The sequence below is a fragment of the Streptomyces sp. NPDC037288 genome (genome assembly GCF_055603265.1).
In genome coordinates this window covers 1-115343 of sequence record NZ_JBVJVY010000026.1, presented here as the reverse complement: position 1 = coordinate 115343, position 115343 = coordinate 1, and the positions used below count along the sequence as shown (strand labels likewise).

The 115343-nt window shown below is 71.9% G+C and carries 93 protein-coding genes, 2 tRNA genes and 2 pseudogenes (1 of these 97 running past the window's edge); 60 read left to right on the top strand and 37 right to left on the bottom strand.

Annotated elements, in window-relative coordinates; genetic code table 11:
* Both ACZ7GZ_RS26875 and ACZ7GZ_RS26870 read right to left on the bottom strand, forming a co-directional pair.
* On the bottom strand, positions 1-237 hold the 5' end (the start) of the coding sequence (locus ACZ7GZ_RS26875) for a dienelactone hydrolase family protein (protein ID WP_471027957.1). The gene continues 495 nt to the left of window position 1, outside the view; only the first 237 of its 732 coding nucleotides appear in the window; it begins with the start codon at positions 235-237; its stop codon lies beyond the left edge, outside the window.
* Positions 238-313: 76 nt separating this feature from the next.
* Positions 314-1054: a sulfite exporter TauE/SafE family protein gene (locus ACZ7GZ_RS26870; protein WP_471027955.1), complete on the bottom strand. Its 741-nt coding sequence runs from the start codon at positions 1052-1054 to the stop codon at positions 314-316.
* 191 nt (positions 1055-1245) lie between these two features.
* On the opposite strand from ACZ7GZ_RS26870, the gene ACZ7GZ_RS26865 reads away from it, so the two are divergent.
* The 4 genes from ACZ7GZ_RS26865 (at position 1246) to ACZ7GZ_RS26850 (ending at position 5828) form a co-directional block, all read left to right on the top strand.
* Positions 1246-2517: an aspartate kinase gene (locus tag ACZ7GZ_RS26865; protein WP_471027953.1), complete on the top strand. Its 1272-nt coding sequence runs from the start codon at positions 1246-1248 to the stop codon at positions 2515-2517.
* 16 nt (positions 2518-2533) lie between these two features.
* Positions 2534-3595, top strand: a complete 1062-nt coding sequence (locus tag ACZ7GZ_RS26860) for an aspartate-semialdehyde dehydrogenase (RefSeq protein WP_471027952.1) — start codon at positions 2534-2536, stop codon at positions 3593-3595.
* A 314-nt stretch (positions 3596-3909) separates the two neighbouring features.
* Positions 3910-4584: a SigE family RNA polymerase sigma factor gene (locus ACZ7GZ_RS26855; RefSeq protein WP_471027951.1), complete on the top strand. Its 675-nt coding sequence runs from the start codon at positions 3910-3912 to the stop codon at positions 4582-4584.
* Positions 4585-4712: 128 nt separating this feature from the next.
* Positions 4713-5828 (top strand): hypothetical protein, encoded by a 1116-nt coding sequence (locus ACZ7GZ_RS26850; RefSeq protein ID WP_471027949.1) that lies wholly within the window; start codon positions 4713-4715, stop codon positions 5826-5828.
* A gap of 76 nt (positions 5829-5904) precedes the next feature.
* On the opposite strand, the gene ACZ7GZ_RS26845 is transcribed toward ACZ7GZ_RS26850, so the two are convergent.
* Complete coding sequence (locus ACZ7GZ_RS26845; protein ID WP_471027948.1) at positions 5905-6693, bottom strand: SURF1 family protein; 789 nt, start codon at positions 6691-6693, stop codon at positions 5905-5907.
* A 43-nt stretch (positions 6694-6736) separates the two neighbouring features.
* Complete coding sequence (locus ACZ7GZ_RS26840) at positions 6737-7516, bottom strand: class I SAM-dependent methyltransferase (protein ID WP_471027982.1); 780 nt, start codon at positions 7514-7516, stop codon at positions 6737-6739.
* A 158-nt stretch (positions 7517-7674) separates the two neighbouring features.
* On the opposite strand from ACZ7GZ_RS26840, the gene ACZ7GZ_RS26835 reads away from it, so the two are divergent.
* The gene (locus tag ACZ7GZ_RS26835; protein ID WP_471027946.1) at positions 7675-9492 is read left to right on the top strand and encodes a S9 family peptidase; all 1818 of its coding nucleotides are present in this window, start codon (positions 7675-7677) and stop codon (positions 9490-9492) included.
* A 35-nt stretch (positions 9493-9527) separates the two neighbouring features.
* On the opposite strand, the gene ACZ7GZ_RS26830 is transcribed toward ACZ7GZ_RS26835, so the two are convergent.
* Positions 9528-11348 (bottom strand): NAD-binding protein, encoded by a 1821-nt coding sequence (locus ACZ7GZ_RS26830; RefSeq protein ID WP_471027945.1) that lies wholly within the window; start codon positions 11346-11348, stop codon positions 9528-9530.
* A gap of 160 nt (positions 11349-11508) precedes the next feature.
* Here ACZ7GZ_RS26830 and ACZ7GZ_RS26825 point away from each other — a divergent pair, with 160 nt between their 5' ends.
* The 3 genes from ACZ7GZ_RS26825 to ACZ7GZ_RS26815 all read left to right on the top strand — a co-directional run bounded on the left by ACZ7GZ_RS26825 (position 11509) and on the right by ACZ7GZ_RS26815 (position 14655).
* The gene (locus tag ACZ7GZ_RS26825; protein ID WP_471027943.1) at positions 11509-12543 is read left to right on the top strand and encodes a permease; all 1035 of its coding nucleotides are present in this window, start codon (positions 11509-11511) and stop codon (positions 12541-12543) included.
* Positions 12540-13271, top strand: a complete 732-nt coding sequence (locus ACZ7GZ_RS26820) for a TIGR03943 family putative permease subunit (RefSeq protein ID WP_471027942.1) — start codon at positions 12540-12542, stop codon at positions 13269-13271. Before ACZ7GZ_RS26825 ends, ACZ7GZ_RS26820 begins: the two co-directional genes overlap by 4 nt.
* Before the next feature lie 289 nt (positions 13272-13560).
* Positions 13561-14655 carry a hypothetical protein gene (locus ACZ7GZ_RS26815; RefSeq protein ID WP_471027940.1) on the top strand — a complete coding sequence of 365 codons (1095 nt, stop codon included), beginning with the start codon at positions 13561-13563 and terminating at the stop codon, positions 14653-14655.
* A gap of 22 nt (positions 14656-14677) precedes the next feature.
* Here the strand turns inward: ACZ7GZ_RS26815 and ACZ7GZ_RS26810 are convergent, their stop codons facing one another.
* On the bottom strand, positions 14678-16729 hold the full coding sequence (locus ACZ7GZ_RS26810) for an NAD(+) synthase (protein ID WP_471027939.1): 2052 nt from the start codon (positions 16727-16729) through the stop codon (positions 14678-14680).
* 159 nt (positions 16730-16888) lie between these two features.
* Here ACZ7GZ_RS26810 and ACZ7GZ_RS26805 point away from each other — a divergent pair, with 159 nt between their 5' ends.
* On the top strand, positions 16889-17860 hold the full coding sequence (locus ACZ7GZ_RS26805) for an ATP-binding cassette domain-containing protein (protein ID WP_471027938.1): 972 nt from the start codon (positions 16889-16891) through the stop codon (positions 17858-17860).
* Positions 17857-18651, top strand: coding sequence for an ABC transporter permease (locus ACZ7GZ_RS26800; RefSeq protein ID WP_471027937.1), 795 nt, complete (start codon positions 17857-17859; stop codon positions 18649-18651). Before ACZ7GZ_RS26805 ends, ACZ7GZ_RS26800 begins: the two co-directional genes overlap by 4 nt.
* A 98-nt stretch (positions 18652-18749) precedes the next feature.
* Here the strand turns inward: ACZ7GZ_RS26800 and ACZ7GZ_RS26795 are convergent, their stop codons facing one another.
* Complete coding sequence (locus ACZ7GZ_RS26795) at positions 18750-21887, bottom strand: ATP-binding protein (protein WP_471027936.1); 3138 nt, start codon at positions 21885-21887, stop codon at positions 18750-18752.
* 236 nt (positions 21888-22123) lie between these two features.
* On the opposite strand from ACZ7GZ_RS26795, the gene ACZ7GZ_RS26790 reads away from it, so the two are divergent.
* The 4 genes from ACZ7GZ_RS26790 to ACZ7GZ_RS26775 all read left to right on the top strand — a co-directional run bounded on the left by ACZ7GZ_RS26790 (position 22124) and on the right by ACZ7GZ_RS26775 (position 25006).
* Positions 22124-22453, top strand: coding sequence for an SAV_915 family protein (locus ACZ7GZ_RS26790; protein ID WP_471027935.1), 330 nt, complete (start codon positions 22124-22126; stop codon positions 22451-22453).
* A gap of 13 nt (positions 22454-22466) precedes the next feature.
* Complete coding sequence (lysA, locus tag ACZ7GZ_RS26785) at positions 22467-23792, top strand: diaminopimelate decarboxylase (protein ID WP_471027934.1); 1326 nt, start codon at positions 22467-22469, stop codon at positions 23790-23792.
* A 130-nt stretch (positions 23793-23922) separates the two neighbouring features.
* Positions 23923-24339 (top strand): hypothetical protein, encoded by a 417-nt coding sequence (locus ACZ7GZ_RS26780; RefSeq protein WP_471027933.1) that lies wholly within the window; start codon positions 23923-23925, stop codon positions 24337-24339.
* Positions 24332-25006: a hypothetical protein gene (locus tag ACZ7GZ_RS26775; protein WP_471027931.1), complete on the top strand. Its 675-nt coding sequence runs from the start codon at positions 24332-24334 to the stop codon at positions 25004-25006. The genes ACZ7GZ_RS26780 and ACZ7GZ_RS26775 overlap by 8 nt, the downstream gene beginning before the upstream one ends.
* Positions 25007-25258: 252 nt before the next feature.
* Here ACZ7GZ_RS26775 and ACZ7GZ_RS26770 read toward each other — a convergent pair whose 3' ends face one another.
* The 9 genes from ACZ7GZ_RS26770 to ACZ7GZ_RS26730 form a co-directional block, all read right to left on the bottom strand.
* Positions 25259-26248 carry a class I SAM-dependent methyltransferase gene (locus ACZ7GZ_RS26770; RefSeq protein ID WP_471027929.1) on the bottom strand — a complete coding sequence of 330 codons (990 nt, stop codon included), beginning with the start codon at positions 26246-26248 and terminating at the stop codon, positions 25259-25261.
* Entirely contained in the window at positions 26245-26478 is a 234-nt protein-coding gene (locus tag ACZ7GZ_RS26765; protein ID WP_471027927.1) for an MbtH family protein, read from the bottom strand. The genes ACZ7GZ_RS26770 and ACZ7GZ_RS26765 overlap by 4 nt, the downstream gene beginning before the upstream one ends.
* Before the next feature lie 10 nt (positions 26479-26488).
* Positions 26489-27268 carry a thioesterase II family protein gene (locus ACZ7GZ_RS26760; protein ID WP_471027926.1) on the bottom strand — a complete coding sequence of 260 codons (780 nt, stop codon included), beginning with the start codon at positions 27266-27268 and terminating at the stop codon, positions 26489-26491.
* Positions 27265-30525: an amino acid adenylation domain-containing protein gene (locus tag ACZ7GZ_RS26755; RefSeq protein ID WP_471027924.1), complete on the bottom strand. Its 3261-nt coding sequence runs from the start codon at positions 30523-30525 to the stop codon at positions 27265-27267. Before ACZ7GZ_RS26755 ends, ACZ7GZ_RS26760 begins: the two co-directional genes overlap by 4 nt.
* Positions 30522-36167, bottom strand: coding sequence for a type I polyketide synthase (locus ACZ7GZ_RS26750; RefSeq protein ID WP_471027922.1), 5646 nt, complete (start codon positions 36165-36167; stop codon positions 30522-30524). The genes ACZ7GZ_RS26755 and ACZ7GZ_RS26750 overlap by 4 nt, the downstream gene beginning before the upstream one ends.
* Positions 36160-42510, bottom strand: coding sequence for a type I polyketide synthase (locus ACZ7GZ_RS26745; RefSeq protein ID WP_471027921.1), 6351 nt, complete (start codon positions 42508-42510; stop codon positions 36160-36162). The genes ACZ7GZ_RS26750 and ACZ7GZ_RS26745 overlap by 8 nt, the downstream gene beginning before the upstream one ends.
* A 239-nt stretch (positions 42511-42749) precedes the next feature.
* Complete coding sequence (locus ACZ7GZ_RS26740) at positions 42750-43067, bottom strand: hypothetical protein (RefSeq protein ID WP_450797890.1); 318 nt, start codon at positions 43065-43067, stop codon at positions 42750-42752.
* A gap of 113 nt (positions 43068-43180) precedes the next feature.
* A complete protein-coding gene (locus ACZ7GZ_RS26735) occupies positions 43181-43828 on the bottom strand; it encodes an ATP-dependent Clp protease proteolytic subunit (RefSeq protein WP_471027919.1) in 648 nt (215 codons plus the stop codon).
* A gap of 151 nt (positions 43829-43979) precedes the next feature.
* The gene (locus ACZ7GZ_RS26730) at positions 43980-44804 is read right to left on the bottom strand and encodes a thioesterase domain-containing protein (protein WP_471027918.1); all 825 of its coding nucleotides are present in this window, start codon (positions 44802-44804) and stop codon (positions 43980-43982) included.
* A 74-nt stretch (positions 44805-44878) separates the two neighbouring features.
* Here ACZ7GZ_RS26730 and ACZ7GZ_RS26725 point away from each other — a divergent pair, with 74 nt between their 5' ends.
* The 5 genes from ACZ7GZ_RS26725 (at position 44879) to ACZ7GZ_RS26705 (ending at position 46970) form a co-directional block, all read left to right on the top strand.
* Positions 44879-45181, top strand: coding sequence for a type II toxin-antitoxin system Phd/YefM family antitoxin (locus ACZ7GZ_RS26725; protein WP_471027917.1), 303 nt, complete (start codon positions 44879-44881; stop codon positions 45179-45181).
* 179 nt (positions 45182-45360) lie between these two features.
* Positions 45361-45687 carry a pore-forming ESAT-6 family protein gene (locus ACZ7GZ_RS26720; RefSeq protein ID WP_471027981.1) on the top strand — a complete coding sequence of 109 codons (327 nt, stop codon included), beginning with the start codon at positions 45361-45363 and terminating at the stop codon, positions 45685-45687.
* A 51-nt stretch (positions 45688-45738) separates the two neighbouring features.
* On the top strand, positions 45739-46215 hold the full coding sequence (locus tag ACZ7GZ_RS26715) for a hypothetical protein (RefSeq protein WP_471027916.1): 477 nt from the start codon (positions 45739-45741) through the stop codon (positions 46213-46215).
* A gap of 121 nt (positions 46216-46336) precedes the next feature.
* Positions 46337-46630, top strand: a complete 294-nt coding sequence (locus tag ACZ7GZ_RS26710; RefSeq protein WP_471027914.1) for a hypothetical protein — start codon at positions 46337-46339, stop codon at positions 46628-46630.
* Between the two features lie 13 nt (positions 46631-46643).
* Complete coding sequence (locus ACZ7GZ_RS26705; RefSeq protein WP_471027912.1) at positions 46644-46970, top strand: DUF6177 family protein; 327 nt, start codon at positions 46644-46646, stop codon at positions 46968-46970.
* A 266-nt stretch (positions 46971-47236) separates the two neighbouring features.
* On the opposite strand, the gene ACZ7GZ_RS26700 is transcribed toward ACZ7GZ_RS26705, so the two are convergent.
* The gene (locus ACZ7GZ_RS26700) at positions 47237-47362 is read right to left on the bottom strand and encodes a hypothetical protein (RefSeq protein ID WP_471027911.1); all 126 of its coding nucleotides are present in this window, start codon (positions 47360-47362) and stop codon (positions 47237-47239) included.
* A 641-nt stretch (positions 47363-48003) separates the two neighbouring features.
* On the opposite strand from ACZ7GZ_RS26700, the gene ACZ7GZ_RS26695 reads away from it, so the two are divergent.
* The 5 genes and pseudogenes from ACZ7GZ_RS26695 to ACZ7GZ_RS26675 all read left to right on the top strand — a co-directional run.
* Positions 48004-48273: an HAD family hydrolase gene (locus ACZ7GZ_RS26695; RefSeq protein ID WP_471027909.1), complete on the top strand. Its 270-nt coding sequence runs from the start codon at positions 48004-48006 to the stop codon at positions 48271-48273.
* A gap of 444 nt (positions 48274-48717) precedes the next feature.
* A complete protein-coding gene (locus tag ACZ7GZ_RS26690) occupies positions 48718-49065 on the top strand; it encodes a DUF1036 domain-containing protein (RefSeq protein ID WP_471027908.1) in 348 nt (115 codons plus the stop codon).
* A gap of 1547 nt (positions 49066-50612) precedes the next feature.
* The gene (locus tag ACZ7GZ_RS26685; RefSeq protein WP_471027906.1) at positions 50613-51182 is read left to right on the top strand and encodes a hypothetical protein; all 570 of its coding nucleotides are present in this window, start codon (positions 50613-50615) and stop codon (positions 51180-51182) included.
* Positions 51183-51190: 8 nt separating this feature from the next.
* The gene (locus ACZ7GZ_RS26680) at positions 51191-51367 is read left to right on the top strand and encodes a hypothetical protein (protein WP_471027905.1); all 177 of its coding nucleotides are present in this window, start codon (positions 51191-51193) and stop codon (positions 51365-51367) included.
* A gap of 285 nt (positions 51368-51652) precedes the next feature.
* Positions 51653-52465: pseudogene (locus tag ACZ7GZ_RS26675) on the top strand (site-specific integrase); the annotation flags it as partial.
* A gap of 138 nt (positions 52466-52603) precedes the next feature.
* Here ACZ7GZ_RS26675 and ACZ7GZ_RS26670 read toward each other — a convergent pair.
* The 3 genes from ACZ7GZ_RS26670 to ACZ7GZ_RS26660 form a co-directional block, all read right to left on the bottom strand.
* Positions 52604-52677 (bottom strand) — tRNA-Pro (locus ACZ7GZ_RS26670).
* A gap of 65 nt (positions 52678-52742) precedes the next feature.
* Positions 52743-53501, bottom strand: coding sequence for a Pr6Pr family membrane protein (locus tag ACZ7GZ_RS26665; protein ID WP_471027904.1), 759 nt, complete (start codon positions 53499-53501; stop codon positions 52743-52745).
* A gap of 274 nt (positions 53502-53775) precedes the next feature.
* Positions 53776-54699, bottom strand: a complete 924-nt coding sequence (locus tag ACZ7GZ_RS26660; RefSeq protein ID WP_471027903.1) for a metallophosphoesterase — start codon at positions 54697-54699, stop codon at positions 53776-53778.
* A gap of 143 nt (positions 54700-54842) precedes the next feature.
* Here ACZ7GZ_RS26660 and ACZ7GZ_RS26655 point away from each other — a divergent pair, with 143 nt between their 5' ends.
* On the top strand, positions 54843-55310 hold the full coding sequence (locus ACZ7GZ_RS26655; protein ID WP_471027902.1) for a GatB/YqeY domain-containing protein: 468 nt from the start codon (positions 54843-54845) through the stop codon (positions 55308-55310).
* Positions 55311-55423: 113 nt separating this feature from the next.
* Here the strand turns inward: ACZ7GZ_RS26655 and ACZ7GZ_RS26650 are convergent, their stop codons facing one another.
* A complete protein-coding gene (locus ACZ7GZ_RS26650) occupies positions 55424-57730 on the bottom strand; it encodes a transglycosylase domain-containing protein (RefSeq protein WP_471027900.1) in 2307 nt (768 codons plus the stop codon).
* Positions 57731-58226: 496 nt separating this feature from the next.
* Here ACZ7GZ_RS26650 and wblA point away from each other — a divergent pair, with 496 nt between their 5' ends.
* Entirely contained in the window at positions 58227-58565 is a 339-nt protein-coding gene (wblA, locus tag ACZ7GZ_RS26645; RefSeq protein WP_067116510.1) for a transcriptional regulator WblA, read from the top strand.
* 441 nt (positions 58566-59006) lie between these two features.
* Here wblA and bagB read toward each other — a convergent pair whose 3' ends face one another.
* A complete protein-coding gene (gene bagB, locus ACZ7GZ_RS26640) occupies positions 59007-60365 on the bottom strand; it encodes an ATPase BagB (RefSeq protein ID WP_471027899.1) in 1359 nt (452 codons plus the stop codon).
* On the bottom strand, positions 60362-61339 hold the full coding sequence (gene bagA, locus ACZ7GZ_RS26635; protein ID WP_471027898.1) for an ATPase BagA: 978 nt from the start codon (positions 61337-61339) through the stop codon (positions 60362-60364). Before bagA ends, bagB begins: the two co-directional genes overlap by 4 nt.
* A 152-nt stretch (positions 61340-61491) precedes the next feature.
* On the opposite strand from bagA, the gene ACZ7GZ_RS26630 reads away from it, so the two are divergent.
* The 4 genes from ACZ7GZ_RS26630 (at position 61492) to ACZ7GZ_RS26615 (ending at position 63902) form a co-directional block, all read left to right on the top strand.
* Positions 61492-61653 (top strand): DUF4177 domain-containing protein, encoded by a 162-nt coding sequence (locus tag ACZ7GZ_RS26630; protein ID WP_003975360.1) that lies wholly within the window; start codon positions 61492-61494, stop codon positions 61651-61653.
* Positions 61650-62114 carry a RidA family protein gene (locus ACZ7GZ_RS26625; RefSeq protein WP_351243904.1) on the top strand — a complete coding sequence of 155 codons (465 nt, stop codon included), beginning with the start codon at positions 61650-61652 and terminating at the stop codon, positions 62112-62114. Before ACZ7GZ_RS26630 ends, ACZ7GZ_RS26625 begins: the two co-directional genes overlap by 4 nt.
* A 67-nt stretch (positions 62115-62181) precedes the next feature.
* Complete coding sequence (locus ACZ7GZ_RS26620) at positions 62182-63075, top strand: NUDIX hydrolase (RefSeq protein ID WP_471027896.1); 894 nt, start codon at positions 62182-62184, stop codon at positions 63073-63075.
* Positions 63072-63902, top strand: a complete 831-nt coding sequence (locus ACZ7GZ_RS26615) for an MBL fold metallo-hydrolase (protein WP_471027895.1) — start codon at positions 63072-63074, stop codon at positions 63900-63902. Before ACZ7GZ_RS26620 ends, ACZ7GZ_RS26615 begins: the two co-directional genes overlap by 4 nt.
* On the opposite strand, the gene ACZ7GZ_RS26610 is transcribed toward ACZ7GZ_RS26615, so the two are convergent.
* Both ACZ7GZ_RS26610 and ACZ7GZ_RS26605 read right to left on the bottom strand, forming a co-directional pair.
* Positions 63899-64066 (bottom strand): hypothetical protein, encoded by a 168-nt coding sequence (locus tag ACZ7GZ_RS26610; protein WP_471027894.1) that lies wholly within the window; start codon positions 64064-64066, stop codon positions 63899-63901. The genes ACZ7GZ_RS26615 and ACZ7GZ_RS26610 overlap by 4 nt on opposite strands.
* Positions 64067-64356: 290 nt before the next feature.
* Positions 64357-65031, bottom strand: coding sequence for a Crp/Fnr family transcriptional regulator (locus tag ACZ7GZ_RS26605; protein WP_023547771.1), 675 nt, complete (start codon positions 65029-65031; stop codon positions 64357-64359).
* Positions 65032-65307: 276 nt separating this feature from the next.
* On the opposite strand from ACZ7GZ_RS26605, the gene nth reads away from it, so the two are divergent.
* The 3 genes from nth (at position 65308) to ACZ7GZ_RS26590 (ending at position 68338) form a co-directional block, all read left to right on the top strand.
* Positions 65308-66264, top strand: a complete 957-nt coding sequence (nth, locus tag ACZ7GZ_RS26600) for an endonuclease III (RefSeq protein ID WP_471027893.1) — start codon at positions 65308-65310, stop codon at positions 66262-66264.
* Between the two features lie 53 nt (positions 66265-66317).
* Positions 66318-67043, top strand: a complete 726-nt coding sequence (locus ACZ7GZ_RS26595) for an NUDIX hydrolase (RefSeq protein ID WP_471027892.1) — start codon at positions 66318-66320, stop codon at positions 67041-67043.
* A gap of 95 nt (positions 67044-67138) precedes the next feature.
* Positions 67139-68338: a MarP family serine protease gene (locus ACZ7GZ_RS26590; RefSeq protein WP_471027891.1), complete on the top strand. Its 1200-nt coding sequence runs from the start codon at positions 67139-67141 to the stop codon at positions 68336-68338.
* A gap of 28 nt (positions 68339-68366) precedes the next feature.
* On the opposite strand, the gene ACZ7GZ_RS26585 is transcribed toward ACZ7GZ_RS26590, so the two are convergent.
* The 6 genes from ACZ7GZ_RS26585 to ACZ7GZ_RS26560 all read right to left on the bottom strand — a co-directional run bounded on the left by ACZ7GZ_RS26585 (position 68367) and on the right by ACZ7GZ_RS26560 (position 76376).
* A complete protein-coding gene (locus tag ACZ7GZ_RS26585; protein WP_351243917.1) occupies positions 68367-68546 on the bottom strand; it encodes a hypothetical protein in 180 nt (59 codons plus the stop codon).
* Between the two features lie 191 nt (positions 68547-68737).
* Positions 68738-69670 (bottom strand): alpha/beta fold hydrolase, encoded by a 933-nt coding sequence (locus ACZ7GZ_RS26580; protein WP_471027890.1) that lies wholly within the window; start codon positions 69668-69670, stop codon positions 68738-68740.
* Positions 69667-70155, bottom strand: a complete 489-nt coding sequence (locus tag ACZ7GZ_RS26575; protein WP_471027889.1) for a phage holin family protein — start codon at positions 70153-70155, stop codon at positions 69667-69669. Before ACZ7GZ_RS26575 ends, ACZ7GZ_RS26580 begins: the two co-directional genes overlap by 4 nt.
* Before the next feature lie 126 nt (positions 70156-70281).
* Positions 70282-71724: a Na+/H+ antiporter NhaA gene (gene nhaA, locus ACZ7GZ_RS26570; RefSeq protein ID WP_471027888.1), complete on the bottom strand. Its 1443-nt coding sequence runs from the start codon at positions 71722-71724 to the stop codon at positions 70282-70284.
* Positions 71725-71903: 179 nt separating this feature from the next.
* Positions 71904-73859 (bottom strand): acetate--CoA ligase, encoded by a 1956-nt coding sequence (gene acs / locus ACZ7GZ_RS26565; RefSeq protein ID WP_471027887.1) that lies wholly within the window; start codon positions 73857-73859, stop codon positions 71904-71906.
* A 129-nt stretch (positions 73860-73988) separates the two neighbouring features.
* Positions 73989-76376: a SulP family inorganic anion transporter gene (locus tag ACZ7GZ_RS26560; protein ID WP_471027886.1), complete on the bottom strand. Its 2388-nt coding sequence runs from the start codon at positions 76374-76376 to the stop codon at positions 73989-73991.
* 281 nt (positions 76377-76657) lie between these two features.
* On the opposite strand from ACZ7GZ_RS26560, the gene ACZ7GZ_RS26555 reads away from it, so the two are divergent.
* Positions 76658-77926, top strand: coding sequence for a polysaccharide deacetylase family protein (locus ACZ7GZ_RS26555; protein ID WP_471027885.1), 1269 nt, complete (start codon positions 76658-76660; stop codon positions 77924-77926).
* 3 nt (positions 77927-77929) lie between these two features.
* Here ACZ7GZ_RS26555 and ACZ7GZ_RS26550 read toward each other — a convergent pair whose 3' ends face one another.
* A complete protein-coding gene (locus tag ACZ7GZ_RS26550) occupies positions 77930-78910 on the bottom strand; it encodes an ATP-binding protein (RefSeq protein ID WP_471027883.1) in 981 nt (326 codons plus the stop codon).
* Positions 78911-79011: 101 nt separating this feature from the next.
* Here ACZ7GZ_RS26550 and ACZ7GZ_RS26545 point away from each other — a divergent pair, with 101 nt between their 5' ends.
* Positions 79012-79836, top strand: coding sequence for a Fic family protein (locus tag ACZ7GZ_RS26545; RefSeq protein ID WP_471027882.1), 825 nt, complete (start codon positions 79012-79014; stop codon positions 79834-79836).
* Positions 79837-80265: 429 nt separating this feature from the next.
* Here ACZ7GZ_RS26545 and ACZ7GZ_RS26540 read toward each other — a convergent pair whose 3' ends face one another.
* A complete protein-coding gene (locus tag ACZ7GZ_RS26540) occupies positions 80266-81096 on the bottom strand; it encodes an HAD family hydrolase (RefSeq protein WP_471027979.1) in 831 nt (276 codons plus the stop codon).
* Between the two features lie 592 nt (positions 81097-81688).
* Here ACZ7GZ_RS26540 and ssd point away from each other — a divergent pair.
* The 7 genes and pseudogenes from ssd to ACZ7GZ_RS26505 form a co-directional block, all read left to right on the top strand.
* The gene (gene ssd / locus ACZ7GZ_RS26535; protein ID WP_471027881.1) at positions 81689-82795 is read left to right on the top strand and encodes a septum site-determining protein Ssd; all 1107 of its coding nucleotides are present in this window, start codon (positions 81689-81691) and stop codon (positions 82793-82795) included.
* Positions 82792-83991, top strand: a complete 1200-nt coding sequence (locus ACZ7GZ_RS26530; RefSeq protein WP_471027879.1) for a TadA family conjugal transfer-associated ATPase — start codon at positions 82792-82794, stop codon at positions 83989-83991. The genes ssd and ACZ7GZ_RS26530 overlap by 4 nt, the downstream gene beginning before the upstream one ends.
* Before the next feature lie 23 nt (positions 83992-84014).
* A complete protein-coding gene (locus ACZ7GZ_RS26525; RefSeq protein WP_471027978.1) occupies positions 84015-84860 on the top strand; it encodes a type II secretion system F family protein in 846 nt (281 codons plus the stop codon).
* A 181-nt stretch (positions 84861-85041) separates the two neighbouring features.
* A complete protein-coding gene (locus ACZ7GZ_RS26520) occupies positions 85042-85821 on the top strand; it encodes a type II secretion system F family protein (RefSeq protein ID WP_471027877.1) in 780 nt (259 codons plus the stop codon).
* A 70-nt stretch (positions 85822-85891) separates the two neighbouring features.
* Positions 85892-86092, top strand: coding sequence for a DUF4244 domain-containing protein (locus ACZ7GZ_RS26515; RefSeq protein ID WP_471027876.1), 201 nt, complete (start codon positions 85892-85894; stop codon positions 86090-86092).
* 22 nt (positions 86093-86114) lie between these two features.
* Positions 86115-86453 (top strand): TadE family type IV pilus minor pilin, encoded by a 339-nt coding sequence (locus tag ACZ7GZ_RS26510; protein WP_471027875.1) that lies wholly within the window; start codon positions 86115-86117, stop codon positions 86451-86453.
* Positions 86450-86767 (top strand): annotated as a pseudogene (locus ACZ7GZ_RS26505) (Rv3654c family TadE-like protein); the annotation flags it as partial. The gene ACZ7GZ_RS26510 and the pseudogene ACZ7GZ_RS26505, both read left to right, overlap by 4 nt.
* 82 nt (positions 86768-86849) lie before the next feature.
* Here ACZ7GZ_RS26505 and ACZ7GZ_RS26500 read toward each other — a convergent pair.
* On the bottom strand, positions 86850-89393 hold the full coding sequence (locus ACZ7GZ_RS26500) for a DEAD/DEAH box helicase (RefSeq protein WP_471027874.1): 2544 nt from the start codon (positions 89391-89393) through the stop codon (positions 86850-86852).
* An 81-nt stretch (positions 89394-89474) separates the two neighbouring features.
* On the opposite strand from ACZ7GZ_RS26500, the gene bldG reads away from it, so the two are divergent.
* The 11 genes from bldG to ACZ7GZ_RS26445 all read left to right on the top strand — a co-directional run bounded on the left by bldG (position 89475) and on the right by ACZ7GZ_RS26445 (position 106209).
* Positions 89475-89816 (top strand): anti-sigma factor antagonist BldG, encoded by a 342-nt coding sequence (gene bldG, locus ACZ7GZ_RS26495; RefSeq protein WP_009189842.1) that lies wholly within the window; start codon positions 89475-89477, stop codon positions 89814-89816.
* Positions 89817-89970: 154 nt separating this feature from the next.
* Positions 89971-90402 carry an ATP-binding protein gene (locus tag ACZ7GZ_RS26490; protein WP_471027873.1) on the top strand — a complete coding sequence of 144 codons (432 nt, stop codon included), beginning with the start codon at positions 89971-89973 and terminating at the stop codon, positions 90400-90402.
* 285 nt (positions 90403-90687) lie between these two features.
* On the top strand, positions 90688-93090 hold the full coding sequence (locus ACZ7GZ_RS26485; protein WP_471027872.1) for a sodium-translocating pyrophosphatase: 2403 nt from the start codon (positions 90688-90690) through the stop codon (positions 93088-93090).
* 302 nt (positions 93091-93392) lie between these two features.
* Positions 93393-94010, top strand: a complete 618-nt coding sequence (locus tag ACZ7GZ_RS26480) for a small secreted protein (RefSeq protein ID WP_471027871.1) — start codon at positions 93393-93395, stop codon at positions 94008-94010.
* A 28-nt stretch (positions 94011-94038) separates the two neighbouring features.
* Entirely contained in the window at positions 94039-95559 is a 1521-nt protein-coding gene (locus ACZ7GZ_RS26475) for a DUF7059 domain-containing protein (RefSeq protein ID WP_471027869.1), read from the top strand.
* A 388-nt stretch (positions 95560-95947) separates the two neighbouring features.
* The gene (locus ACZ7GZ_RS26470; RefSeq protein WP_471027868.1) at positions 95948-96145 is read left to right on the top strand and encodes a hypothetical protein; all 198 of its coding nucleotides are present in this window, start codon (positions 95948-95950) and stop codon (positions 96143-96145) included.
* Positions 96146-96412: 267 nt separating this feature from the next.
* Complete coding sequence (topA, locus tag ACZ7GZ_RS26465) at positions 96413-99244, top strand: type I DNA topoisomerase (RefSeq protein WP_471027866.1); 2832 nt, start codon at positions 96413-96415, stop codon at positions 99242-99244.
* Positions 99245-99468: 224 nt separating this feature from the next.
* Positions 99469-102798, top strand: coding sequence for a dTMP kinase (tmk, locus tag ACZ7GZ_RS26460; RefSeq protein ID WP_471027865.1), 3330 nt, complete (start codon positions 99469-99471; stop codon positions 102796-102798).
* Between the two features lie 198 nt (positions 102799-102996).
* Positions 102997-104202, top strand: coding sequence for a DNA polymerase III subunit delta' (locus ACZ7GZ_RS26455; protein WP_471027863.1), 1206 nt, complete (start codon positions 102997-102999; stop codon positions 104200-104202).
* A 216-nt stretch (positions 104203-104418) separates the two neighbouring features.
* Positions 104419-106023, top strand: coding sequence for an alpha/beta hydrolase (locus ACZ7GZ_RS26450; RefSeq protein ID WP_471027861.1), 1605 nt, complete (start codon positions 104419-104421; stop codon positions 106021-106023).
* Positions 106024-106132: 109 nt separating this feature from the next.
* Positions 106133-106209, top strand: a tRNA-Thr gene (locus ACZ7GZ_RS26445).
* Between the two features lie 218 nt (positions 106210-106427).
* Here ACZ7GZ_RS26445 and ACZ7GZ_RS26440 read toward each other — a convergent pair.
* A complete protein-coding gene (locus tag ACZ7GZ_RS26440; protein ID WP_471027860.1) occupies positions 106428-107078 on the bottom strand; it encodes a response regulator transcription factor in 651 nt (216 codons plus the stop codon).
* A complete protein-coding gene (locus ACZ7GZ_RS26435; protein ID WP_471027858.1) occupies positions 107066-108322 on the bottom strand; it encodes a sensor histidine kinase in 1257 nt (418 codons plus the stop codon). The genes ACZ7GZ_RS26440 and ACZ7GZ_RS26435 overlap by 13 nt, the downstream gene beginning before the upstream one ends.
* Positions 108323-108523: 201 nt before the next feature.
* Here ACZ7GZ_RS26435 and ACZ7GZ_RS26430 point away from each other — a divergent pair, with 201 nt between their 5' ends.
* The 4 genes from ACZ7GZ_RS26430 (at position 108524) to ACZ7GZ_RS26415 (ending at position 111125) form a co-directional block, all read left to right on the top strand.
* Entirely contained in the window at positions 108524-108973 is a 450-nt protein-coding gene (locus tag ACZ7GZ_RS26430) for a hypothetical protein (protein WP_471027857.1), read from the top strand.
* Positions 108974-109026: 53 nt separating this feature from the next.
* Positions 109027-109743, top strand: a complete 717-nt coding sequence (locus tag ACZ7GZ_RS26425) for a class I SAM-dependent methyltransferase (protein ID WP_471027856.1) — start codon at positions 109027-109029, stop codon at positions 109741-109743.
* Positions 109744-110149: 406 nt separating this feature from the next.
* The gene (locus tag ACZ7GZ_RS26420) at positions 110150-110344 is read left to right on the top strand and encodes a hypothetical protein (RefSeq protein WP_471027854.1); all 195 of its coding nucleotides are present in this window, start codon (positions 110150-110152) and stop codon (positions 110342-110344) included.
* A gap of 25 nt (positions 110345-110369) precedes the next feature.
* Positions 110370-111125, top strand: a complete 756-nt coding sequence (locus ACZ7GZ_RS26415; RefSeq protein ID WP_471027853.1) for an IS5 family transposase — start codon at positions 110370-110372, stop codon at positions 111123-111125.
* Between the two features lie 15 nt (positions 111126-111140).
* Here ACZ7GZ_RS26415 and ACZ7GZ_RS26410 read toward each other — a convergent pair whose 3' ends face one another.
* Entirely contained in the window at positions 111141-111755 is a 615-nt protein-coding gene (locus ACZ7GZ_RS26410) for a hypothetical protein (protein WP_471027851.1), read from the bottom strand.
* 419 nt (positions 111756-112174) lie between these two features.
* Between ACZ7GZ_RS26410 and ACZ7GZ_RS26405 the strand changes: the two genes are divergently transcribed.
* From ACZ7GZ_RS26405 to ACZ7GZ_RS26395, 3 genes are all read left to right on the top strand, one after another.
* The gene (locus ACZ7GZ_RS26405; RefSeq protein ID WP_471027849.1) at positions 112175-112888 is read left to right on the top strand and encodes a GNAT family N-acetyltransferase; all 714 of its coding nucleotides are present in this window, start codon (positions 112175-112177) and stop codon (positions 112886-112888) included.
* Between the two features lie 642 nt (positions 112889-113530).
* The gene (locus ACZ7GZ_RS26400; RefSeq protein ID WP_471027848.1) at positions 113531-115048 is read left to right on the top strand and encodes a sensor histidine kinase; all 1518 of its coding nucleotides are present in this window, start codon (positions 113531-113533) and stop codon (positions 115046-115048) included.
* Positions 115039-115343 (top strand): response regulator (locus ACZ7GZ_RS26395; protein ID WP_471027847.1); only part of this gene is annotated, 305 nt, incomplete at its 3' end. The genes ACZ7GZ_RS26400 and ACZ7GZ_RS26395, both read left to right, overlap by 10 nt.

The following is a 115343-nucleotide window of genomic DNA, read 5'->3' as shown; positions in this document are numbered from 1 at the left end:
TTCGCGCTCCTCGGCGGAGTACCCGAGCTCGGTGCGGCGAGCGTTGCGCCAGTAGTAGTCGGGGGCCAGCGCGACGTACCCGGCCGCCGCCAACTCCGCACACGTGTCGCGGACGTAGGTGTTCACCCCGTACAGCTCGGAGCAGATCACCACGGCCCCGCGCACGTCACCCACCGGGCGGTGCACGTACGCCTCGATGCCGTCCGCCTCGCCGAGCGTCTCCCACTGACCGGTCATCGTTCCCCCGTACCGCAGTCCTTGAGTTGTCGACTTCATCCTAGGCCGGGCGGACGGGAGTTGGACGTACGAACGGTCATCTGGACACGGACCGGCACATCCCCCACAGCCCCTTCGTCATCGCCGTCGCCCCGCCCGCCAGCGCCAGGACGAGGACCAGCTGCCGGGCCCGGTGCTCGGGGATGCGCCCGGCGATGGCGTGACCGATCAGCGCGCCGGCCGTCAACGCCGCGCAGACGGCCGCCCACTGGACCACGGTCAGCCGGGGCGTGCCGTTCGCGGCGATCGAGAAGGCGTTCACGGCGACGCCGTAGAACTGGGCGTTGGGCACGAACTCCCGTACCGTCCAGCCCGCGTTGAGGGCGTACAACGACACCGGCGGGCCGCCGACGCCCGCCGCCGCGTTCATGAAGCCGCCCAGCGCCCCGGCCGTCACCGCGCCCTTGCCGCCCCGCAGGGCCGGCACCCGGGCGCCGCGCATCACCAGCAGGACGGCCACCGTCACCAGCGCGCCCATCACCAGCAGCAGGTCCGGGCGGGGGAGCCGGCGGGTCATCCAGGCGCCCGCCGGTACCGTGCAGGCCGCCGCGACGCAGAGGGGGATCATCGCTGCCGCACGGACCCGGCGCCAGCCGCCCGCCAGGCCCACGACGCTGATGGCCCCGGCGGCGCAGTTGGCGAGCACCACCCCCTCGGCGGGGCCGAGCAGCAGCACCAGCGCCGGTACGGCGACCAGCGCGAAGCCCATGCCGGTCAGCCACTGCACGCACCCGCCGAGCAGCACGATCCCGGCGAGCGGCACATCCGTCATGTCCATGCCCCCCTCATGGGGGTGAACGCTAGCGGCGCTCGCTGTGACCCGGGGCACTTTCCGCGTGGTCCCCGGTGCGGTGGGCAAGAGCCCTTCCGGAACGCGGCGGCCGACGTCTCACCATGCGGGAGCAGGGTGGTGGAAGTCGGGCGCTCGTTAGACTGAGCCGACACAAACGAACCGAGCGAGGAGCGCACGTGGGCCTTGTCGTGCAGAAGTACGGAGGCTCCTCCGTAGCCGATGCCGAAGGCATCAAGCGCGTCGCCAAGCGGATCGTGGAAGCGAAGAAGAACGGCAACCAGGTTGTCGTCGTCGTTTCCGCGATGGGCGACACGACGGACGAGCTGATCGATCTCGCCGGGCAGGTTTCTCCGATGCCTGCCGGGCGGGAATTCGACATGCTGCTGACCGCCGGAGAGCGGATCTCCATGGCCCTGCTGGCGATGGCGATCAAAAACCTGGGCCACGAGGCCCAGTCCTTCACCGGCAGCCAGGCAGGCGTCATCACCGACTCGGTCCACAACAAAGCCCGGATCATCGACGTCACGCCGGGCCGGATCCGCGAGTCTCTGGACAAGGGCAACATCGCGATCGTCGCCGGTTTCCAGGGCGTCAGCCAGGACAAGAAGGACATCACCACGCTGGGTCGCGGTGGGTCCGACACGACGGCCGTGGCGCTCGCCGCAGCGCTCGACGCCGAGGTCTGCGAGATCTACACCGACGTCGACGGCGTGTTCACCGCCGACCCGCGTGTGGTGAAGAAGGCGAAGAAGATCGACTGGATCTCCTTCGAGGACATGCTGGAGCTCGCGGCCTCCGGCTCCAAGGTGCTGCTCCACCGCTGTGTGGAGTACGCCCGCCGCTACAACATCCCGATCCACGTGCGGTCGTCCTTCAGCGGACTGCAGGGCACCTGGGTCAGCAGTGAGCCGATTGGGGACCAGAAGGTGGAGCAGGCCATCATCTCCGGTGTCGCGCACGACACCTCCGAGGCCAAGATCACGGTCGTCGGCGTGCCGGACAAGCCGGGTGAGGCCGCCGCGATCTTCCGGGCCATCGCCGATGCCGAGATCAACATCGACATGGTCGTGCAGAACGTGTCCGCCGCCTCCACCGGCCTGACGGACATCTCCTTCACGCTGCCGAAGACCGAGGGCCGCAAGGCCATCGACGCACTGGAGAAGAGCCGCTCCGGCATCGGCTTCGACTCGCTGCGCTACGACGACCAGATCGGCAAGATCTCACTGGTCGGCGCCGGTATGAAGACCAACCCGGGTGTCACCGCCTCCTTCTTCGAGGCGCTGAGCGACGCGGGCGTGAACATCGAGCTGATCTCGACCTCCGAGATCCGTATCTCGGTCGTGACGCGCAAGGACGACGTGCCGGAGGCGGTCCGCGCCGTGCACACCGCTTTCGGGCTCGACTCCGACACCGACGAGGCCGTCGTCTACGGCGGCACCGGCCGGTGAGCCCGGGTACAGGCCGATGACCAGCAAGCCGACGCTCGCGGTCGTGGGAGCGACCGGAGCCGTCGGCGCCGTCATGCTCCAGATCCTGTCCCAGCGTGCGGACATCTGGGGCGAGATCCGCCTGATCGCCTCCCCGCGCTCGGCCGGCCGCAAGCTGGCCGTGCGCGGCGAGGAGGTCGAGGTGACGGCCCTGAGCGAAGAGGCCTTCGACGGGGTCGACGTCGCGATGTTCGACGTCCCCGACGAGGTCGCCGCCGCGTGGGCGCCGATCGCCGCCGCGCGCGGTGCGGTCGTCGTCGACAACTCCGCCGCCTTCCGGCTGGATCCCGAGGTGCCGCTCGTCGTGCCCGAGGTCAATCCGCACGCCGTACGGACCCGGCCGCGCGGGATCGTCGCCAACCCCAACTGCACGACCCTGACGATGATCGTCGCCCTGGGCGCGCTGCACGCCGAGTTCGGGCTGCGCGAGCTGGTGGTGTCGTCGTACCAGGCGGTGAGCGGGGCCGGACGGGCCGGTGTGGAGACCCTCAGGGCGCAGCTGTCCCTGGTGGCCGGGACCGAGCTGGGGACCAAGCCCGGCGACGTACGGCGGGCCGTCGGCGAGGACACCGGGCCGTTCCCGGATCCGCTGGCGCTGAACGTCGTCCCCTGGGCCGGGTCGCTGAGGGAGGACGGCTGGTCGTCGGAGGAGATGAAGGTCCGCGACGAGGCCCGCAAGATCCTCGGGCTGCCGCAGCTGCCGGTCGCCGTGACCTGCGTGCGGGTCCCGGTGATCACCACCCACTCGCTGACCGTGCACGCCCGCTTCCAGGGCGAGGTGACGGTCGACCGGGCCAGGGAGATCCTCGCGACCGCTCCCGGTGTGGTGCTGTGCGACGACCCGGCCGCCGGCGAGTTCCCCACCCCCGCCGACGTCGTGGGCACCGACCCGACCTGGGTGGGCCGGCTGCGGCGGGCCCTGGACGATCCGACCGCGCTCGAACTCTTCGTGTGCGGCGACAACCTCCGCAAGGGGGCCGCGCTGAACACCGCGCAGATCGCGGAGCTGGTCGCGGCGGAGTGGGGCGACCGGGCGTAGGCCCGTCAAGACAGGGTTTGTAGGATCTGTGTAAGAAGTGTGGCCGGAAGCATGGTCCGAACCACTTGAAACCATTGCCCAGGGCAACAGAGGATTTCCCTCCCCGTCCCCGCAACCTCGCGGCGGACGGGGAGCGTCTTTGCGGTCACTCTTCGGGCGTGGGGACGCTGTGACCGGGTCGGGTGCGGGGACCCGCCTATATCGGAATATAAGGGAAGAGCGGGACGCATGACGGCACTTGAGGCACGGCCGGTTGTCGCACATGTGACGCCCGGCACGTACAACCCTGGCGGGGGCAGGCGTGTCCAACTGGCGTGGCAGAGGTACTCGAACTCAGCGCGGCCCGCGGCACGGCGGCTCTCCGGCCGCCCCGTGCGGCGCTCCGGCCCCGCACGCGCGGCGGCATGCCGGTGATCGCGCCCATGCCCGCAGCGCGGCCCGCCCGCATACCCAGTCAGCGTGACGGTGCCGAGGAGGCCGCAGCGACCGAGGCCGCCGGTACCACCGTCGACCACCTCACCGAGACCTACCGGGCGCACTACCGCTCGCTGCTCGGCCTCGCCGCGCTGCTCCTCGACGACACCGCCTCCTGCGAGGACGTCGTCCAGGAGGCCTTCATCCGCGTGCACTCGGCCCGCAAGCGCGTCCGCGATCCCGAGAAGACCCTCGCGTACCTCCGTCAGACGGTCGTCAACCTCTCCCGCTCCACCCTGCGCCGCCGCATCCTCGGCCTGAAGCTGCTCTCCAAGCCGATGCCGGACATGGCGAGCGCGGAGGAGGGCGCCTACGACCAGCTGGAGCGCCGCGACCTCATCAAGGCGATGAAGGGCCTGCAGCGCCGCCAGCGCGAGGTCCTGGTCCTGCGCTACTTCGCGGACATGACCGAGGCCCAGGTCGCCGAGTCCCTCGGGATCTCCCTGGGTTCGGTGAAGGCGTACGGGTCGCGGGGCATCGCCGCGCTGCGGGTGGCCATGGAGGCACCGGCATGAGCGAGCGACCCGAAGGGGGCGATTCCGATGAACGCCACTCCCACGAACGTCACGAGCCCTTCGCCTGGCACGAACCGACGGAGCGGGACGAGCAAGAGCACACGCAATCGCACGCTGGGAACGGAACTGTGAACCACGGCCCCGACGAGAAGGGCCCCGAGGGCCGCCGCCAGGTTCCCGCCGGGTCCGAAGCGGACCGGCTCGGGGCGGAGTCGGGTGGGCCCGGTGCGGACGAGCTGGCGTTGCGCCGGATGCTGCACTCCGCCGTCGACGACATCGAGCCGCGCGTCGGCACGCTGGACCACCTGCGCCGGGCCGTCCCCGCGCGGCGGGCCCGCAAGCGGCAGGCCGCCGTCGGTATGGCCGCCGCGGCCCTGCTCATGGGCACCGCGATCCCCGCGCTCGTCCACGTCACCCACTCCAGCGACACCGACTACAACACCGCCATGGCCGGCCAGTCCACCCAGGCCCAGGGCGGCACCGGGCAGAGCAAGGACGAGGGCGGCGGCGACAAGGGCTCCCAGCGGGGCGCCGGCAGCGCGAGCGCCCAGCCCGGCAAGGAGACCGGCAAGCCCGGTGAGACGGGCAAGCCCGGCGGCGGCACCACCAGTTCGACCGGCGGGGCCAACCCGTCCGCCACCCTCACCGCGGGCGGCGTACCCCCCTGCACGGCGGCCCAGCTGGGCTCCGCCACCGGCACCGCCGACGTCCCCGACTCCGCGGGCGTGGTCTACGGCACGTTCCGCGTCGTCAACACCTCCTCCGCCGCCTGTACCGTCGCCGGTGCGGGCACCGTCACCCCCACCGCGGTGGGTGCGGCCGACCAGACCAAGATCGGCAGCGCCCGGCACGTGGCCGGGGACGCGGCGACCGATCTGCCCGACCCCTCGCTGGAGGTCACCGGACTGCTCCTGCAGCCGGGCGCGGCCTACGAGGAGAAGTTCGCCTTCGTGCCCTCGGGAACCTGTCCCACCACCGGCGGCGACAGCACCACCGGCGGCACCGCCTCGGGCGAGCCGTCGCCGGATCCGACACCCACGCAGGACGCGAGTGCCTCCGGCGGTTCGGCCGACAGCGCAGGCTCGGGCGGTACCACGACCCAGCTGATGACCGAGGACGGTACGGCGGACGGGAGCGTGCAGATCACCCACACCGCGCAGGGCGGCTCACCTGCGGCTACGGCGACGGTGACCGGGGAGTGCGCGGGGACCGTGATCTACACCGGGGTACTGGCGGGGGCGTAGCGGCGCGGGGAACTGAGCGAGCGGCCACGACGGACCGGCACTCGGCAAGGACCGGCAACCCCGACGGCGCTATCCCTCAGCCGCTCACGACGGGCGCCGGTGTTTCCTCCACCGCCAGGCCCAGCGCGGCGTCCCGCGCGGCCTCGACCTCCCGCCGCAGCAGCCGGAACCACATGAAGACCACGAAGCCGGCGAAGACGAACCACTCCCCGGTGTAACCGAGATTCTGGAACGCCTTGAGATCCAGCCCGGTACCGTCCGGCGCCGTCGCCGGCACAGCCGTCATCCCGGAGTCGGCCCGGTCGAGGGTGACCCAGGCGTCGTACAGCCGGTCCGGCACCAGGTTCACCAGCGACGCCGAGCTGATCGCCGCCGTCTGTCCCGCCGGCAGCCCGCCCCGCGCGCTGACCCCGTTGTCCCCGGGCGTCTCGGACGCCTGCAGCGCGCCGGTGACGGTGACCTCACCGCTCGGCGGCGCGGGTGCCTTCGCCGCGTCCGCCCTGCCCGGCAGCCAGCCCCGTACCACCGGCAGCGCCTTGCCGGAGCCGGTGCGCAGCAGGGTGAGGACGTAGAAACCGTTCCTGCCGTCCAGCTGCCGGCCGGGCACCAGCAGCTGCTTGCCGTAGTGCCCGCTCGCGGTGACCCGGCGGCCGGAGGTGGCCTTGTCGACGGGCAGCATCGAGTCCAGCGGACGCGTGGTCCCGTGCCGGTCGGTCGCGGCCCGTTCGGTCGCGGCCCGGTGGTCCTGTACGCGCCCCTCGAACCGGCTCAGCTGCCAGGACCCCATGAAGACGCAGAACGGGATGGCGAGCAGCACGAAGACGTTGATGCCCCACCAGCGGGGTGTCAGCAGAAACCGGTACACGCCCTCCACGGTACGGCGCCCGTGCCGCGCCCCCGCCCGCGGGTCAGCCCTTGGTAGCCCTGACGGAGTAGATCAGCGGGATGCGCGGGTGGTCCGCCGGGAAGCGGTGGTAGCCGTCCCGGACTTCGAAGTTCTCGAAGCGCGGGAAGAGCGACACGTCGTGTTCGTGCAGGAACTCGATGCGCAGCCCGGCCGCGGCGAGTGCGGAGACGACGTCGCCCAGGGGGTGCTGCCACTGCACGCTGCGGTTGTGGACGGTCGCGGCGTCCGGGTCGGCGTAGGTGCCGGGTTCGTCCCACACCTGCCCGCCGCGGGCGAAGTAGTCGCGCACGAACCGGGTGCCGGTCGCGTCGTCCAGGGCGTCGGTGAGCGGGTGGAACTCGGCGAGGTACAGGAAGCCGCCGGGCGCGACGAGCGAGGCGGCCGTCTCGGCCCAGCGGCGGATGTCGGGCAGCCAGCACAGCGCGCCGAGCCCGGTGTAGACGATGTCGTACGACTCCTCGGGCACCGCCTCTGCCGCGTCGTACACGTCGCCGGTGACGAAGGCGGCGCGCTCCGGGCCGTGGCCGAGGTCGGCCGCGAGCAAGCGGGCGGCCTCCACGGCGGGGGCGGAGAAGTCCAGGCCCACGACGCGGGCGGCGCCGCGATGCGCCCAGGAGAGGGTGTCGGTGCCGATGTGGCACTGCAGGTGCAGGAGCGACTTCCCCGTGACGTCCCCGACCTCGTCCTTCTCGAAGTCCCGCAGGACGTCCGGGTGGGCCCGGAAGCCGTCGAGGTCGTAGAAACCGCCGGCGACGTGGAGCGGAACCCGTTCGTCCCACATGGCCTGGTTGTCCTCGCGCCAGCCGTCGGGGACGGGACCCTCGGGGACGGACGAGGTGGTGACGGAAGTGCTCATGATCGGGAAGTTATCCACAGGCTGGGTGCACCCGCCACCCAATTGTCGGCGCGGCCAGGCACTATGGGCGCATGACTGGGGCCATGAGTGAGAGCAACGAGCCGGGTGCGCGGGACGCGGCCGGCATGCCGGACTGGGAGAAGCGCTTCCGGGCACCGCGGGTGTCACTGCCCGACTGGGCGGAGGACGCGCCGGACCGCTCCCTGTTCGTGTCGAACGCGACGGGCACGTACGAGCTGTACGCCTGGGACCGTGCGACGGGCGAGCAGCGGCAGGCGACGTTCCGGCCGAACGGCACGACGGACGGTGTGCTCTCCCCGGACGGCGCCTGGATCTGGTGGTTCGACGACAAGGACGGCGACGAGTTCGGCATCTGGCGCCGCCAGCCCTTCGGGGGAGGGGCGGACGAGCCCGCCGTGCCGGGCCTCGAACCCTCCTACCCGGCCGGTCTCGCCCTGGCCCGCGACGGCCGCACCGCGGTCGTCGGCCGCTCCACGGACGAGGACGGTACGACGGTCCACCTCGCCCGCGAGGGTGCGGACCCGGTGGAGATCTACCGGCACCGCGAGTCGGCGGGCGTCGGCGACCTCTCGCACGACGGCTCCCTGATCGCCGTCGAGCACACCGAGCACGGCGACGCCATGCACGCGGCGCTGCGCGTGCTCCGCCCGGACGGCACACCGGTAGCCGAGCTGGACGACACCAAGGGCGGCACCGAGGAGCTGGGCCTGGAGGTGCTGGGCTTCGCACCGGTCGACGGCGACACCCGCCTGCTCATCGGCCACCAGCGCCGGGGCCGCTGGGAGCCGCTGGTGTGGGACGTGGCGACGGGTGAGGAGACCGACCTCGCCCTGGACCTCCCCGGCGACGTCAGCGCCGAGTGGTACCCGGACGGTTCGGCCCTGCTCATCGCCCACGGCTTCGAGGCCCGCAGCGAACTGTTCCGCTACGACCTGGCGAGCCGCGAGCTGACCCGCATCCCCACCCCGCCCGGCACGGTCTCCGGCGCGACGGCCCGCCCGGACGGCAGCGTGGAGTACCTGTGGTCGTCGGCGGCCGAGCCCCCGGCGGTGCGGTCCACCTCCGGTGGTGTGGTGCTGGATCCGCCCGGCATGGTCTGCCCGCCGTCGGTGCCGGTGGAGGACGCGTGGGTGGAGGGCCCCGGCGGTCGCATCCACGCCCTGATCCAGAGGCCGGCGGGTGCGAGCGGCCCCCTGCCGACGGTGTTCGACCTGCACGGCGGCCCGACCTGGCACGACAGCGACTCCTTCGCCGCGGGCCCGGCCGCCTGGGTCGACCAGGGCTATGCCGTGATCCGCGTCAACTACCGCGGCTCCACCGGCTACGGCCGCGCCTGGACCGACGCCCTCAAGCACCGGGTCGGCCTGATCGAGCTGGAGGACGTCGCCGCGGTCCGGGACTGGGCGGTGTCCTCGGGTCTCGCCGACCCCGCCCGCCTGATCCTCACCGGCGCCTCCTGGGGCGGCTATCTCACCCTGCTCGGCCTCGGCACCCAGCCCGAGGCGTGGACGGTGGGCATCGCGGTCGTGCCCGTCGCGGACTACGTCACCGCGTACCACGACGAGATGGAGGCGCTGAAGGCCATGGACCGCACCCTGCTCGGCGGCACCCCGGAGGAGGTCCCCGAGCGCTTCGAGGCCTCGTCCCCGCTGACCTACGTCGACGAGGTCAAGGCCCCGGTCTACATCTCGGCGGGCGTCAACGACCCACGCTGCCCGATCCGTCAGATCGACAACTACGTCAAGCGCCTGGAGACGAGAGGCGCGACCCACGAGGTGTACCGCTACGACGCCGGGCACGGCTCCCTGGTGGTGGACGAGCGGATCAGGCAGGTGAGACTGGAGATGGACTTCGCGGAGCGGTATGTGGGCGCTTCCTGAGTGAGCCGGTCGGGGGGCGGGTGGGAGGCGTGCGGTCACCGCAGCTGCGCGAGGCCTCTTCGGGTCGCGGCGACCACCACCCGGTCCCCCTTCTCCAGCACATGGTCGGGCGCCGTGTCCGTCCGGCCCTCCAGTGCCAGGACCCTCCAGGACCCGGCCCGGAAAGCGTCCCGTACCGTCCGCCCCTCCAACTGGGGGTGCCCGGCGACGTCGACCGCGGCGAACAGCAGCACCCTGCGCTCCACCGCGATCGCGCCGAGCACCTGCCGCCCGAGCATCGCCCCGGCGAACGCGGGCGCGGCCAGATGCGTGACGCTCCGGCTCCGGGTCAGCGCATGCGGGTACGCGGCCCGCAGCGTGCGGTACACGGCGGTGGCGAAGTCGTCGTCGTACAGCCGCAGCACCACCCGCAGATCGGGCCGTACGGACCGCGCGTACAGCACGGCCTCCAGGTTCGTGGTGTCCGCGCTGGTCACGGCGAGCAGCGCATAGGCCCGGTGGATCTTGGCGGACTCCAGCACCCCTTCCTGGGTGACGTCCCCGAACACCACCGGCACCCGCAGCCGCCGCGCGGTCGCCAGCCCCCGCGCCTCCGGGTCGGACTCGACGCACACGACGGGGATGTTCAGTTCGCGCAGCCGGGTCAGCACCCGGGTGCCGATCTTGCCGAGCCCGAGCAGGACCACATGCCCGCCGAGGCCACGCGGCGGTTTGCGCAGGGCGGACGCGGTGCGGAAGGTGCCCAGCGCCTCCAGCACGGCGGCCAGCAGCACCGGAAGCAGCAGCAACCCGACGAGTCCGGAAAGGAGTTGGAGGATCTGCCGGCCCAGAGGGGCACCGATGGCCGGGTCGTCGATGGCGAACAGGTCGAGGAGGGTGTAGTAGAAGGCACGCAGCGGATGGATCCCCGGCGTGACCACCCACAGCGCGACGGCGAGCGCGACCACGCACGCCGTCGCGCCCGCCAGCGACCACCGCAGCCGCCGGGAGAACAGCGAGGCGAGCGGCGGTACCCCGCCTCGACGAGGCGCGGACGACTCCCCGCCGCCCGCCGACGACACCTGTTCCAGCACCACGGCCGCGCGCCCGCCGGCCTGCCGAACCTCGTCGTCGTCCGGCAGCAGCCGCGGCTCCTGCTCCCCGCCGCCCTCGGGCCCGTCCCCGCCGGCGGCGTCCGTGCCCACCGGGGAGAGCAGGGCGAGCGTGCACAGCCCGGATCCGGCCGACGGCCGTTCGACGGCGCGCAGCAGCAGCCCCTCGGTCTGCACGACCTTGCTGGTGCCGGCGACGGCGGTGGCGGCCAGCGCGGGTGCGGCGGTGTCGGCGTCGGACAGCACGGTCGTGGACGCGTCCGAGCCGCCCTCACCGTCACCGGCGGCCAACGCGGCTGCCTGGTCGAGGAGTTCCTCGATGTGCTGGCCCAGCCGGCGGTTGTAGAGCCGGAGGACGAGCCGCAGCCGAGGGTTGAGCCGACGGGCGGTCAGCGCGGCCCGGATGTTGGTCTCGTCGTCGTCGAAGACGAGGGCGAGCGCGGCGGCCCGTTCCACTCCGGCCTCGGCGAGCACGGTCTCGGTGACCTCGACGGCCTCCAAAACCCGTGCGTCGGCACCGCCGTTGCCTCCGCCGCCGGTGCTCGAGGGGGTCGCGGTGTGCGCGGATCCGGCGCCGCCGCGGCCGACGGCGGCGCTCACCACACGGTCGAACAGCGCGGCCGACGCGGAGCGGGCCCGCCCGACCACCGGAGGTCTGGCGGTGCGCTCGTTCGGCGGCACCACGAGGACGACCTGCTCGCCGTAGACCCCGCGCAACTCGGCAGCCAGCCGGTGCGCGAGCCCGTCGTCACCGCACACCACCATGTGCGCCGGCGGGGCACCAGGCCCCCCTTGATACGGAACGCTCGCCACGAGGTAAAAGACTGCCCCAAGGAGAAGGGTGGTTCCAGCAACGATATGAACACCCGGGGGACGACTCGCGTACCGAGGGGGAGGGAGCCAGCACAGCCGGAGGGATCCACCCGTGGCCATCACCGAAGACGCCCCGCCCGGCGCGGACGTCACCCCCACTGACGTCACTTCCGCCGACGTCACCTCCGGTCGGGACGGCCGCCGGCTCAGCTCCCCGCTGGTGCTCACCCTCACGCTGCTGCTGGCGGTGCTCGCCCAGTCCCCGATCCGCGGCCTCCTCGGCACTCCGGCGATGCAGAGCTGGACGACGGTGTTCGTCGCGGTGACCGTGCAGGCGCTGCCCTTCCTGGTGCTCGGCGTGCTGCTGTCGGCGGCGCTCGCGGTGTTCGTGCCGCCGTCGTTCTTCGCCCGCGCCCTCCCGCGCCGCCCCGCCCTCGCCGTCCCCGTCGCCGGGATCGCCGGCGCCGTCCTGCCGGGCTGCGAGTGCGCGTCGGTACCGGTCGCCGGGGCGCTGGTGCGCAGGGGCGTGACCCCGGCCGCCGCCCTCGCCTTCCTCCTCTCCGCCCCCGCCATCAACCCGATCGTGCTGACCGCCACCGCCATCGCCTTCCCGCGGAACCCGAAGATGGTGCTGGCCCGGTTCCTGGCGAGCCTGCTGGTGGCGTGCGTGATGGGCTGGCTGTGGCAACGGCTGGGCCGCACCGACTGGCTGCGCCCGCCGGCCCACGGCGCGCACGAGGGCGCGACGAAGGGGGAGGCGTTCTGGAACTCGGTGCGGCACGACACCATGCACGCCGGCGGGTTCCTGGTGCTGGGCGCGATGGCGGCGGCCACGCTGAAGGCGGCGGTCCCGGCGGACTGGCTGCGCACGGCGGCCGGAAACCCCGTCTTCTCCGTGCTCGCCCTCGCCGTCCTGGCCGTACTGCTGTCCATCTGCTCGGAGGCGGACGCGTTCGTCGCGGCCTCCCTCACCCAGTTCTCGCCGACGGCCAAGCTGGTGTTCCTGGTGGTGGGCCCGATGATCGACCTCAAGCTCTTCGCGATGCAGGCCGGCACCTTCGGCCGTACCTTCGCTCTTCGCTTCGCCCCCGCCACCTTCGCGCTGGCCGTCGCGGGCGCCGTACTGACCTCGGGGGTGCTGCTGTGAACCGCCAGGCCCAGGCCGCTGTCCTGTTCCTGCTCGGTGCCGCCCTGCTGCACGCGGGCGGCACCGACCTCTACCTCCGTTACGTCAAGGAAGGCCTGCGCCCGCTGCTGCTGGCCTCGGGCGCGGTGCTGGTGCTGGCCGCGGTGGCGACGGTCTGGTACGAGCGCCGGCGCGCGAAGACCGCCACCGCGGGGCACGGCCACGGCCACGGCCACGAACACCCGGAACCCCGGGTCTCCTGGCTGCTGTTGCTCCCTCTCCTCGCGCTCATCCTGGTCGCCCCGCCCGCCCTCGGCTCCTACAGCGCCCTGCGCTCGGGGACGGCGCTGCAAAAGCCGTACACCTACGGTGCGTTGCCCACCGCCGACCCCGCCCCGCTCTCCGTGATCGACTACGCCTCCCGTGCCGCCTACGGCCACGGCCGCTCCCTGCACGGCCGCGCGGTCCGCGTCACCGGCTTCCTCGCCCTGGACCACGCGGGCGCGCCGTACCTGGTCCGCATGGCCCTCAACTGCTGTGCGGCGGACGCCCAGCCGGTGAAGATCGCCCTGACCGGCACCCTGCCGCCGGTCCTGCGGCCGGACGCCTGGCTGGAGGTCACCGGCACCTACAGTCCCCGCCTGACCCACGACCCGGTCAACGGCGGCCCCATCCCCTATCTGAAGGTCACTTCGGCCAAGCCGGTCCCGGTGCCGCACGACCCGTACGACGAGACCTGGAACACCTGAGCCAACCCGGCACGGGGTCGTCAGGGGACGACGCACACGCACCGCACGAGCCACCCTCAGGCGACCTGACGCTCACACCGCGACCCGGCATGGTCCAGGCAGTGCCGGGCCCTTCTTCATTGCCGGAACCGGTACAAGAACACCCCGGTGGCCGAGGGACACAATCGCGGGCGTGAACCGCTCCGACCTTGTCTGCCGGTCCCCTTGGAAGCGCTCCGTGCGGTGGCTCGTCCCCCTCGGGGCGGGTGGGGGACTGCTCGCCGCGGTGGGGCTGGGGTGTGCCGGCGGGATGTCGGACACACTCCCCCTCGTCCTGGTGACCATCGGGCTGTGCCTGGTGGCGGCCGTCGTGTGGTCGCTGTACGTGGCGACGGGCTGGATGCGCGCGGACGCGTACGGGCTGTACACCTGGACGCTGCTGCGCCGCCGCAGCGTGCCGTGGCAGGAGGTCGCGGATCTGCTGGTCCGGGTGCAGACCCTGCCCCGGGGCGGGGAGAACGAGCGGGTCATGGTGGCGCTGCGGGGTGGGCGCAGACTGCTGCTGCCCCAGCCGTCCAGTGCCGCGTACGGCAAACCGGCCTTCGCCGGACGGCTGGCCGCGCTGCGCAGGATGCACCGCCGGTACGGCTCTCCCGGGTCGACCCGGATCCGCTATGTCACCGGCAAGAGCGTGGGCAGCGGCTGGGCGGGCCGGCTGGGCGCCTGCCTGCTGCTGCTCGTGGCGGCGGGTACGGCCGGATGGTTCGTACCGGCCGCCACGGCGTACGAGCGGGCCTGGGAGAGGGCGGTGCCCTGCCCCGCCGGGACGTCCGACGCCGAGTCGTACGACTGCCTGTCCACCCTTCCCGCGGTGATCTCCCGGACCGATCCGCGCGGACCGAAGCAGGCCAGCCGGCTGTACTTCGCCCACGGCGACCCGACCGACCGGCTGAGGGTGTCCGCCGATGCCGCCCGGGCGTTCCAGGCCGGCGACCGGGTCGAACTGACCGTCTGGCACCGCCAGGTGATGAAGGTCGCCGGGGAGCGGTACGTCTGGCACGACCACGTCACCACGGGCGGCAGCGTGGCCGTCGCGGCGGCCGTGCTCGCCCTGACCGCGGGGTGTCCGGCGGCCCAGGTGCTGCTGCGGCTGCGCGGACGGCGGCGTCGGCGGCCCGACGACGAGGTCCTGCCGTCGGTCCTGCCGTTCGCGGGCGCCCTCGCCGGTACGGCCGCCTGGCTGCTGCCGCTGTGCTACCTCCACCCCACGGACATGGCCGGCTCCACCGAGGGGGTCACCTGGCTGGCCCTCGGTTCGCCGGTCTCGGCCGCCCTGTTCGTCCTCGCCTGGCGAGCCACCCGTTTCCCGGCGCCGCCGGATCCCCGAGTGCCGCGACTCGCGTAGGACGGCGAGGTGGTGGGCCCGCTTACCGCCCGCCCTCTTCCCCGAGGAGACCGAAGCGCTCCAGGTCCCGCAGCCAGGCGTGGGCGTTGCCGTCGGACGGGGCCCGCCAGTCGCCGCGCGGGGAGAGGGAGCCGCCCGCCGAGACCTTGGGGCCGTTCGGCATCGCCGAGCGCTTGAACTGGGAGAAGGCGAAGAAGCGGCGGATGAAGACCTCCAGCCAGTGGCGGATCTGAGCGAGGTCGTAGGAGCCTCGGTCGGCCTCCGGGAAGCCGGGGGGCCAGGCGCCGGCCTCCCGGTCGTGCCAGGCGTGCCAGGCGAGGAAGGCGATCTTGGAGGGGCGGAAGCCGTAGCGCAGGACGTGGAAGAGGGTGAAGTCGTGCAGCGCGTACGGGCCGATCTTCGACTCGGTGGACTGCATCTCCTCGCCGGGGACGAGTTCCGGGCTGATCTCCGTGTCCAGGATCGCGGCCAGGATCTTGCCGGTCTCCTCGTCGAACTGCTCGCTGCTGATGACCCAGCGGATCAGGTGCTGGATCAGCGTCTTCGGCACGCCGGAGTTGACGTTGTAGTGGCTCATCTGGTCGCCGACGCCGTACGTGGACCAGCCGAGCGCCAGCTCGGAGAGGTCACCGGTGCCGAGCACGATGCCGCCGCGCTGGTTGGCCAGCCGGAACAGGTAGTCGGTGCGCAGGCCCGCCTGGACGTTCTCGAAGGTGACGTCGTACACCGGCTCGCCGGAGGCGAAGGGGTGGCCGATCTCCTTGAGCATCAGGCGTGCGGTCGGCGTGATGTCCAGCTCGGCCGCCGTGACGCCGAGGGCCCGCATCAGCCGGTGGGCGTTGTCCTTGGTGTGGTCGCTGGTGGCGAAGCCGGGCAGGGTGAAGGCCAGGATGTCGCTGCGCGGGCGGCCGGCGCGGTCCATGGCCCGGGCGGCGACGATCAGCGCGTGCGTGGAGTCCAGGCCGCCGGAGACGCCGATGACGACCTTGGGGCCGCCGATCGAGGCGAGCCGCTGCTGCAACCCCGCGACCTGGATGTTGTACGCCTCGTAGCAGTCCAGGGCGAGGCGGTCGGCGTCGGCGGGCACGAAGGGGAAGCGTTCGAGGCGGCGGCGCAGGCCCAGGTCGGTCACCGGAGGGCTCAGCTCGAACGACACCGTGCGGAAGTCGGCGGTGCGTGCGCCGTGGGTACGGCGGTTCTCGCCGAACGTGCCCATCCGCTGCCGCTCCTGCCGCAGCAGGTCCAGGTCGACGTCGGCCACCGCGTACTGCTCGCCGAGCGGGAAGCGCTCGGTCTCGGCCAGCAGCACCCCGTTCTCGTAGATCAGGGTCTGGCCGTCCCAGGACAGGTCGGTGGTCGACTCGCCGAGGCCGGCCGCCGCGTAGACGTACGCGGCGAGGCAGCGCGAGGACGCCGAGCGGCACAACAGCTTGCGGTCCTCGGCCCGGCCGACCGTGATGGGGCTGCCCGAGAGGTTGACCAGGACGGTCGCGCCGGCCAGCGCCGCCTCCGCGCTCGGCGGCACCGGCACCCACATGTCCTCGCAGATCTCCGCGTGCAGCACGAGACCGGGCACGTCCGCCGCGGCGAAGAGGAGGTCCACGCCGAACGGCACGTCCGCGCCGCCGAGCCGGATCGTTCCGCCGCGCTCGTCGTCACCCCCGGCGATCTGCCGGCGCTCGTAGAACTCCCGGTAGTTCGGCGGGTACGACTTCGGTACGACGCCGAGGATCCGGCCGCGGTGCACGATCACCGCGCAGTTGAAGATCCGGTCGCGGTGGCGCAGCGGGGCGCCGACGACCAGGACCGGCAGCAGGTCCGCCGACTCGGCCGCGATCGTGGCGAGCGCCGTCACGACGTCGTCGAGCATGGCGTCCTGCAGCAGCAGGTCGTCGATGGCGTACCCGGAGAGGCACAGCTCCGGGAAGACGGCGACGGCGACGCCCTCCTCGGCGCACCGGCGCGCATGGCGCAGCACCGCCTCCGCGTTGGCGGGCGGGTCGGCGATGACGGTGTGGCCCGTGCACGCGGCGACGCGCGCGAAGCCGTGCTGGTAGATCGACCAGAAGCTCAACGGGACCTCTTTCCGAAGCGACTTTCCTACGACAAGAAGCCTAAAGGCCGGACCGTCACCCACCGCCCACCTGCGGGTTTCAGTGTGCTGCGGCCCTGGCCGGCGTGCTGAAACCCGGCTGAAGCCGTTCTGAACCGCCCCGGCGGCAGTCTCTGCGGCATGACGACGACGGACCACGAACTCGCGATCGCGGCCACCGGGCTGCGCAAGTCCTACGGGGACAAGACCGTCCTCGACGGCATCGACATCCACGTGCCCGCCGGGACGGTCTTCTCCCTCCTCGGGCCGAACGGCGCGGGCAAGACCACGGCGGTCGGCATCCTGTCCACCCTGATCTCCGCCGACGGCGGCCAGGCACGGATCGCCGGGCACCACCTGACCGCCGAGGCCCAGGCGGTCCGGGCGGCCATCGGGGTCACCGGCCAGTTCTCGGCCGTGGACGGGCTGATCACCGGCGAGGAGAACATGCTGCTGATGGCCGACCTGCACCACCTCTCCCGCCGGGAGGGCCGGCGGGTCACCGCCGGGCTGCTGGAGCGCTTCGACCTGGTCGAGGCCGCGAAGAAGCCCGCCGCCACCTACTCCGGCGGCATGAAGCGCCGCCTGGACATCGCCATGACCCTGGTGGGCAGCCCGCGGATCATCTTCCTCGACGAGCCGACCACCGGCCTGGACCCGCGCTCCCGCCACACCATGTGGCAGATCATCCGCGAGCTGGTCTCCGGCGGTACGACCGTCTTCCTCACCACCCAGTACCTGGACGAGGCCGACCAGCTGGCCGACCGCATCGCGGTGCTCAACGGCGGCAAGCTGGTCGCCGAGGGCAGCGCCGAGGAGCTGAAGCGGCTCGTTCCCGGCGGCCATGTACGGCTGCGCTTCGCCGACCCGGTGGCGTACGAAGGCGCGGCCACCGCACTGCGCGAGGTCACCCGGGACGACCAGGCGCTCACCCTGCAGATCCCCAGCGACGGCAGCCAGCGCGAGCTGCGCGCCATCCTCGACTGGCTCGACGCCGCCTCCATCGAGGCCGACGAACTGTCCGTGCACACCCCGGACCTGGACGACGTGTTCTTCGCCCTGACCGGCAGCTCCGTACCTGCCCAGCCCACCGACAAGGAGACCGTCCGATGAGTGCCGCCGCCCCCCACGCCGTCCGCGACAACCTCACCATGCTGCGGCGCAACCTCCTGCACGCCCGCCGCTACCCCTCCCTCACCCTGAACCTCCTGCTCACCCCGGTCATCCTGCTGCTGCTCTTCGTGTACGTCTTCGGTGACGTGATGAGCGCCGGCATCGGCGGCCACGCGGACCGCTCCCGGTACATCGCCTACCTGGTCCCCGGCATCCTGATGATGACCATCGGCGGCACCGCCATCGGCACCGCGGTGTCCGTGGCCACCGACATGACCGAGGGCATCATGGCCCGGTTCCGCACCATGGCGATCTCCCGTGCCTCCGTCCTGATCGGGCATGTGGCCGGCAGCGTGATCCAGATCCTGATGTCCCTGGCGCTGGTGCTGGGCATCGGCCTCGCCATCGGCTTCCGGCCGAACGCGACACCGCTGGAGTGGATCCTGGCCGTCGGGCTGCTGGCACTGGTCAGCATCGCGATGACCTGGGTCGCGGTCGGCATGGGCCTGGCGAGCCCCAACGCCGAGGGCGCCAGCAACCTGGGAATGCCGCTGATCATGCTGCCCTTCCTGGGCAGCGCCTTCGTGCCGGTGCACCTCATGCCGAGCTGGTTCCGCTGGTTCGCCGAGTACCAGCCCTTCACGCCCGCCATCGAGACCCTGCGCGGGCTGCTGCTGGGCAGCGGGATCGGCACGAAGAACGCGGTACTGGCCGTCGGCTGGTGCCTGGCCCTGACCCTGCTGGGCTACCTGTGGTCCAAGGCGCAGTTCAGTCGCGAGCCGAAGAGGTGAGTCCGGCCGGAACGGCGGGTGCGGGCGCGTTGTGGTTGCTCGCGCCCACGCGGTGGAGCCGCACATCGATACAGCCCCGCGCCCCTTCGGGGGTGCTGTCATCCCCCGGCGCCTGTCAGCTCCCGCAACGCCTCCGCCCGCAGCTCCTCCCGTCCCAGGGCGGCGTACCTCGACCTCGCGTCGGTGTACGCCGCCCCGTCGGCGTTCTCGGCCGCCTGCCGGGAGCGGGTCAGGGACAGGGCGGGGAACTCCCGCAGGACCGGCATCCGTTCGGCCAGCGCCACCAGCCGTACCGCCGCCGGGTCGCCCTGGGCCAGCCGGGCGAGTCCGACCGCCAGCAACAACGTGCCGTAGACCGGCAGTTCCACCGGGGCCCGGTCGGCCGGGGCGCCGGACAGCAGGCCGGGCAGCCGCGCCCGCAGCTCCTCGGTGAGCCCGGCGACCGGGTCCGGCCGGCCGTGCAGCGCGTGCGCGGCCACGGCCGCCGACCGCAGCTGCAGCGCCCACGGATCCACGAAGGGATCGTCGGCGTACAGGGCGGCGGCCTCCCGTACCCCCTCCGCCGCCCGGCGCCACAGCCCGAGCCCGACCTCCGTCAGTCCCCGGGCCAGCGCGATCTCAGCCCTGGCCGGCAGCTCGGGGATGAACATCCGGTCCGACTCCGGCGGCTGGTCCAGAGTCGCGCGGCCCAGCCAGTACTCGGCCTCGTCGATGTCGCCCTTGTGCAGACAGGCCAGCACCAGCCCCCACCGGACGCCGAGCAGGTCCGACGGGTCGCCGAACGCGTCCAGCGCGCCCAGGGCCGCGCGCAGATGGTCGTACGCCTCCGCGCCCCGTTCGGACTCCAGGCACAGCTCGCTGATCCGGCCGTGGCTGAGCAGGCGCATGGCCGGGTTGTTCAGCGGGGCGAGCGCGTCGAGCATCCGGCGGGCGTTCTCCAGCGCACGTTCCGTGTCGTGCCCGGCCTCCCAGACGTAGCTGGCGACGCCCGCGGCTATGCCCGCCAGCAGCGGCTCGTCGGCCTCGCACAGCTGCTGGAGCCGGGCGAACTCCGGCGGCCGCATCTCCGGTACGGCGCACAGCACGACGGACAGGGCCCGCACCACGGTGTCCGGCGGGGCGGACGGCAGCCGGCGCAGAGTCACCAACTGGCGTACGGCGTGCGGGCCGTGGCCCATGAAGAGGCTCGCCGCGCACACCGCCGCCGCGCTGCGGGCCGGTTCCACGTCCTCGGGGTCGTCGGGCCGGAAGTGGGACAGCGGGCCTGCGGTGTCGGCGGCCAGCGAGGCCAGCCGGGCGTAGCTGGAGCCGATGGCCCACAGGGAGGACAGTACGGCGGTGACGGCCGCGGTGGTGGGTCCGTCGGAGCGGGCCAGGGCGTGGCGCAGGGCGAGGACGAGGTTGTCCTGCTCGGCGCGGATGCGCGTCCAGGCGGGCACCGGATCCTCGCTGTAGAGCCGGTCGTGATGGGCGCGGCCGAAGTCCCTTGCCCAGGCGAGGAACCGGCCGGTCACCACCTCCTCCTCGCCGGCCTCGGCACGCTTGGCCGAGCCGAACTCCCGCAGTGTCTCCAGCATGCCGAAGCGCACGCCGAAGGGGCCGTCGTCCACCTTGACCAGGGACTGGCCGGCCAGCTGCTCCAGCAGGGTCAGCGCGTCCCCGGTCTCGCCGAGCAGGTACTGCGCCGCGTCCTCGGTGAAGCCTCCGGGGAAGACGGACAGGGCGCGCAGGGCCGCCCGGCCGTCGGGTTCGAGGAGGTTCCAGCTCCAGTCGACCACCGCCCGCAGGGTGCGGTGCCGCTCGGGTGTGTCGCGGGCGCCGCCGCGCAGCAGCGTGAACCGGTCCCGCAGCCGGCGCGAGATGTCGGCCACGGACAGCACCCGTACCCGGGCCGCGGCCAGCTCCACGGCCAGCGGCAGCCCCTCCAGGTGCCGGCAGATCTCGGCCACCGCTTGTGCGGGCAGCTCCACGCCGGGGCGGGCGGCGCGCGCCCGCTGGGTGAAGAGCTCGACCGAGGTCGCCTGGGACAGCTCCGGCAGGGCGTACACGGCCTCCGAGGTCAGCCCCAGCGGGGCCCGGCTGGTGGCCAGGATCCGCAGTTCCCTCGAGCGTGACACCAGCGCCTGGACGAGACCCGCCGCACCCGCGATCACCTGCTCGCAGTTGTCCAGCACCAGCAGCGCGGGTCCGGTGCCGAGCGCGCCGATGATGCCGCTCACCGCGTCCCCGCCGCCCGGGAACTGCCGGCCCTCCCCGGCACCGACCGCGGAGGCCACCTCACCGGCCACGTCGGCGTCGGCGGTGACACCGGCCAGGGCGACGAAGTGCACCACGGGCTGCTCGGCCGCCCGGCTCACCGCGTGGGAGAGACGGGTCTTGCCCAGGCCGCCCGGGCCGGCCACGGTGACCACGCGCGCCTCGCGCAGCAGCCCGGCCACAGCGGCGATGTCGGCGTCCCGGCCCAGCAGCGGGTTCGGGTCGTGCGGCACGCCGTGGCGGACCGGCGGTGCGTCCGCGCTCAGCAACTCCTGCTGGACTCGCTTGAGCCGGGGCCCGGGATCGGTACCCAGACCGTCCCGGAGCCGGCGGCGGTAGGCGTCGTAGCGGGTCAGTGCCGCGGCCCGGCCCGCGGTGGCGGCCTCGCAGCGCAGCAGTTCCGCCAGCACCTCCTCGTCCCGCGGCAGCTCCAGAGCCAGTTCGGCCAGGGGTGCCGCGGCCTCCTCGCGCCGGCCCAGCCGGGCGAGGGCGAGGGCCCGGGAGCGGACCAGCGAGCGGTGCGCCCGGACCAGGCCGGCACGCAGCGCCACCACCGGGTCGTGCAGGTCCTCTCCCGCCGCGGCGCCCACGCTTCCGTCCCACAGCGCCAGCCCGGCGTCGGCCTCGGCCAGCGCGCCGTCGTGGTCCCCGGCCCGCGCGCGCTCGGCGCTCGCCGCCTCGCGCAGCAGCAGCGCGGACGCGTCGACCTGCGTCTCGTCCAGAGCCAGCCGGTACCCGGCCGGTGTGCTCACGACCAGCTCGGCACCCAGCTGGGCCCGGAGCCGCGACACCAGGATCTGCACCGCCTTGCCCGGCCGCTCGGGCAGCTCGTCCGCCCACAGCCCCTCCACGAGCCGGGCCGTGCTGCAGCCTGTGCGCAGGTCCTCCGCGAGCAGCGCGAGCAGCCCGCGCAGCCGGGGCGCGGTGATCTCCCGTCCACGACAGGCGACTTGGGACAGCAGGGTCAGCTCGGTCGTCACGTCCCGAAGAGTAAGCCAGGGACATGGCGGCGCGGGTGAGCGTCCCCCGCCCCGCCCCGGTGCCGTCAGCGTGCCGTCAAGGGCGTCCCGAACGCCGTAAACGTCCCGTCAGGACACCTCCGGCACGTCCCGGCACCCCCGGCCTTCGGGGATAACGTCGACACCACGCCCCGGCACCGCCTCCCCGCGCCCGGGGCCCCGGATTCCCCCGAACCCTGCCGAACCGGGAGGCCCCCATGGCAGAACTCCTCTACGGCGAAGACCCCGAGCCCTCCGATCCGTTCCCGGCCGGACCCCTGTACGTCCCGGTCCGGCCGGGACCCCGCGGGTGCGCACCCCGGCTCTTCCGTACCCCCCTCGGCGACCGTACGGCCGTCGGCTTCACCACCGAGGGCCGGCTGGCCGCCGCCCTCGGCCCCGGCCAGCCGTGGATTCGCCTCGCCGCGCCCGCCCTGCGCGCGCTGGCCGTGCCGCTCGGTGTCACCGCCCTCACGGTGGACCCGCGGTTCACCGCCCCGGCCGCCGCACCGGTCACATCCGAGCTGCCCGCGCTGCGGGCCGCCTGAGGGGCAGGACACGATGACCACGGTTCACGAACCCGCCACCGCCGCCGGCCTGTTGCTGTGGCCCGCCTCCACCACCGGGGCGCCGCACGGCGGCCTCGCCGTCGGCGGCGTACCGCTCGCCGAGGTCGCCGACCGCTTCGGCACCCCCGTCTACGTCCTGGACGAGGCCGAGGTCCGCGACCGCTGCCGCACCTATCTGAACGCCTTCCCGGACGCCGAAGTCCTGTACGCCGCCAAGGCGTTCCTGTGCCGGGCCGTGGCCCACTGGACGGCCGAGGAGGGACTCGGTCTCGACGTCTGCTCCGCCGGCGAGCTCGAACTCGCCGTCACCACCGGCTTCCCGCCCGAGCGGATCGTGCTGCACGGCAACGCCAAGTCCCCGCGCGACCTGGACACCGCGCTGCGTCTCGGGGTCGGCCGGATCGTCATCGACAGTCCCGCCGAGATCGCACGTCTCGCCGCCGCCGTCGGACCGGACGGGCACCAGAAGGTCATGGTCCGGGTCGTTCCCGGCATCAGCGCAGGCGGCCACGAGAAGATCCGTACCGGCACGGACGACCAGAAGTTCGGCCTGTCCATCGCCGACGGGTACGCCCAGCACGCCATCACCCGCATCCTCGACCAGCCGCGGCTGCAACTCACCGGTCTGCACTGCCACCTGGGTTCACAGATCACCACCGTCAAGCCGTACCTGGCCGCCGTACGCCGGCTGGTCGGTCTGATGGCCCGCCTGTACGAGCAGCACGGCCTGGTCCTGCCCGAACTCGACCTCGGCGGCGGCCACGGCATCGCCTACCGCCCCGGCGACCAGGCCCTGGACGTGACGGCGCTGGCCCGCAGGGTCCGCGCGGAACTCGCCGGCGCCTGCGCCACGGCCGGACTGCCGGTCCCCCGCCTGATCATCGAGCCCGGCCGGGCGATCGCGGGCCCCGCCGGGATCGCCCTGTACCGCGTCCTGTCGGTGAAGCGCACGGGCGACCACGTCTTCGTCGCCGTTGACGGCGGCATGAGCGACAACCCGCGCCCGGCCCTGTACGGCGTCCGGTACACACCGCGCCTGATCGGCCGGGCCGGTACGGCGGACCGCGCCCGGGTCACCGTCGTGGGCCGGCACTGCGAGGCGGGGGACGTCCTGGCGGCCGGTGTGGAACTGCCCGCCGACCTCCGCCCCGGCGACCTGCTCGCCGTCCCCGTGGCGGGCGCGTACCAGTTGTCCATGGCCTCCGGCTACAACCTGGTCGGCCGCCCGCCCGTGGTGGCCGTACACGACGGCCACGCCCGCCTCCTGGTCCGCCGGGAGTCCCTGGAGGACGTCCGCAGCCGCGATGTGGGCCTGTAGACCGACGGGGCTCGGGTGAGTGCGGCGGACCCGGCCGTCCCGTCACGGTGGTGCGGGATGAGCCGTTCCGGCTGCCGTCCGGTGCGTGCGCCGATACAGTGCTGGGACCATCGGGGGAGAGACGACGACCGTGGACGAGCTGACATTCGCCGTGACGACAGTGCTCGCGGCCCTCCTCAGTGAGGCGTCACAGGACACCTACGCAAAGGCCAGGGACGTCATCCGGCGTGCCCTGCGGCGCGGCGACCGGCCGGACACCGGCGTCGTACTGGAACGGCTCGACGAGGATCGAGCGCGTGTGGAGCGGTACTCGGCGGCGTACCGCGATGAGGCGGCGCGCTGTGCGGCGGCCGCATGGGCTCCCGCCCTGCAGGAGCTGATGCGACGGGACCCGGTGGCCTTTCAGGAGCTGCGGGCCCTTGCGGGGACGGATCGGCCGGCCGGCGTGGTCAACCAGCACAATCACGGTCAGGGCACCTTCATCAACGGCGACGTCCGAGGCGGCCTCACGATCCATCACGGCGCGACGCCTGGCAGCGATGTCTGAACCCGTGGGGCGGCGAGAGCAGCACAACCACGGTCCCGGCATCTTCATCGCGGGGCATGTCCTCGGCGACGTGCACCACTACGCGCCGTCCTCGCACGAAGGACACCCGCCCGACCTCCCTTTGAAGGAGGCCGTCGCGGGCACGGATGTGAGGGCGCCTGGCACTCGAGCGCCCACCGGCGCCAAGGGCGCCGCATACGGCCCGCTCGGCGCGCTGATGGGGTATTCCTTCGCCGCGCTCCTGCTCTTCGTGGCTGCGGGCGTGGGAGTGGCGGACACGTTCACCGCGCGTACGCCGACAGCGGACCGGGTCGTATCGGTGCCCCTGGCGGCGGGCCTGGCCATCGGTGGGCTGGTGCCCCTGGCGTTCGTGTTCGCCGCACTGGCCGAGGTCTGCGCCGCGGGCGCCGGTAACGCGGCCGGTGCGGCGGTCGGACGAGGAGAGGCGGGCAGGACCGCCGCGGCTCGTCTCAACCTGCGCCAGGCCCGGCTGCTGGCCCGGACGGCCGACACGAGCGCGGTGCTCGCCGGGTACGTGGCGGCACTCGTGGGGTTCTCGGCCGTGGGCAGCAGAGCGGCGGATCGCGCTCAGGTGGCTCGGGACGCCGCGGCGACGGAAGTGGAGGAGGCCGAGGCTGCGCTGGATGCTGTGCCGGTCGTCGGTTGATCTCGGGGGAAGGCGCCGTGCGCCCGGCTGCGCATGCTGTTCGGCAACGCGCTGCGGTCCCCGGTGTCACGGCTGCGCAGGGCGCTGGGCGGCGAGGCCCTCACCGACGTACGGGAGGCGCCCTTCGCCGCCGCTGTCGTCACCCGCCTCACCGGCCTGGGCACGGCGGCGGCCGCCGACCTGGCGGTGACCCCCGGGAGCTTCCGCGCCGCGGGCTCGCGGATCGGGTGCTCCCGGGGGGCGTGTCTGGAATCAGGTGGCCGGAGTCAGGTGGAACATCACGCTGTCCGCGGGCACGGAGATGGGGTGGAGGCCCGCGACGCGCCAGCCGGCCTCCTCGAAGACGGGCCCCCACTCCTCCAGGGTGGGCAGGTAGTCCCCCATCACCGCGTGGGCGAACTCGAAGGCCATGCTGAAGACGGGCATGTCCCGGTCGGCGTACGTCGTCGTGCGCGTCGCGTCGGCCAGCAGGAAGTGCTTCAGGTCGGGGAAGACCTCCCGGATGCGCCGCAGCGACGCGACCGCCTCGGCGCGGGGCCAGAAGTCGTGCCCCATCATGAACGAGGTCAGCAGGTCGACGCCCACGTACTCGGGGCGGGGTTCGAGGGCCGTGGCGTCGCCCTGGGTGATGCTGATGCGGTCCGACATGCCCGCTTCGGCAACCGCCCTGGTGGCCACCTCGATCGCGCCGTCCGCCAGGTCGATGCCGAGGCCGCGTATGTCCGGCCGGGTCCGGGCCAGCCGGATCAGCCGCTCGCCGCTGCCGCAGCCCAGGTCGGCCACGTGCGTGAAGTCCAGTTCCCTCACCACCGGCAGGAACACCGGGTCCCACCACTCGGCGTTGATCTCGCGGCAGGCGATGCTGATCGCCGCCGCGTCCCGCCGGTAGAAGGAACCCACCCGGTTCTCCGTGCGGATCAGGTCGGGAAGCGTGCTGAACAGTTCGCCGCAGCCTCGCGTCATCCAGTGGAACAGCGACTTGGAGTGGTCCGCCTCATCGAAGTTCGGGCCCGGCCTGACCTTGTCCTCCTCCCGGGTGACCACGTCGGCCGCGGCCAGCGCCCGGAACAGCTCGTGCACCGAGCCGGCGTCCAGACCCCTCTCGTCCGCGAACGCCACGAGGTCCAGCGGGCCCGACTCCCGCAGCGCCTCGAAGGCACCGATCTCCCAGGCCGCACTGATCGCCCACGCCGCCAGCGCGTGGTTGTACACCTCGGTCATCGTCGCACCGGTCTTGTTCATGCTGCACGCCTCACCTTCGTGGTCACCAAGCTCTTCGGACGCATGTCCGTCCATTCCTTTTCGATGTGGTCCAGGCAGGTCTGCCGGTCGCTCCGGGTGAGCGTGACCGTCCACCCGTCGGGGATCGCCGCGTACGCGGGCCACAGCGCGTACTGCGCTTCGTCGTTCGCCAGCACCACGAACGAACCGTCCGGTTCGTCCATGGGCGTGCTCTGTGATTGCGTTCTCATGGGCCGGCTCTCATGTGTCGGCGCGGGACGGGTCCCGCGTGTCGCGAAGTCCGCCGAGGACGTGGTCGAGGACGGCCTGTGCGTGGCCGTGGAGGAAGAAGTGACCGTCGTCCACGAGGTGCAGCCGGAACGCGCGGTCCGTGTGCGCGCGCCAGTTCTCCACCGACCGGACGGGCACCCGGTCGTCCCGGGTGCCGCACAGCGCGGTGACGGGGACGGCCAACGGAGGCCGCGGAACGTACCGGTAGCTCGCCAGCACCGAGAAGTCCGCACGGATGCGCGGCAGGCACAGGTCGAGGAGTTCCTCGTGCTCGAACACCTCCTGCGGGGTGCCGCCCAGCCGCCGCAGCGCCTCGACGAACTCGTCCCGCGGCAGGTCGTGGATCCGGAATGCGGGGCGTTCCAGGTCGGGCGCCGCACAGGCGGACACGGCGAGCAGGTCGGCCGGACGCCCCGTCAGGGCCTGGAGCCGGTGGGCGAGTTCGTAGGCGAGCAGGCCGCCCATGCTGTGTCCGAAGAGGGCGTACCGCTCGCCCGTCCACGGGGCGAGTGCCTGTGCCAGGCGCTCCGCGAGGGTGTCGAAGTCCCGCTCCGGCGGTTCGTGGAGCCTGCTCTCGCGCCCGGGGAGCTGCACCGGGACGAACGCCGCCCCGGCCACGGTGCTGCGGCTCCAGGTGCGGTAGAGGCCGGCCCCGCCGCCCGCGTACGGCAGGCAGAACACCCGTACGGGGCCGTCCGCGCCGGGGATGCCGAAGGGGAACAGGGCACCCGGGTCGTCGATGGCGCTCATGGGGTCCTTTCGGGAGAGGGGGTGTCCGCGCGTGCCGCCAGTGCCTGGGCGAGTGCGGCCGTGCAGGCGGCGACGGTGGCGCCTTCCAGCACGGCGCGCACGGAGAACTCCACCTGCCACTCCTGGCGGATGCGGGAGACGATCCGGGTGGCCTTGATGGAGTTGCCGCCCAGGGCGAAGAAGTCCTCCTGGGCGCCGATGGTGCCGTCCAGTCCCAGGGTCTGCGCCCACAGTTCGGCCACCCTGGTCTCCAGCGGGGTGAGCGGGGTCGCGGGCCCGTCGGCCGTGACGCCCCGTTCGGGCTCCGGCAGGGCCGCGTGGTCCAGCTTGCCGTTGGCGGTCAGCGGCAGGCCGTCCATCGCGACGAAGGAGTCCGGCACCATGGCGGCCGGCAGCTTCCTGCGCAGGAAGGACCGCCACACGTCGGCCGGGTGCTCGTCGCCGGGCCGCAGCACGAGGTAGGCGACCAGCCTCTGGTCGGCCCCGTTCCCGTCGGTTCCCCCGCGTACCTGGACGGCGGCGTCCTTCACGTCCGGGTGTTCGAGCAGCGCGCTCTCCACCTCGCCCGTCTCGATGCGCAGCCCCCGCAGCTTGGTCTGCCCGTCCACTCTGCCGACGAAGTCGAGCCGGCCGTCGGGGCGCCTGCGCAGCAGGTCCCCGCTGCGGTAGAGGCGGGAGCCGGGCACCTCGGAGAAGGGGTCCGGCTGGAATCGCTCGGCGGTGAGGCCGGGCCGGTTCAGATAACCGCGGCCGACGGCGACCCCGCCGAGGCACAGCTCGCCCGGGACGCCGACCGGAACGGGCTGGCCGTTGCCGTCGAGGAGGTGGAGCCGTACGCCGCGGATCGGGCGGCCGACGGACGGGGGACGCCCGTCCGCCACGCACTCCTCCACCGTGGCCCAGATGCTCGTCTCGGTGTGCCCGTAGACGTTGAAGATCCGCCGGCCGGGGCACCACCGCTCCAGCAGCGCCGGGGCGACCGACTCGCCGCCGAGGACGATGCTGCGCAGCCCGGGGAGCCGCGCCGGGGCCTCCAGGGGGAGCGCGGCGAGCGCGGAGGGCGGCATGACCAGGCAGGTGATGCGCTCGCGTGCGAGCAGTTCGACGAGGCCCGGCCCGGGAATGACGTCCTCCTGCGGGGCCAGGCACAGCACCGCGCCCGTTCCCAGAGCCAGGAAGATCTCGAACACCGAGGCGTCGAAGCTGGGGGACGCCCACTGCAGCACCCGGTCGTCCGGTCCGATGCCGAACGCGTCGTGCTGTGCGAGGCAGCTGTTCACCAGCCCCTCGTGGGTGAGCAGCGCTCCCTTGGGCCGCCCGGTCGAGCCCGAGGTGTAGATGACGTAGGCGAGGTGGTCCGGCCGGACGTCCCCGGTGACGGGTCGCGTGCTCTGCCGGTCGATGTCGTCGGCCTGCTCGTCGAGCAGGATGCCGGGCACGCCGAGGCCGGGAAGGCGCGTCTGCGCGGCGGCGGTCGTCAGCAGCAGGGACAGCCCGGCGTCCCGGCTCATGAAGTCCAGGCGGTCCGCGGGGTACGCGGGGTCGAGCGGTACGAACGCGCCACCGGCCTTGAGCACGGCCAGCATCGCGACCACGAGGTCGGCCGAACGGTCCAGGCAGAGCCCGACCCGCGTCTCGGGGCCGATGCCGTGCCGCCGCAGCAGGTGGGCCAGCTGGTTGGCCCGCCGGTCGAGCTGGCGGTACGTCAGCACGGACGGGCCGAAGGCGATGGCCGGCGCGTCCGGTGACCGCCGCACCTGCTCCTCGACCAGCTGCTGCGCGCACAGGCCGGGGGACGCCACGGTCTCGCCGGTGCCCCACGCGTCGGCCGTTCGCCGCTCCTCGCCGGTCAGCATGCCGATCCCGCCGACGGGAAGCGTGAGGTCGGTGGCCACCGTCTCCAGGATCGTGGCGAAGTGCCTCAGCATCCGCTCGACGGCGGCTGCCCCGAACCGGTCCCTGTCGTAGCCGATGCGCAGGGTGATGTCGTCGTCCGGGATGACGAGGACGGCCAGCGGATAGTTGGTGTGGTAGCGGTACTCCCCGCGGCTCACCCGGAGTTCGCCGGTACGGCGGCCCAGGTGGCCGATCCGGGGGACGTTGAGGATGGTCATGATGCTGTCGAACAGGGGCTCGCCCGGTGCCGTGCCGCTCCACTGCTGGACGTCCGCCAGGGGGCTGGCGAGGAACTGCTTCACCCTGGTCTGTGTGGCGAGCACCCGGGCGCACGACTCGGCGAAGGGGCGGTGCGGTGCCAGGCGCATCCGCAACGGCAGCGTGTTGATGAACAGCCCGAGGGTGTCCTCGATCCCGTCCAGTTCGGCCGGCCGGTGCGTCATGGTCATCCCGAACACGACGTCCTGCTGGCCGGTGTACCTGCTCAGCAGCAGACCCCAGGCGGTCTGCAGCACGGTGCTGAGCGTGATGCGGTGCTCGCGGGCGAGCCGGCGCAGTGCGTCCCCGGTCTCCCGGCCGAGTGTCAGCGACACCTCCGGGTTGTCCCGGTCGCGGTCCGGGCCGCTCTCCGCCGCCGCGGTGTCCCGTACGGCCTCCGGACCGGCCAGGACGGCGGCGGGTGAGGTGGGCTGCAGGCCCGCGAGTTCCGTGCGCCAGAACTCCTCGGCGCCGCCGAGGTCCTGACGGCGTATCCAGTCGACGTAGTCGTGGTACGGCCGCACGGTCCGGGAGGTGAGGCTCCGGCCGCGCGCCAGGTCGTCGTAGCCGGCCAGCACCTCCTCCAGCAGCATCAGGGCCGACCAGGCGTCGAGCAGGATGTGGTGGTAGCGGAAGACGAAGACGTGTCTGCGCTCGGCCACCCGGATGAGGTGCAGCCGGAACAGCGGGGCGCGGTCCAGCCGGAATCCCCGGTGCCTGTCCGTGCGAAGAAACGTTTCCAGCCGATCATCGACACCGGCACCCGCACCGCCGTCCGCACCGGCTCCGGCGTCGGCCGCCGCGTCCGGGGCGGTGGCGTCCCGCCAGTCGTGCCGCTCGATCAGCGCCGTACCGCGGGCGTACACGACCTGCGCGGGCTCGCTGATCTCCTCCCAGTGGTACGAGGAGCGCAGCACGGCGTGCCTGTCGACCGCCCGCTGCCACGCCCGCTCCAGCACGTCGGGGTCCAGGTCGCCGTCCAGCGTCTGGATCACCTGGTCGACGTAGAAGGACGTCTCCGGGTCGAGGATGGTGTGGTAGAGGAGACCTTGCTGGAGGGGGGAGAGCGGGTGGACGCCCTCGATGTCCGTAGCCGTCGTCATCGGCTGCGCCTTTCTGTGTCGCTGTCGTCGGCCGCGTCGCCGTACCGGTCCGCGGTACCGGGCTGCCCGGCCGTGGCGGTCCCGATCCGGGACAGCAGCCGCCGCAGGTCGTCCTCGGCCAGGTGGGTGCCGTGCACACCGAGGGGTGCGTCCGCCGCGACCGGGTGCGGCTGGGATCCGCCCGCCGCCCGGCCTTCGTCGCCCGGCTCGCCGCCGGGCTCGCTGTCGGACGAGGCGGTCGTGCGGACCAGGGCGGCGAGCCCGGCCACGGTCGGGTGGGCGAAGAAGTCGGCCTCGGTGAACCGGATGCCCGACTGCTTGGCCCGGCTGATGATCCGCAGGCTGGTAATGGAGTCGCCGCCCAGCTGGAAGTAGTCGTCGTCGACGCCGACCGGGTGGATGCCGAGCAGCGACTCCCAGATGCCGGCCAGTTCCGCCTCGACCGCGTTCCTCGGCGGGACGGCCGGGCCCAGGGCGGCGGGTCGGTCGTACACCGTCTGCCCGTTGCCCGGCGACGCGGTGCCGGGCCGGCCGCCGCTCACTCCCGGGCCGGCCGGCCGCCGGTCCGGTGTGGCGTCGGCGTGGACGTACGCGTGCGGGACACCGGCCCGCAGCACCTCCTCCAAGGCACGCAGCGCGGGCTCGGGCTCCAGCATGCCGAAGCCGCTCTCCCGTACCCGGCGGCCGGCGTGCGTGTCGAGGGTCGCGACCATTCCGGCGCCGCTCCACGGCCCCCACGCCACGCTCGTACCGGGCAGTCCCAGGGACTGCCGGTGGTGGGCCAGCGCGTCGAGGAAGGCGTTGGCGGCGGCGTACCCGCTCTGCCCGCGCGAGCCCATGAGCGCGGCCACGGAGGAGTACAGGACGAAGAAATCGAGCTCCTTGTCCCGGGTCAGCAGGTGCAGGTTCCACGCGCCGTGCATCTTCGGGGCCATCACCGAGCGCAGCCGGCCGGCGGTCTGCCGCTGGATGCCGCCGTCGTCGAGCACCCCGGCCGCGTGGACCACGCCGCGCAGCGCCGGCAGGCGGTCGCCCGACTCGGCCACCAGCCGCTCGACGGCGTCGGGATCGGTGACGTCGGCCTGGCGCACGGCGACCCGGACCCCCGCCCGCTCCCACTGACGGATGCGACGCGTCGCTGCCTCGGAGGGGGCGCGGCGGCCCACCAGGACGAGGTGCCGGGCCCCGCGGCGCACCAGCCAGCCGGCCGTGTGCAGGCCCAGTGCCCCGAGCCCACCGGTCAGCAGGTAGGTGCCGTCGGGACGGACCGGCGGGGTGTCCCCGGCGGTGCCGTGCCCGGGTGCCACCGCGGCCGTACCGGCGACCAGGCGCCGCCCGCCCCGCAGGGCGATCTGCACGGCATCGCCGGCGGCGCACAGCGCCTCGGCGCACAGCGCCTCGGCCTCGGCCTGTGCGCCCGGCCCGTCCGGGTCGAGGTCGACCAGGACGCAGCGCACGTCGGGGTTCTCGGCGTTCGCGACGGCGGCCAGGCCCCACAGCGGGGCGTGCGCGAGCCGGGCCGGGTGCGTCGCGGCCGGCCGCTGGGTACCGCGGGTCGCCACGACGATCCTGGCCTGCCGCCCGGCACCGCCCAGCGCCTGAAGGAGCGTCAGCAGGGCGGCGCTGCCCGTCGCCTGGGCCCGGTCGAGGGTGACCGCGGTGGGTTCGCCCGCGGGCTCGTCGAGGCCCCACAGGAACGCGGCGTGCACGGTCCGCCCGGTGGCGGTCCGTTCCGCCACGAGCTCTTTCAGGGCCGCGTCGTCGCAGGTGCCCGTCGTGATGAGGGTGACCTGCCGGTTCTGCGCGCGCAGCCGCCGGGCCAGGGCGGCACCGACGCCGCCGCGGTCGGCCAGAACGAGCCACTCCCCTTCGGAAGGGGTGCGGTCCGCGGGCGCCGGCGGTGTGTCGGCGGCCTCCCAGACGGGTTGCCGGACGACGGCGGTGTCCCGGCGCAGCAGTGCGTCCGCGGAGACGCGGCGCAGCCACAGTCCGTCGAGCTCCAGGACGGCGCCGCCGTCCTCGTCGAGCAGCGTCACGTCGGCGACGACGGTGTCGTCGTCCGGACGTTGCTCCGGGCGCTCCTGGACGCGGCACCACAGCGGCGCGGCCGGGGGTGTCCGGTGGAACCGCAGGGCGTCCAGCCGGATGGGGACCCGTACGCCGAGCTCGGCGTCGGGCCGCTCGGCCCAGACCAGGGCGACGACGGCCTGGACGCAGGCGTCGACGAGTCCGGGCGGCAGCAGGAAGGGGCCGTCACGGTCGTCCCGTTCGGGCGGGAGCATCCGGATCAGCAGCTCGCCGGGCCGGTGCGTCACCTCGCCGATGTACCGGAAGCCCGGTCCGAGGTCGGCGCCGCTCGCCGCCATCGCCGCGTAGAAGTCGGCGCCGTCGAAACGGTGGCCCGCTCGCCGCGCGGTGTCGTCCGGTGCCCGGTCCGCCGGACGTACCGCCGGGGACGGGCGCACGGTGCCGGTGGCATGGGTGGTCCAGTCCCGCCGGTCGGTGGTGCCGGCGGGTGCGCTGACCACGCGGAACGGCCGGGCCGCGAGCGCCTCGTCGCCCTCGACGATCAGCTGGACCTCGTGCCCGGCGCTGTCGGCGGTGAGGGCCTGGGGGAAGGTGACGCCCTCCAGGACCGCACCGGCGTCCCCACGCCCCTGTACGGCGGCGGAGACGGTCATGGCCAGGTGGGACGCGGCGGGTACCACCACGGCGCCGAAGAGCACGTGGTCGGCGAGGAAGGCCGGGGACTCGGCGGTGAACCGGCTGCGGTAGACGGTGTCGTGCAGCGCGGGCGAGGTGAGCCGCGTGCCGGGGAAGACGGGGGTGTCCGCCGCGCGGTCACCGGGGGCGGACCCGCGGGGTGCCGGGTGTCCGCCGGTACGCGTGTCACGCCAGTAGCGGGTGCGGTTGAAGGGATAGGTGGGCAGCGGTACCCGCCTGCGGGTGAAGCCGGCGTCCACGGCCTGCCAGTCGATGTCGGCACCGGCCCGGTACAGGCTGCCCAGGGTCTGCAGGATCTGCTGCCAGTCGTCGGTGTCGCGGGTCAGCGAGGGCAGCCAGAGCCGGTCCGTCCGCGGGTCGAGGCCCTGCTTGGCGACCAGGCGGGTCAGGACGGGGTCCGGGCCGATCTCCAGGGCCGCGTCGAACCGCTGCTCCAGCAGCGTGCCGAGGGCCGGGAGGAAGCGGACCGTGTCGCGGGCGTTGCGGCTCCAGTAGTCGCCCCGCGCCAGGTCGTTGCCGCTCAGCCGGCGGCCGGTGACCGTGGAGACGAACGGGACGCCGCCCAGCCGGTGCGGCGCACGGGCGGCCAGGGCATGGAGCGGCTCCAGCACCGGATCCATGAGCACGGAGTGGAAGGCGTGCGAGGCGTTGAGCCGGTGGGTGCCGACGCCGTCGCGAGCCAGCACCGCGAGGAGGTCCTCCAGAGCGTCGGCGGGTCCCGACACCACCGTCTGGAACGGGCCGTTGACCGCGGCGACGCTCAGCCGGCCCTCGTACGGTTCCAGCAGCGCGCACACCGTCGGCTCGTCCGCGGAGAGGACGGCCATGGCGCCCTCGCCCGGCAGCTGCCCCATGAGGCGGCCGCGCTCGGCGACGAGCGTCAACGCGTCCTCGAGCGGCAGGATCCCGGCGGCGCAGGCGGCGGCGAGTTCACCGACGCTGTGCCCCAGGACGACGGACGGCGTGACGCCCCATGCCTTCCACAGGGACACCAGGGCGTAGGCCAGGGAGAACAGGGCCGGCTGCGCGTATTCGGTGCGGTCGGTCAGTGCCGGGTCGGCGTCCGGCGCGTACAGCACGTCGGTCAGGGACCATCCGTGGCGTTCGCGCAGCAGTCCGGCGCAGGTGTCCATGGCCTGCCGGAACACGGGCTGACCGGCGTAGAGCCCCGCGCCCATGCCCGCGTACTGCGACGCCTGGCCGGTGAACAGGAACGCGGTGCGGAAGTCGCGGCTCGGGCCGCGGCGCGCGGCCGGCGCTTCGGGCGCCTCCCAGGACGCCAGCTGCTTGCGCAGGTCCTCGGTGTCCTGCGCGACGAAGCAGGCGCGGTGCGCGAAGTGGGCGCGGCCGGTGTTGGCGGAGTACGCCACGTCCGCGCAGGGCGAGTCCGGGTGCTGGTCGAGATGGCGCAGGTAGCGGTCGACCACGCGGCGCAGGGCGGGCTCATCCGGGGCCGACAGGGCGAGGGGGTGGAAGGGGCGCTGTGGGGCACCGGTCGTCGCAGGCGGGACGGGGCGGGCCGTTGCCTCGGCGGACGGCGCCTCGGCCACGATGACGTGGGCGTTGGTGCCGCCGATCCCGAAGGAACTGACCCCGGCCATCCGGGGCCGGTCGCCGCGGCGCCACGGTCTGGCTTCGGTGGGGACGTCGAGCAGCAGCTCGTCCCAGGCGATGTGCGGACTGCGCTCGCGCAGGTGGAGGTGGGCCGGGAGCTGCTCGTGGCGCAGTGACTGCACCACCTTCATCAGCCCGGCGATGCCGGCCGCCGCCTCCAGATGTCCCAGGTTCGTCTTCACCGTGCCCATGAGCAGCGGCCGGCCGGGGGTACGGCCCTGCCGGTAGACGGCGCCGAGCGCGTTGGCCTCGATGGGGTCGCCGAGCGGGGTTCCGGTGCCGTGGGTCTCGACGTAGTCGATGTCCGCGGGTGCCGCCCCCGCGGCCTTCAGCGCGCTGGCGATCAGGTCTTTCTGGGCGCTGCCGTTGGGGACGGTGAGGCCGCTGCCTCGGCCGCCGTGGTTGACCGCGGAACCGCGGAGGACCGCCAGTACCGTGTCGCCCGCCGCCCTGGCGTCCGAGAGGCGCTTGAGGACGACGATCCCGGCGCCCTCGGCGCGGGCGTAGCCGTCCGCGGCGGCGTCGAACGCGCGGCTGCGGCCCTGGGGCGAGAGCACCCCGGCCTGGGAGAGGGCGACGGTCATCTCCGGCGCGGCCATGACGTGCACACCCCCGGCGAGCGCGGTGTCGCACTCGCCCGAGCGCAGGCTCTGCATCGCGAGGTGGACCGTCACCAGGGAGGAGGAGCACCCGGTGTCGACGGCGAGGGAGGGGCCCCGCAGGCCCAGGAGGTACGACAGGCGTCCGGCCGCCGCGCAGAAGAGGTTGCCGGTCGCCAGGTGCCCGTCGATCCGGGCCGGGTCGGCGGTCTGCAGCAGCTTGTAGTCGTCGATGCCGATGCCGATGAACACGCCGGTCTGCGTGCCCTGCAGGGCCGTCGGTGCCTGCCCCGTGTGTTCGAGGGCTTCCCAGGCGACCTCCAGCAGCAGCCGGTGCTGCGGGTCGAGGGTCTCGGCCTCGCGCGGCGGTATGCCGAAGAACTCGGCGTCGAAGGTGTCGACGCGGTCGAGGAAACCGCCGCGCGTGGTGCGCACGGAGCCGGGCCGCCGCGCCTCCGGGTCGTGCAGCCGGCCGGCGTCCCACCGGTCCGCGGGCACGGTGGAGGTGGCGTCCGTACCGGACCTGAGGAGCTCCCAGAACGTCTCGGGGTCGTCGGCACCGCCGGGGAAGCGGCAGCCCATGCCCACCACCGCGATGGGTTCGGAGGCCGGGGAGGCGGCGCCGCGCTGCTGCCGCAGGCGCTCTTCCAGCAGGGCCCGCTGTGGCGCGGGGAGTGCCGCGATGCGGTCGGTGATGTTACTCATTCGTCCCGTCCCCTTCGGGCTCGTTAGCGATGGTGAGCTGGTCCAGACAGCGCGCCGCCTCGTCGGCGGAGAGCCGCTCGACCTCCGCCATGAGGTCCTCGACGGTGGTGACGTCGGTCTCCTCGGTTCCGCCGGTCCCCTCGGCCGCTGCCGGGCCGCCCGTGACGAGTGCCAGTTCGTCGAGCAGGTGCGCGGCGAGCGTGGCGCAGGTCGGGTGGTCGAAGGGCAGCGTCCCGGGCACGGTGAGCCGGTCGCCCAGCTCCTCGCGGAGGCGGGAGACGAGTTTCAGGTTCATCAGCGAGTCCATGCCCAGCTGGAAGAAGCCGGTGTCGGGGTCCACCGCGTGGCCCGCGGGGAAGCCCGCGATGTCGGCGACCTGGGCGGCCAGGTGGGCGACCAGGTGCTCGGCGCGGTCCCCGGGGTCGAGCGCGGCCAGCCGGTCGGCCAGCCGGGCGGGCGCGGGGGTGTCCGGGGCAGCCGCCCCGTCCTGCGCGACCGCGGGGGTGTCCGGGGCAGCCGCCGTGTGTCCGGTGCTGCCCGGCCCTGCCGGGGGCTGCACCAGGGCGAGCAGCCCGCGGTTGGCCGTGGCGGGCAGCCAGTCGTGGTACGCCGCCCAGTCGACCGCGTACACGCCCACCTGGGCCGCCGGGCGTTCCAGGATCCGGTCGAGCAGTCCGGCGCCCTGGTCCCGGCGGATGGTTCGCGCTCCGCGCTCGCTCCACCGGTAACCTGCCGCAGCCGCCGAGTCGGTCATGCCGACGCCCTCCCACGGCCCCCAGTCGACGCTGGTGGCCGGCAGGCCCAGGGACCTGCGGTGGTGCGCCAGGCTGTCCAGGGCCGCGTTGGCCGCCGCGTAGGTGCCCTGGCCGGGCGATCCGAGGAGCCCGACGAACGAGGAGAACAGCAGGAAGAAGTCGAGGGGCAGCTCCCGGGTGCTCACGTCCAGGTGGTGGGCGCCGAGCACCTTGGGCGCGAGCACGGACCGGCAACGGTCCCAGTCCTGCTGGAGCAGTGTGCCGTCGTCCAGGACCCCCGCGGCGTGTACGACACCACGCAGTGCGGGGCGCTGCCGCCCGAAGCCGCCCACCACGCGCGCTACGTCGTCGGGGCGGGTGACGTCACCCTGCCAGACGTCCACGGTGGCGCCGGACGACCTGAGGTCGGCGAGTGCGGCGAGCGCGTCCGCGCCGGGAGCGCCGCGGCCCATCAGCACCAGGTGCCGGGCCCCCGCGGCGACCAGCCAGCGGGCGACGACGAGCCCGAGGCCGCCGAGGCCGCCGGTGATCAGGTATCCGCCGTCCGGCCGCACCCCGGCCGGCCGGTCCGCCCCGCCCGCCGTCTCGTACGGCGCGACCCGCAGCACCCTGCGGTGTCCGCCGCGGAACGCCACCTGGTCCTCTCCGTCCCCGGCGAGGAGTTCGCGCACCAGCGCGTCGGCCGCCTGCCCGGTGTCGGAGTCCGGCGCCGGGTCGAGGTCCACGAGTCCGCCCCACACCTCGGGGTGTTCGAGCGCGACGACCCGGCCGAGCCCCCACAGCGCCCCCTGCGCGACACGCGTCGCGGCGGCCCGCTCGCCCGCGGGCTGTGCGCCGGACGTGACGAGCCACAGCCGCGCGGCGGACCGTGTGGTCCCCGAGGCGAGGACGCGCACCGTGTCCAGGGCCGGACGCAGGCAGCGTTCCAGCGCCTCCTCCACTCCCGGCCCGGCGGCGTCGCCGGCCAGCAGCAGGACCCCCCGGCAGGGCAGGGCCGATGTCTCCAGCGCACGCCGCAGCGCTGCCGGCTCCTCGCCGGACGCGGCCGGAAGGGGCACGAAGGTGCAGGCCTGTCCGGCCGAGTGGAGGGCCCGCGCCACGGCGAGGGCGAGCCGGTCCTCCGGGTCGTCGGCGAGCACGATCCACGTGCCGGGTCCCTCCGCCCCGGCGGGAGCGGCGGAGGTGAGGGGCTTGTCGTGCCAGACGACCTCGTGCAGCCACGCCGGTCCGTCCTCGGCCGTCTCCGGAGCGAGCCGCCCGAGGATCTTCGGAAGCAGCCCGGTCTCCTCGGGCGACAGTCCGCCCAGGCGGGCGATCTCGTCGGCGACCCGCGACACCTCACCGCGCGCCAGCAGGTCCAGCAGGGTGGAGGCGCCGGGGTCCCGTGTGATCAGCGGTGCCGCGTCGAGCCAGTACCGCTGCCGCTGCCACGGGTGGTCCGGCGTGGTCACCAGCCGGCCCGGGCGGGACCGCAGGGCCGTCCAGTCGAGGGAGTGTCCATGGGCCCACAGAGCACAGGCCGTCTCCCGGAGCGCCCGCTGCTCACCCGCCTTGCGGTGCAGGGTCCCGACGACGAGGGCCTCGTGCCCGGCCTGTTCCAGGCACTGGGTGGCCGGGGCCAGCAGTACGGGGTGCGGCCCGAGTTCCACGAACGAGCGGTGTCCTGCGGCGGCGAGCGCCTCGACGGCCACGGAGAACCGGACGGGCTCGGTGAGGGTGCGCACCCAGTACGCGGAGTCGAAGTGCTCCCCCGGACGGAACCCGGCGTCGATGGTGGAGAACACCGGGACGTCCCCCGCCTGCGGCCGGACGTCCGCCAGCAGCCGGCCCAGCTCCTCCTGGTACTCGCGCATCAGGGGACTGTGCGAGGGATAGCCGACGCGCAGCATGCGCCGGAAGACGGCGGGGTCGAGAGCGTCGAGCAGTTCCTCCAGGGCCGTGGTCTCACCGCTGACGAGCGTCGTGCGGGGGCCGTTGACGGCGGCGACGCACACCTCGCCGGACCGGCCCGCCACCAGGCGCGCCGCCTCCTCGGCGCCGAGGCCCACCGCGGCCATGCGGCCCCGGCCGGTGGCCTGCTGCAGGGTGCGGCCGCGGTGGAGCGCGACGAGGAGGGCGTCCTCCAGGGTGAGGACCCCGGCGCTGTGGGCGGCCGCGATCTCACCGGCGCTGTGCCCGACGACCGCGGAGGGCCGGATGCCCCAGGACCGCAGCAGTGCCGCGAGACCGGCCTGGACGGCGAACAGAGCGGGCTGGGTGATCTCCGTCTCGTCGATGCGCGACGAGGCCTCGGCCGCCCGGAGTTCGGCGACCAGCGACCAGCCCGCCCGCTCGGCGAGCCATTGGTCGCACCGCTCGATGACGTCCCGGAAGACGGGTTCGCGATCGAACAGCTCACACCCCATACGGGCGGCCTGGGCGCCCTGGCCGGAGAAGAGGAACACCGGGTCCTGCGCCCTTGGCGCCGCCCTGCCGGCCGCACAGCCGTCGGCGGCGCGGCCCGCGGCCAGCTCGCGCAGCTGCTCGGCGAGTTCCTCACGCGAGGTGAAGACCGCCGCCGCGCGGTGCTCGTGGTGATCGCGGCCGAACGCCGCGGTGTGGCACAGGTCGTCGAGATCGATGTGCGCCGGGCCGGTCAGCAACGGCGCGGTGTCGCGCGCGAGTTGGCGCAGTGCCGGCAGGGAGTGGGCACTGAGCGGCAGGACGCGTGCGCGGTGGTCGTCGGCAGCGGGTTCGGCGATCTCCTCCACCGCCGCGGGCAGTTCGACCAGTCGCAGGTCCGCCGGCTGGACGGGACGCCAGACGACGTCGCGACCCGAGCGGTACAGCTCGCCGAGGGTGCTCAGCATGACCTCGCGGGCGTCCGCACCGCGGCGCTGGGAGTGCAGGACGCGGGCCGGTACGCCGTGGTCCCGGGCGACGGCCTCCACCGAACTGGTCAGCACGGGGTGCGGGCTGACCTCCAGGAAGTGGTCGTACCCGGCGTCGAGGAGCCGCTGGACCGCCGGCGCGAACAGGACGGGCCGGCGCAGGTTGTGCACCCAGTAGGAGGCGTCGAGTTCGGTGCCGTCGACGAAGTCGCCGGTGACCGAGGAGACGACGGGGACCGCGGCCTGCGTGGCGCGGACGCCGGACAGGGCCGCACGCAGTTCGGGCAGCAGCGGGTCGCACTGCCCGCTGTGCGAGGCGACGGCCATGTTCACGCGGCGGCACCGCACTCCGCGCCCGCTCAGCTCGGCCAGACAGGCGTCGAGGGCCATGGCGTCCCCGGACAGGACGGAGCTGCGCGTGCTGTTGGCGCCCGCGGCGAACACGCCCGGGTGGCCGGCGAGCAGCTCCTCCACCTCGGCGAACGGAAGGTCGACCACGGCCACGGCGCCGCTGCCCTCGATCCGGGCCATGAGGCGGCTGCGTTCGCAGACGATCCGCACCGCGTCGGCGAGGCCGAGCGCGCCCGCGACGTGGGCCGCCGCCACCTCGCCCAGGCTGTGGCCGACGACGCCGTCCGGTTCGATGCCCCAGGACCGCCACAGTGCGGCGAGGGCCACTTGGACGGCGAAGACGGTGGGTTGCATCACCGTCGTCTCGTCCAGCCGGGACACTTCGGCGGCCCGGCCCAGCTCGTCGACGACGGAAATACCGCTGTGGGCGTGGATCAGCCGGTCGCACTCCAGCAGCGCCGAGCGGAAGACGGGCTCGGTGTGCAGCAGGTCGCGGCCCATGCCGCACCACTGTGCGCCCTGCCCGGAGAACACGAAGGCCAGGCGGGGCGGGGTGGCGGGACGGTGGGCGCCGTCGGTGGCGATGGCGTCCAGCGCGTCGCGCAGTCCGTCCCCGCTGCGGACCGTCACCGCCGCCCGGCAGGGGTGGCTGCTGAGCCGCAGCGCGGCGGTGGCGCACCAGTCCGCGACGGGGTGCTCCGGCGTCCGCGCCACCGCGTCGCGCAGTGCCGCCGCGGTCTCCCGCAGCGCTTCGGGGGTCGGCGCGGACAGCGGCAGGAGCTGGGCCGGGGTGACGGGTGGTCCCTCTACGACCACATGGCAGTTGGTGCCTCCGAAGCCGAAGGAACTGACCCCCGCGAGCAGGCGGTCGCCGTCGGCGGGCCACGCGGTCAGCGCGGTCGGCACGGCCAGACGCAGTTCGTCGAAGGCGATGTCGGGGTTCGGCTCGTCGTGGTGGAGGGTCGGCGGTACGGCGCGGTGGCGCATCGCCAGGGCCACCTTCACGAGCCCGGCGATGCCGGCCGCCGCCTCCAGGTGACCGATGTTGGTCTTCACGGATCCGATCAGCAGGGGCGACTCGGCCGGCCGCCCCACGCCGAGGACGGTACCGAGCGCGTGTGCCTCGATCGGGTCGCCGAGCGCGGTTCCGGTGCCGTGCGCTTCGACGTACTGGACGTCGTGGACGTCGAGTCCGGCCTGCTGGTAGGCCGCGCGCAGCATGGCCTCCTGGGCCGTCGGGCTGGGCGCGGTGAGGCCGTTGCTGGCGCCGTCGTTGTTGACCGCGCTGCCCCTGATCAGGCAGTGGATGCGGTCCCCGTCGGCCAGCGCGGCCGAGAGCGGCTTCAGCACCACGATGCCGCCGCCCTCGCCGCGGACGTACCCGTCGGCGGTGGCGGCGAACGCCGCGGACCGCCCGCGCGGACTCATCGCTCCCAGCTTCGACATCGCCGCGCTGCTCTCCGGCGCGAGTACCAGGTTCACGCCCCCGGCGAGGGCCAGCGTGCTCTCACCGGAGCGCAGGCTCTGGCAGGCCAGGTGGACGGCGACGAGGGAGGAGGAGCAGGCCGTGTTGACGCCGATGCTGGGGCCCTGCAGGCCCAGGGCGTAGGAGATGCGGGCGGGCACGATGCTCGGCTCCTGCCCGGTGGCCGTGTGCTGCTGGATGCCCTGCAGGTCGCGTCCGGCGAGCCGGGTGTAATCGCTCCACAAGGTGCCGAGAAAGACACCGGTGCGGCTGGCGTGCAGCGAGGAGGCCGGTATTCCGGCGTCCTGCAGGGAGGTCCAGGCGAGTTCGAGGGCGATCCGCTGCTGGGGGTCCATTTGGGCGGCTTCTCGCGGGGATATCCCGAAGAACTGCGGATCGAATTTGTCCACGTCGAAAAGGAAACCGCCCCGGCGGGTGCTCATTTTTCCGGGCGTGGACGGGTCCGTGTCATAGAGCGCGGCGGCGTCCCAGCGTTCCGCGGGTACGTCGCCGACGGCGTCGGTTCCGGACCGCAGCAGGTTCCAGTACGCGTCGAGACCGGGGGCGCCGGGCAGCCGGCAGGCCATTCCGACGACGGCGATGGGCTCGCCGGAAGGCGCCGCACTGGCCGTTTCGTGCGCCGCCGCGGGGGGCGCCGCCGGTTCCGCGGGGGCGGCGAGGGCGCCGGCCAGGCGGGAAACGGTCGGAAAGTGCCAGGCGATGGTGGGGGAGAGCGACCTGCCGAGCTGAAGGCCCAGCTGCGCGGTCAGGGCGGTCATGCCGGCGGAGTCGATGCCCAGGTCCCGGAACTGGACATCCAGGCCGACATCGCGGGCCGACACCCCCGACGCGTCCGCGATTCTGAGCTTGAGCCAGTCGGCAATGTCGTCGGCAGTCTTCATTTTCGCATCCCCTGTTTTGTCACGAAAAGACCCCACGCCGACGAGCTTTTCAAAGCCGCCGGCCAAGATCAACTCATTTTTAGCTGAACGAAATGATGCTCGTCAACCCCGGATTACATGTAATATACATCTATGAATCTGGAGGGAATTACCACTTTTTAGGGTCAGGTCGATCTGAAGTCGCCGCGAAGTAAACGCGGCAGAAACGCGAGGAGGAGTCGCCGGGCTGCGCCGGGCAGTCAGGCGCCGCCGGACGGCGATCCGTTCCCGGGCGGTTCGAGCCTGGGGAGGAAGCGGTGCGCGTCGAGGGACTCCAGGGCCTTGGCCATCGTGCGCACGTGAATCTCCTTCTCCTGACGCTCGAACATCAGCGACAGCGCGTCCCGCAGGGCACGTGTCTCACCCACGAGCGCCTGAGCGGCGCGCAGCGCCGTGTACGTCCCCGTCGTCTGCGTCGGGTTGAGCTCGCTCAGTCGCTTCAGAATCGCCAGATAGGCATCGACGACCCGGCTTTCGGCCTCGGTGAGGGCCGGGATCTTGGGAGACTCGGGGAACATCAAGGACGCGACCGCCTGTCTGTACTCGTCTTCTGGTCATGCGGCCTCACCGGTCCCGGGCGCTGGAGCACCGCCGCGCCCGGGACCGGCCGGACCCTACTGCGTCACGGGGTTCAGTGTGCGTTGCGCGGAGTGATCACGTGGTCCACGATCCCGTATTCCAGGGCCTGTTCGGCCGTGAGGATCTTGTCGCGCTCGATGTCCTCACGGATCTTCTCGATCGGCTGGCTGGAGTGCTCGGCCAGCATCTCCTCCATCTGCCCACGCATCCGGAGAACCTCGTTGGCGGCGATCTCCAGGTCGGAGATCTGGCCGCGGCCGGTCTCGCTGTAGGGCTGGTGGATCAGCACGCGGGCGTTGGGCAGCGCCATGCGCTTGCCGGGCGTGCCGGCGGCCAGCAGGACGGCGGCGGCGGAGGCCGCCTGGCCCATGCAGACCGTCTGGATGTCCGGCTTGACGTACTGCATGGTGTCGTAGATCGCGGTCAGGGCCGTGAGGGAACCGCCGGGGCTGTTGATGTAGAGGGAGATGTCCCGGTCCGGGTCCATCGACTCCAGGCAGATCAGCTGCGACATGAGGTCGTTCGCCGAGGTGTCGTCGATATCCGCGCCCAGGAAGATGATGCGCTCCTCGAAGAGCTTGGCGTACGGGTCGTACTCGCGGACGCCGTGCGCACTGCGCTCGACGAAGCGCGGAACCACGTAACGCGCCTCGGGGCGGGGCAGTCGGGCGGACGGGTCGAAGACGTTCCGGGAAGTCACGATGCAGTCCTATCCAATGAGTTGTCGGCGGAAAGAAGGTGCGGAGAAAGGTGCCTTGCGGTCACGTGCGCCTGCGCGAAGGGCGTTCGCGGCGCCGTGAGTCTCTCGGGTGTCCGGCCGGCGCCGGGCAGGCGGCCGATGAGGGCCGGGATCACGTGGCGGTGGGAAGGGGTGCCGCGCCGGGCGGGACCGGGGCGCCCGCCCACTGTGCGACGGCCGAGTCGATGACGCGCGCCACGTCCTCCAGCCGGCCGGCGTCCATCATCGTGTAGTGGGTCCCCGCCGCCCAGGCGACGGACACGGGCCGGCCCACCACCTCGGACCAGCCCAGACAGTCCGGCGCCGCGTTCCAGCCGGTCTCGTCCCGTGCCCTGATGACCAGCAACGGCGCCGCACAGGGCGCCGCCTGCCAGCCCTCGTCGAAGATCCCCTGGTGCCAGCGGTACACCTCCCAGAAGGGGCGCAGGTCCCCACCGGTCAGCCCCGGCGTGGCGCTCGCCACCGAGATCAGCGCGGCCGCATGCTCGAGGAGGCCGTCCAGCGAGGACGAGCCCGCGCCGGACACGTCCACCCCGAAGAGCCCGCCCACCTCATGGGCGAGATCGGTCGTCCGGGTCTCCAGCACCTCGTGGGTCGCGCTGTCCAGCAGGACGACACCCGCCGCGGCGCGGCCCCTCTCCTCGGCGAGGCGCGCCATCTCCACGGCCACCGGACCGCTGAAGGACCACCCCACGAACACGGGCGTCGCGCCGCTCCCGCTCTCCAGGAACTCCGTCAGATACGCGTCCGCGATGCCGTCGATGGAGCGCGGGCGCGTGGGGTCGATCCCCGTGGAGTGGAAGGCGTAGACGGAGCAGTCCGACCTCAGGTGGGGCTGCAGCGCACGGAAGGACGCGGCCGATCCGCTCGCGGGGTGGATGAAGACCAGGGCGTGTGTCCCGCCCGACGACTTCAAGCAGATCAGGTTGCCGCCCACTGCACAGAGCTCCTTGTCGATCACACCTGCACCCGGAATAAATGTACAGGACGTACAGAACTATGATCGCAAGCATGGCTTACGAGGTTCCGGTGACGCAAGCGCGAGCCGAGCTCGCGGAACTGATCAACCGTGTGGTGTACGGCCGCGAGCGCGTGTTCATCACGCGCCACGGCAAACCGCTCGTCGCCCTCGTGGCAGCAGACGAGTTGGAGCGACTGGACGAGTCCGCGCAGCAGTCGCAGGAACCGGAGGAGCGGGTGATCGGAACCGTGTCCATCGTGTCCGAGAGCGCGTCCTCCGACAGGAACCAGGGCCGCTACGGCCTCGTCGCCGAATACGGCAACCCGTACCCGTACGGCTCCGACCGGCCCTGAGGACCAACGCGCCTTGGGCGCACGGCCGTTGATGGCCGGGCCGGAATGGCCCTCGCCCTCGCCCTGTCGCGTGAACCAGAACACGCCACTTCGGTCGTTGCGCGTTGCGCCTGCAACTCGGGGTGCGAGAAGATGTCCGACGCACTGCGGGCTCCGGACATCTCAGGGCGGCAACGGCGATTGAGCAGTCCCAGCGCACGCAGAACCAGGACCGCCGCTCGTACGACACCGGCGCCTCCGCCGACGTGCAGACCAGCCCGTCCGGGATCAACGGTCAGCCGGAGTGCGTGCTGACCGACCGCGACCGTGCGGTCAAGGCCGCGATGGCCGACTTCCAGGCCGACGGTGTCTCGGACGAGTACCACGGCAAGGACGTCCGGTGGCACAAGGCCGCGGCCGAGGTGCGCGAGATCATCCGTCTGGTCCGCACCGCGCTGGAGCAGAACGACGGCACCGCACAGGCCACCCTCGCAAAAGCGAAGGCAGCGGTCGACAACATCGGCTGACCCGCGGACGGCGGTGTCCCTCTGGCGTGAGGATTCAGTAGCCTGCGCGCCGTGGCTGACATATTCGAGCTGATGCTTGCGCTGGACTTGCGTGACGAGTTGTCGGCGGCGGACCTCACGGAGCTGCGATGGCACCTCGGAACCGGCCCCCAGCCGGACACACTCCGTATCGTCCCCGAATTTCCGGTCGTGGTAGAGGAGGAAGACGGAGAGTTCGTCATCGAGGACCATCCCGAGCCCCTTCTGGGCCAGCACGGTGCCGGCTACAAGGTTGAGGGGGCACTCGTCTCCGTGCTGGTGCGTCGGCAGGACACGGGGCAGGAGGGCTGGGCGCTGACCAGCCGACAGGAAATACATCCGGACGATTTCGAGCGCACTGGTGAACTCCTCAGCTGGCTCGCGGCCAAGGCCGGTGAGCGGCACCGAGGCTCCGGCGGCGACGTCCATCTGGGCTGGATCCGGTTCCACGAGGAGTGCCGGCCCGTGCCGTTGGTAGTGCGTGACGGCGCAGCAGTCTGGCCGTCGTAGGTCTGTGGCTGGTCGCGGTCCACACAACCGGGTGAGGACTGGTTCGGCAGGTCGTCTGCCATCCGCAAGGCGAGAAGATGTTCGATGAGCTCCCGACTGTCCAGCGAACCGGATTTGAGTGATGTCAGCCCAGGATTACGACAGTCAGCTTCTTGAGTCCGTGGCGGTGCGGCGTCGGCGGTTGCGTGATGCCGTGTTGTTCGGGGCGCAGCGACAGCGGCGGACCGTTGACGAGAGGCTGGGGAAGGCGTTCGCGGGGGTGGTGATCGCCGCGGTGGTGTGTGCGGGGTGCGTGGGGTGGTCCTTCGTCGCGCACCGCGTGATCGGGAAGGCTCCGTACGGGACCCCGGCACCCGTGTCCACGCCCTCCCGACAGCCCACCTCTCCACCGAAGCCTGCGAATTCGGCCCGATGATAGGTTCGAACGCGTGATATCCCGGGGGACTGTGAGCCGTACGGCACTGAGTCGAGTCACATTGGTCGGTGAGCGGCGTCGGGTGACCACTCCGGCCCACTACGAACCACCGTCTATCCCGGTCTCTCTCACTCTCGGCCCGGACGCCGTGGCCGACCTCGGCATCAGCCATGCCCGCAACGCCCTGCCGGACAACCTCCCGACCCAACTCGGCCCTGCCGCTCGCCCCGCCCTGCACTACGCGTTTGGCGACGGCACCGACCCCGCCGCCTGGCAACGCCTGCGACACATCAACGAACACCTGAAAGGTGGAAGCGGGGGAGCTGCCCAACCGTCCTGACAGTCGCAGCCCCATCGGCCCCAGCGGCCCACCTCCACCGCATTCCTGCGGTCGAGCACTACATCCGCCGGTGCCCAGCACTGTTACCGCAGGGTGTACTCACACATGTGCTTGCCGTCGGCGCCACCCGGGTCCTCTGCGACCTTCTTACCATCGACGGTGATCGAGCAAGGAGGAGCGGCGAACCGGCCGTTGGGCAGCATCGCAGTTCCCGGCACGAGGTGCACGGTAATCCCGACCTTGCGTTCCGTGCTGTTCAAGGTGATTTAGCGCGACTTCCTCCACGGCAGCGTGGCTTGCTCGGAGCGGTTGGTGTCGAGGTTGTAGTAGATGCTGGACTTGCCCTTGCCGCCGACTTCGAAGGACAACCTGGTACGTCCTGTGCTGGCCATAGGAGGCTGGCTTCGCCGACGACGACTGGACCAACGACCAGCACAAGGCCGACGAGCACAACGCCCTCATGCATGGCGTGGCTGAAGCCGTCGTGGGCTTTCAGAAGGCGGAGCACAACGCGGCGGTCAGGATCGGTGCCATCAGCCCGGCGATGTGCCGCCCCGTCGGCGACGAGGCGGCACGTACGGCGTCAGCGTCGAAACGCTCGGCCGACCAAGATCTTCTCCCAGATTTCTCCCGAACGATCTCCAGGCCCCTGACCTGGTACTACAGCGTCGGGGTGGCGGAATTTGAACCCACGGCCTCTTCCTCCCGAACGCGATTTCGGGGGGTAGTTGACCTTGTGGGCGAGTGATTGGCCAGGTCCAACGGCCCGTGTTCCGTCCGTGGTTGTCCGCGGCGGTGCGGTGCGGGCTGTTGCTTTCGGCCCCCGTGGGAGCTTCCTGGAACGGCCGTGAGGCGCCCGCCATCGGTCGCGTAGCGTCGCCGTGTGCTGGCATTCTTCGACCTGGATGACGCCCTGATCGACCGACGGGGGCCTGGAGGACTGGGCCCGTGGCTTCGCGCGACCGCGGCGACTGCCTGGGGGATCGGAGTCCGTCATCTGTGAAGCGAGTACGTCGACGGCGTCGCGCGGTCGGTGCGCTGCCTCCCGGGGGTGCGGGAAGGACTCGAAGCGCTGTGCGGTGCGCGGTGGACGCTCGGCATCGCGACGAACGGAGCCGGGGACATCCAACGGGCCAATCTCGCCGCGAGGGGGCTTGCGCCGCACTTCGACGGCATCTGTGTCTCGGAGGAGATCGTAGCCAGGAAACCGGCGTACGAGCACTTGGAGGCTACCGCCGCGCTGTGCGGCGTCCGGCTCAGCGCCGGAGGGGGATGGTCGGGGACAACGCTGAGACGTATATAGGAGGGGGCGCGCGGCGGGGCTTCGTACGGCGTGGGTGGCCCATGGCCGTACATGGACCCCGTGAGCCCGATGCCGTGGTGCGGGGTGTCGCGGAGGCCATCAAGATGATGCGGGCGGCGGCAGGCCATTTAGCCTGATCGGGCCCTGCGCCGAGGCCTCGTACGGGGCACCTCCCACCCGCTGCGGTACGCCGCGCCTTCTCCCGGGAACCTCTCCGCTGCACCTGACCGACGGAGATAGGAGATCCCATGTCTCAGGAGGCTGCCGAGGCGGTCGATCCGAAAACCGATGCGGACGAAGAGGCACTGGAACGTGCCATCGCAGCGGGCCGGTCCGGCGCTCCCCCCGGTGGGACGGACAATTCGAGCCCGCAAAACGCTCTGACCCGGTCCGACGGAAGCCCGGCTGCCCGCAGGCAGCCGAGCGGCGAGTAGGAGGCGCGCCGTGGCGCTGAGGTTCAAGAACAATTACGAGCGCGAAATCTGGGCGATGGTCGAGCGCTACCAGCCCAACTGCTCGGCCAGCAGCAACTGGCTGAAGGAGGGTTGGTGGCGGATCGGCCCCGGGGAGAACGCCGTCGTCTACGGCGGTGACGCACAAGCCGTCAACCCGATCTGGTACTGCTACGCCTACGCGGGCGACGGCACCGAGTGGCGGGACAAATACCAGGAGACGGTCCCGCGCAGTGTCTTCGAGTGGTGTTCGAACGTCTCGGACTCGAGCTCGCGGACGATCCTCATGCTGGAGTTCACCGTGACCGCCCCGGACTTCACGTTCAACTTCAACCCGTAGCCAGCGGACCCGGGCGACCGACCGATCCGGGCCGTCCGCCTCGCCCCAGGCGGGGCGGGCGGACGGACGGTCTAGTCAGGCTCGCCGTCCGGGGTGCATGCAGGCGTTCGAGCGCGTCGGAGATGCTCAAGGACGTGCCCCTGAGGTCATTCCATCGGCTCATGACCGTGGCCGATGCTCCGCCAGATCGACAGGAAGCCCAGCCTCTCTCAGGGCGCCGGCCGCCTCGCCTGTTTCGGGGCCCCAGCGCCACGACCGCGCGGCCACCTTCGTAGGCCGTCTCTCCGAGGTAGCTGGTAGTTCGGCCCTGCGCGATGTCGAGTAGCTCCGCCTCTACTCCGTAGTCCCTGCGAGGGCGTACGAGACCGCGGCGAGGACACGGCTCGCCTTCTCGTAGCTGCTGTACGACAGCTTCAGCGCGGTCACTCACAACAGGAAGGGCCTGACCCGCTCATGCGAGTCAGGCCCTTGACCTGGTATTCACTGTCGGGGTGGCGGGATTTGAACCCACGACCTCTTCGTCCCGAAGCAACTTAGGCCGGCGCTCTGCCTTGGGTTGGTTGTTCCTCACCTGCGCCGATGGTCCGTACGCGTCCGTGCTCGTCCGCCGGTATGCGTTGGCGTTGTCACGCAGTTAGACACTCATGCAGGGGCCAGGCGCTTAGAAGATGCCGGCAAGCGGCGATCGGCCGATCCGACGGCAGTCCGCCGACTCCGCCTCGGGCTGCTGAGCGCCGCTGCCGTCCGCCGTCGTTGCCGTCAGTGTTGCCCTCACAGCAGGGACGCTCACCACTTGCCTTCGCCGCCTGCGACTGCCGCGATGCGCCGTTGGTCGCCGGCTTGGGGAGGGGAACGACGTTGATCATCCGTGGAGCACTCTGTCTGTTCATGCTGCTCGCGGTCAGCGCCTGCATGGCGGTGGCATGCGGTTACCGCAGTCGACGTGTGGATCTGGGACTGGGCAGACGCTGTGCGCAGGTCATACGGAAAGACCTGGAGAAGCCTTACCACCATGCGGATCTACTTCGGGATCGCGGGCGTTCTCCTCCTGGCAGGAGCGTTGCGCACCCTGGTGAGCTGACCGCGGCCCGACTCAGAATCCCTTCAGATGCCAAAGGCCCCGGACCAAGATCGGTCCAAGGCTTCTTCCCTGGTGCCCCCGGCGGGATTCGAACCTGTGACACGCGCTTTAGGAGTTCGATCACAGGATCCCTGCGGGCCTGCTCGCATTCTGACGGGCGCCGGTGAGACTTGGCCGAACTGCCCAGATCCGCGAACGTCCGTGCTCGTTGGTGTCGGGCATGGATGTCACCCGCTGAACTAGGCCAGTCCAGGCTTATCCATGGCTGTACCAGTGTCGGAGAACCAATCGGGTCCAACATTATCGCGTCATCAAATGGCGAAAGAACCCATCGAGCAGTGCCCCGTCCCGCCAGGCCCGTCTAGGCCGATGCAGCTCACGGGCTTCCGGGGAATGACCGAAACCCTACGTCCCACTCAACAAATCGTTCGAGACTGTCTATGTCGGTTCCTTAGAGTTCATGACCATGACATTACTCGCGAGAGGACGCATAGCTACCGCTGTCGGGGCACTCCTGCTGACGCTGGGAGCCGCACCGGTCGCGCACGCCGCCGGGACTGCCCTGGTCGAAGGTCATCGGGCAGTACCGGGAACGCAGGTCATCGAGTGGGGCAAGACAAAGGACGGTAAGCCGTACCACTTCACCTACCGCGCCGGTCAGCCGAAGCCGCGCACGATCGCAGCGGCTGCCCACTGCTCGATCTACATCTCCGATGTCAAGTTCCACGGGGCCGGCGCAGGCGCCTGGTTCCAGTGGGAGACGTCCCAAATATGCAGCGGGAACTACGGCTGGCAGTACATCCGGACCCAGATGTGGCGCAGCTCCTGGAGCGGCCCGCGTGGCTACACACCCTGGCACCAGTCGCCGAAGACCACAAAAAGCAGTGTCGACTACGGGTGGTCGGCCGACTGCAACGATGGCGGCGGCACCTACACGTACTATCCCGTTATGAAGGGTGTGGCCAGCTTCGGGTCCAGCCCTACAACTCGGTCGGACAACGACCTGCGCAAGAACTGCGGTACGTATCGGCCCTAGGAGGAGCCATGCCCGACGTGCCCCGGAAGTACTCCCCCGAAGGAACACCGCTCGCCCCGCTGTCGGACTGGCAGCACGTGCCGAGCGTCGACCACACGGCGGACACGCCGGTGGTAGTGCGGTGGTGGCGGCACCTGAGGGACGTGATGCCGTGGCCACGTCGGGCACATCGCCTGACGCACTGACTACCGCAGAACTTCCAGGCCCCCGTCAGCCACGACGGGGGCCTTCGCCGACCAGGACCAACTACTCCGTACATCACGTTAACGACGGGGGGCGGTGACGGCCCCACCACCGCAAACTGCGACATGCGGCGCCCGCCCGCGCGGCCGGCGGAGTCTCAATGACTGAGTCAAGGCGACGGGCGCCGACCGACAGTGAGGACGGCGCCCGTTCGAGACCGGGGCTTTGAGGTCTGTGCTCATCCTTGTCAGGTCGATCAGTGGGAGCCAGCGACAGCCGTCAATCGGCTGGACTCCTCGGCTGATGGTTCGCTGCGGTTCGGTGCTGACCGCTACACGGTGAAGGACGCCGTGACGGACTGGCTGGCGTACGGCCTGGCGGGCCTCGACCCCAGCACCGTCGAGACCGTGACGCTCCTGAGTCAGAAGCACGTGATCCCCTCGCTCGGCGCCCGCAAGCTGCGCGAGCTGAGCGCCGAGGACGTAGATCGCTGGCTGGCCACCAAAGCGAAGACGCTCAGCACGCGCACGCTCCAGGGAATCCACTCCTGCCTCAACCGCGCGGTCAAGCGGGCCATGGCGCGGGACAAGGTGAAGCGCAATGTCGTCGAGCTGTGCTCGGTGCTCCAGGGGCGGGCCGGGCGCCCGTCCAAGGCGCTCACCTTCGCCCAGGCCGAGGCCGTACTCAAGGGCGCCGAGGGGACCTCGATGTACGCCTACATCGTCGTCGCCCTGCTGACCGGGGCCCGTACTGAAGAACCGCGGGCGCTCACCTGGGACCACGTGTTCCTGAAAGGCCGACCGGACCTCGACCCGCCGCAGCCCCCGCACATCGCTGTCTGGCGGTCGGTCCGGCGAAGCCGCGACACGAAGACCCGGAAGTCCCGGCGCACGCTCGCTCTGCCGGCGTGCTGCGTCGAAGCCCTCTGGCAGCAGTTCGAAGATCAGGGATGGGATCGGCTCGCAGCTGATGACGAGTGGGAGGAACACGGCCTGGTCTTCTCGTCGGCCGTGGGCAAGCCGCTCGACGCTGCCAACGTCCGCCGCGCCTTCCGCCAGGCACTCAAGGGCATCGACGGGATCAACGCCGACGAGTGGACGGGATCTTCGGCACTGATCCACAGCGGCCGTAAGCGCGCGGGAATCACTCAGAAATCGATAGTCACGCACTTAGACACGCAGCAAAGCCAGAGGGCCCTCACCGAATCGGTAAGGGCCCTCTGACCTGCTACTTGGCTGTCGGGGTGGCGGGATTTGAACCCACGACCTCTTCGTCCCGAACGAAGCGCGCTGCCAAGCTGCGCCACACCCCGATGTCGCTGCTCTCGCGGCGACGACGTTTACTTTAGCCCACTGGTGGCTCCAGACGAAATCCGGTTTAGACCCGGCGGCGGACCGGGGTCGGGCGGGTGTGGTCCAGGGCTACGAGGAGGACGGCGAGGGCGTAGGTCCCGAGGCCGAGCAGGAGCGCGTTGGCCAGGGTGCTGCGGTAGCCGTGGGCGGACACGTCCAGGAAGGGATACAGGTAGCGGGAGGCGTCCGAGGGGGCGAGGAACGCCGCTCGGGTCAGGGAGAAGGCCAGGTAGCCCAGGGGGTAGAGGAGCCAGGCGGCCGTCTGGCGGAGGTGCAGCCGGGGTGCGGGAGTGAGCAGCAGCCAGTCCAGCAGGGCCGCGGCCGGCGTCACCGTGTGCAGGACTTGGAGGGTCGCCCACTGGGCGTGCCAGCGCTCCGGGGCCGCCGTCGCGCCGGTCATGGAGAACGGGGGCGTCGTGTGGGCCAGGAGCAGGTGGTAGACGAGCGCCGTGACCAGGGCGTAGAGGAGTGAGGCGCCGGTCACGGCGGAGGGAAGCGGCCGGCGGGCCCGGCCGGACCGGGACGCCGACAGGAGCATGACGACGGCCAGCAGGATGTTGGCCTGGACACTGAAGTAGCTGAGGGTGCGGGCCGGGGTGCCCAGCAGGAGCTCCAGGGCTACGCCGCCTGCCGCCGCCAGGGCGGTCAGCAGGCGGAAGAGCGCGACCATGGGGCGACGCACCGGCGCCACCACGGCCGTGGCCGGGACCGGGGTGGGCAGCAGCAGGGGCGGGCTCGGGACCGCGGGCAGGTCCGGGAGGTCCCTGGGTATCGGGGCGGTCATGCACCTGACGGTAGGAGCGGGGGAGAGGTGGGGCTATTCGGCGTAGTCCGGATGGGTTACGGCGTCCCCGCCCGCCGTGCTTCCGTCCGCCGTGCTTCCGTCCGCCGTACTTCCGCTCCCCCTACTTCCGTCCCCCCTACTTCCGTCCGCCGTACTTCCGCTCCCCCTACTTCCGCTCCCCCTACTTCCGTCCCCCTATTCCAGGCCCCCGTCCTTCCGGCTCCGTCCTTCCGGCCCCCGTACCTCCGGACGCCCCGCACTTCACGCGTTTGTGCTACCGCCCCACCAACGTCAGCAACGTCGCCTCCGGCGGGCACGCGAAGCGGATCGGGGTGTAGCGGTTGGTGCCGCAGCCCGCTGATACGTGGAGGTAGGAGGTGCGGCCGTCCGCCGTGTGGGTGGAGAGGCCCTTCACCCGGTCCGTGTCCAGGTCGCAGTTGGTGACCAGCGCGCCGTAGAAGGGGATGCACACCTGGCCGCCGTGGGTGTGGCCGGCCAGGATCAGGGGGTAGCCGTCCGCCGTGAACGCGTCCAGTGTGCGCAGGTAAGGGGCGTGGACCACGCCGAGCGAGAAGTCGTACGTCCCCGACGGGCCGCCCGCCACCCGGGCGTAGCGGTCGCGCTTGATGTGCGGGTCGTCGAGGCCCGTCAGCTCGATCGAGACGCCCTCGACCTTCAGGACACCCCGCGTGTTCGTCAGGTTCAGCCAGCCTGCCTCGTCGAAGCCGTCGCGCAGGTCCTCCCACGGGTTGTGGATCACGCCGACCGCCGGCGCGTTGCCGTTCAGGCCGTGTCGGCCGCTCGCCTTCTCCAGCAAGTAACGGGCGGGGTTGCGGAGTCTGGGACCGTAGTAGTCGTTGGAGCCGAAGACGTAGGCGCCCGGGAACTCCATCAGGGGGCCGAGGGAGTCCAGGACCTCCGGGATGCCCTCGGGGTCCGAGAGGTTGTCGCCGGTGTTGATCACGAAGTCCGGGCGCAGGCCCGCCAGCGACTGCAGCCACCGCTGCTTCTTGCGCTGGCCGCTCACCATGTGGATGTCGGAGACCTGCAGTACGCGCAGCGGACGCATGCCCGGCGGGAGGACCGGGACCGTCACTCGTCGCAGGCGGAAGGAGCGGGCCTCGAAGCCCGCCGCGTAGGCCAGCCCGGCGGCGCCTGCCGCCATGATTCCCAGGGGTACTCCGTATCGCGCGCGCATACGTCCATCGTGTCAGACCCCGGCGGCACGACGAGACCGGCCGGTTCTCGACCGCCCGACCGGCGTGCCCCCTGGGGCACAGGGCGCCGGCCGCCCCTAAATCAGCGGGCGTTCGGGCGGGCACACCTGCGACAATCGACCGCATGACCACCACGCTCAAGTCGAAGCTGCAGGACCACCTCAACGCCGCGATCAAGGAGCGCGACGAGCTCCGCTCCTCGACGCTCCGGCTGACGCTCGCCGCGATCACCAAGGAGGAGGTCGCGGGCAAGGAGAAGCGGGAGCTCTCCGACGACGAGGTCCTCAAGGTGATCACCCGCGAGGCGAAGAAGCGCCGTGAGGCGGCCGACGCCTTCGCGCAGGGCGGTCGCCCGGAGCAGGCCGAGCGGGAGAAGGCGGAGGGCGAGGTGCTCGCCGACTACCTGCCCAAGCAGCTGTCCGACGAGGAGCTGAACGCGATCGTCGCCCAGGCCGTGGAAGAGGCGAAGGCGGCCGGCGCCGAGGGGCCGCGGGCCATGGGCGCCGTCATGAAGATCGTGAACCCGAAGGTGGCCGGTCAGGCCGAGGGCGGCCGCGTCGCCGCCGCGGTGAAGAAGCTGCTTCAGGGCTGAGCGACCGCCAGAGACACGGCGGCAGCTACCGGGATACGGCGGCAGCTACCGGTATGCGGTGGCGGGGCCGCGCCCTTCTCGCGAAGAGTGCGGCCCCGTACGTGTGTGTGGCCTCAGCCCCGTCGGCCGCCGTTCCCGTTGCCGCCGTTGCCCTGCCCCTGGATGAAGTTGCCCGGGAGAGAGAAGGTCGGCGTCGGGACGGTGCCGCCGATGGTGTCACCCGTTCCGCCGTCCGTCGTTCCGCCGTCCGTCAGACCGCCGATCAGTCCGCCGATCCCGCCCGTGCTGTCCCCGTGCTTGCCGCCGTGCTTCTTCCCGTGGCCTTTTCCCTGGTCGTCCCCGGGGTTGTCGTCGGGGATGTCGATCAGGTGGAACTCCTCGGCCGGCTTGCCCTCCAGCGCGCCGGTCATCATGTCGCGCCAGATCGGGCCGGGCACCTCACCGCCGAACACCTTGTCGTGCGGTACACCGCCGATGGTGATGTTGATCATCTTCCGCTTGTGCTGCGGGTCGCCGACCCAGACCGCGCCGGCCATGTTCGGGGTGTAGCCGACGAACCAGGCCGCGAAGCGCTCGTCCGTCGTACCGGTCTTGCCCGCGCTCGGGCGGTCACCGAGGCCGGCCTCCTGACCCGTACCGTCCTCGACCACGCCCTTGAGGAGCGTGCTGACGGTGTCCGCGGTCTTCTCCGACATCGCGCGCGAGCAGGTCGACTTCGGCACCGGGAGGGACTTCACCCGGCTGCCGATCTTCTGCGTGATCGACTCGATGGCAACCGGCGTGCAGTAGGTACCGCGCGAGGCGAAGGTGGCGTACGCGCTGGCCATCGTCAGCGGTGACATCTCCTGCGTGCCGAGCGCGATGGACGGAGCCTGGTCGATCTTGCGGCCGTCCGCGCGCTCCACACCCATCTTCTTGGCCATGTCGATGACCGGGCAGATGCCGATGTCGCTGATCAGCTGCACGTAGTAGGTGTTGACCGACTTGGCGGTCGCTTCCTTCATGCCGTACGGGCCGTGCTCCGACTCGTTCTCGTTCGCCAGCTTGGCGGGCTTGCGCGGGTCGTTGCGCCAGATCCTGCCGTTGCACGCCTGGACGGAGCTCGGGTAGGGCATCTCGTACGGTGACGAGTACTCCTGCGTCGGGGGCTTGCCGCCCTCGATCGCGGCCGCCGCGACGATCGGCTTGAACGTCGAACCGGGCTGGTACCCGGCGCCGCCACCCATGTCCGAGTTGACGGAGAGGTTGATCTGCGTCTCGTTCTTGCCGAAGCCGTAGGGGCGGGACTGGCCCATGGCGAGGATCTTGCCGGTGCCCGGTTCGACGATGGTCGCGGCCGTCGCCACCTCGTCGGACTTGTAGACGTGGTCCTTGACGGACGCCTGCGCGGAGTCCTGCGCCTGTGGGTCGAGCGTCGTACGGATCGTCAGACCGCCCTGGTTCCACAGCTTCGCCCGGGCCTCCTTGGACTTGCCGAAGACCGGGTCGTTCAGGACGGCGTCGCGTACGTAGTCGCAGAAGAAGCCGGCGCCGCGGACCGCGGTGATGCAGCCGTTCTTGGGCCGGCTGGGGTGCAGTCCGAGCGGCTTCTCCTTGGCCTGGTCGGCCTCCTTCTGGGAGATGTCGCCGAGCTCCGCCATCCGCTGGAGCACGACGTTGCGCCGCTTGGTGGCCTCGGCGTCGTCGTTGACCGGGTCGTAGCGGCTCGGGGACTGTACGACGCCGGCCAGCAGCGCCGATTCCTGGAGGTTCAGGTCCTTGGCGTGCTTGGAGAAGTAGCGCTGGGCGGCGGCCTCGACGCCGTAGGCCTGCTCGCCGAAGAAGGTGATGTTCAGGTAGTTCTCGAGGATCCCCTTCTTGCCGAGCTTCTCCTCGGTCTGGATCGCGTACTTCAGCTCGCGGATCTTGCGGCCGAGCGTCTGCTGGGTGGCCTCGGCGACCTTCGTCGGGTCGTCGCCGGCCTCCTCGATGAAGTAGTTCTTCACCAGCTGCTGGGTGAGCGTGGAGGCGCCCTGCGCGACACCGCCGCTCTGCGCGTTCTTGTTCAGGGCGCGCAGCACGCCCTTCAGGTCGATCGCGCCGTGCTTGTAGAAGCGGGAGTCCTCGATCGCGACGATCGCCTTCTGCATGTATGGCGAGATGTCCTTGAGTTCCACCACCGTGCGGTCACGGGAGTAGACGCTCGCGATCGGCTTGCCCTGGTTGTCCAGGATGGTCGTGCGCTGACTGAGCTGGGGGCTCTTCAGGTTGGCCGGGATCTCGTCGAAGCTCTTGACCGAGCCCTTGGCCGCGAGGCCCAGCGCGCCGGCCGCGGGCAGCGCGATGCCCGCCATCACGGCTCCGGCGAGCACACTGACACCGAGGAACTTGGCGGCCTGCTGCGTTGGCGACAGACCACCGCCCGAGCGCTTCTTTGGCATGGGGGCAGCCTAATCCGTACTCATGAGCGTTCCGAGGGAGCGGCTCTCCCTCGGGATGTTCGGGTGCCGGATCGTGACGGCAGCGCAACCTGACCTGCCTACGTTTCCATTTCCCGGACATGCGCGCAGGCCTTGGCCTAAGCTGCTCTCAACTGTCACAGCAGTGCGGCCACGTATCAATACGTCCGGCGACCCCGAATCGTTCCGGAGGTACCCCGATTTTTCGAGGGGGGCGTGTCCGAATCCGCCTCGTGTGTCACCTGGCGCCCGATGTGACGCACCACAGAAGTCCCGGTTTGCCGGGATGATCACGCATGTCACCAGCTCACTCCCGCGGGTGATCTGCCGCTTACCCATAGTCCGTTCGGGCCATTCAAGATTGGGCCCGAAGGGGGTGTTGCGCTGTGCCCACCTTCCGTAACGTCCTCAACTGGCGGCGGTGAATATGCCGCTGCCGCCGTGGGGGAGCCTCGATTCGGGAGAGGACGGCGCCGGTATGGGCTGGGTAACCGACTGGAGTGCGCAGGCTGCCTGCCGCACTACCGATCCGGATGAACTGTTCGTTCAGGGAGCAGCGCAGAACAGGGCCAAGGCGGTGTGCACCGGATGCCCGGTACGCACCGAATGCCTGGCCGACGCGCTGGACAACCGCGTCGAGTTCGGCGTGTGGGGAGGCATGACGGAGCGGGAGCGCCGCGCACTGCTGCGCCGCCGGCCCACCGTGACCTCCTGGCGCAGGCTGCTGGAGACGGCCCGCTCGGAGTACGAGCGCGGCGCGGGCATCGTGCCCCTCGACAGCGACGAGGTGTACGAGAACTACGCGGCGGTGAGCTGAGGGCGTTCCCTCCGGCACATTCCCGGGGCATACGTCCAGGGTCGCCGAGTGGGTACACGCCCGGGGCTCGGGAAGCGACGGGGGCCCGGGAAACGCCGATCCGGCCTGCGCCGGGGGAAGCCACGATCGGCCTCGCGGCCCGGCCTGCGGAGACGGCCCGGGGCGAGCGCGGGCTCCGGTGCCCGTGGACGACCCTTGCGGTATCCCCGCGTGTGCCGGCCATACCGAGCGCGTGTGTGCCACCCACGCGCGTCCGACGGCCATCGGCGCACGTAGGACCGCTTGCCTGCACGCACATGACGGCCACCCACGCGCCTGCGACCGCTCGGGTGCGTACGTGCGACCGCCCGCGCGCATACGACGGTCACCTGCGCGCCTGCGACCGCTCGCCACACGAGGTGCCGCGCACGCGCACCTGCTGGTCACCCGCCCAGTGCCGCGCTACGGCAGCTCCGTGTGCACTGCCGTGCCCGCCGCCAGCCGGGCGCCGATGTCGCGCAGGCCCACGAGGTCGTGGACGTCGCCGGGCAGCGCGGCTACTTCGACCACCGCCACCTCGGGGTGACGGGCGGTGAAACGGGCACGCGTGCGCTGCTCGCGCGAGAGCAGCTGCATGCGATCGGCGTGCAGTCGCAGCAGTCCCGCGGTGAGCCGGTCGACGGGGCGCTCCTCGTCGGCGGGGGAGCCTTCTTCGGAAGCGGGGGCGTCGGTTGCTGCCTCGGATGCGGGAGATCGCGAACTGCCGTATGGGTCGGGAGAGTTACGAAGTCCAGCTTTCCCGGCCCCCTGATCCACAATGCGGGGGTCCTCAAGATTTTCGGCGGCGGCGAGCGCCCGCTCGGCCGACAGCCGGCCGGCGCCGCTGCCATGGACCCGGTTCAGCACCAGACCCACCAGCGGCATCTTCTCCGCGGCCAGCCGCTCCACGAAGTACGCCGCCTCGCGTAGCGCGTCCCGCTCCGGGGCCGCGACCACCAGGAACGCCGTGCCGGGGGCCTGGAGGAGCTTGTACGTGGCGTCCGCGCGCGTACGGAACCCGCCGAAGGTGGTGTCCATCGCGGCCACGAACGTCTGGACGTCCTTCAGCAGCTGGCCGCCCAGCAGCTTGCCGAGGGTGCCGGTCATCATCGACATACCGACGTTGAGAAAGGCCATCCCCGCGCGTCCGCCGAGCTTGGCGGGGGCCGTCAGCAGACGGATCAGCCGGCCGTCCAGGAAGGAGCCCAGCCGCTTGGGCGCGTCCAGGAAGTCCAGCGCGGAGCGGGACGGCGGGGTGTCGACCACGATCAGGTCCCACTCGTCCTTCGCGCGCAGCTGGCCCAGCTTCTCCATCGCCATGTACTCCTGCGTGCCCGCGAAGCCCGCCGAGAGCGACTGGTAGAAGGGGTTCGCCAGGATCGCCGCCGCCCGCTCGGAATCCGCGTGCGCCTCCACCACCTCGTCGAAGGTGCGCTTCATGTCGAGCATCATGGCGTGCAGCTCACCGTCGCCCTCGGTGCCCTTCACCCGGCGCGGGACGTTGTCGAGGGAGTCGATGCCCATCGACTGGGCCAGCCGCCTGGCCGGGTCGATGGTCAGCACGACCACCTTGCGGCCCCGCTCGGCCGCGCGGAGGCCGAGGGCCGCCGCGGTCGTCGTCTTGCCGACCCCGCCCGAGCCGCAGCACACCACGATCCGGGTCTTCGGGTCGTCCAGCAGCGGATCGATGTCGAGGGCGCGCGCGGGGGAGAGACCGTGGACCCTGTCCCGCCCCTCGACCGTCACCGCTGTCCCGGGTGCTTCGGCCGGGTCCGGACTCATGACAACCCCTGCTTCCGCAGCTCGATGGCGAGTTCGTACAGGCCCGCCAGGTCCATGCCCTCGGCGAACAGCGGCAGTTCGCCCAGCGGCAGGCCCAGCTCGCCGAGGACCGCGCGCTGCTCCTGCTCCAGCGCGTACCGCTCGGCGTACTCCGCTGCCTGCTCCAGCAGCGGGTCCACCAGTTTCTCCGCGTTCCCGCCGCGCCGGGCCCCGCCCAGCCCGGCCGCCGACAACGCCTGTGCGACAGAGGAACGCTCCACGGTCCGTACGAGTTCCAGATCGGCCGCGTCCAACACCTCCGGCCGGACCATGTTCACGATGACCCGGCCCACCGGCAGCCGCGCGGCGCGGAGTTCGGCGATGCCGTCGGCGGTCTCCTGGACCGGCATCTCCTCCAGCAGCGTCACCAGGTGCACCGCCGTCTCCGGCGACTTCAGCACCCGCATCACCGCCTGCGCCTGATTGTGTATGGGGCCGATCTTCGCCAGGCCCGCCACCTCGTCGTTGACGTTCAGGAAGCGGGTGATGCGGCCGGTCGGCGGGGCGTCCATGACGACGTAGTCGTACGTGAACCGGCCGCTCCTGTCCTTGCGGCGCACCGCCTCGCACGCCTTGCCGGTCAGCAGGACGTCCCTGATGCCCGGCGCGACGGTGGTGGCGAAGTCGATCGCGCCGAGCTTCTTCAGGGCCCGGCCCGCGCCCCCGAGTTTGTAGAACATCTGGAGGTAGTCCAGAAGGGCCAGTTCGGGGTCTATGGCGAGGGCGTACACCTCGCCGCCTCCCGGAGCGACCGCGATCTTCCGCTCCTCATACGGCAACGCCTCCGTCTCGAAGAGCTGGGCGATGCCCTGCCGGCCCTCGACCTCCACGAGAAGCGTCCGCTTCCCCTCGGTCGCGAGGGCCAGCGCCAGTGCGGCGGCGACCGTCGTCTTTCCGGTCCCGCCCTTGCCGCTGACGACCTGGAGCCTGCTCACGTCTTCGAGCCTAACCAGTCCGGCCGAGACTCACGCGGGAGGCTGTGGATAACGCTGGTCACAGCCCGCTGCCCGACCTGTGGACAACGACGGACGCAGCCGGCCGTGGTCGGCCGCCGTCCCCACCGGTCGCAGCGGCTACAGTCGGCCCCATGACCAAGTGGGAATACGCAACCGTGCCGCTGCTCGTCCATGCCACGAAGCAGATTCTGGACACCTGGGGCGAGGACGGCTGGGAGCTCGTCCAGGTCGTGCCCGGGCCCAACAACCCCGAGCAGCTCGTGGCCTACCTGAAGCGGGAGAAGCAGGCATGAGCGCGGTCGAGGCCAGGCTGGCCGAACTGGGGCTGACCCTGCCGGAGGTCGTACCGCCGCTGGCCGCGTACCAGCCGGCCGTGCAGTCCGGCGTGTACGTGTACACCGCCGGCCAGCTGCCGATGGTCGAGGGCAAGCTGCCGGTCACCGGCAAGGTGGGCGCCGAGGTCACGCCGGAGGAGGCCAAGGACCTGGCCCGCACGTGCGCCTTGAACGCGCTGGCCGCGGTGAAGTCCGTCACCGGCGACCTGGACCGCATCGCGCGCGTGGTGAAGGTCGTCGGCTTCGTCGCCTCCGCCGCCGACTTCACCGGGCAGCCCGGTGTCGTCAACGGCGCCAGCGAGCTGCTCGGCGAGGTCCTCGGCGACAAGGGCGTGCACGCCCGCAGCGCGGTCGGCGTCGCGGTGCTGCCGCTGGACGCGCCGGTCGAGGTCGAGATCCAGGTGGAACTCGCCCCGTAACGCCGAGGTGCACCGCTGACCTCGGGCACCTCTCGAACATTCGCCCTACACGGGATAGCCTCCGGCCATGGCGAACGGTCAGTGGTACCCCCAGGAGTGGCCGGACCGTATCCGCGCGCTCGCGGACGGCGCGCTCACCCCGGTGTCCCCCAGACGCGCGGCCACGGTGCTGCTCCTGAAGGACACCGAGTCCGGTCCGGTCGTCCACATGCTGCGCAGACGCGCCTCCATGGCCTTCGCCGGAGGCGCGTACGCGTATCCCGGAGGCGGGGTCGACCCGCGCGACGACGACCGTCTGGTGCGCTGGGCGGGCCCCACGCGCGCGTGGTGGGCGGACCGGCTCGGCGTCGACGAGCCGGGCGCCCAGGCGATCGTCTGCGCGGCCGTACGGGAGACGTACGAGGAGGCGGGCGTCCTGCTCGCCGGGCCCGACGCGGAGTCGGTCGTCGGCGACACCACCGGCGACGACTGGGAGGCCGACCGCGCCGCCCTGGTCGCGCGTGAGCTGTCCTTCGCCGAGTTCCTGGAACGGCGCGGCCTGGTGCTGCGCTCGGACCTGCTGGGCGCCTGGACCCGCTGGATCACCCCGGAGTTCGAGACCCGCCGCTACGACACCTGGTTCTTCGTGGCCGCCCTGCCCGAGGGCCAGCGCACCCGGAACGCCTCCACGGAGGCCGACCGCACGGTGTGGATCCGCCCCGCTCAGGCCGCCGCCGGCTACGACGGCGGTGAGCTGCTGATGATGCCGCCCACCATCGCCACCCTGCGCCAGCTGCTGCCGTACACGAGGGCCGCCGACGTACTGGCGGCGGCCCCCGCGCGCGATCTGACGCCGGTGATGGCGCGCGCCCGCCTGAGGGACGGCGAGATCGTCCTGTCCTGGCCGGGGCACGAGGAGTTCACCAAGCACGTCCCGACGGATCCGACGACCGCCGAGACGACGGGTGGAGGCCCGGTATGACCGACGCAAGCGCCCTGCCGGGCCAGCCCCGCGGCCAGGTGCTCTCCGGCCCCGCCACCGAACGGGCCGTCAACGTCCTCGCGCCCAACGCCTCCGCGATGACCCTGGACGGCACCAACACCTGGATCGTCGCCGAGCCCGACTCCGATCTCGCCGTGGTGATCGACCCGGGCCCACTGCACGACGGTCACCTGAGCGCCGTCGTCGACACCGCCGAGAAGGCCGGCAGGCGCATAGCCCTGACCCTGCTCACCCACGGCCACCCCGACCACGCGGAGGGCGCCGCCCGCTTCGCGGAACTGACCGGCACGCGCGTGCGTGCCCTCGATCCGGCGCTGCGCCTGGGCGACGAGGGCCTGGCGGCCGGCGACGTGATCGCCGTCGGCGGCCTGGAGCTCAGGGTCGTACCGACCCCCGGGCACACCGCGGACTCGCTGTGCTTCCATCTCCCGGCCGACCGGGCCGTGCTGACCGGTGACACCATCCTCGGGCGCGGTACGACGGTCGTGGCGCACCCCGACGGCCGTCTCGGCGACTATCTGGACTCCCTGCGCCGTCTGCGGTCCCTGACGGTGGACGACGGCGTGCACACCGTCCTGCCGGGCCACGGGCCGGTCCTGGAGGACGCCCAGGGCGCCGTGGAGTTCTACCTCGCCCACCGCGCCCACCGGCTCGCCCAGGTGGAGACGGCGGTCGAGGACGGCTACCGCACCGCGGCCCAGGTCGTCGCCCACGTGTACGCCGACGTGGACCGCTCACTGTGGCCGGCGGCGGAGCTGTCGGTACGGGCCCAGCTGGACTACCTGAGCGAGCACGGGCTGATCTAGCCGGCGAGCGCCCTCTCGGCGGCGTCGAGGATGTTGCCGAAGGTGCGCGTGATCACCGGGCGGGCCAGCAGCCGGGTGAGCGGGGCGCCCAGCAGCGGCAGGGGGATCTCCGCCCGGGTGGTCCACCGGACCAGGGTGCCGCCGTCCGTCTCGGTGAACGTCATGCGGCCGAGCTCGTGCCGGGACGGCGTCCAGCAGCTGGTCGCGCGCCGCGGCCACGACCGGGTGGACGGCGGGCGGCACGCGCGCGAGGGAGCCTTCGCGCGCGATGAGGCCCTGGTCGTCGAGTCCAGGCCGACGGATCGTTTCAGCCATGGGGCAACCGTGTCGTGCGCAGCCGCCGCCGGCAGCTGGTTTCCGAGCGCCGGGCAGCGGGATTCGGCCCGTCCGGCGTGGGGACGAGGCCGTACGGGCCCGAAGCGGGGGTCTGGGGGCAGGGCAGCCCCCAGAAACCTCAGCGGGACCTCTTGGCCAGCCTCTCCACGTCCAGGAGGATCACCGCCCGCGCCTCCAGGCGGAGCCACCCGCGCTGGGCGAAGTCCGCCAGCGCCTTGTTCACCGTCTCGCGCGAGGCGCCGACCAGCTGGGCCAGCTCCTCCTGCGTGAGGTCGTGGACGACGTGGATGCCCTCCTCGGACTGCACGCCGAAGCGGCGCGAGAGGTCCAGCAGGGCGCGCGCCACGCGGCCGGGGACGTCGGAGAAGACCAGGTCGGACATGGCGTCGTTGGTCTTGCGCAGGCGGCGGGCTACGGCGCGCAGCAGGGCGCCGGCCACCTCGGGGCGGGCGTTCAGCCAGGGCTGGAGGTCGCCGTGGCCGAGACCGAGCAGCTTGACCTCGGTCAGCGCGGTCGCGGTCGCCGTGCGCGGGCCCGGGTCGAAGAGCGACAGCTCGCCGATCAGCTCGCTGGGGCCGACGACGGCGAGCATGTTCTCGCGGCCGTCGGGGGAGGTGCGGTGCAGCTTGACCTTGCCCTCGGTGACGACGTACAGCCGGTCGCCGGGGTCGCCCTCGTGGAACAGGGAGTCGCCGCGTGCGAGGGTCACCTCACTCATGGAGGCGCGAAGCTCCGCGGCCTGCTCGTCGTCGAGAGCCGCGAAGAGCGGGTTGCGCCGCAGAACGTCGTCCACTGAGTTCTCTCCTTGTCGACCCGCTCAGGGGATCTTGCTCCCCCGAGTGCCAGGGGACCGTGTTCCCCATTTTGCCGGACGGTCCAAACAGTGTGATCTGTCACAAGGATGCCGCACACGTGTCCTGGGGTAAGCGTCAGGGGTCCAATCGGGGTCCGATCAACCGGGTCCGGGGCGGATGTCGGTGCCGGGCTCTAGGCTGGCCGGGTGTCCAAATCGCCGGTGAGAGCACAGGACAAGGGGGTTGAGCGGGTGGTTGTACGTCGCGATTCCGCTGTGGGCGAACAGGGCTCGGACGGTGGTGAGAAAACCAGAAAAACGGCTAAGAAGGCCGCCTCCGCGAAGAAGGCTGCCTCCGCGAAGAGGGTCACCGCCGCGAAGAAGGTCGTGGCGACCGGCAAGGCCGTGACGGTGAAGAAGGCGGCGCCCGCCAAGAAGGTCGCCGTGCAGCCGCCGAGGGACGAGTCCCGCACCGCGCTGGTCCGCCGCGCCCGCCGCATCAACCGCGAGCTGGCCGAGGTGTACCCCTACGCCCATCCCGAGCTGGACTTCGAGAACCCCTTCCAGCTCCTGGTCGCCACCGTGCTGTCGGCCCAGACCACCGACCTGCGCGTCAACCAGACGACCCCGGCCCTCTTCGCGAAGTACCCGGCCCCCGAGGACCTGGCCGCCGCCAACCCGGAGGAGGTCGAGGAGATCCTGCGCCCCTGCGGGTTCTTCCGGGCCAAGACCAAGTCGGTGATGGGGCTGTCCAAGGCACTGGTCGAGGACTTCGGCGGCGAGGTCCCGGGCAGGCTGGAGGACCTGGTCAAGCTGCCCGGCGTCGGCCGCAAGACCGCCTTCGTCGTGCTCGGCAACGCCTTCGGCCGGCCCGGGATCACCGTGGACACCCACTTCCAGCGGCTGGTGCAGCGCTGGCAGTGGACCGCGGAGACCGACCCGGACAAGATCGAGGCCGCCGTCGGCGCGCTGTTCCCGAAGAGCGACTGGACCGACCTCTCGCACCACGTGATCTGGCACGGCCGCCGTATCTGCCATGCCCGTAAGCCCGCCTGCGGAGCCTGCCCGATCGCCCCGCTCTGCCCGGCCTACGGCGAGGGCGAGACCGACCCGGAGAAGGCGAAGAAGCTCCTGAAGTACGAAAAGGGCGGCTTCCCCGGCCAGCGGCTCAAGCCCCCGCAGGCCTACCTCGACGCGGGCGGCAAGCCGGCCCCGCCGCTGGGGGCCGCGTGACGGAACGATCCCGGGGCCCTCGGGCGTTGGACAGGCAGAGCGAGGGGGCGGCGATGGCGAGGGCCAGTGAGACGCGGGGCGGCCCGGTGGCGCGCGGTACGGCCGCGCGCGGCCCGGTGACGCTCAGCAAGGAGGGGCTGCCGGAGTGGCTGGCGCCGGTGGTGCGGGCTGCCGAGACGGTCGAGCCGCTCCAGCTGAGCCGCTTCCTGCCGCCGGAGAACGGCTCGGGCCGCAAGTCGGCCGTGCTGATCCTGTTCGGCGAGGGCGAGCGCGGCCCGGAGCTGCTGCTGATGGAGCGCGCCGGCTCGCTGCGCTCGCACGCCGGGCAGCCGTCCTTCCCGGGCGGCGCGCTCGACCCCGAGGACGGCGACCCGCACACCGACGGCCCGCTCCGGGCCGCGCTGCGCGAGGCCGAGGAGGAGACCGGCCTGGACCCGTCCGGCGTCCAGCTCTTCGGCGTGCTGCCCGCGCTGTACATCCCGGTCAGCGGCTTCGTCGTCACGCCCGTGCTCGGCTGGTGGCGCAAGCCCAGCCCGGTCGGCGTCGTGGATCCGAACGAGACCGCGCGGGTCTTCACGGTCCCCGTGGCGGATCTCACGGACCCCGCCAACCGCGCCACCACCGTCCACCCCAGCGGCCACCGCGGTCCGGCATTCCTGGTCGAATCGGCCCTGGTGTGGGGTTTCACGGCCGGAGTGATCGACCGTCTGCTTCACTTCGCTGGCTGGGAGCGCCCCTGGCACCGGGAGAGACAGGTCCCGCTCGACTGGCACTCATGACAGGGTGTCGTCCGTGCTGTGTCATTCCGGGGGCCGACCCCCGGACCCCCGGCCGGGCCGCGGGGAGCGGAGTGGAGTAGGCGAGGCCTGAAGCAGTGAACGTGCTGGACATCCTGTTGCTGGTCGCGGCTGTGTGGTTCGCGGTCGTCGGCTACCGCCAGGGCTTCGTCGTCGGCATCCTGTCGGTGATCGGGTTCCTGGGCGGCGGCCTCGTCGCCGTCTACGCCCTGCCCGTGCTGTGGGACGCCGTGACCGACAACGCGGATGTCGGCACCACCGCCGCCGTGGTCGCCGTGGTCGTCGTCATCGTCTGCGCCTCCGTCGGCCAGGCCCTGACCACCCACCTCGGCAACAAGCTGCGCCGGTACATCACCTGGTCCCCGGCCCGCGCCCTGGACGCCACCGGCGGCGCCCTGGTCAACGTCGTCGCCATGCTGCTGGTGGCCTGGCTGATCGGGTCAGCCCTGGCCGGCACCACGCTGCCGACGCTCGGCAAGGAGGTGCGCGGCTCCAAGGTGCTCCTCGGCGTCTCCCGGGCGTTGCCCGCCCAGGCCGACACCTGGTTCGCGGACTTCTCCTCCGTCCTGGCGCAGAACGGCTTCCCGCAGGTCTTCAGCCCCTTCGCGAACGAGCCGATCAAGGACGTGGAGCCGCCCGACCCGGCCCTCGCGAACAGCCCGGTGGCCCTGCGCGCCCAGCACTCCATCGTGAAGGTGACCGGCACCGCCCAGAGCTGCGGCAAGGTCCTGGAGGGGACCGGCTTCGTCTTCGCCGACCGCCGGGTCATGACCAACGCGCATGTCGTCGGCGGCGTCGACGCGCCCACCGTGCAGATAGGCGGTGAGGGCCGCAAGTACGACGCCAAGGTCGTCCTGTACGACTGGAAGCGCGACATCGCCGTGCTCGACGTACCGGACCTGAGGACGCACGCCCTGCGGTTCTCCGCGCAGGACGCGTCCGGCGGCGACGGCGCGATCGTCGCGGGCTTCCCGGAGAACGGCTCGTACGACGTGCGCGCCGCGCGCGTGCGCGGGCGCATCACCGCCAACGGTCCGGACATCTACCACCGCGGCACCGTCCGCCGGGACGTGTACTCGCTGTACACGATCGTCCGTCAGGGCAACTCGGGCGGCCCGCTGCTCACCCCGGACGGCCGGGTGTACGGCGTGGTGTTCGCCAAGTCCCTCGACGACGCCGAGACGGGCTACGCCCTCACGGCGGACGAGATCCGGCCCGACATCGCGCGGGGAAGTACGGCGAACGAGCAGGTCGGCACGGACAGCTGCGCCCTGTGACGCTCCGCGGGAGAGGCAGCCGCGCGGGTCACCCGCGCGGGTGACGCAGACGCACGGAAACCCAGCGGGCGCGGCGGCGCAGGATGTGTGGGATCCCCACGCGGAGGTCTCCTTCGGCGAGTTGCGGGTTGCCTCGCTGAGGCGTGCTCAGACCGGCGGCCGAGCGGCGGTTGCGGGGTGCGTCACTGTAGTCGTGCGTCCAGCCCATACCCCGACGTGTGCCCCTGCCCGAAGGTCGATAACCGCCTGAGCGCCGCCCAATTGGCCTATGCGGCAGGCATGTGGCCGTTCGGGGGACAAGTGTTCACGATCCGGATACTCATCGCATCGAGCCCGTCACCGTACGGTCACAAACGAACCCCGACCGCACGGCGCTCGCCTGCCCGGCACCGCCGGGTGTCACCGGTCCGGCTCGGGATCCTTCAGCCAGTTGACCAGTTCGGTGGAGAACGCCACGGGGTCCTCCTCGTGCGGGAAGTGGCCGAGGCCGTCGAACAGGCGCCAGCGGTACGGCGCTTCGACGTACTCGCCCGAACCGGCCGCGCTGCGCGTGCGCGTCACCGGGTCCAGGGAGCCGTGCAGATGCAGTGTGGGCACCCGCACCGGCCGCTTCATCCGGCGGTTGAACTGGATGCCGTCCGGGCGGGCCAGCGAGCGCACCAGCCAGCGGTACGGCTCGATCGCGCAGTGCGCGGTCGACGGGATGCACATGGCCCGCTGGTAGGTCTCCACCGCCTCGTCCTCCGGCGGCCGGGGCCCGGACCAGTCCCGGATCAGCCGGCCCACCAGCGCCCCGCCGTCCGCGGTGAGTTGACGCTCCGGGATCCACGGCCGCTGGAAGCCCCAGATGTAGGAGTTGGCGGCCGTCTGCCGGGCGTCGCGCAGCATCGCCGCGCGCCAGCGCCGCGGATGCGGCATCGAGACGACCGCGAGCCGTCGTACGAGCTTGGGCCGCATCGCCGCCGCCGTCCACGCCAGATAGCCGCCCAGGTCGTGGCCGACCAGTGCCGCGTCCGGCTCGCCGAGCGAGCGGATCACGCCGGTGACGTCGAGCGCGAGGTTGGCGGGGTCGTACCCGCGGGGCGTGCGGTCGCTGCCGCCGACGCCCCGCAGGTCCATCGCCACCGCCCGGTAGCCCGCGTCCGCGAGCGCCACCAGCTGGTGCCGCCAGGTCCACCAGAACTGCGGGAAGCCGTGCAGCAGCAGCACCAGGGGGCCGTCGCCGAGTTCGGCGATGTGGAAGCGCGCGCCGTTGGCGGCGACGTCCCGGTGCGTCACCTTGTTCCCATGGGGAAGGTCGATCCGTACGGCCGAGGGGGCGGGGTCCGTCATGACGACGAGCGTCCCACAGCCTCGATGGCCGCGGGGGCCCGGTCCTCGGTCAGCTCCGCGCGCGGATGCGGCTTGGCGTTCTGCAGGACGCCCGCCGTCTCCTTCATGGAGGCGGCCACCTTCTGCGGGCCCCGGTCCTTCTTGGCCTTCTTCGCGAACACCGTGCCGATCAGCGCGAGGAGCCCGGCGACCAGCACGTTGGCCGCGAAGGACAGCAGGAAGCAGACCGCCAGGTTCCAGCCGCTCCAGGTCCGGATGCCGTAGGCGAGCGCGAAGTTGAGCATCGGCAGGGAGAACACCAGCACGGCGCCCGCCATCGAGAAGGCGCCGCCGCTCATCGCGCCCTTCTTCACGTCACGCTTCAGCTGGGCCTTGGCCAGGGCGATCTCGTCGTGCACCAGCGCCGACAATTCGGTCGTCGCCGAGGCGAACAGCTGGCCGATGCTGCGTTCGGCGCCGACCGGGCTGCCGTCGGGTGCGCTCATCGCGTTCTCCCTCAGAGTTCTCTCGTGCCGCAGGCGTTCGGTCGGGCACGGCCGCCCCGCCGGCGCGGCCGTCCTGTCCGGCCGTCCCGCATCTGTGGCCGTCTTGTTTTGTACCGTCTCGTCAGATCATGCCGGACGGTCGTGCTCCTCGCCTGCCCCGCCCGGTACTTCCGCAAGCCCGTGGCGCGCCGCAGCCGCCCGCTCGGCGGCGATCCGCCGGTGTTCGGCGGCCTTGCGCTCGTGGATCTCGGCCATGCGCAGGTGATAAGCCGGGTCGTCCTGCTCGTAGACGTCCGGGATGCCGTCGAGGTCCTCGTCGCGCTCCTCTTCCTCGCACAGCCTGCGGTACTTGGCGTTGCGTATCTTCAGCAGCACCGTCGCACACAGCGCCGCGATCAGCGATCCGGTGAGGACGGCCGCCTTGACCTCGTCGGTGAGGACGGCGTCGCCGGCGAAGGCGAGTTCGCCGATGAGCAGGGAGACGGTGAAGCCGATGCCGGCGAGGGAGGCCACCGCGAAGACGTCGGCCCAGGCGAGGTCCTCGCTGAGGGAGGCGCGGGTGAAGCGGACGGTGAGCCACGTGCCGCCGAAGATGCCGAGTGCCTTGCCGAGGACGAGTCCGAGTACCACGCCGAGCGTCTCCGGCTTGGTGAACACGTCCCCGAGCGCCCCGCCGGAGACCGTGACCCCGGCGCTGAACAGCGCGAACAGTGGCACGGCGAGCCCCGCGGACAGGGGCCGCGCCAGGTGCTCGATGTGCTCGCCCGGCGAGTGCTGCTCACCCTCCCGGCGGGTGCAGCGCAGCATCAGGCCCATCGCCACGCCGGCGATGGTGGCGTGCACGCCGCTGTTGTACATCAGCGCCCAGATCACCACGGCCAGCGGCACATACACGTACCAGCCGCGCACGCCCTTGCGCAGCAGCATCCAGAAGACCACCAGCCCGGCGGTGGCCCCGCCGAGCGCGGCGAAGTCCAGCCGGTCGGTGAAGAAGACCGCGATGATCAGGATCGCGAAGAGGTCGTCGACGACCGCGAGGGTGAGCAGGAAGGCGCGCAGTGAGCTGGGCAGTGAGGTGCCGATGACCGCGAGGACGGCGAGCGCGAAGGCGATGTCGGTGGCGGTGGGTACCGCCCAGCCCTGCGGGGAGCCGTGCCCGGCGAGGTTGGTGAGGGCGTAGACGAGCGCCGGTACGGCCATGCCGCACAGTGCGGCCACCACGGGCAGGACGGCTGCCCTGGCATCGCGCAGGTCTCCGGCGACCAGCTCGCGCTTCAGCTCGATGCCGGCGACGAAGAAGAACACCGCGAGGAGGCCGTCGGCGGCCCAGTGGGCCACGGACAGGTGCAGGCCGAGCGCGCCGGGGCCGAGGTGGAAGTGGCTGACCGACTCGTAGCTGTGGCGGATCGCCGGGATGTTCGCCCATAGCAGCGCCGCCACGGAGGCGAGGAGCAGCAGGACACCGCCGACCGTCTCGGTGCGCAGCGCGTCCGCGACGAAGGCACGCTCGGGCAGGGACAGACGTCCCAGGACCTTGCGGGGGGTTTTCCGGGTACGGGGCGCGGCCACGGCGGGGACCTCCGGGTCGGTACGGCGATGATCACGCCGTCGCGCGGAATCGCCGACAGCGCCGCCGACCAGACTTCCCGGCACACCCTGAGATCGCCATTTTACTCGATTTTGACGCCAGAGGTTAGTGAGGTGAACGAAACGGGGTGCCCGGTGCTGCCACCGGGCACCCCTTCCGCCTAGTCCTCGCTGGGCGCCGCAGGCAACTTGGCCTGGATGAGATCCATGACCGTGCTGTCCGTCAGGGTGGTCACATCCCCCAGCTGACGGTTCTCGGCCACATCCCGCAGCAGCCGCCGCATGATCTTCCCGGAACGGGTCTTCGGCAGCTCCGACACAGGCAGGATCCGCTTGGGCTTGGCGATCGGGCCGAGCGTGGCGCCCACGTGGTCGCGCAGCTCGCCGACGAGCGTCTCGGTCTCCGCGGCCGTACCGCGCAGGATCACGAACGCGACGATCGCCTGGCCGGTGGTCTCGTCGGCGGCACCGACGACGGCCGCCTCGGCGACCGACGGGTGCGAGACGAGCGCCGACTCCACCTCCGTGGTGGAGATGTTGTGCCCGGACACGAGCATCACGTCGTCCACCCGGCCCAGCAGCCAGATGTCGCCGTCGTCGTCCTTCTTCGCGCCGTCACCGGCGAAGTACCTGCCCTCGAACCGGGACCAGTAGGTGTCCAGGAACCGCTGGTCGTCGCCCCAGATGGTGCGCAGCATCGACGGCCACGGCTCGGTCAGCACCAGGTAGCCACCGCCGCCGTCGGGCACCTCGTTCGCCTCGTCGTCGACGACGGTCGCGCTGATGCCGGGCAGCGGGGTCTGCGCGGAGCCGGGCTTGGCGTCGGTGACACCGGGCAGCGGCGAGATCATCATCGCGCCGGTCTCGGTCTGCCACCAGGTGTCCACGACGGGCGTCCGGTCGGCGCCGATGTTCTTGCGGTACCAGATCCAGGCCTCGGGGTTGATGGGCTCGCCCACCGAACCGAGGACGCGCAGGGAGGACAGGTCGAACTTGGCGGGGATGTCGTCGCCCCACTTCATGAACGTCCGGATCGCCGTCGGCGCGGTGTAGAGGATCGTGACCTTGTACTTCTGCACGATCTCCCAGAACCGGCCCTGGTGCGGGGTGTCCGGCGTGCCCTCGTACATGACCTGCGTGGCGCCGTTGGCCAGCGGGCCGTACACGATGTACGAGTGCCCGGTGACCCAGCCGACGTCGGCCGTGCACCAGTAGACGTCCGTCTCCGGCTTGAGGTCGAAGACCGCCCAGTGGGTGTACGCCGTCTGGGTGAGGTAGCCGCCGGAGGTGTGCAGGATGCCCTTCGGCTTACCGGTCGTGCCCGAGGTGTAGAGGATGAACAGCGGGTGTTCGGCCTCGAACGCCTCCGGGGTGTGCTCGGCGGACTGCCGGTCCACCAGCTCGTGCCACCAGACGTCCCGCTCGCCGTCCCAGGCCACGTCCTGCCCGGTGCGGCGCACCACGAGCACGTGCTCGACGTTGTCGACCTTCCCGATCGCCTCGTCCACGGCGGGCTTGAGCGCGGACGGCTTGCCGCGCCGGTAGCCGCCGTCGGAGGTGATGACGACCTTGGCGTCCGCGTCCTGGATCCGGGTCGCGAGCGCGTCCGCCGAGAAGCCGCCGAAGACCACCGAGTGCGCGGCGCCGATCCGGGCCGAGGCCAGCATCGCGATCGCCGTCTCCGGGATCATCGGCATGTAGATGGCGACCCGGTCGCCCTTGCGGACACCCAGCTCCAGCAGGGCGTTGGCCGCCTTGGAGACCTCGTCCTTCAGCTCGGCGTAGGTGATCGAGCGGCTGTCGCCGGGCTCACCCTCGAAGTGGATGGCGACCCGGTCCCCGTGCCCTGCCTCCACGTGGCGGTCCACGCAGTTGTACGCGACGTTCAGCTCCCCGTCCTTGAACCACTTCGCGAACGGCGGGTTCGACCAGTCCAGTGTCTCGGTAGGTTCTTTGGCCCAGGCCAGTCGGCGGGCCTGCTCGGCCCAGAAGCCGAGCCTGTCAGCCTTGGCCTGTGCATACGCCTCCGCGGTGACGTTGGCATGCGCGGCCAGGTCGGCGGGTGGCGCGAACCTGCGTTCTTCCTTGAGCAGGTTGGCCAGGCTCTCGTTGCTCACGACATCTCCCTTTCGAAGGGTGTCCGTTGTGTCCCAGGCCACAGCTCATCAGACGCGGGGGTCCGGTGACAAGGGTCGTCGGCAAAATTGGTTTAGACCTGTTGGGGCCGTGCCGGAAGTGCCGTGTTCTCACGCGGGACTCTGTGCCTCTTCTGCGGGCACCCCTTCCGCGACACTTCCCGTGACGTCCTCGAACACGTCGCCCTCTTCGGTCCGCGCGAGCAGATACGCCTGGGCCTCTCCCACGTGGAAGTACATCCCGTGCAGCTCCAACTCGCCCCTGGCCAGCGCCCGGGCCACCGTGCCGTGCGCCCGCAGGTGTTCCAGCTGCTGGACCACGTTGATCAGGCACAGCTGCTCCACCGCGTCCTCCGGCGCCCGCCCGGCGAGCCGGGGAAGGGCACGGCGGTCCCCGGCCATCCGCGCCAGACTCGGCCGCCCGTGCCCGAGCCAGCGCCGCAGCGAGGTGCCGGGGGTGCCCCCGCCTGCGCCGGTCGCGGTCGTCAGCGCCTGCATCGCTCCGCAGCCCGAGTGCCCGCACACGGTGATGGAGCGCACGCCGAGCACATCCACCGCGTACTCGACGGCGGCCGCCACCGAGTCGTCACCGTGCTCCGCGCCCGGCGGCGGCACCAGGTTGCCGACATTGCGGACGACGAACAGATCGCCGGGACCACTGGCGGTGATCATCGACGTGACGAGCCGGGAATCGGCGCAGGTGAGGAAGAGCTGCGCGGGTTGCTGGCCCTCCCGGGCGAGCCGCGCCAGCTCTTCCCGTACCAGCGGCGCGGTGTTGCGCTGGAACGAGCTGATCCCACGGGCCAGTTCCCGCCCCGCCTCCCGCCCCGCCTCCCGCCCCGCCTCCCGGACCGTCGGAGCGGCGACGGTTTCCGGGTAGCAGGACCGGTGATTGCGGAAGCAGGACCGGTGGTTGCGCCAGGGCGTCCAGGGTCGGCACCGGCACCCGGCCGAGGGAGCGGGCCCGGCGGTCCGGATTCCGCCGCGCCGGCCCGACAGCTCGGCCGTTCCGCCCCGCGCGGTGTGGGCGCCGCGCCAGTCCTGCAGTGACTCGTACGCCGCGTGGTCCATGAACGACCCGTCCAACTCCACGACGGCCTGGGCCCCTTGGGGTACGAGATGCAGGGCTCGGCTGAGCCGGGGCACCGCGAGAAACGTCAGCTGACCTCGGACACGTACGTGATGGACTCCTTCCTTCTCTTCGTGGGTGATGCGGGTGTGGGCGAGGCGTTTGAGGGCGACGGCGACCGCCACGGCGACCCCGAGGAGTACGCCCTGGAGGACCCCGAGGAGCACCACGCCGAGTGTGGTCGCGGCGTAGACCGGCACTTCTCGGTGGCGCGTCACCGTGCGGATGTGGTGCAGGGACACCATCTGGATACCGACGGCCATGACCAGGGCGGCGAGGGAGGCGAGCGGGATCTCCTCCAGGGCCGGGACCATCAGCAGCGCGGCGACTACTACGAGAACGCCGTGCAGCATCGTGGAGTTCCGGCTCACGGCACCTGAATTCACGTTCGCGGTGCTGCGCACGGCCACGCCGGCGACCGGCAGTCCGCCGAGCGCCCCGGAGACGATGTTGGCGGCGCCCTGGCCCAGCAGTTCCCGGTCCAGGTCGGACCGCCCGACCGGGGGGAGGGGGCCGGGGCGGCCCGCGACCAGCTTGTCGACGGCCACCGCGCCGAGCAGCGACTGCACGCTGCACACCAGGGTGGTGGTGAGCACGGCCGCGGCGAGGCCCAGTGCCGGGCCCTCGGGCAGTCCCGCCAGGGCGTGGCTGCGCCAGGACGGCAGGTCGACCCGGGGCAGGGCCAGCCCGGTCAGGGCCGCCGTGACGGTGGCCCCGGCGACGGCGACGAGGGCGGCCGGCACGCCCCGGAGCAGTCGGCCCGCGCGGCCGGGCAGGCGGGGCCAGGCCTGCAGCAGGGCGAGCGTCAGCGCGCTCATCGAGACGGCGCCCGGGTGTACGTGGGCCAACTGGGCGGGCAGTGCGCGCAGGTTGGCGATGACGGAGCTGTCCGGGCTGCCACCGAGGACGATGTGCAGCTGGGCGACGGCGATGGTGATGCCGATGCCGGCGAGCATGCCGTGCACCACGGCCGGACTGACCGCGAGCGCGCCGCGCGCCACCCGCAGACAGCCGAGACCGAGCTGGGCGAGCCCGGCGAGAACGGTGATGCCGCAGGTCGTCCGCCAGCCGTAGCGGTGGATCAAGTCGGCGGTGACCACGGTCAGTCCGGCGGCGGGGCCGCTGACCTGGAGCGGGCAGCCGCCGAGCCGGCCGGCGACGAGTCCGCCCACGGCGGCGGCGACGAGACCGGCCTGGAGCGGAGCGCCGGTGGCCAGGGCGATGCCGAGGGAAAGGGGCAGGGCGATCAGGAAGACCGCGATGGACGCGGACAGATCGGCGCCCGCCACGGGCAAGCGGCGCCGACGGCCCGGCGGCGGGCTGTGCGACGCGTGCGGGGGCGGGGTGTGCGGGGGTGCGCAGGCTGGCATGGTCCCGTCTCCTCCGGGGCGGCAGGGTCGCGGACTGGGCGGGATGGATCACGGTCGGTAAACGAATCGTAATGAAGAGTAAAGGCAAGGCATAACTTTCCGGGGCAAACGGGGTGAGAGATCACCCGCCGGAGTGGACTAATCATTTGATCGGCTTGTCGTACTAATTCCTTCTCACTTCCGTGCGACCTTGACGGCGCTGCCGTGCGCATGCCCGGCACATCACCAGAAAACGGCCCTCGTCAGCGTTTGCCTGAGAGAAGGAAGAAGGTGGGCGGAACATGGCCGCCACCCAGAGGATCGCCGTCGGCGCCGTGGTCGCCGCCGCGGCCTGTGCCTCGTCGCTCGCCGGTTGCACGACCGGCTCCAACGGTTCGAAGGAAGGGGCGTCCGGCCCGCAGAAGGGGGCGGCGGCCCCCGGGAGCGTGCTCCGGCTGATCGGGGACGGATCCACCGCGTACACCGGCGCACAACCGCATCTGCCGAGACCCGAGCGCCTGAACTCGGGTCAGAAGCCGCCGCAGTTCGTCGTGTTCTCCTGGGACGGCGCGGGCGAGGACAGCCAGAAGCTGTTCTCGCACTTCCGTAAGGTCGCCAAGGAGAACCACGCGAACATGACGTTCTTCCTCAGCGGCGTGTACCTGCTGCCGGAGGACAAGCGTGACCTGTACAAGCCTCCCCAGCATGCGCCGGGAAGCTCCGACATCGGCTTCAACGACGAGAAGGGGATCGCCGACACCGTCGAGCAGGCACGGCTGGCCTGGCTGGAGGGCAACGAGATCGGCACGCACTTCAACGGCCACTTCTGCGGGCCCGACGGCGGAGTCGGCACCTGGTCGGTGGACGAGTGGAAGAGCGAGATCGCCCAGGCCAAGCAGTTCGTGAAGGCATGGAAGACCAACAGCGGCATGAACAAGTCGGCGTCGCTGCCCTTCGATTACGACAAGGAACTGATCGGTGCCCGCACCCCCTGTCTCGAAGGCCAGAAGAACTTCATGAAGGCGGCACGGCAGTTGGGCTTCCGCTATGACTCCAGCGGGGTCAACGACCAGGTCTGGCCCAAGAAGAAGGAGGGGCTGTGGGACGTGTCCATGCAGCTGGTGCCCTTCCCCGGGCACACCTATGAGCAGCTGACCATGGACTACAACTTCATGGTCAACCAGTCCGGCACCGAGACCCAGGGTGACCCGGACAAGTTCGACTACTGGGGCGACCAGATGCGCGACGGCCTCATCAAGGGCTTCTACCGGGCCTACGACGGCAACCGCGCGCCGCTGATCATCGGCAACCACTTCGAGTCCTGGAACGGCGGCACCTACATGCGCGCCGTCGAGGACACGGTCAAGGAGGTGTGCAACAAGCCCGACGTGCGCTGCGTGTCCTTCCACCAACTGGTCGACTGGCTGGACGCCCAGGATCCGAAGGTCCTGGAGAAGCTGCGCACCCTGAAGGTGGGCGAGGCTCCCAGGCAGGGCTGGGCGTCCTTCCTCTCCGGCCGCCCGGCCCCGGCGCCGAAGGGCGTGCCCGGGGCACCGGCGGTCAAGCAGTAGGCACTAGGCGGGAGCCGCCACGCTCTCGCCGAGCACGAAGGCGGGGTCGACCTGCGCGGCCAGGTCGACCCCGGTGCGCTCGTTGCCCCACGCCTCGGCGTTCTTCAGGTGGAAGTGCACCATCTGGCGGGTGTAGCGCTCCCAGTCCCGCAGCTCGTACGTGGCGTCCGCGGTGGACCGCAGGGTGTGCAGGGCCCGGGCGTTGGCCTCCTCCAGGAGGTCGAACCGCGGAGGGCGGCCCTTCTCCATGGCGCGCACCCAGTCCGAGCGCCCGACTGTCACGAGCAGGTCGTCGCCGACCTCCGCGCGCAGGAAGTCGATGTCGTCCGGTTCCTGGATCTTGTTGCCGACGACCTTCAGGGCGACGCCGAAGTCGCGGGCGTACTCCTTGTACTGGCGGTAGACGGAGACCCCCTTCCGGGTCGGCTCGGCGACGAGGAACGTCATGTCGAAGCGGGTGAACATGCCGGAGGCGAAGGAGTCCGAACCCGCCGTCATGTCGACCACGACGTACTCGTCGGGGCCGTCGACGAGATGGTTCAGGAACAGCTCCACCGCTCCCGTCTTGGAGTGGTAGCAGGCGACCCCCAGGTCGGCGTCCGTGAAGGGGCCGGTGACCATCAAACGGACGGCGCCGCCGTCGAGTTCCACCGGGCGCGCACAGGCGTCGTACACCGCGTTCGGCTCCCGCACCCGGACCAGCCGCGAGCCCTCGCCGGGCGGAGTCGTCTTGATCATCGTGGCGGCGGAGGGGATCCGCGGGTTGGTGCCGCGCAGATAGTCCTTGATCAGCGGCAGTCGTTCGCCCAGCGCGGGCAGGGCGGCGGCCTCCCTCTCGTCGAGGCCGAGCGCGGGTCCGAGGTGCTGGTTGATGTCGGCGTCGATGGCGACCACCGGGGCGCCGGCGGCCACGAGGTGGCGGATGAAGAGGGAGGAAAGCGTGGTCTTGCCACTGCCGCCCTTCCCGACGAAAGCAATTTTCATGTTCACCAACAGTAGTCAGGTGATAGCTGTATGTGGCAGACGCGAGTGAAGAAGACCACTCCTTCGAGGGGTGGGCCGACGGGGTGCGTAGGGTCGTACTCATGAGTACGACAGGCGCGAACGCCGACCCGCTCGCGGCCCTGGGCTCGCTGCCCGGTGTGGCCGACTCCGTGGAGTCCGTGCGCAAGGCCGTGGACCGGGTCTACGGGCACCGGATCATGCGGCGCCGCAGCACCGCGATCACCTCCGAGGCGGCCCTGCGCGCCGCCCGCGGCTCCGCTGCGCTCTCCGGCGCCGACTGGGCCCTGGAGGAGGTGCGTCGCCGCACCGACTTCCGCGGCGACGCCGAGGCGCGGGTCATGGGCGCGGCCCTCAGGCTGTCGGCGGAGGCCGGACAGCTGCTGTCCGTCTGGCGGCAGTCGCCCCTGCGGGTGCTGGCCCGGCTGCACCTGGTGGCCGCGGCGAGCCAGGACGACGAGGTCGGCAGGCCGCGCCAGGCCGGTGAGACGGTGGACGAGCCGCTGATCGAGCTGCCGCTGCCGGACGCCCGGGAGGTCTCCGGCCGGCTGGAGGGGCTCGCGGACCTGATCATCGCGGGGACGTCCGCGCCCGCGCTGGTGACCGCCGCCGTGGTGCACGGCGAGCTGCTCGCGCTGCGGCCCTTCGCGTCCCACAACGGCCTGGTCGCGCGCGCGGCCGAGCGGATCGTCCTGATCGGCAGCGGCCTGGACCCGAAGGCGGTCTGCCCGGCCGAGGTCGGCCACGCCGAACTGGGCCGCGCGGCCTATCTGGCGGCGCTGGACGGCTATGTCTCCGGCACCCCGGAGGGCATGGCGGCCTGGATCGCGCACTGCGGCAGGGCGGTCGAGCTGGGGGCGCGCGAGTCGACGGCGGTGTGCGAGGCGCTGCAGCGCGGCGCGGCCTGAGCGGGTTCCCGAACCGCCGCTGACATGGGTTGCGGCGGTACGAGTGCTCGTACCGCCGCTGGCATGCTCACCGGGTTACCAAGCGTCCTCGATATGTACCCATCAGGTCGGGGACTTTGCCCGTCACCTGGTGCGGCTGGCCCGTAATCGACGGGTCGACGTCGCGTGGGTGCCCGATGTCCATGCGGGGTCCGTGGGGCCAAGTGCGTAGTGGTAGGGGATCCTCTCGGATGTCCTTTGGTCTCGCGGGCCTAAGGTCTTTGTACCGTGAGTCGGCGGGAAGCGGAACCCCTGCCTGCTGTTCTTTACTTTCACGTTCAAACGAGGGCGAAACGGGCACCGCTCGGGCGGTGGTCGGGATCGCGTGGTGCTTCGGATCGGGCGGTGCTTCGGCTTCGGCCGGGGGTCCGGCTTCGGTGGTGTTCCGGTTCAGGCGGTGTTCCGGCGCCGGCTGGCGTACCAGACGAGGCCCGCGGTCGCGGCCGCCGCTCCTACGGCCGCCGCCGCGACCAGTGCGGGGCGGGGCGGTACGGAGAACGTGGGCAGCCGCTTCTTGAGCGGGACCGGCCGGCGGAACTCCAGGACCGGCCACCCCCGCGCGACTGCCTCACGGCGCAGAGCGCGGTCCGGGTTCACCGCGTGCGGATGCCCGACCGCCCGGAGCATCGGCAGATCGGTCGCGGAGTCGCTGTAGGCGTAGCAACGGTCGAGGTCGTAGCCCTCGGACACGGCCAGTTCCCGGATCGCCTCGGCCTTGGTCGGGCCGTAGGCGTAGTACTCCACCTCCCCGGTGAAGCAGCCGTCCTCGCCGACGACCATGCGTGTCGCCACCACCCGGTCCGCGCCGAGCAGTTCGCCGACGGGCTCCACCACCTCGGCGCCCGAGGTCGACACGATCACCACGTCCCGTCCGGCCGTGTGGTGGTCCTCGATGAGGGAGGCGGCCTCGTCGTAGATGATCGGGTCGATGAGGTCGTGCAGGGTCTCGGCGACGATCTCTCGGACCTGCTGCACGTTCCAGCCGCGGCACATGGCGGACAGATACTCGCGCATGCGCTCCATCTGGTCGTGGTCCAGGCCGCCGGCCAGGAACACGAACTGGGCATATGCGGTGCGCAGCGCGGCCCTGCGGTTGATCAGCCCGCCTTGGTAGAAGGACTTGCTGAAGGTGAGCGTGCTCGACTTCGCAATGACCGTCTTGTCCAGGTCAAAGAAGGCCGCTGCGCGGGGCAAGGAGTGGTTTTCCACGCCCCTGAGCATAGGTGCAGCCATTCGGCGTAAGGTGGGCGCGTGGGTTTGCCTGAGAGGGCTCTCGGGTACACCATGGAAGTCACGGATCGTTCGCGACCGTGCTAACCCGGTCCGGCTCCTCCCCCCCCGAGTCGGCCGTGGAGACGACCCCCGCTCTCCCCCCCGGCGGGGGTCGTCGCATGTCCGGACGCGTTTTCCCCTCCTTCTCCTCCCTCTCGTGCGAGCGCGGCCCCGGCGTCATGCCGCCGTGGCCGCCGCTTCAGCGCGCCCCTGATCCGTCACTCGCTGTAATCGTCGCACTGCGCTGTGGAAGTCGCACAGGCATCAGGGCAGACGTCACCGGTATGGGTGATGGCGATATTCACAGCCTCGGAGTTGTCCACAGTTTTCAACCAAGATCCACTTGATTTCGCGGATCGCTGCACCGTGATTCCCACGCGCTCGGGCCATGGCGAGTTCATGGCCGGTTCCGATTGCCGGAGCGCGTATGGCCGGTTTCTGTCGGCCGTTCATATGGGGGACCGCTTGCCGGTTCTTCACACCTTTGGGAATCGCGTGGCCGCAGGGGCTGCGCGGCCCACGCAGCGAAGGGGGAACACGCGTGTCCGCAGCCGTCACCCACGACCCGCCGCCCGGCACCGCAGACCGGCCGGGCCGGCCGCTCATCGTCACCGAGGACGCCGAGATCCTGGACGACCTGCTGCGCCTGTGCGCGGCCGCAGGTGCCACACCCGAGGTCCACCACGGCGTACCCGAACACGGCGCCGGCTGGGAAACGGCACCGCTGGTGCTCGTCGGCGACGACGCCGCACGCCGGCTCGGCGGGGCCACGCGCCGGCGCGGAGTCGTCCTGGTCGGCCGTGACCAGGACGACCCGGGCGTATGGAAACGTGCCGTGGAGATCGGCGCAGACCACGTCCTGATGCTGCCCGACGGCGAGCAGTGGCTGGTCGACCGGATCGCCGACGTCGCCGAGGGCGTCGGCCGCCCGGCCCTCACCGTCGGAGTGATCGGTGGCCGGGGCGGAGCCGGCGCCTCCACGCTCGCCTGCGCGCTCGCCGTCACCTCCGCGCGCGAAGGACTGCGCACCCTCCTCGTGGACGCCGATCCGCTCGGCGGCGGACTCGACGTACTCCTCGGCGGCGAGAGCACCGACGGACTGCGCTGGCCCGCCTTCGCCGCCTCCCGCGGGCGGGTCGGCGGTGGCGCCCTGGAGGAGTCGCTGCCCGAACTGCACTCCCTCCGGGTGCTGAGCTGGGACCGCGGCGACTGCGTCGCCATCCCTCCGCAGGCGGTGCGCGCGGTGCTCGCCGCCGCCCGGCGGCGCGGCGGCACGGTCGTGGTGGACCTGCCCCGCCGCCTCGACGACGGGGTCGCCGAAGCCCTCGCCCAGCTCGACGTGGCGCTGCTCGTCGTCCCTGCCGAACTGCGCGCGGTGGCGGCGGCCGGGCGGGTCGCCTCCGCCGTCGGCATGGTCGTGCGCGACCTGCGCGTGGCGGTGCGCGGACCGTACGCACCGGGCCTGGACGACCAGGAGGTGGCCCGCCTGCTCGGCCTGCCGCTGGCCGGCGAGGTTCCGGTCGAACCGCCGCTGCTGCACCCGCGGGGCGGTGCGAAACCGCCGGGCGCGACCGCACGCGGCCCGCTCGCCCGCTTCTGCGTGAACTTCTGGGAGCGGGCGCTGGTCGAGGCGGGAGGCCCGCGATGACCCTCCCAGGACTCGACCGCGCGGACGGCGCCGCCCTGCTCGACGGCGTACGCCGCCGGCTGGCCGAGAGCGGTGCCGAACCCACCCCCGCGGGCGTGGCGCAGGCCCTGCGCGAACAGGGCCGGGTGCTCGGCGACGCCGAGGTCCTCGGCGCGGCCCGGCAGCTGAGGTCCGAACTCGTCGGCACCGGCCCCCTGGAGCCGCTGCTCGCCGACCCGGACGTCACCGACGTCCTCGTCTCCGCCCCGGACCGGGTGTGGGTCGACCGCGGCGGAGGACTGGAGCTGACCGCGGTGACCTTCTCCGACGCGGCGGCCGTACGACGCCTCGCGCAGCGGCTGGCCGCCGTGGCCGGACGCCGGCTGGACGACGCCCGGCCGTGGGCGGACGCCCGGTTGCCCGACGGGACCCGGCTGCACGCGGTGCTGCCCCCGGTCGCCGTCGGCTGCACCTGCCTGGCCCTCAGGGTCGTACGGCCCCGGGCCTTCACGCTGGAGGAACTGGTCGAGGCCGGCACCGTGCCACCCGGCGGCGAGCGGATCATGCGTGCGCTGCTGGCGGCCCGGCTGTCCTTCCTCGTCAGCGGCGGCACCGGAAGCGGCAAGACGACCCTGCTCAGCGCCCTGCTGGGCCTGGTAGGCGCGGGGGAGCGGATCGTGCTCGCCGAGGACTCGGCCGAGCTGCGGCCGGACCACCCGCATGTCGTCCGGCTGGAGACCCGGCCCGCCAACCAGGAGGGCGCCGGCCTGGTCACCTTGGAGGACCTCGTCCGGCAGGCGCTGCGGATGCGCCCCGACCGGCTCGTCGTCGGAGAGGTCCGCGGCCCGGAGGTCGTGCATCTGCTCGCGGCTCTCAACACAGGTCATGAAGGCGGCTGTTGCACGATCCACGCGAACGCCGCCGCGGATGTGCCCGCCCGCCTGGAGGCGCTGGCCACGGCCGCGGGGCTGGACCGGGCCGCGCTGCACAGTCAGTTGGCGGCCGCGCTCTCCGTGGTCGTGCACCTCGTACGGGACCGGTCCGGGCGGCGCCGGATCGCCGAGGTGCACGTGCTGGAGCGGGATGCCGCGGGGCTGGTCCATACGGTGCCGGCGCTGCGGTGGGGGGAGCGGGCCTTCTTGCGGGAGCGGGGCTGGGAGCGGCTGCGGCACCTCCTGGACGCGGCAGGCGAGCCCGGAGACGACGGAGAGAGGTGACGGAAGTGATCGGTGAGACGTCGATGGGAGCCGCGCTGGTCTGTCTCGGCGCGCTGGCCTGGCTGCTGGGCGGACGGCACTACGGGATGCGGCGGGCGCGGCTGCTGCTCGCGGGCGGCGGAGTGGTGGCGACAGGCCCGCCCGCCTGGGACCGGCCCCTCGCGGAACTACGGCGCGTGTGCGGCCGGCTGGGCGCCGAATGGTGGGCGCTCGCGGCCGGTCTGCTGCTCGGGCTGCTGGGGTCCTCGCTGATTCCGGTCGCCGCGGGGGCGGCCGGGGTCCCGGTGCTGCGCCGGGTGCGGCTGGCCCGCCAGACCCGGCGCGTCCAGGAGTGGAGGGCGGACACGGTGATCGCCCTGTGCGGGGCTCTCGCCGGGGAAGTACGCGCCGGACGGCAGCCGGGCGAGGCGCTGCTGCGGGCCGCGCGGGATTCCGGCGGGCTCGGCGAGGCGCAGGCGGCCGTGGTCGCGGCGGCGCGGTTCGGCGGGGACGTGCCCGGCGCGCTCGCCGCTGCGGCCCGGCAGCCGGGCGCGGAGGGCCTGCTCGGGCTGGCCGCGTGCTGGCGAGTGGCCGTGGACCAGGGCGCAGGACTCGCGGCCGGCCTGGACCGGCTGGACGCGGCCCTGCGCGCCGAGCGGGATCAACGTGGCGACCTGCGCGCACAGTTGGCGGGCGCCCGCGCGACCGCCGTGCTGCTCGCCGTACTGCCCGCCCTCGGCCTGCTCCTGGGCACGGCCATGGGCGCGGATCCGCTGCGCGTGCTCCTGCACACCGGCGCCGGCCTCGGCTGCCTGGCGACCGGATCGGTGTTCGAGGTGGCCGGGCTGTGGTGGTCCGTGCGGATCGTGCGGGGAGCGGGGGCGGTGTGAGCGGGCGCGGCGTGGGCCGGAGCGTGCGGGAAGTGACCGGAGACGAGCGGGGGGAGCGGCGTGCGGAGACGACATGCAGGGCGGCTTGCCGGGAGTGGCCGGTGATGAGCGGGCGAGCGCTGTGGGGAGCGCGGCGTGCGGTGGGGCGTGCGGTGCGGCACGCGGGGGGAGAGCGGGCGGTATGAGCGGGGAAGTTGTCCACAGGCTGGGGATGGCCGGGGTCGTGACGCTGGTCCTCGGCTGGGCGGTTCGGCGGTTGGATCTGGTCCGGCGGCGGCGTCGGGCGCGGCGGCGGGTGGCCGGGCTGCTGGGCCGGGAAGTCCCGGTCGTCAGGAGGTGGTTCACGTCGACGGCCGCGGTATGGCGGTGGCTGCCGTCGGCCGGAGCGGCATGCGGGGCGTGGGTTCTGGTCGGTGGTGTGACCGGGGCCGCGCTGGGGCTGTGTGTCGGCGTCGTGCTGTGGAGATGGCGTAGCCGCCAGTTGGCAGGCGGTCGGGCCGAGCCGGTCGACACCGCCGCGGCCGCGCGTCAACTCCCGCTCGCCGCAGACCTGCTGGCCGCCTGTATCGCGGCCGGTGCCGGCCCGGTGGTGGCCGCCCAGGCGGTGGGGGAGGCGCTCGGCGGACCTGTCGGGGAGGCGCTGGCGCGGGGCGCGGCGGAGGTACGGCTCGGCGGTGAACCGGCGGACGCCTGGCGGCGCCTGGCCGAGCTGCCCGGCGCCGGAGCCCTGGCCCGGTTGCTGCAGCGGGCCGACGAGTCCGGGCTCCCGGCGGCCGGCCCGGCCGCCCGCCTCGCCTCCGACGCACGCGCACAGTGGGCCCGCACCGCGACGGCCCGGGCCCGGCGCGCGGCCGTACTGATCTCCGCGCCAGTGGGCCTGTGCTTCCTGCCCGCCTTCGTCGCGGCCGGCGTGCTGCCCGTCGTGATCGGACTGGCGGGCGGGGTGAGGGGAGGCAGGTGAGGCGGACGAGGACGAACGAACCGAGCAGGCGCACAGAGCCACAGAGGACCTGAACCGCATGGGGGTTGGAATGAACAAGAAGATCAGGGAAGCGGCGGTACGGCTGCGGGGCAAGGGCCGCGCGGACGCCGGAATGGTGACGTCCGAGTACGCGATGGGGATCATCGCGGCCGTCGGGTTCGCGTTGCTGCTCTACGAGGTCGTCACCAGCGGCCAAGTCCGGACGGAGCTGCAGGACATCGTGAAGAGGGCCCTCAGTGCGCGGATGTGAGCGAGGCGCGGACCGGGGGTTCGTGACCGCGGAGGCGGCCGTGGTGCTGTGCGTGCTGGTGGCGTTCACCATGGCGTTGGTCTGGGGGCTGCTGGTGGTGGCCGCACAGATCCAGTGCGTGGACGCCGCCCGCGTGGGCGCCCGGGCCGCCGCCCGTCAGGATCCGGCGGACGCGGTGGAGACCGTGACCCGGCAGGCGGCGCCGCGCGGGGCGCGGGTGTCGGTCGGGCGCGAGGGCGACCAGGTCCGGGTGACGGTGGTGGCCAGGCCGCCGGCGCTGAGCGGGCTGCCGTTCGAGGTCCGGGAGGAGGCCGTCGCGCCGGCCGAGGACGTCACGGGCGCCGGGGAGGCGGGACCGTGAGGGCAGATGCCGTGAAGGGAGGTGCGGTGCGGAGAGGTGCGGCGCGGGACCGGCGGAACTGCGACCGGGGGTCCGCCACCGTGTGGAGCCTGGGGGCGATCGCCGTGCTGTGCGCGGTGTTCGGCGCCGTGCTCGCGCTCGGACAGGCCGTCGTGGTCCGGCACCGGGCGGCCGGCGGCGCGGACCTGGCGGCCCTCGCGGCGGCGGCCCACTGGACCGAGGGCGGTGCGGTGGCCTGCGCACGGGCCGAGAAGGTGGCCGCGGCCGAGGGGGTGCGGCTGGTGCGGTGCGCGATCGTCGGCGAGACCTCGGACGTGACGGCGGCCGCGGGAAGAGGGCCGTTCGCGGCGGAGGTCAGGGCCAGAGCCGGGCCCCAGGGACCGGCGCCGGACACCCTCAACGGCGAGGCACCCGTCCCGGAGCCGTCTCATCCAGGCTCCCCAGGCCCTCAGGGGCCTCGGGAGGCACCCGGCTCCCCCTCTCCGTCTTCTCCTCCGGCGCTCCCCGCAGCAGCACCGTGAGAAGCCGTACCGCCCCCCTCTTGTGCAGCGGGTCGTTGCCGTTGCCGCACTTGGGGGACTGGATGCAGGAGGGGCAGCCGGCCTCGCACTCGCAGGAGGCGATCGCCTCCCGGGTGGCGGTGAGCCAGGCACGGGCGGTGTGGAAGGCGCGCTCGGCGAAGCCCGCTCCGCCGGGGTGGCCGTCGTAGACGAAGACCGTCGGCAGGAGCGTGTCGGGGTGGAGCGGGATCGAGACGCCGCCGATGTCCCAGCGGTCACACGTCGCGAACAGGGGCAGCATGCCGATCGAGGCGTGCTCGGCGGCGTGCAGGGAGCCGCCGAGGATCTCCGGGTTGATCCGGGCCTCGTCCAGCTGGTCCTCGGTGACCGTCCACCACACCGCGCGGGTGCGCAGCGTACGGGGAGGGAGGTCGAGTTTCGTCTCGCCCAGCACTTCACCGGTGATCAGGCGTCGGCGGAGGTAGGAGACCACCTGGTTGGTGACCTCGACCGAGCCGTAGCAGAGGCGGCCGGCGCCCCACGGGATCTCGGTGTCCGTCTCCAGGACGGAGATCGACGTGGTGTCGCGGGCGACCGTGGAGTACGGCGGGTCGGCCTGCTCGACCAGGGCCACGGAGTCCTCCAGGTCCAGCTGACGCACCAGATAGGTGCGGCCCTGGTGCAGGTGGACCGCGCCCTCGTGGACCGTGGAGTGCGCGGCGCCCGCGTCGACCGTGCCGAGCAGCCGGCCCGTGCCGGACTCCACGACCTGCACCGGGCGCCCGCCCGCGCCGCGGATGTCGGTCAGGTCGGCGGCCCGCTCGCGGCGGGTCCAGTGCCAGGCCTTCGTCCGCCGGCGCAGCAGCTTCGCGGCCTCCAGCTGCGGCAGCACGTCCGCGCAGGCAGGGCCGAAGAGGTCCAGGTCCTCCTCGGTCAGCGGGAGTTCCGCGGCGGCGGCGCACAGGTGCGGGGCGAGGACGTAGGGGTTGTCCGGGTCGAGGACGGTCGATTCCACCGGTTGGTCGAACAGGGCCTCGGGGTGGTGGACCAGGAAGGTGTCCAGCGGGTCGTCGCGCGCCACCAGCACGGCGAGCGCGCCCTGTCCGGAGCGGCCCGCGCGGCCCGCCTGCTGCCACAGGGACGCGCGCGTGCCCGGGTAGCCGGCGATCACCACCGCGTCCAGGCCGGAGACGTCCACGCCCAGCTCCAGGGCCGTCGTGGCGGCCAGCCCGAGGAGTTCGCCGGAGTGCAGGGCACGTTCCAGGGCACGGCGTTCCTCAGGGAGATAGCCGCCGCGGTAGGCCGCGACACGCCGGGCCAGGGAGCGGTCGACCTCGGCGAGTTTCTCCTGGGCGATCACCGAGATCAGCTCGGCGCCGCGCCGGGACCGGACGAAGGCGACCGAGCGCACTCCCTGCACGGTCAGGTCGGTCAGCAGGTCGGCGGTCTCGGCGGTGGCGGTACGCCGTACGGGTGCGCCCTTCTCGCCGTGCAGGTCGGTGAGCGGGGGCTCCCAGAGGGCGAAGACGAGTTCGCCGCGCGGGGAGGCGTCGTCGGCGACCTCGACCACCGGCAGCCCGGTCAGCCGGCGGGCCGCGACGGCGGGCTCGGCGGCGGTCGCCGAGGCCAGCAGGAACACGGGTGAGGCGCCGTAACGGGCGCACAGCCGGCGTAGCCGGCGCAGCACCTGGGCCACGTGCGAGCCGAAGACGCCCCGGTAGGTGTGGCACTCGTCGATGACGACGTACCTGAGCGATTTCAGGAAGGAGGACCAGCGCGGGTGGGAGGGGAGTATCCCGCGGTGCAGCATGTCGGGGTTGGTGAGCACGTAGTTGGCGTACTGGCGGATCCACTCCCGTTCCTCGAACGGGGTGTCGCCGTCGTACACGGCCGGGCGCACGGCGGTGCCCAGAGGTTGTGAAAGTTCCTTCACCGACCGGCACTGGTCCGCCGCGAGCGCCTTGGTGGGGGCCAGGTACAGGGCGGTGGCCCCGCGGCCGTTCGGAGCCTGGGAACCGTCCAGAAGGGTGGACAGGACGGGCACCAGATACGCGAGGGACTTGCCGGAGGCGGTACCGGTGGCGACGACCACCGAATCGCCGTCCAGGGCGTGCTCGGCGGCCAGCGCCTGGTGCGCCCACGGGTGCTCGATGCCGCATGCCTGGACGGCCGCGATCACCTCGGAGCGAATCCGGTCAGGCCAGAGGGCATGGCGGCCCGCGCGCGGGGGCAAGTGCTCCGTATGAGTGATGCGCGCAGACCGGCTCGGCCCCGAGGCGAGCCGGTCCAGGACCACGCCCGGAGACGGGCGGGACGCCGGGTCCGCCGGGGATCGATCGGATCGGTGATTCTTGGCCATCGGCACCGAGTGTGTCACTGGCGTGACGGACAATGGAGCCAAGGCGTCGTGCACGCCTGCCGGTAAGTGATTGAATGCCATCGCGGCTGGCGATGCGTCCCGGGGGCCGCAAGCTGAGGTGCCCGAGGGGCGACCGCTCGATAGCAAGGTGCTGGAGGATCCGTGGACCTGTCCCTGTCGACCCGTACCGTCGGCGATCGTACGGTCGTCGAGGTCGGTGGCGAAATCGATGTATACACCGCGCCCAAGCTGCGCGAGCAGCTGGTCGAGCTGGTGAACGACGGGAATTTCCACCTCGTCGTAGACATGGAGGGCGTGGACTTCCTCGACTCCACCGGACTCGGCGTGCTGGTCGGCGGCCTGAAGCGAGTGCGCGCCCACGAGGGCTCGCTGCGCCTGGTCTGCAACCAGGAGCGCATTCTCAAGATCTTCCGCATCACCGGCCTCACCAAGGTGTTCCCGATCCACACCTCGGTCGATGAAGCGGTGGCGGCCACCGACTGACCCTGGGCCCGTCACCGGCGCCGGGCTCCCGACGGGGGCCCGGACGCCGGGCGGTCCCGTCCGGGCTGCGGCCCGGGCACAGAAGCACACCAGGGGGTGTGGGTTCTTGGCGGCCCCGCCCCCGACCGCACGCCCGTAGTCGCGAGGGGGATGCATGGCCATCGTCGAACTCCGCTTCAGCGCGCTGCCCGAGCACGTCCGGACCGCCCGGCTGGTGGCGGCCGCGGTGGCACGCAGGGCCGGAGTGGACGAGGCAGTCCTCGACGAGGTCCGGCTCGCCGTCGGCGAGGCCTGCTCCCGTGCCGTCGGACTCCATCAGAGCAGTGGCATCAGCGCGCCCGTGAAGGTGGCGCTGATCGAGGAGGAGAAACAGTTCTCCATCGAGGTCGGCGACGAGGTGCCGCACGCCACGCCGGGCGACACGCCCGGCGCCGCGCAGGACTTGGAGGCGGAGATCGAGGAGGACGAGATGGGCCTCGCGGTCATCAGCGGCCTCGTCGACGACGTGGAGGTCACCACCGGGCAGGACGGCGGTCTGATCCGCATGACCTGGCCGACCACACCGCCGGCCGCGGCACTCCTCTGAGCGCCGCCGCACCGCTTCCCGAGGGCCCTGCTCAGCAGGGCCCTCGGTGTTTTTCCAGCGATGATCAGGCACCCTCCCCGAATTAGTGAAGGAATTCACGATCATTCGCGACCGTTCGTGAATGCCTCGGGGGCATTACTCCATTCGAGTGGTGTGGCTGGATCGCGATCATTTGCTGATGAGCCGGTTGAGGCTAATTCTGTTTACCGCGCTCTGTTGAGATCACTCCGGGGTACCTAGAATCCGTCCACATCTTGAGCTCAGCCCAAGCGTCAAGGAGGACGAATGGCGGGGCTTTCCATCCCTCAATCGGATCACCCCACATCTCTCGCAGCAGCGGTTCTGACCGACGACAACCGGATCATCGTGGCCGTCATCGCGGCGGTCGCCCTGGCCGCGCTCGTGGTCGCCGGGGTCCTGGTGCGCCAGGTGCTGGCCGCGGGCGAGGGCACCGACAGCATGAAGCGGATCGCCGAGGCGGTCCAGGAAGGTGCGAAGGCGTATCTCGCCCGGCAGCTGCGCACGCTCGGCGTATTCGCTGTCGTCGTCTTCTTCCTGCTCATGCTGCTGCCCGCGGACGACTGGAATCAGCGTGCCGGACGATCGGTGTTCTTCCTGATCGGTGCGGCGTTCTCGGCGGCCACCGGCTATATCGGCATGTGGCTGGCCGTGCGCAGCAATGTGCGGGTCGCCGCGGCGGCCCGGGAGGCCACACCGGCACCCGGAGAACCGGAAAAGGATCTCACCACCGTCTCGCACACCGCGATGAAGATCGCGTTTCGCACGGGCGGCGTCGTCGGCATGTTCACGGTGGGGCTCGGCCTGCTGGGCGCCTCCTGCGTGGTGCTGGTGTACGCGGCCAACGCGCCGAAGGTGCTGGAGGGCTTCGGCCTCGGCGCCGCCCTGATCGCCATGTTCATGCGGGTGGGCGGCGGCATCTTCACCAAGGCCGCCGACGTCGGCGCCGACCTGGTCGGCAAGGTCGAGCAGGGCATTCCGGAGGACGACCCGCGCAATGCCGCGACCATCGCCGACAACGTGGGCGACAACGTCGGCGACTGCGCGGGCATGGCGGCCGACCTCTTCGAGTCGTACGCCGTGACCCTGGTGGCCGCGCTGATCCTCGGCAAGGCCGCCTTCGGCGACTCCGGGCTGGCGTTCCCGCTGCTCGTGCCCGCCATCGGCGTCATCACGGCGATGATCGGCATCTTCGCGGTAGCGCCCCGCCGGGCCGACCGCAGCGGCATGACCGCGATCAACCGCGGCTTCTTCATCTCCGCGGTGATCTCCCTCGTGCTGGTGGCGATCGCGGTCTTCGTCTACCTGCCGTCGAAGTACTCCGACCTCGACGGGGTCACGGAGGCGGCGATCAGGGGCAAGGGCGGCGACCCGCGGATCCTCGCCGTGGTCGCGGTGGCGATCGGCATCCTGCTCGCCGCCGTCATCCAGCAGCTGACCGGCTACTTCACCGAGACCAACCGCCGCCCGGTGCGGGACATCGGCAAGACCTCACTCACCGGCCCGGCCACCGTCATCCTGGCCGGCATCTCGGTCGGCCTGGAATCCGCCGTCTACACCGCGCTGCTCATCGGGCTCGGCGTGTACGGGGCGTTCCTGCTCGGCGGCACGTCGATCATGCTCGCGCTGTTCGCGGTCGCGCTGGCCGGCACCGGCCTGCTCACCACGGTCGGCGTGATCGTCGCCATGGACACCTTCGGGCCGGTCTCCGACAACGCACAGGGCATCGCCGAGATGTCCGGCGACGTGCAGGGCGCGGGCGCACAGGTGCTGACCAACCTGGACGCGGTCGGCAACACCACCAAGGCCATCACCAAGGGCATCGCCATCGCCACCGCCGTCCTCGCCGCGTCGGCGCTGTTCGGGTCGTACCGCGACGCGATCACCACCAACGTGAAGGACGTCGGGGCGAAACTCACCGGCCCGGGCGCGCCGCTGAGCCTATCGCTGGACATCTCGCAGCCCAGCAACCTCGTCGGCCTCATCGCGGGCGCCGCGGTCGTCTTCCTCTTCTCCGGACTGGCCATCAACGCCGTGTCGCGTTCGGCGGGTTCGGTGGTGTTCGAGGTGCGACGGCAGTTCCGCGAGCACCCCGGGATCATGGACTACACCGAGAAGCCCGAGTACGGGCGCGTCGTCGACATCTGCACCAAGGACGCCCTGCGGGAGCTGGCCACACCCGGCCTGCTCGCCGTCATGGCGCCGATCTTCGTCGGGTTCACGCTCGGCGTCGGCTCGCTGGGTTCCTACCTCGCCGGCGCGATCGGCGCGGGCACGCTGATGGCGGTGTTCCTCGCCAACTCCGGTGGCGCCTGGGACAACGCCAAGAAGCTGGTGGAGGACGGCCACCACGGCGGCAAGGGCAGCGAGGCCCACGCGGCCACGGTGATCGGCGACACGGTCGGCGACCCCTTCAAGGACACCGCAGGACCGGCGATCAACCCCCTGCTGAAGGTCATGAACCTGGTCTCGCTGCTCATCGCGCCCGCGGTGATCAAGTTCTCCTACGGCAGTGACAAGAACCTGGGCGTACGGATCGGGGTCGCGATCCTCGCGCTCCTGGTGATCGTCGTCGCCGTGTACGCCTCCAAGCGGCGCGGAATCACCGTCGGTGACGAGGAGAGCGTCGAACGGGTCGCCAACTCACCGAACACGGCGGTTGTTTCGTAGCCGTACTCCTGGTTCGGCTCGAAAATCCCTGCTCAACGGGCGGGCGGGCGGCGCGTGCTGACGTGCCGCCCGCCTTCGCGTTCTGTGGGCGCGTCCGCAGGCGGGAGTGCAGACGGGAACTGCAGGAGGAACTGTGGGCGGGGCTGTGGGCGGCTGTGGGGGGGCTATGGGTGGGCGGCTGTGGGCCCGCCCACGTGGTGAGCCTTCTCTCGCATGGTGCAAAGAGTCACAAAGGGCGCCTCGGAGGGCGTTCGGGTACGGAGGGTGTCCGTCCGCCGTGTAGGGTCCGTGGGCCGAGAGCCATGGAAGGGACCAATCCGGTGAACAAGAAGCTCGCGGCCGCACTGTCCGGCGGTTCGGTACTGGTAGTGGCGCTGTCGGGATGCAGCAGCAGCGGCGGTGGTGGCGACAAGGGGCCCGACCCCAAGCTCGTGGCCTGGGCCAAGACGGTGTGCGACCCGCTGCCGGCGCAGCAGGCGAAGATCTCGGGTGCCTTCGACGCGCTGGCGAAGGTCGCCAAGGACGGCCCGCCCAAGGATGTCCAGAAGACCGACTCCCAGGCCTTCCAGGACCTGGCCGATGGCTTCAAGGCGCGCGCGGCCAGCCTTTCCGGCGCGGGGGCGCCTCCCGGCGTCGACGGCGGCGCGGCGAAGCAGCAGGACGCCGTCAAGAAGCTCACGGCCCTGTCCGCGGCGTATGCCGATCTGAAGAAGCGGGTGGACGGGCTCGACACCAAGGACCAGACGAAGTTCGCCTCCGGTCTGGGCGACCTCTCGGAGCGGATGAAGGCGGTGGCGGCGCAGTACGACGGCGCGATCACCGCCCTGCAGAACCTCGAGAAGGGCGACGTCAACCAGGCGGTGACCAAGCAGTCCGGCTGCACGAAGACCTCCGCCTCACCGTCGCCGGCCAACGGCTGAGCCGCGCGCCACGGGCCACAATGGTGGCGTGACCAACGCCACCTCCGCTCCTCTGCCCTCCACCGACCGACTCGATGTCGCCGCCCGGCTGCGGGACGCCCTGCTCGGCGCCTCCTTCACCGCCGACGGACTGCTCGACCTGCTCGGCGCCCCCGCGTACGCGGCGCTGGGGCGCAGTGAGACCGTGCCCGCCCTGAGGGCGACCCGGGGCGACACGCCGCTGGAGACGCTCGTACGGCTCTTCCTGCTCCAGCAACCGGTGCCCCACGCGCGCGTGGCGGCCGTTCTACCCACCGAGGAGGGCCTGGCGGCCGGGTGGCTCACGCGCGTGGGCGGCGACGAGGTGGCCGCCACCGTGGACGTACGGCCTTACGGCGGACCCGGCGGCCAGGACTGGTTCATCGTCTCCGACCTCGGCTGTGCGGTCGGCGGGGCGGGTGGCATCGGGCAGCGGGAGGAAGGCGTCGTGCTGGGCGTCGGCGGTGCCTCCACGACGCTCGCGGGCATCACGGTCCGCACGCCCGTCGCCTGCGCTCTGGACCTCGGCACCGGCTCCGGGATCCAGGCGCTGCACGCCGCCCAGCACGCCACGCGCGTGACGGCGACCGACCTCAACCCGCGCGCGCTGCACATCACCGCGCTCACCCTCGCGCTCTCCGGCGCGCCCGCCGCCGACCTGCGCGAGGGCTCGCTCTTCGAGCCGGTCCGGGACGACGAGACGTTCGACCTGATCGTCTCCAACCCGCCCTTCGTCATCTCGCCCGGTGCTCGCCTCACGTACCGGGACGGCGGCATGGGCGGGGACGATCTGTGCCGCTCGCTCGTTCAGCAGGCGGGGGAACGGCTGAACGAGGGCGGGTTCGCGCAGTTCCTCGCCAACTGGCAGCACGTCGCGGGGGAGGACTGGCAGGACAGACTCAGGTCGTGGGTGCCGCGCGGGTGCGATGCCTGGATCGTGCAGCGCGAGGCACAGGACGTCACGCAGTACGCCGAGCTGTGGCTGAGGGACGCCGGGGACCACCGCGGGGACCCGGCGGAGTACCAGGCGCGCTACGACGCCTGGCTCGACGAGTTCGAGGCGCGCAAGGTCAAGGCGGTCGGCTTCGGCTGGATCACCCTGCGCAGGACGGGGGCGGCGGAGCCCTCGATCACCGTGGAGGAGTGGCCGCACCCGGTCGAGCAGCCCCTCGGGGACACGATCCGGGCGCACTTCGAGCGTCTCGACTACCTCCGGGAGCACGACGACGCGGCGCTGCTCGCCAGCCACTTCAAGCTCGCCGCCGAAGTGGTCCAGGAGCAGGTCGGGATGCCCGGTGCCGAGGATCCGGAGCATGTGGTGCTGCGCCAGCACCGCGGCATGCGCCGGGCCACGAAGGTGGACACGGTCGGCGCGGGGTTCGCGGGCGTGTGCGACGGCACGCTGAGCGCGGGCCGCATCCTGGACGCCATCGCCCAGCTCATGAACGAGGACCCGGTGGTGCTCCGCGACCGGACGCCCGCGCAGATCCGGCTCCTGGTGGAACAGGGCTTCCTCGAGCCGGCGAACTGACCGGGCCGGGCCGGTTCGGGCCGGTTCGGCGGGCGGCGGGCCGGGTGACCGGTTTGGTGCGCGGGGGATCACGGTGGCTGGTGCGGCTGCGGTAGGGCGGCTGCCCGTGTGGTCGTAGGCGTCCCGGGACGCCTGGGGGTCGGCGCCCGGATCGTCGTCGTATGCCGGTGGCACGGGCCGGAGCGGACCGGTGCCGAGGGCCGGGACGCGCCGGGATCGGGAAAACGGCCGGAAAAATACGGAGGGCGCGCTCGGGGCGGCGGCGCTCGATCGTGTGTTCGGCATCACGTTGTCCCTCCGTTCACCCCGGTGTCGTCCGCTCTTCTCCCGCGCCTGCCAGTCTCCGGCGCTGGGCGGAGTCGGATGTCACGGAAGAGGTGGGCGGGGGATGGAGAGCGGGCCGGCGATCTTCACGGGCATGGTGTTCGCCCTGTTCGGGGGCGCCGTACTGGCCTGGACCGGCACCCGCCTCAGGCGCCGCGAGCCGGTGGCCCACGGTGTGAACCAGATCGCATCGGCCGCCCTCGCGAGCGTGGCCGGGACGGTCACTCTGGCCCTCGGCGTGTACTGCCTGACCCGCCTCTGACGTCGGCGGGTGCGCGGCGGCGACGGCGCCGCAAAAGCAAGGGGAGCGTCGCGCTCCGGACGTGCCTCAGCGGGTACCCGGTACTCCGGGCGGCAGGAATGGCGGTAGTCGGGTTACCGTTCGAGTGGCCGTTGTGGGCTTTTCCCGTTTGACACGGGGGCGGGATGTACCGTCACACTCCGCAGCATCACATGAGCCAGAAGCACGCCGCGACCCCGGGACCAAGGCCTGGGGAGGCCACAGCGTCGACCGGAGAGAAGAGCGAAGTTGTCCCCGACCAGCGAGACCGCACAGGGCGGCCGCCGACTCGTCATCGTCGAGTCGCCTGCCAAGGCGAAGACGATCAAGGGCTACCTCGGCCCCGGCTACGTCGTCGAAGCGAGCGTCGGGCACATCCGCGACCTCCCCAACGGCGCCGCCGAGGTGCCCGAGAAGTACACCGGCGAGGTGCGCCGCCTCGGTGTGGACGTCGACCATGACTTCCAGCCGATCTATGTGATCAACGCCGACAAGAAGGCGCAGGTCAAGAAGCTCAAGGACCTGCTGAAGGACTCCGACGAGCTGTTCCTCGCCACCGATGAGGACCGGGAGGGCGAGGCGATCGCCTGGCACCTCCAGGAGGTCCTCAAGCCGAAGATCCCCGTCAAGCGGATGGTCTTCCACGAGATCACCAAGGACGCGATCCGCGAGGCCGTCGCCAACCCGCGCCAGCTCAACCAGAAGCTGGTCGACGCCCAGGAGACCCGCCGTATCCTCGACCGCCTCTACGGCTACGAGGTCTCGCCGGTCCTGTGGAAGAAGGTCATGCCCCGGCTGTCGGCCGGCCGTGTGCAGTCCGTCGCGACCCGTCTCGTCGTCGAGCGGGAACGCGAGCGCATCGCTTTCCGTTCCGCTGAGTACTGGGATCTGACGGGCACCTTCGCGACCGGCCGCGCAGGGGATCGGTCGGACCCGTCGTCGCTGGTCGCCCGCCTGCAGACCGTCGACGGCAGGCGGGTCGCGCAGGGCCGCGACTTCGACTCCCTGGGACAGCTCAGGAGCGGGAACACCCTCCATCTCGACGAGGCGACGGCCCGTGCCCTCGCCGCCGCCCTGGAGAACACCCGCTTCTCCGTGCGCTCCGTCGAGTCCAAGCCGTACCGTCGCTCGCCGTACGCCCCGTTCCGTACGACGACGCTGCAGCAGGAGGCCAGCCGCAAGCTCGGCTTCGGCGCGAAGGCGACCATGCAGATCGCCCAGAAGCTGTACGAGAACGGCTACATCACGTACATGCGTACGGACTCCACGACGCTGAGCGACACGGCGGTCGCGGCGGCCCGCGCCCAGGTCACGCAGCTGTACGGCGCCGACTACCTGCCCCCGCAGCCGCGCACGTACGCCGCCAAGGTCAAGAACGCGCAGGAGGCGCACGAGGCGATCCGCCCCTCGGGTGATCGTTTCCGCACCCCCGCCGAGACCGGCCTGACCGGTGACCAGTTCAAGCTCTACGAGCTGATCTGGAAGCGGACCGTCGCCTCCCAGATGAAGGACGCCACGGGTAACTCCGTCACCGTGAAGATCGGCGGCACCGCCGCCGACGGCCGGGACGTCGAGTTCAGCGCCTCCGGCAAGACGATCACCTTCCACGGCTTCTTGAAGGCCTACGTGGAGGGCGCCGACGACCCGAACGCCGAGCTGGACGACCGCGAGCGCCGGCTGCCGCAGGTCAACGAGGGCGACGCCCTCAGCGCCGAGGAGATCACGGTCGACGGGCACGCCACCAAGCCCCCGGCCCGCTACACCGAGGCGTCCCTGGTCAAGGAGCTGGAAGAGCGCGAGATCGGCCGCCCGTCGACGTACGCGTCGATCATCGGGACGATCCTCGACCGCGGCTACGTCTTCAAGAAGGGCACGGCCCTCGTCCCGTCCTTCCTCTCCTTCGCCGTCGTCAACCTCCTGGAGAAGCACTTCGGGCGGCTCGTCGACTACGACTTCACCGCCAGGATGGAGGACGACCTCGACCGCATCGCGGCCGGCGAGGCGAAGGCCGTGCCGTGGCTGAAGCGCTTCTACTTCGGTGAAGGCACGGTCACGGGTGGCGCGGCCGACGCCGGCAACGGCGACGGGGACCACCTCGGCGGCCTCAAGGAACTGGTGACCGACCTGGGCGCGATCGACGCGCGCGAGGTGTCGTCGTTCCCGGTGGGCAACGACATCGTGCTCCGCGTCGGCCGCTACGGCCCGTACATCGAGCGTGGCGAGAAGGACAGCGAGCAGCACCAGCGCGCCGACATCCCGGACGACCTGGCGCCGGACGAGCTGAGCGTCGAGCTGGCGGAGGAGCTGCTGGCCAAGCCGAGCGGCGACTTCGAGCTGGGCGCGGACCCGCAGACGGGGCACCAGATCGTCGCCAAGGACGGCCGCTACGGCCCGTACGTCACGGAGATCCTCCCCGAGGGCACTCCGAAGACCGGCAAGAACGCGGTCAAGCCGCGCACGGCCTCGCTCTTCAAGTCGATGTCGCTCGACACGGTGACGCTCGAGGACGCGCTGAAGCTGATGTCGCTGCCGCGCGTCGTCGGCACGGACGCCGAGGGCCAGGAGATCACCGCGCAGAACGGCCGTTACGGCCCGTATCTGAAGAAGGGCACGGACTCACGCTCGCTGCAGTCCGAGGAGCAGCTCTTCACGATCACGCTGGAAGAGGCGCTGGCGATCTACGCCCAGCCCAAGCAGCGGGGTCGCGCCGCCGCCAAGCCGCCGCTGAAGGAGCTGGGCGAGGACCCGGTCTCCGGCCAGCCGGTCGTGGTCAAGGACGGCCGCTTCGGTCCGTACGTCACCGACGGCGAGACCAACGCGACCCTCCGCTCGGGTGACAGCGTCGAAACGATCACTCCGGAGCGCGGCTTCGAACTGCTCGCCGAAAAGCGCGCCAAGGGTCCCGCCAAGAAGACCGCGAAGAAGGCCGCGGCCAAGAAGACGGCCCCGGCGAAGAAGACCGCCGCCAAGAAGACGGCGGCGAAGAAGACGACCGCGGCCGCGAAGAAGACCACGGCGAAGAAGACGACCGCCAAGAAGGCGACGGCCTCGAAGGCCACGGCTTCCGGCACGGAGGACTGACGGCACCGGCACGGACAACCGCCGGCTCCGGGTAGGAGCCGGCGGCTTCGGTGCGGATGATCCGTGGCTTCCCGCGTGGTGGCCACGGTCTCCGGCGCGCAGCGACTGCGGTCGGTGGCTCCCGGCTTCGCGCAGCGAACGCTCCGGCATCACTTTGGTGTCGGGGCGTGCGCATGCCAGGACGGGCGGGGTGTGGTGTCGGCGGCTGCGGATAGGCTGAACGCATGACGCGAGCCGAGCAGCCAACGGCCCCCACCACAGCCCCGGACGACGCCCTGGTCGCGGACTCACGCGAGCGTGCCGTCCGTTCCCTGTTGCGCCGACCGCAGTTGCGGCGCCTGTGGAGCGCGCAGCTGGTGAGCGGTGTCGGCGACAGCCTGGCACTCTTCGTCCTGGTCGTCCTCAGCCTCCAGGCGGCGATCACCGAGGGCGCGTTCGGCGGTGGATACCGGGGCGCGGCGTTCGCAGTGGCGACGGTCTTCGCGGCGCGCGTCCTCGCCGCGCTGCTGTTCGGCGCGGTCCTCCTCGGCCCGCTGACCACGCTCACCGCCCAGGACGGCCCGCTCGACCGTCGCTGGACCATGGTCGGCGCCGACGGTGTGCGCGCCGCCCTGCTGATCGTCGCACCCCTGTGGATCGACTGGACGCCGGACAACGCGCTGGCCGTCGTACTGGTCACCGCCTTCGTCACCGGCGTCGCCGAGCGCCTGTGGACGGTGTGCCGGGAGAGCGCGGCTCCGGCCCTGCTGCCCGGCCCGCCCCCGGAGGGCGCCACCGTACGGCCGCTGCCGGACCACATGGACGCCCTGCGCCGCCTCTCGCTGCGCACCACCTTCCTGTCCGTCCCGCTGGCGGCCGCCGCGCTGGTCGTCGCCGCCCTGTTCAACAACCTGCTGGGCACGGGCGTGGCCTGGTTCGACCAGCACCACGCGGCCCTCGCCTCGTATGTGGCGGCCGGCCTGTTCGCCGCCTCCCTGTCCGTGCTGACCTTCCTGGAGCTGCCCGACACGCGCACCCCCCGCGCGCGTTCCCCGCTGGAGGGCCTGCGCCGCCCGCGCACCGGCACCGGTGTGGACAAGGGCCGTACGGGCGTGATCCCGCTGCTCGTCCCGGCCTGCGCGGCGGTCGCCGGAGCCATCGCCGCGGCCGTGTCGGTGTGCGTGCTGCACGCCACCGACCTGGGCGGCGGCCCGGTCCTGTACGGCCTGCTGGTACTGGGCCTGACCGGCGGTGTCGCCGTCGGCATCCGTACGGCCCCCGCGCTGCTGCCCTCGCTCTCGCGCCGCCGGCTGCTCGCCCTCGCGATCGCCTTCACCGGTATCGCCCTGCTGGCCGCCGGACTGGTTCCCGACGTCACCACGGTGCTGCTGATCGTCACGCTGGCCGGCGTCACCGCGGGCGTGGCGGCGAACACCGGCCACGCCCTGCTCGACCAGGAGACCGAGGACTACCGCCGGGCGCGTGTCACCGAGCACCTGCACGCGGTCGTCCGGGTCTTCATAGCGCTCGGTGCGCTGATCGCGCCGGTGGTCGCCGGGCTCATCGGCCGGCACCGGATGGAGAACGGCAAGTTCGTCTTCGCGCACGGCGGCGCCTCCTTCACGCTGATGCTGGTCGGCGCCCTGCTGCTGCCGGTGGCGGCGCTGGTGCTCGCCAAGGTCGACGACCGCTCCGGCATTCCGCTGCGCCAGGACCTCAAGGACGCGTTGCTCGGCGGCGACGACCCGGTCGAGGCACCGGCGGCGACCGGTTTCTTCATCGCGCTGGAGGGCGGCGACGGCGCCGGCAAGTCCACCCAGGCCGAGGCCCTCGCCGAGTGGATCCGTGCCAAGGGCCACGAGGTCGTGCTCACCCGCGAGCCGGGGGCCACGCCCGTCGGCAAGCGGCTGCGCTCGATCCTGCTGGACGTGTCCTCGGCGGGTCTGTCGCACCGCGCGGAGGCGCTGCTGTACGCCGCCGACCGCGCCGAGCACGTCGACACGGTCGTACGCCCGGCCCTGGAGCGCGGCGCGGTCGTGATCTCCGACCGCTACATCGACTCCTCCGTCGCCTACCAGGGCGCCGGCCGTGACCTGTCCCCGACCGAGATCGCCCGCATCAACCGCTGGGCGACCAACGGACTCGTCCCGCACCTGACCGTCCTGCTGGACGTCTCGCCGGAAACCGCCCGCGAGCGGTTCACCGAGGCGCCGGACCGGCTGGAGTCGGAGCCGGCGGAGTTCCACGCGCGCGTGCGGTCCGGTTTCCTCACCCTGGCCGCCTCCGACCCCGGCCGCTACCTGGTCGTGGACGCCGGCCAGGAGCCCGAGGCCGTCACCACCGTCGTCCGGCACCGGCTCGACACCGTGCTGCCGCTGTCCGAGGCCGAGATCAAGGCCCAGGAGGAGGCGCGGAAGAAGGCCGAGGAGGAGGCTCGCCGCAAGGCCGAGGAAGAGGCCGCGCGCAAGGCCGAGGAGGAGCGCCTGGAGCGCGAGCGCCAGGAGGAGCTGGCCCGGCTGCGCGCCGAGGAGGAGGAACGCAAGCGCCGCGAGCTGGAGGAGGCGCAGCGCCGCGAGGCCGAACGGCAGGCGGAGGAGGCCCGGCAGCGGGCGGCGGAAGCGGCCCGGCGCGCGGAGGAGGAGCGGCAGCGGCTGCTCGCCGAGGAGAAGGCCCGCGCCGAGGAGGAGGCCCGCCGCAGGGCCGAGGAGGAGCGGCGCCGCAAGCAGGCCGAGGAGGAGGCCCGGCTGCGTGCCGAGGAAGAGGCCCGGCAGGCCCGGCTGCGCGCCGAGGAGGAAGCGCGGCGCCTGGAGAAGCAGCGCAAGGCCGAGGAGGCGCTGCTGCGGGCCGAGGAGGCCCGTCGGCAGGCGGCCGAGGCAGCGGCGGCGGCCGACACGGCGGCCCGCCGGTCCAGCATGCCCCTGCCGACCGTGCCGGGCGTGGCTTCCGACGCGGTGACGGTCCCCGCACCGGTGGTGTCGCCGGGCACGCGCGAGGCGGGCACGGAGGAGACGACGGTGCTGCGTCCCGTGCGTGACGAACGCGACGGCCGGGGCCGGACCGACGGGCAGCGGGACGCGGCCGGCCCGGCCGCGCCCGGCTCCGAAGCGGAGGTCACGGCCGAGCTGCCGCAGCCGCCGGCGGTTCCGGGTGCGGCGGACGAGACGACGGTGTTGCCGCCGGTGGCGCAGGGCGCGGGGGACGAGACGACCGTCCTGCCGCAGGTCTCGGGTGCGGCGGACGAGACGGCCGTGCTGCCGCCGGTTCCGGGTGCGGCCGACGAGACGGCCGTACTGCCGCCCGTACGGGGTGACGCACCGGCGGACCGGGTGCCGTCCGGCTTCTTCCGGGACGAGCGGCCCGCCGCGGGCCCCGACGGTTCCGAGGACCGTACGCGCGAGATGCCCCAGGTCGACGCCGACGGCTCCCGCCGTCGGCCGCGGCCCGACTGGGCGGAGGAGACCCCGCTGGACGATTTGCCGTCGCTGGCGGACGAGCTGCTGGGCTCGTACGACGAGCGGGACCACGGCGACCACGACGAGGAGCAGGGCCGCAGCGGCCGGGGCCGACGCGGCTGACGACGCTCGCCCGCGGGCACGGCCCAGGGCGGCGCCGATCGGAACAGCGGTCGGCGCCGCCCTTTCGTACAACGGCGATCACCGATCGCGTCACGGCCGTCACGACGGCCGCCGCCGCCCGCGTCGACCGCGTTGTCAGTGCCCACCCGCACAATGGATGGCAGGAACGCGGAGTGTGACGGAAGGGCGGCGTGACCCATGACCGTATGGGACGACCTCGTCGGGCAGGAGAAGGTGAGCGCGGTGCTCGACGCGGCCGCGCGGGACGCCGACGCCCTCGTCACGGCCGCGCGGGCCGGCGAGCCACTGCCCGAGGCCTCGAGGATGACGCACGCCTGGCTGTTCACGGGCCCGCCCGGGGCCGGCCGGAACCAGGCGGCGAGGGCCTTCGCCGCGGCCCTGCAGTGCGTGAGCCCCGACCGCGCCCTCGGCGGCTCCCCCGGCTGCGGATTCTGCGACGGCTGTCACACCGCGCTGCTCGGCACGCACGCGGACGTCTCCACGGTGGCCGCCGTGGGCTCCGAGATCCTTGTGAAGGACATGCGGGACACGGTCCGCAAGTCGTTCACGGCCCCGGCGAACGGCCGCTGGCAGGTCATCCTGGTCGAGGACGCCGAGCGGCTGAACGAGAAGTCGGCCAACGCCGTCCTCAAGGCGGTGGAGGAGCCCGCCCCGCGCACGGTCTGGCTGCTGTGCGCCCCCTCCGTCGAGGACGTCCTGCCGACGATCCGCTCCCGCTGCCGTCACCTGAACCTGCGCACGCCGTCCGTGGACGCGGTCGCCGACATGCTCGTACGGCGTGACGGCATCGAGCCCGGGGTCGCGGTGGCCGCCGCCCGCGCCACCCAGGGGCATGTCGACCGGGCCCGGCGCCTCGCCACCGACGCGGCGGCCCGTGAGCGCCGTACCGCCGTGCTCAGGCTGCCGCTGCGCCTGGACGAGGTCGGCGCCTGCCTCAAGGCCGCCCAGGAACTGGTCGACGCGGCCGCCGAGGACGCCAAGCAGCTCGCCGAGGAGACGGACGGCAGGGAGGCCGAGGAACTGAAGGCGGCGCTCGGCGCGGCCCAGGGCGGCCGGCTGCCGCGCGGCACGGCGGGCGTGATGAAGGATCTGGAGGACATGCAGAAGCGGCGCAGAACCCGCACGCAGCGCGACAGCCTCGACGTCGCCCTCGGCGATCTCACCGCCTTCTACCGCGATGTCCTCGCCCTCCAGCTCGGCTCCCGGGTGGCGATCGCCAACGCCGACGCCGAGGATGCCCTGGAGCGGCTGGCGCGCGGCAGCACTCCGGAAGCCACGCTCCGCCGCATCGAGGCGATCGCCGCGTGCCGCGAGGCCCTCGACCGCAACGTGGCTCCCCTGCTGGCCGTGGAGGCGATGACGATGGCACTGCGGGCGGGCTGACCACCGCACATCGCGGGAGGGTCGCCACGGCGCCGGAGGCCGGCCCCGGCGCCGGGCAAGCGACTGCCCCCGTGGTGCTTCGGGTGACCACCTGCCAGGACGAGGCCGGACCTTTGACACCGCTCTGACACCTTCGGAGGTGCGGGTATGTCCCCCGTACGAGCCATAATCCCCACGTCCCGCACCCGATCCGTCGCTCAGCGTTACGCTCGCTTGATGCACCTCAGCCCATCTCCCCGCCGGACCCTGGGCCCCCGCCCCCGGACGACGGCCCGCCTCGCGGCCACCCTTCTCGCGGCCGTCGCCCTGCTCGTGTCCGCCTGCTCCTCCGGGAGCTCGACCAGGTCGGCCGGCGGTACGACGGACGCGGCGCTGGCCGCGCTGCCGCGCGCGACACCGTCGGCCCTGTCGTCGTACTACAGCCAGAAGCTGCACTGGCGCAGCTGCGGTGTCACCGGCTTCCAGTGCGCGACGATGAAGGCCCCGCTGGACTACGCCAAGCCCGGCTCGGGTGACGTCCGGCTCGCCGTCGCCCGGAAGAAGGCCACCGGCAAGGGCAAGCCGATCGGTTCGCTGCTGGTCAACCCGGGCGGTCCGGGCGGCTCGGCGGTGGGCTACCTGCAGAGCTATGCGGGTATCGGCTACCCGGCCAACGTCCGTGCGCGCTACGACATGGTCGCGGTGGACCCGCGGGGCGTCGCCCGCAGCGAGCCCGTCGAGTGCCTCGGCGGCCGCCAGATGGACGCGTACACACAGACGGACATGACGCCCGACGACCAGCAGGAGCGGAACGCGCTGGTCACGGCGGACAGGAAGTTCGCGGAGAGCTGCGGGGCGCGTTCGGCGCGGCTGCTGCGGCACGTCTCCACCGTCGAGGCGGCGCGTGACATGGACATCGTGCGCGCGGCGCTGGGTGATCCGAAGCTGAACTACGTGGGGGCGTCGTACGGCACGTTTCTCGGGGCGACGTACGCCGGGCTGTTTCCCGACCGGGTGGGCCGGGTCGTCCTGGACGGCGCGATGGACCCCTCCCTGGATGCCCGGAAGCTGAACCTGGAGCAGACGGCCGGCTTCGAGACGGCGTTCCAGGCGTTCGCGAAGGACTGCGTACGGCACTCCGGCTGCCCGCTCGGCGGCAAGGGCACGACGCCCGCGCAGGTCGGCGACCACCTCACGGCGTTCTTCCGCAAGCTCGACGCGCATCCCGTCCCGGCGGGCGACGCGGCCCACCGCAAACTCGGCGAGGCGCTGGCCACGACCGGGGTGATCGCGGCGATGTACGACCAGGGCACGTGGGAGCAGTTGCGCGAGGCGCTGACCTCCGCGATGACGAAGAACGACGGCGCGGGCCTGCTCGCGCTCTCCGACAGCTACTACGAACGTGACGCCGACGGCCACTACAGCAACCTGATGATGGCCAACGCCGCCGTGAACTGCCTGGACCTGCCGCCCGCCTTCACCGGTCCCGACCAGGTGGAGAAGGCGCTGCCCGCCTTCGAGAAGGCGTCCCCGGTCTTCGGCGCCGGCCTGGCCTGGGCGTCGCTGAACTGCACGTACTGGCCGGTGAAGGCCACGGGTGAGCCGCACCGTATCCGGGCCGGGGGCGCGGCGCCGATCGTGGTCGTCGGCACCACCCGCGACCCGGCGACCCCCTACCGCTGGGCGCAGTCCCTGTCCCGCCAGCTGTCCTCGGCCCGCCTCCTGACCTACGTCGGTGACGGCCACACCGCCTACGGCCGCGGCAGCACCTGCATCGACACGGCGATCAACACCTATCTGCTCCACGGCACCCCGCCGACCGTGGGAAAGCGCTGCTCGTAACTCCTCCAGCCGGCCCCGGAGCCACCCGCTCCGGGGCCGGTACGAAGCACCCCTGGAAACTGTGTAGACTTACCGACGTCGCTGATCGCACCATAGGTGCGGCTGACATGCCGCTTTAGCTCAGATGGCCAGAGCAACGCACTCGTAATGCGTAGGTCTCGGGTTCGAATCCCGAAAGCGGCTCCACGGAAACCCCAGGTCAGATAGTCGCTGGCCTGGGGTTTTGTGTTGCTCGGGGCATGGCGCGTCACACGGCGGGGGCGCTGTGGGGTGGCTTGCGTGAGCGGAGCGGGCTCGGCCCTACTCTTTGGGCTTCTTCCGCCGGGCCTTCTTCTTGCCCTCGGCCTGGGCCTTCAGTGCTGCTCAGCACCGTTGTCGACTGGGCATGCGGGCGTGATCGCGCACTATGCGGTCGCAACGCCCAGGAAGCGCAACACCGCCAGGACGCGGCGGTGGTCGGCGTCGGCCTTGGGCAGGTCGAGCTTGGTGAAGATGCTGTTGATGTGCTTGGCGACCGCGCTCTCGCTCACGACCAGGTCGGCGGCGACGCCGGAGTTGGACCGGCCGCCCGCCATCAGCTCCAGCACCTCCCGCTCGCGCGGTGTCAGCCGGTCGAGCGGATCGCTGTGCCGGCGCACCAGCAGCTGCGCGACGACCTGCGGGTCGAGCGCGGTGCCGCCGGCCGCCACCCGGCGTACCGCCTCGGCGAACTCCTCGACGTCGGCGACGCGTTGCTTGAGCAGATAGCCGACGCCCGAGGTGTTGGCGGCGAGCAGATCGGCGGCGTACCGCTCCTCCACGTACTGCGACAGCAGGAGCACGGCGGTACGCGGGTACTGGCGGCGGATCACCAGCGCGGCGCGTACTCCCTCGTCGGTGAAGCCGGGCGGCATGCGCACGTCGACCACGGCGATGTCGGGACGGTGATCCTCGACGGCCGCCAGCAGCCCTTCTGCGTCGGTGACCTGCGCGCACATCTCGAAGCCGGCCGCCTCCAGCACCTTGACCACGCCGATGCGCAGCAAGAGGGAATCCTCGGCGATCACGGCGCGCACGGCAGCTCCACGGTGATGACGGTCGGGCCCCCGGCGGGGCTGCGGCAGGAGAACGTGCCGTCGACGGACGCGACGCGCTTGGCGAGCCCGGCGAGCCCGGTGCCGCCGGCCGCCGCGAGATCCGCGCCGCCCGCGCCGTCGTCCGCGACGACCACCAGCAGTGTCTCCCCGATCCGCTCCACGGTCACGTCCGCCCGGGTCGCCTGGGCGTGTTTGACCACGTTCGTCAGGGCTTCGGAGACCACGAAGTACGCGACGGCCTCGACCATGGGTGAGGGGCGCTGCGGCAGGTGCACCGCCACGCGCACCGGGATCGGGAGGCGGGCGGCGACTCCGGACAGCGCGGCGTCGAGGCCGCGGTCCTCAAGGACGGCCGGATGCAGGCCGCGCACCAGGTTGTTCAGCTCGGCGATCGCCTCCTTCGCCTCGCGGTGCGCCTCGTCGATCACCTTGCGGGCGTCCTCCGGCAGGTCGCCGAGGGTGGACCTGGCCAGGCCCAGGTTGACGGCGAGTGAGACGAGGCGCTGCTGCGCGCCGTCGTGCAGGTCGCGCTCGATCCGCCGCCGCTCGGCGTCGGCGGCATCGAGCACGCCGGCCCGGCTCTCGGCGAGGTCGGCGACCCGGCGGGCCAGCTTCTCCGTGCGGCTGGGGCCGAGCAGAACCTCGGCCGCCCGGGTCTCCAGCCGCACCAGAGCGCCGGTCAGCCGGGGCCCGAGGAACAGCAGGGCGAGGCCGCCGGCGGTGATGTACGCGGCCTGCGTGGTGTACCCGAGGTCGGTGACCCGCCACTGCGGGGGCAGCGCCCAGATCCACACGTAGAGGGAGGCGGCCACGAGAGCGGCGGCCCAGACGGCGAGGACGGCGAGGTCCAGGACGGCGAGCAGCGGACCCGCCACGGCGTGGTAGCAGACCTGCCGCCACAAGGCCCGGCCGGTCAGCCGACGTGCCGCCGACTTCCAGTTGCGTCCGGGCCCGGGTACGGCGGGGCGCGGGAGGTCCTTGCCGACGAGCGCCCGGTAGCGCCGCCGCTGCCCGACGGTCAGCAGGGGTGTCACCACGAGCGTGAGCAGCACGGGCAGCGGAGTCACGGCCGGCACCAACGCCGCCATCGTGCCGAGCAGCCAGAGCCACAGTGGCACCACGGCGAGGTGGAGCGGCAGGCCGGCGGCGACGAGCGCGGTCCGGTGTCCCGCCCTGCGGAACGGCCGGCCCAGCACCAGCTGCAGCCACGTCGTGAGTTGCATGCGTCAAACGGTAAAGCCGCAGGCCATCCCCGTGCCATGACGCTCCCGCCCGGTTCGGGGGTGCACTTATCTCCACCCCGGGTCGGAACCCTGCGTGACTGACGGCGCCCCCGTGTGCGGCGGAGGGTGGAGCACGTGAAGGGCAGAGCCGGCGGGGAGCGGGGGAAGACGATGCGTCAACTGGGGTTATGCAATGACGAAGTGGCCGGTGCCGAGGGCTTCGACCGCGCCGAGGTCATCCCGCTCCACGAAGAGGCGGAGGAGCCGCGCCCGGCGCGGGGCATGCGCCGGGCCGGGTGGCTGCTGGTCGCCTGCGGGTTCGCCCTGCTGCCGTGGCTGTACGTGCTGGCCACCGGCCTGCCGGCCACCGCGACCGCGGCGCACTGGCCGGTCGCCTGGGTCGGGCTCGACGCGCTGGAGGCGCTCGGCCTGATCGCCACCGGCCTCCTCGCCGCCCGCGGCGACCGGCGGCACGCCCTGGCAGCCGCCGCGACCGCGACGCTGCTTGTGGTGGACGCCTGGTTCGACACCACGACCGCGGCCCCGGGCGGCGACTTCGCCACCGCGGTCGCCATGGCGCTCGGCGCCGAGCTGCCGCTCGCCGCGCTGTGCGGCCGGCTGGCGCTGCGGACGCTGAGCCGGCCCGCGTGACGCCGACTGCCCAGCCACATGCCACGGACCAAATCAATCCACCGGAGAACACCATGCACCGCATCACCACCGCCCCCGTCGCCCCGATCCCGGCCCGGACCCGCTGGGCGGTCGCCGCCGGCGCGGGCGCCGCGTTGGCCGCCGCCTGGTGGCTGGGCGACACGGCGCCCTATCCTTACGCCCAACGCGGCCTCCTCGACGTGCCGTTGCCGTTCCTGACCGCCGACCGGATGGACGCCGTACTGCAACCGCGGCCGGGGGAGCGGATCCTGGAGATCGGCCCGGGGACGGGCCTGCAGTCGCTGCACGTCGCCCCGCAGCTCGGGCCGGAGGGACGGCTCGATGTGCTCGACATCCAGCAGGAGATGCTCGACCACGTGATGTGCCGCGCCGAGCGCGACGGCCTGGCGACGATCAGGCCCACCCGCTCGGACGCACGTGAACTGCCCTACGCGGACGGGACATTCGACGCCGTATACGCCGTGACCGCGCTCGGCGAGATCCCCGAGCCGGATCGGGTACTGCGCGAGGCGGCACGGGTGCTGGCACCAGGCGGGCGGCTGGTGATCGGCGAGTTCTTCGACAGGCACTGGGTCCCCTTCGGCCGGCTGCACCGGCTCGCCGACGCCGCCGGCCTCCACCTGACCGAGCGCCGCGGCCCAAGCCCGGCATACCTCGCCCGCTTCCGACCCTGCAGAGCCGACGCGCCAGGCCACCAGAGCGAGCGCCTCGCCCACAGCGACCGGGACACCAACGACGGGGAAGCGTGAGCACCGCACGCAGGGACCGCGATCACCGAGCTGAACAACCTGGCGCGCGGTAGGCCGCTCCAGGAGGCGAGGGGGCTCCGCCCCAACCGCGGCCAGCCACGAAAACTGCGGCGCCCCCGCAAGGTGAGAGGGGAGTCCTGCGGCTTCTGCTGCGTGATTCCGGTCTCCGATCGTGCTGGGTCCTCTCCGGCAGCAAGCCCGGGCGGCGGCGATAAGGCGGGTGCGTCCAGCAGTCCCGCGGAGTTCTGCGAGCGGGCCTGTGGTGGTGCAGTGCCGACTGGCCCATTCCGCGCGGTTTTCGGCGGTGCTACCCAGCCACAGGTGAGCGGGGCTGGTGTAGGCGGTTTCTTCTGGATCAAGGTGGGGGTGAGTGATGACGGCGGTTCTGGGGTGGCACCCTGGAGCGATGCGACCTGGGACCGACGTCACCGAGAACGGCCTGCGGCATCTGCTCAATGCGTGGGATCCGATCGGCGTCGCTGACGCGGTGCAGGACGAGTACGACTGCATGCTCGTCCCTCTCCTTCAGCGGCTCCGGGGGGCGCCGACCAGGCGGAGATCGGTGAGTTCCTGCGGCATGAGCTGGAAGACCACTGACTGACGCGCAGTGGGCGCGGATTGAGCAGTTGCTTCCGGACCGGACACCGAAGCGGGGTGGCCGGTGGCGGGACCACCGAGAGGTGATCGACACCATCGCCTGGAAGTTTCAGACCGGGGCACAGTGGGTGCAACTGCCGGAGAAGTACGGCAACTGGCGGGGGATCTACAACCGGCTGCGGATGTGGTCCGCCGATGGCACATGGGAGCTGGGTCGTCTCGGTGGACTCCACGATCGTGCGAGCCCATCAGCACGCGGCCGGAGCCCGCAAAAAGGGGCCCCGGCCGACGAGCCGTACGACCACGCCATCGGCCGGTCCCGTGGCGGACGGACCACGGAGATCCATCTCGCGGCCGATGGCAACTGCCGGCCCCTGGCCTTCCATCTCACCGCCGGACAGGCCGGTGACGCGCCTGCCTTCGCTGACGTGATGGCGCGGCTGCGTGTTCCCCGACGGCGTGGACGGCCCCGAACCCGGCCAGCGGCAGTCCTCGCAGACAAGGCGTATTCGTCGCGGGCCATCCGTGAGCACCTCAGGCGGCGCGGCATCCGGGCGGTCATCCCCGTGCCGGCCGATCAACGCGGCCACCGTCTGCGACGCGGCAGCCGGGGTGGCAGGCCACCCGCCTTCGACCGCGAGACCTACAAGCAACGCAACACGGTCGAACGCTGCATCAACCGCTTGAAACAGTGGCGAGGCATCGCCACCCGCTACGAGAAGACAGCAGCCATCTACCTGGCCGGACTCCACGTTGCGAGCATCTTCCTCTGGTCAGCCAGGTGATCCAAACGAAACCGCCTAGGCCGGTATGCCTTCGGCAAACAAGGCGTCGGCGAGGTCGCCCCGCAACTGTTCCAGCGGGCGCGCTTCTAGGCTGACGGTCTCGGTGAAGCCTGCATAGGGCATGTTCGCGGGGCTAACGCCGTAGGGAAGAGCCAGTGAAGACCACAGTTGCAATACGCGGCCTTCGACGGCGCGAGCCTGAGCCCCGAGCATGGTGACCTGCCTATCGAGCACCCACCCCTTGCCCTGATGCAGAGCCATGCGTCGACTGCCGAACTTGGCGATACCGATCTTGCCTGCGGCGTACCGGTCATGAAGTATCAGGTAGACCAGCGCCTTGTCGTCGGCTCGGATGCCGTAGCCACCGCAGTAGCAGCATGCGCCTGTTCCTGCGTTCTTGATGCTGTCGAACCAGGGAGCGATGTCGCGGCGGCACTCTGCATTGAGGCAACGCGCCGGCCACTTCTTCCTTACCCCCGGGAAGGGCATCAGGGGTTCGCCGCCCGCTCGGCGCAGCAGATCCTCAGCGACCTCCGGACGGATTGGGCCGTTGCGTCTGCACCGGTCACAGCACTTTGGCTGTCCTTGGGTGATCGCCTTCTTGACGCTCGACAGCGTCGGCCAGGTCACCTCGTGGCAGTTCCCGCACTCTGACTCCCAGGGTGTGTTGTTGCTTTGGTAGGGGACCTGAGGCACCAAGCCACGCTCAGCCATGATCGCCCGCGCTTCCTCCTCGGTCTTCTTCTGCGCTCCGCTGCACGGACGGCATGGACCCTGCTTGGAGTTGGGCGAGCAGACATTGGAGTAGCGCGGCCTGCCAGGCTCTTTGCACCACTTGCACCAGCCTGGCCACGGTTTGTCAGCGCCAGGGAAAGGGATGGTTGGCACCCACCCCTTCGCCCGCATGCGCGCTTCAGCGATGTCCGGATCCAATGGCGCTGGCAAGGTTTCCCCCGGTGTTGTGCTGGCGGCGTCCTCAGCATGCCACTGGTGAAGGTCTTGTGATCAGCTTAGGCAGGACCGTTCACCGTGCATGACACCATCCATCCATGGGACGTAGATCAAGAGAAAGAGCGGCAGCCCTCGCTGTACGGCGGCAGCTGGCTGGTGACGGCATCCGCATCCGCGAAGCTCGGCCCGGCGAAGGCGCGCTGGTTCGAGACCTCGTGCGCCCTGTGGATCCCGATCATCCGGAGTCCTTCGAGAGCCTAGAGAGGCTGATCGACTCGGGACAGAGCATGCCGCAGACGGTCGGCCTCTCGGTAGACCTTGTCGTCGAAAACAAGGAGGGAAAGCTCCTGGGGGCTTTGGTCGCCGTGTCGCCGTTCGACTGGCTTCAGGACCCCTCGATAGGTTCGCTGCTTCGGAGCGGGCTGGCGCGTACGGTGGCTACCATCGAGGCGCTTGCGGTTGCACCCGAGGCACGCGGGATGCGGCTTGGCCAGCAGCTTCTCCAGCGCGCCGAAGAGCAGTTGCGCGAGTCAGGCTGCCGATTGTTGATTGCGGACTTTGAGCCTTCTCGGCCCCACCTTGCTCGTTACTACGCCGAGGCAGGATTCACACTCTTGCCCGAGGGGCAGCCGCTTCACGTCGGGCTACCCGGCGGCATCATCTTTCCCCGGTCGGCTCATACCGACTGCAGGACCTCATGGAAGGCACTGAGTAAGGAGGTCACCGTGCAACCGGGACTCATGGCCCAGTCTCCTGGACAACCCCCCGTGCCAATCCCCGGCGGGGTGCTTGTCGGGGTGCCTGCTCTCTGAGGCGATGTCATCAGGCCCTTCGTGAGCATGAACGCGCCGTCAAGCGGTCTGTATTTGCGCTGAGACCGGATGCGAACCGACGCGATGCTGAGAGGTCTGTCCAGCTGGCTTTCCTGCGTGAGCGCTGCGTGAGCGGACGACGTGGCACTGACCGTGATTGATCAGGCCGGTCCTCAGATCAAACTTGCTCTGACCAGGCGGTTTCGGACAGCGAAGCAGCGTCCCAAACCGTCCGTCATGCCATGGCCAGGACTTTTAATCCACCGGTTGTGGGTTCGAGTCCCACAGGGCCTACGAGAGGTGGGCGGGGGTATGGTCCCCGACCTGCTCAACAGCGCCCGAGTGGCTTCGGTCGGTTTGGGCGCTGTTTCGTTCGGTCTCCGTGCGCTCCCCGGTCCGGCCGGGGTAGGTGTTTGCCCACCTCAGAAGTAGGTTTCGGCCCATGGCGCCCGCCGGGTCCCTCGCAGCAGCATGATCTCCGGGCCGCAGCGCGTGGCCTGGAAGACGAGACGGGGGGCGGATATGTGGCCGTTTCCGCTGGGCGGGGCGCCCTGGCCGGGGGGCGTGCTTGTGGCGTTGACCGCGGTCTGCGCTGTGCTGGCCTTCAGGGCTGAGCAGGCGCGGGACCGGCCGGGGCGTATCGTGCGACCGGCTGGGCGGATCGGCTGGCCGGTCGTGGCGGGGCTGGTGGGTACGGCCGCGTACGGCAGTGCGCCGGCTCTGCTGTTCGCCCTGCACAACTCCGCCGGAACGGGCGGCTACGTCGTCACCATGCCGGACCTGGAACCCGGTGGGCTGCTCCCGGCAGCGCTGCTGGCGGCCGGCCTGCTGGCCGCCACGCTGCTCACCTCGGCGAGCGTGCCCAGGCGGTGGGTGCTGCCCGTGGTCGCGGCGGTGACCGGCGAACTGCTCGAAGGGACGTACTGGCTCACTCATTCCTCTGCCGGCTATGGGCAGACACCGCTGAACGTCCTGGTGGGATGTGTGAGCGTCCCGGTGCTCGCCGCCTTCGCCGGTGCGGCTCTGCTCCGGCCGGCGAACGGCAGGCCCGCGCGTCTGGCCGGAGCCGGCGCGCCGAGGTCCGCGCGCTGGGCCCTGCTGTTGCCCGCCGTCGTGGTGATGACCGGTGACCTGCTCGGTCTTGGTCTGTGGCAGTTCGCCTCACCGGGCACCGGGATCGGGCCGGCAGTGGTGGGTTACCTGGCGGGACTGGCGCTGCTGGCGGCCGTCGTGGCCGGGCTGGTGCGGTGGCCGAGGTCTGCGGCGAACCTGGCTGTCCTGGGGCTGGTGGGGATCGGGGTGTACGACGTCGCCCAGAGCGGGTTCGGACAACACCTGGTGCTGGTGCGGAAGTTCGGCTCCCCGCGCGGGCCGGCGCCGCTGCTCCCCGTTGAGACGGCTCACCATGCGTCGGTCCTCGGCGGGATCCAGGGGGCGGTGCTACTGACCCTCGGGCTCTGGCTGTTGCCCAGAACCGTGCTGGCGGATGCCGGCCGGCTGCTCGGGAGGGGACCTGACCCGGCCCTGGCCCGGCGGGTGCGGGAGCTGACCGAGACGCGGGCCGAGGCGGTCGGCTCCGCGGCCGCGGAGCTGCGCAGGATCGAGCGGGACCTGCACGACGGCGCACAGGGACGGCTGGTCACCATCGGGATGAACCTCCGGGTCGCCGAGGAGATGATCCACAGCGACCCCCACGAGGCCGCCGCACTGGTCGTGGAGGCCCGCGTCGCCTCGGCGGCGGCACTGGAGGAACTGCGTGGCCTGATCAGGGGGATGCATCCGCCGATGCTGGCCGACCGGGGCCTGGGGGAGGCGGTGCGGGCGCTCGCACTGGACCTGCCCCTGCCGTGCGAGACCGGGATCGATCTGCCCGAGCGGTTCGCCGCCCCACTGGAGTCGGCCTGCTACTTCGCCGTCGCCGAGGTGGTCACCAACGCCGTCCGGCACGCCTCGGCGCGCGGCCTCCAGATCCGCATGGCCCGGACGGACGGGCTGCTGCGCATCGAGGTGGTCGACGACGGGGTGGGCGGCGCGGATCCCGCCCGGGGTACCGGGCTGGCCGGGGTGGAGCGACGGCTGGCGGCCTTCGACGGCATCCTTGCGGTCAGCAGCCCGCCCGGGGGGCCGACGATCGTGGTCATGGAGGTGCCGTGCGCGTAGTCGTCGCGGAAGACCTCTTCCTGCTCCGCGAGGGGCTGGTCAGGCTCCTCAAGGCACGCGGGTTCGAGGTCGTGGCGGCCACCGACAGCGCGCCGGGCCTGCTCGGCGCGCTGCTGGAGTTCCGGCCGGACCTCGCGGTCGTGGACATCAGGCTGCCGCCCACCCACACCGACGACGGACTCCGCGCGGCGCTGTCCGCCCGGGAACGGATACCCGGGCTGCCGATCCTGCTGCTCTCGCAGTACGTCGAGCAGATCTACGCCGAGGAGTTGCTCGCCGACCAGGCCGGCGGGGT

Excerpts from the sequence above, each read along its gene's own strand:
- ACZ7GZ_RS26870 (WP_471027955.1), bottom strand. The coding sequence starts at position 1,054 with ATGGACATGACGGATGTGCCGCTCGCCGGGATCGTGCTGCTCGGCGGG.
- ACZ7GZ_RS26860 (WP_471027952.1), top strand. The coding sequence starts at position 2,534 with ATGACCAGCAAGCCGACGCTCGCGGTCGTGGGAGCGACCGGAGCCGTC.
- ACZ7GZ_RS26840 (WP_471027982.1), bottom strand. The coding sequence starts at position 7,516 with ATGTGGGACGAACGGGTTCCGCTCCACGTCGCCGGCGGTTTCTACGAC.
- ACZ7GZ_RS26835 (WP_471027946.1), top strand. The coding sequence starts at position 7,675 with ATGAGTGAGAGCAACGAGCCGGGTGCGCGGGACGCGGCCGGCATGCCG.
- ACZ7GZ_RS26830 (WP_471027945.1), bottom strand. The coding sequence starts at position 11,348 with ATGGTGGTGTGCGGTGACGACGGGCTCGCGCACCGGCTGGCTGCCGAG.
- ACZ7GZ_RS26815 (WP_471027940.1), top strand. The coding sequence starts at position 13,561 with ATGTCGGACACACTCCCCCTCGTCCTGGTGACCATCGGGCTGTGCCTG.
- ACZ7GZ_RS26805 (WP_471027938.1), top strand. The coding sequence starts at position 16,889 with ATGACGACGACGGACCACGAACTCGCGATCGCGGCCACCGGGCTGCGC.
- ACZ7GZ_RS26800 (WP_471027937.1), top strand. The coding sequence starts at position 17,857 with ATGAGTGCCGCCGCCCCCCACGCCGTCCGCGACAACCTCACCATGCTG.
- ACZ7GZ_RS26790 (WP_471027935.1), top strand. The coding sequence starts at position 22,124 with ATGGCAGAACTCCTCTACGGCGAAGACCCCGAGCCCTCCGATCCGTTC.
- lysA (WP_471027934.1), top strand. The coding sequence starts at position 22,467 with ATGACCACGGTTCACGAACCCGCCACCGCCGCCGGCCTGTTGCTGTGG.
- ACZ7GZ_RS26775 (WP_471027931.1), top strand. The coding sequence starts at position 24,332 with ATGTCTGAACCCGTGGGGCGGCGAGAGCAGCACAACCACGGTCCCGGC.
- ACZ7GZ_RS26770 (WP_471027929.1), bottom strand. The coding sequence starts at position 26,248 with ATGAACAAGACCGGTGCGACGATGACCGAGGTGTACAACCACGCGCTG.
- ACZ7GZ_RS26765 (WP_471027927.1), bottom strand. The coding sequence starts at position 26,478 with ATGAGAACGCAATCACAGAGCACGCCCATGGACGAACCGGACGGTTCG.
- ACZ7GZ_RS26760 (WP_471027926.1), bottom strand. The coding sequence starts at position 27,268 with ATGAGCGCCATCGACGACCCGGGTGCCCTGTTCCCCTTCGGCATCCCC.
- ACZ7GZ_RS26755 (WP_471027924.1), bottom strand. The coding sequence starts at position 30,525 with ATGACGACGGCTACGGACATCGAGGGCGTCCACCCGCTCTCCCCCCTC.
- ACZ7GZ_RS26750 (WP_471027922.1), bottom strand. The coding sequence starts at position 36,167 with ATGAGTAACATCACCGACCGCATCGCGGCACTCCCCGCGCCACAGCGG.
- ACZ7GZ_RS26745 (WP_471027921.1), bottom strand. The coding sequence starts at position 42,510 with ATGAAGACTGCCGACGACATTGCCGACTGGCTCAAGCTCAGAATCGCG.
- ACZ7GZ_RS26740 (WP_450797890.1), bottom strand. The coding sequence starts at position 43,067 with ATGTTCCCCGAGTCTCCCAAGATCCCGGCCCTCACCGAGGCCGAAAGC.
- ACZ7GZ_RS26725 (WP_471027917.1), top strand. The coding sequence starts at position 44,879 with ATGGCTTACGAGGTTCCGGTGACGCAAGCGCGAGCCGAGCTCGCGGAA.
- ACZ7GZ_RS26710 (WP_471027914.1), top strand. The coding sequence starts at position 46,337 with ATGTCAGCCCAGGATTACGACAGTCAGCTTCTTGAGTCCGTGGCGGTG.
- ACZ7GZ_RS26700 (WP_471027911.1), bottom strand. The coding sequence starts at position 47,362 with ATGGCCAGCACAGGACGTACCAGGTTGTCCTTCGAAGTCGGCGGCAAG.
- ACZ7GZ_RS26685 (WP_471027906.1), top strand. The coding sequence starts at position 50,613 with ATGACATTACTCGCGAGAGGACGCATAGCTACCGCTGTCGGGGCACTC.
- ACZ7GZ_RS26680 (WP_471027905.1), top strand. The coding sequence starts at position 51,191 with ATGCCCGACGTGCCCCGGAAGTACTCCCCCGAAGGAACACCGCTCGCC.
- ACZ7GZ_RS26665 (WP_471027904.1), bottom strand. The coding sequence starts at position 53,501 with ATGACCGCCCCGATACCCAGGGACCTCCCGGACCTGCCCGCGGTCCCG.
- ACZ7GZ_RS26660 (WP_471027903.1), bottom strand. The coding sequence starts at position 54,699 with ATGCGCGCGCGATACGGAGTACCCCTGGGAATCATGGCGGCAGGCGCC.
- ACZ7GZ_RS26655 (WP_471027902.1), top strand. The coding sequence starts at position 54,843 with ATGACCACCACGCTCAAGTCGAAGCTGCAGGACCACCTCAACGCCGCG.
- ACZ7GZ_RS26650 (WP_471027900.1), bottom strand. The coding sequence starts at position 57,730 with ATGCCAAAGAAGCGCTCGGGCGGTGGTCTGTCGCCAACGCAGCAGGCC.
- wblA (WP_067116510.1), top strand. The coding sequence starts at position 58,227 with ATGGGCTGGGTAACCGACTGGAGTGCGCAGGCTGCCTGCCGCACTACC.
- bagB (WP_471027899.1), bottom strand. The coding sequence starts at position 60,365 with ATGAGTCCGGACCCGGCCGAAGCACCCGGGACAGCGGTGACGGTCGAG.
- ACZ7GZ_RS26630 (WP_003975360.1), top strand. The coding sequence starts at position 61,492 with ATGACCAAGTGGGAATACGCAACCGTGCCGCTGCTCGTCCATGCCACG.
- ACZ7GZ_RS26625 (WP_351243904.1), top strand. The coding sequence starts at position 61,650 with ATGAGCGCGGTCGAGGCCAGGCTGGCCGAACTGGGGCTGACCCTGCCG.
- ACZ7GZ_RS26620 (WP_471027896.1), top strand. The coding sequence starts at position 62,182 with ATGGCGAACGGTCAGTGGTACCCCCAGGAGTGGCCGGACCGTATCCGC.
- ACZ7GZ_RS26615 (WP_471027895.1), top strand. The coding sequence starts at position 63,072 with ATGACCGACGCAAGCGCCCTGCCGGGCCAGCCCCGCGGCCAGGTGCTC.
- ACZ7GZ_RS26610 (WP_471027894.1), bottom strand. The coding sequence starts at position 64,066 with ATGACGTTCACCGAGACGGACGGCGGCACCCTGGTCCGGTGGACCACC.
- ACZ7GZ_RS26595 (WP_471027892.1), top strand. The coding sequence starts at position 66,318 with ATGGCGAGGGCCAGTGAGACGCGGGGCGGCCCGGTGGCGCGCGGTACG.
- ACZ7GZ_RS26585 (WP_351243917.1), bottom strand. The coding sequence starts at position 68,546 with ATGGGCTGGACGCACGACTACAGTGACGCACCCCGCAACCGCCGCTCG.
- ACZ7GZ_RS26580 (WP_471027890.1), bottom strand. The coding sequence starts at position 69,670 with ATGACGGACCCCGCCCCCTCGGCCGTACGGATCGACCTTCCCCATGGG.
- ACZ7GZ_RS26575 (WP_471027889.1), bottom strand. The coding sequence starts at position 70,155 with ATGAGCGCACCCGACGGCAGCCCGGTCGGCGCCGAACGCAGCATCGGC.
- ACZ7GZ_RS26560 (WP_471027886.1), bottom strand. The coding sequence starts at position 76,376 with ATGCCAGCCTGCGCACCCCCGCACACCCCGCCCCCGCACGCGTCGCAC.
- ACZ7GZ_RS26555 (WP_471027885.1), top strand. The coding sequence starts at position 76,658 with ATGGCCGCCACCCAGAGGATCGCCGTCGGCGCCGTGGTCGCCGCCGCG.
- ACZ7GZ_RS26550 (WP_471027883.1), bottom strand. The coding sequence starts at position 78,910 with ATGAAAATTGCTTTCGTCGGGAAGGGCGGCAGTGGCAAGACCACGCTT.
- ACZ7GZ_RS26545 (WP_471027882.1), top strand. The coding sequence starts at position 79,012 with ATGAGTACGACAGGCGCGAACGCCGACCCGCTCGCGGCCCTGGGCTCG.
- ACZ7GZ_RS26540 (WP_471027979.1), bottom strand. The coding sequence starts at position 81,096 with ATGCTCAGGGGCGTGGAAAACCACTCCTTGCCCCGCGCAGCGGCCTTC.
- ACZ7GZ_RS26530 (WP_471027879.1), top strand. The coding sequence starts at position 82,792 with ATGACCCTCCCAGGACTCGACCGCGCGGACGGCGCCGCCCTGCTCGAC.
- ACZ7GZ_RS26525 (WP_471027978.1), top strand. The coding sequence starts at position 84,015 with ATGGGAGCCGCGCTGGTCTGTCTCGGCGCGCTGGCCTGGCTGCTGGGC.
- ACZ7GZ_RS26520 (WP_471027877.1), top strand. The coding sequence starts at position 85,042 with ATGAGCGGGGAAGTTGTCCACAGGCTGGGGATGGCCGGGGTCGTGACG.
- ACZ7GZ_RS26515 (WP_471027876.1), top strand. The coding sequence starts at position 85,892 with ATGAACAAGAAGATCAGGGAAGCGGCGGTACGGCTGCGGGGCAAGGGC.
- ACZ7GZ_RS26500 (WP_471027874.1), bottom strand. The coding sequence starts at position 89,393 with ATGGCATTCAATCACTTACCGGCAGGCGTGCACGACGCCTTGGCTCCA.
- ACZ7GZ_RS26490 (WP_471027873.1), top strand. The coding sequence starts at position 89,971 with ATGGCCATCGTCGAACTCCGCTTCAGCGCGCTGCCCGAGCACGTCCGG.
- ACZ7GZ_RS26485 (WP_471027872.1), top strand. The coding sequence starts at position 90,688 with ATGGCGGGGCTTTCCATCCCTCAATCGGATCACCCCACATCTCTCGCA.
- ACZ7GZ_RS26480 (WP_471027871.1), top strand. The coding sequence starts at position 93,393 with ATGGAAGGGACCAATCCGGTGAACAAGAAGCTCGCGGCCGCACTGTCC.
- ACZ7GZ_RS26470 (WP_471027868.1), top strand. The coding sequence starts at position 95,948 with ATGGAGAGCGGGCCGGCGATCTTCACGGGCATGGTGTTCGCCCTGTTC.
- tmk (WP_471027865.1), top strand. The coding sequence starts at position 99,469 with ATGACGCGAGCCGAGCAGCCAACGGCCCCCACCACAGCCCCGGACGAC.
- ACZ7GZ_RS26455 (WP_471027863.1), top strand. The coding sequence starts at position 102,997 with ATGACCGTATGGGACGACCTCGTCGGGCAGGAGAAGGTGAGCGCGGTG.
- ACZ7GZ_RS26450 (WP_471027861.1), top strand. The coding sequence starts at position 104,419 with ATGCACCTCAGCCCATCTCCCCGCCGGACCCTGGGCCCCCGCCCCCGG.
- ACZ7GZ_RS26435 (WP_471027858.1), bottom strand. The coding sequence starts at position 108,322 with ATGCAACTCACGACGTGGCTGCAGCTGGTGCTGGGCCGGCCGTTCCGC.
- ACZ7GZ_RS26425 (WP_471027856.1), top strand. The coding sequence starts at position 109,027 with ATGCACCGCATCACCACCGCCCCCGTCGCCCCGATCCCGGCCCGGACC.
- ACZ7GZ_RS26420 (WP_471027854.1), top strand. The coding sequence starts at position 110,150 with ATGCGACCTGGGACCGACGTCACCGAGAACGGCCTGCGGCATCTGCTC.
- ACZ7GZ_RS26405 (WP_471027849.1), top strand. The coding sequence starts at position 112,175 with ATGGGACGTAGATCAAGAGAAAGAGCGGCAGCCCTCGCTGTACGGCGG.